The sequence below is a fragment of the Bdellovibrio sp. 22V genome, assembly GCF_030169785.1.
GTDB lineage: Bacteria > Bdellovibrionota > Bdellovibrionia > Bdellovibrionales > Bdellovibrionaceae > Bdellovibrio.
In genome coordinates this window covers 2003692-2117427 of the sequence record NZ_CP125854.1, presented here as the reverse complement: position 1 = coordinate 2117427, position 113736 = coordinate 2003692, and the positions used below count along the sequence as shown (strand labels likewise).

Below are 113736 nucleotides of genomic sequence, written 5' to 3'. Positions count from 1 at the left end.
GCATCATTGTCGTCATCGGAAAAAAATCGGAATTCTGAATCTCAAAAAACTGAAACCGACAACGGTAAAGACAGAGATATTCAAACTTCAAGCTCGAATGAAACTCGGACTGTGACAGAGGAGTGACTCGAACGTTTTGCGTGCCTTCGAGATTTTCTTTAGCGGAAGCTGCACTCATCACGGTCACTAGGCGCGAGCGAGGAAACAGATCTAAGACACGATCCACGCGGGTTGCGAAAGCGACCAAAGGTTCATCTGTTTCTTGCGCTAATAAAATCAGTTGCGCTTTGAGAAGATCACCCAAAGCCTCCTGCGGCAGACTCTGGTAATTCAGCTGACGAAACGTAAAGAAATGAGTCGAAATAACATGTTTGGCACGACTAAGAACTTCATCTGATTCACTTAGAATCAAGATCTCTAACTTTTGCCTGAATAAAGGGGACGATCTTTGTTGCTCACTCATGCGTCTTTAGCAAAAAGTTTAATGTACCAAAGCGATCCTGCCAACAAAACTTTTCCCCATTGACATTTTATATCTCGAGGCAAATCCTTTTAAGTGAATTGAAGACAGAAAGGATTTCCCAATGAAACTGTTCATCGCCTCTTTATTCACTCTTCTTTTATCTTTAAATGCCTCTGCGGCTTTGCTGACAACAGAAGGCAAAGGAGAAAAGGTGGAAGGCCTGACTCTTGCGACTTCCGCAACGGCGAACGTAGAGAATGAATCTCTTAAGCTCACTTCTGTTGGAGCAGGCTTACGCGCCAAGAAAGTCGTATTCGTAAACGTTAAGGTTTACGTGGGTCAGCTTTTTGTCAGCACTCCCGAAAGTTTCAAAAAAGCGGACGCTGAAGCTCTGGGGTCACTGAAAGATCAAAAAGCTGTCGCAGTACAGCTTCATTTCCTTCGCGACGTCGATGCCGACAACGTACAAAAGTCATTCAAAGAGGCTTTGAAGGCCAACAAAATTGATACAGAAGATGCCTCTGTAAAACAGTTTCTTGATTCCGTTGCAAAAGGCGGCGAAGCCAAAGAAGGCAAAGCTCTCACAATTGTCGGCGCCCGCCTCAAAGATGGTGTGGAGGCTGTGCTTTATGAAACAACGACAGGCAACCTTTCTGAGATTAAAGGCTCAACGGGTTTGATTGAAAAAATCTTTTCTATTTGGCTTGGCAAACCCGCTGATGAAGGCGTTGCTCAACTCAAAAAATCAATGTTGAAATAAAATATGTCGAATACTTTTGGCTTCAGGTTAAATCAGAAAAATACGGAGCGTGTATGAAAGTCTTTTTATTTGCACCGTCACTTCGCCATGGATCTTACAATAAAAAACTCATTCGTATCGCTGCCGATATCGTAAGAGGCATTCCCCATACAGAGGTCGCTCTTCACGAGTTCAATGAATTCCCCATGCCAATGTACGACGGAGACCTTGAGGAAAACCAAGGAGTTCCCGAAGGCGTTTTGAAGCTGGCAAAAAAATTTGAAGAAGCGGATGCTGTGATCATCTCAAGTCCCGAATACAATGGCAGTATTCCCGGGACGTTTAAGAACGCCATAGACTGGCTTTCGCGCTTGGACCCTGTGCCCGTGCGCCGCAAGCAGATCTGTCTTATAGGAGCGTCGCCAGGTCGTTTAGCGGCCGTTCGCGGCAACCTCCACTCTCGCGTGACGTTCCACATTCTGGGATCTTTTGTTTGGCCCGATTATTTTGGAGTCGCCGGTGCCGATCAAGCTTTCGATGATAACGACCAATTCAAAGATCCAAAACAAGTTGATCGCCTCAAGGCCGTTCTTGTCGAGTTTTTGCAATACGCTTCTCGCCGCGAAACACCTTTTGATCGTCTCAACGAATTCCTGGAAGAGCAAAAACACCAACCATCTTCCCGCTAATCCAAAAAAGAAAAAGATCAGAGATGCTTTCCCTGATCTTTTTCTTTTTTTTTAAATTTGAAAACGACAAATTCGAGAGAAATTAACCAGAATTGCGTTGTCGCATATCAACAACCACGGCTGGTTTTTCTTTCAACTCTTTTGCTGTTTCAACTTTTGCAAGTTGTTCAGCAGGCTTTTCTTTGTCTGCGAAGTTCAACATCACAACACCCACAATAATAAGCGTTGTCGCGAGAACTTTTTGCAGAGGAAGAGGCTCATTGAACATCATCATGCCGATGAACGCCATGATCGCTGTTCCCACACCCGCCCAAATAGCATAGACCATGCTGATAGGGAGGGACTTCAGTGCTACAGCGAGAGCCACAAAGCAGATTCCATGACATACCAGAGTGAGTATGACTGGGATCACCTTTGTGAATCCCTCCGAGTACTTCATCGTGATTGTGCCGACGACCTCAAAGATAATTGCTGCTGCCAAGTAGACGTATGCCATAAGACACCCTGTCGCATCTCGACCCTTTCTTTTCTCGTATTCAGTTTTCTTTTCCCGTGCTCGGGCGATTCCCCGAGAGATCTTTTTTTGAATCAGTCAAAAAAGACTTAAAAAGGACCCAGGAAGTGATTCCTGTACTTGATGCTTTAAGAATACCATAGGGCCTTGAAAAAAGCTCTCGCGACTCGACCTCAATGAGATTAAACAGTAAAAACAAGACTTTACGCGCGAGACACAGGTCGTCTTTTCACGCTGTTTTTTGTTTAAATCTATCAATTTTTGTTTGTTGAAAATCTTAAAATGAGACATTTCGAGGACGCTCGACAGAAAAATCCCCTCAAGAATTTTTCCTGCCGACTAACACAGAACGAGACATTCTTACGCTCGCTTGGCGACGTCACTCCCGCTGTTTACTCAGATTTCGAGATTTAGATTTCTGTGTTTTGAAAATAAAAAAACCCGGATTACTTTCCACGACTCACGTGACTGTCATTGAGTGAGATATCGCACTCCATAGCACGGCCCACGGTGAACGAATCTTTGTTCACCTCACGGCTTAGCACCTGATCCTTCCTTTGGATAGTGACTATGAACGTGTTCAATTAGGCTCCTCGGGCTACGGCCGCCTTCCCAATCTCTTTATTAAGCGCATCTTCCGCGAGCGCTTCAACGGCATCACGATGTTCATCGAATGGTCTTTCATGAGCTGGGAAGTCATTGTTGTCACTGCGATACCACAATAAATCAAGGGCACTTTCAAAACGATCCACCATCGAAACGTAAGCTCTTTCCGGAGAAAGAATGACGTTCGTAATATGCGACAGCAAAGAAAAAATAATACCGACGATAGACGTTTTCATCGCGAAAGAAATTTCGTGAAGGAAACGGTCCATGATGTTCTTCGTATTTTCAAGATCCTGCAAATTCATCGTGCCGAGTTCCTGCAAACCGCCCGCGATACCGATGAAAGTTCCTAAAATCCCTGCGACAACGAAAAGCCCCGGCAAAATCGAGATCAAGTCGTTAAGACCGACCATCGGTAAAACACCGAACACACGATTGAAACAAGGATTATGTTGCAAAGTCGCTTTCGTGATGTTGAGAAGCTTTGGATTGCCTTCGCTCCACTTCAGAAATTTCACCTGTTTCAGAATGTCTTTCACCAGCCACGCACAGCCTTGGCGCACCAAAAAGAGGCGGTCACTTGTCGCCATGATGGAGTCAGGCTTACGGCGTTTCATACGGTCGCGAATTTCAAAAACTTCGTAATAGGTTCTTTCCAACGTTTTCTTCGCCAACACATAGAAAGACACATTTTCAGTTTTACCGGGAGTTTCCCCCTCGATAAAACGATTCACGCGTTTTTCAAATTCCTTGGCAAACCATTCGTGACGGCGAACTGTGTAGTAGATCATCGCTCGAAAGAACAGACCGAGCAAAAAGATCCCCGCCATCGCGTAAGGGAGCATAATTATAAAATACTCAGCAAAAGCCTTTTGTGTCACAACCCACCCCTATTGTTTTTTAGAATCCATGCTAAAACGGATGATCACCCGTTGTGCCTTCTTGCAGTCATTCTGTTTACAGAACTCCGCCGCTGTTGCGACGTTTCTGTTCTGTACATTCATGACTTCCAAGAAGCTTCGTCCTGAAACTTTCATCAACGACATCAATTCCTTCTGATGGTCGAACTGCACGTTTTGGTCGTCCAACATGTAAGCGAAAATAGACTTCGCACGGCGATAACTCAAATCCATGTTGTATTTCAAAGCGACTTTATCTTCAGGCTTAGGACTGCGCGGATCAATGTAGCGCCCCTGATAGGTCGGAGAAGCGAAACCGATAATTTCGACCGCAGAGATTTTATCCGACACTTTGGGATTCCCGAATAAAGAACGCGAGTAAATCGGCATCGCTCTTTCGATGACGTTTTTCATTTCCGCCTTCAAACGGTCCGAGTCGCTATCAAAGTAGGCTTGCCCGAAATCCAAGACGACATCGCCTGATTCCATGTCGATATCCGCCTTGATACCGGCTTTCGCAAAACCGCGCTGAATTTCACCAGCCACCATTTTGCGCGCTTCGATTTCAGCTTTCGCTTTCGCCAACTGTCCTTGAGTGTCAGCCAAAGCGCCTTGCATCGCAGCGACTCTTCTTGCGTTCGCAGCACGCTCTGCAGCCATCCCTGCTTGCAGGCCAGCCTTCTCTTGCGCGAAACCTGCAGACATCGCCGCCATCCTAGCTTGCGATTCCGCTTTTGTTTTTGAAAGAGCTCCAGAAAGATACTTCGCTTCGTTTTCTTTCTGCGCTAGCAATCCTTGCGTTTGCGAAAGCTCCCCTTGCACCTGACCTAGCTGCGTGCTCGCCGCTTGCAATTGCTGCTGATACTGAGCATTGGCCTGGGAAAGAGCTTCCACCTTTTGCTGACTTTCAGCGCGCGCCTGAGCCATCTTCTGCTCAAACAGATTCTTCGAAAGCTTATTCATTTTATAAGCATAGCGAAGCTCGTTGACGCGCTTTTGCAACACGGCCTGTGTTTGCTTGATCTTCATCTCACCCTGAGAAATCAACTGCTTCTTATCTTGAATATCCTTATTCAAGTCGGCAATCGTCGTCTCTTGGGTTTCAATTTCAACGTCTTGTTCTTTGATTAAGTCGTCACGGTTGATGATCTTCGATTTCGCCATCTTGTTGGCATTAAGAACGTTACGCACCATCTGTTGGTACTTATTCAAAGCTTTCACTTTTTTCTCGTTCTCAAGAGCTTCCTGCACAAGACGGTCTTTTTCCGTTTTAGCGTCCTCTTGCAAGAGAGTGAGCTTATCCATAAGCTCCTGATACTCTTGAGCCTCATCCTTCGTGGCTTGATTGGCGAGGTAATCGTTCTTTACGGATTCATACATTTTCAATTGATGTTGCAGCTCTTCTACTTTCATAGAGAGCTTCTGATTCTCAACTTGATTTCGCAAACCTTCGGTTCCCGTTCTGAGACTGGCTGTCACATACAACAATAGGAAGATCGTGCTGAGCCCCAAGAAGAGATCCGAATAGGACGTCCAAAAACTGTCCTGCGAATTATGTTCTTTATTCTTTGCATAGTTAAAAGACATAACGACGCACCCCACCTGGCCTTAAATATAGCAGGGCTTGGCGGATCCTCGATGCCTCAAAAACAGAATCTTGTGTTTTTGTTTTTTTGAAACTGTCAAACTCGTGGACATTTGCGGCGACAGGCAAAAACTCTTTCCGCAGAGTGAAAATCTTCTGGGCAGTTTTTTCGTGCTGTTAAAAAACGATGCAAATTCCGTTACGGAAAACAAAAGAATTTTGTAAAAGTAAAAGCGCTGACGAGAGCTTCAGCGCTTTTCGTTTTATTTCAATGCTTCGCTGATTCTTTTTCTGTCTGGATCTTGATCGATAACACGAATTTCATTGATGATGTCTTTCACTCCAAAGACGTCAGAGACCGAGTCTTCCGCATAGCGCTTCAGAGTTCTCGTTTCGACGGTTCCACTCAGAGTCACCACCCCGTTTTTCACCTGCACGTCGATCTCGCTGGCGTCCACGTCGGGATCCAAAGTGAGGACTTCACAAATCTCTTCATAAATACGCCCGTCGCTGCGCACGTAGTTCTTGGGTCCTTTACCGCGAAAATCTTCTTCAGGCTCCCTTTTAAAACGCAAGCTGCCGTCGTAGGTGCGCTCATAGCGTTTGTAAGTCTCGCGCGGATCTCGGGGAGTGTAATAGTATTCATCCATCTTCGCCTCCATGCTTCATCTAGAATCACATCGGAAAGCGAAGGATTTTGCAACGGCGCGAACGATAGAATTTGACACTGGACTTTCCCGTCAGATCTTTTCATAGTCATACTCCTGGAGGCTTTATGCTTTATGAAATGACGGTCCCCTCTTTTATTAAATCTCTTCACAATCTTTCCGCGATTCTGGATAAAGGCGCTGAGTATGCACAAATGAAAAAGTTTGATGCCGACGTGCTTGTCAATTCACGCTTGGCGCCGGATCAGTTCCCGTTGGCGCGTCAGATTCAAATTGCTTGTGATACTGCAAAGCTTTGCGCGGCTCGTTTGACGGCGAAAGAAGCTCCTTCACACGCCGACACAGAAAAAACTTTGCCTGAACTCAAAGCGCGCATTGCTAGCACGATTTCTTACTTGGAAACAGTGGCTGCGAAAGATTTCGCCGAAGCGACATCCCGTCACATCACGCAGCCTCGTTGGGAAGGACAATGGATGACCGGCGAAGAGTACGTTCTTCACCACGCAGTTCCTAATTTTTATTTCCATGTAACAACAGCGTATTCGATTCTTCGCCACAACGGCGTTGATATCGGCAAGAAAGATTATTTGGGGAAACTTCCTTTGAAAAAATAATTTCTGTGAACTCAACAGAAATAAAAAAGGCGCTGGATTCAGCGCCTTTTTATTTTTATCGCACACCGCTGCTTGGGCGCGCTGTTGGAACTGGAATATTCCTTACCGGAAGCTGAACATTCGAACCGGATACTTCCTCGACGTGGTTCTCATCTTCGTCTGCTTCTTCGCCGTCGACTTCGATGACTACGTCTTCGTCGGTTTCCACTTCACCGTGATCGTGATCATGTTCAAAGTCAGGGCGTGGAATCGGGATTGGAATTTCTTGAGGCAATTGCGGCCCTTCGTTGTCTGCGACCTTCTTACATGTCGAAATCTCGTCGTTTGTGTTCGGGAACAAACGCGTCGCCATAAACTCAAATGCCTTCGGGCACTTCTGCGCTAAGAGATCAGGATAGACCACGTAAGCTTCAAAAACTTCGGCAAACTCTTCGTTGAATTTCGAAGCCGCGTAGCCGGTAATACGGCAACGTGTGCGGCCGGTGAATTTCGCATAACTCTGATACACGCCGGAATTTCCGACCTTGTGACCCAACTCATGCATCATACGGCCGACGTTAGTTCCTTTTGCAGAACCGCGCGGGCGGCGGATATTGATCGTGGTAGGACCTTGATTCCATTTTCCAGAAGCATCAATAAACTTGTAATTTTGGCGCCATGGATGAGGCAAAGGATCACCTAAAAGGCGCTCGACTTGGCCGACCCCTTTTGCCAAAGCGGCGATCTCGGACTGGCTAGGATTTCCATGATATCCGATCCCATTTCTGCGCAGAATCTCCCGCGGGCTGGAATCATGGGGTTTTATACAAGAGCCCGCCGCTGCCACCGGGTAACGATACACGGTATAGAAATTAGCGAACGCTCCTTCACTGAAAAGGGCGAAGGTGGCAAATAGGGTCACAAGTGTTAACTTCTTATCCATCAAAGCCTCTCTTTTTCAGAGTTGAGATCTTATAAAAGAGACTTTGCAAGAACCACTCCCAAGAAGAGTTCTCCAAGAGGACAACACAGCATCCCCGAAAAGGTTATTCAGAGGTCTTTTTTTTGAAGCCGTAAGGACAGTGACGGCAGCCTGATTCGCAGCAGTGGCCGCGGCGTTTGTGGAAGAGTTCTGTGAAAACCAGATAGCCTGTTTCAGGATCGATGTAGGATTCTTCTCCCCGCTCGACAGCTTTACGATGCAGTTCTTCGATGAGTTCTTTTTTATCTTTCATGTTTTAGCTTTGCATAGACGCGGGTGTCGCGCCGAGCACCTTGTTCAACGGCGTGTTCGCGCAAGACGCCTTCGAGTTTATAGCCGCACCTTTCCGCGACGGCTCCAGAGCGCGTATTAGCCCCTGAACAGTGAATTTCAATGCGGTGAAAGCCAACATCAAAAAGAGTTTTTTCTAAAAGACGTACGCCTTCAGAAACATATCCGTGCCCCTCAAAATTTCCAAGAATCCAGTATCCCAGCTCACAGCGGTCATGATCCCAGGCGATGGTGTGAACTCCTATATTGCCCATGTAGACGTCGCCCTCATTGCGAAAAAGACCATAGTCGAACATCTTGAAATCTTCCCACTCTCGATGAGTCATTTCAATATAGTCGCGTTCGTCATGCACGCCATGAGTAAAGTCCACCCACGGAAGATGCACCAACCGCTTGCGATCCTGATCGATATATTGAAACATCGTTTCGGCAAGTTCGAGATTGTGTTTGCGAAGCGTGACTCGTTCTCCAGTCAGAGACTCAGGCAACCATAGAGCTTTCATGGAAACTCCTTGGTTATTTGATTTTAGAAGCGAGATCGGCCAAACGAATGCTAGAGAGATAATTCATGGAATGTTCTTCCATGCCTTCAACGACATCTTCAAGAAGCTTTCCCATATTGCAACTGACTGCACATTGTTTCATGGGCTCTTTACAAGGTGTTGCGATCAATTTCTTTTTGTCGCAGATCGCTTCGTAAATATCTTTAAGAGAGATTTCTTTCGCGGAACCCGCCAAACGCACTCCACCCGCTTTTCCTTTGAAGGAATCAACCAGGCCCGCATCGACAAGTTTGGAAACTAAACGGCGGATCACAGTCGGATTTGTGCGAATGCTCGAAGCGAGCTCCTCCGACGTCATCATCTCATCCTTGTGATAAGCAAGGACCGTCATGATATGAACTGAGACAGAAAACCGTTGATCAACCATGAGACCATCCTACCCCATGATGCAAAAATAAACAATCGGCGGGAGCTTAGGCCCCCTTTTAAACGATTTTAAGCAAAACTCATTTAAAATGTGCTTTTTACTGTTGCATTTAGGTCCGGAGGTCTTTATATTGTGCTTGTATCTGTTACATTAAAACCCTCCCGGGTGAAGGAGAATTATGACTCACGCAAGTATTAAAGAAGCGCTCGAATGGCGATACGCAACGAAACGCTACGACGCGACTAAAAAAATCTCGGAAAATGACTGGAAACTTTTAACGGATTCATTGCATTTGGCGCCCTCATCTTACGGCATCCAACCTTGGAAGTTTTTAGTGATTGAAAATCCCGAGGTGCGTGAAAAGTTGAAAGCTGTTTCCTGGAATCAAACCCAAGTGACGGACGCCAGTCATTACGTGGTCTTTCTCTTTAAAGAGGAAGTCGATGTTCCTTTTGTCCAAAAGTATATTGATCGTATTGCTGAAGTTCGGGGTCTTTCGTTGGAATCTTTGTCCGGATACAAAAGTATGATGGTCGAGAATCTGGCGAAAGCTCCCGAAGAAAAAATTCGTGTTTGGTCACAGCGCCAAGCTTACATTGCTATGGGATTCCTGCTGCAAACCGCAGCTTTACTTAAAATTGATGCAACTCCGATGGAAGGTCTTGACCCATCTGCCTATGACAAAATCTTAGGACTTGAAGGATCGGGTTACAAAACGGTTGCCACAGTGGCTTTGGGATACAGACATCCTGAAGATTCTTTCCAAAATCTCAAAAAAGTCCGCTTCGCCGAAGACGCAATCATTCAGTACGTGAAGTAGATCCCTTCTTAAATTTTTTCCTGCATAACCCCGTGTTCAGTCCCTCCGACACGGGGTTTTCTTTTTGCGCCAGGCTGACGACAAGCCTTTCGAAATAAAAAACCCGCAGAGTTCATCTGCGGGTTTTAAAAATTCTCTCTTCGATCTCTTCTTTATTTGATGTCTTGAAGAGAAACAGAAACCATCGTGGAAACACCGCGCTCCTGCATAGTCACGCCGTAAAGTTTTCCAGCCACTTCCATCGTGTGTTTATTATGCGTAACAACGATGATTTGTGAACGCTTCGCCATCTCACGAACCAAGTCGTTGAAACGGAACACGTTGGCGTCATCAAGTGGAGCGTCAACCTCATCCAGCAAACAGTACGGAGAAGGTTTCACGAGGAAGATCGAGAATACAAGCGCCACCGCAGTCAACGCCTTCTCACCACCCGACATCAAGGACACGTTTTGCGTCTTTTTGCCTGGAGGGCGAGCGATGATTTCGATACCCGCTTCGTTCTTCTCTGTTTCTTCAACAAGCTCCAACCACGCTTCACCACCGCCGAAGAGCACTGGGAATACGCGAGTAAATCTGTCGTTAACCAAATCAAATGTCTCTTTGAAACGCTTCGAACAAATTCTGTTGATACGATCGATCACTTTACGAAGCTGTTCTTTTGCTTCCGTCAAATCCGCGTGCTGTTTCGTGAGGAACTCATAACGTTGAGCTGTCTCTTCGTACTCTTCGATCGCTGACAAGTTCACTTCACCGATTTTCGCCAATTTCTCGCGAAGATCTTTGAGTTGAGCGTCCGCTTCCAAGAAGTCGCCTTCACGACCTGCATACTTCTCAACAACATCCGGAAGGTTCAACATGTAACGTTCACGGATTTGATCGATCAAGTACTGCTCTTTCATCTTAGCTTGTTCAAGCTTCAATTGAGAGTCGTTCATTTTGTGCTGTCTTTCGTTGCGTGCACGTTGAGAAGCACTTGCTTCTTCTTCGATCGCACGGATCGACTCAGACATCACTTCGTATTCGTCTTTTGTGCGGGCTGCTTGAAGTTTCAATTGCTCAACTTCATCCAAAAGACGTTCAAATTCGATTTTCTTTTCTTCAAGAAGAATCTGGCTCTCAGTCATTTGTGAGTTGTAGCCTTCAGCCTCCTCACTCATACGAGCAAGTTGCGCTTCAAGGTCACTCAAAGACTTGGAAACCATCTCAAGCTGTCTTAGAACACCTGTGTATTCTTGAGTTTTAGAAGCTGACTTCACTTGCAGATCCGTCACTTCCGCTTGAAGACCGTCAAAACCCAAACGAACAGAGTTCAATTCGCTGTTCAAAGTCTCAACTTCACCCTCGAGAATAACTTTTTTCTCGCGAGCTTCGATCAAGGCTTGATTCAACTCTTCCATTTTTTGTTCTTGAACTTCCAATTGCTCCGTCAACTTTTTGACTTCGCGTTCTTGGCGCTCTACCGCTGCTTGTGCGTTTTGAACTTCATTTTCAGCTCGTTCAAGGTCTTTTCTCAACTCCGCAACTTTGATCTCTTGATCCATTTTGCGTTTTTGTGCGCCTTCGAAATCGTTCAATACGTTGTTCAATTGCTCTTCGACTTTTTTCAAAGCCATTTGCGCCAATTGAAGTTTTCCAGCGTATTCGTCTTTTTTCTCGGACAATTCTTTGATCTCACGGCGACGCTTTAGCATTCCTGAATCCGCAGATTCTGAAGAACCACCCGTCAAAACACCGTCAGCCGTCAACGTGTCACCGTCAAGAGTCACGAATGTCCAGCCCGTGTATGTCGCGCGAAGATTCAAAGCCGTGCGGATAGAATCAACAATCGCAACACCGTCCAACATATATGTCACAGCGTTTTGGAATTTATCCGCAGCTTTTACGACGTCTTTCAAGATAGCTTGAACGCCAGCTTGACCGATCGGAGCTTCGGAACGGTTGTAAGTCAAAGTTTGGTCGTTCGTAGACATGAAGCTGGAACGTCCGGATTTTTGTTCTTTCAAATGAGAAACAGCGTCTACGGCGATATTAGCATCCGAAGACAAAAGCATTTGCAAGCGTGAGCCCAAGGCCGCTTCCATAGCTACTTCGTATTCCGCCGGAACTTCAACAACCTCAGAAACAGGTTGGAAGTGAGTGACAACGGAGCCGTCCGCCATCATCTCTTGCGTGCGCGTCTTTTGCCACAACATCACTTGCTTCACGCCTTCTTGGAAACCCTCGAAGTTGTTCTGCAAATTCTCAAGACCGTACAAACGAGAAGCCACTTCGTTCAAAGAATCTTTGAAGGATTCAACTTCCATTTTCTTTTCAGCCAAAGACTCTGAAAGAATCTTTTTGTTGGCTTCGAAAGAATCCACGTCGCTTGCCAAGTCCAATTGCATTTGACGTTCTTTATCAAGTTCGTTCATCACCTTTTTACGGCGCGCTTCGAACTCGACTTGTTTTTCGCGAAGTTCGTTCAACACTTGCTGTTCGTTGTCTTGACGATCCGTCAAATCAGCGATTTGTGCCGACAAAGAATTCACACGAGCATCCAGAGAAGACTCGGACTGACCAACGGCGAAAAGTTCGCGGCGTTTCGTCGTCAAATCTTCATCAACTGTTCCGATACGGGAGTTGAAGTTTTGGAAGATATCGTTTTTCTCTGTGAAAGAAGCTGTCAGTGTTTCAGCTTCTTCTTTAAGTTCTGTCACCTGAGCTTCCAAAGAAGCCTTGTCACGAGCAAGCAATTCTTGGCGCGCTTGCTGTTCTTGCAAGATCGTGCCTGTCATTTGCTCGTTACGACGAGCCTGTTCAATTTCGAAACGAAGTTCTTGAACTTCCATTTCTTTCTTTTGCACAGTGCTTTGTTTGTCGAAATAAAGGGATTGATGCTCTTCAACGAGTTTTTCTTTTTCAAGGATTTGCAGGCGCAAAACTTCCAATTGCCCTTGAAGAGTTGAAAGGTTCGCATCGCCTTCAATTTCCATGTTTTGCGCTTCAACGAAGATCGCTTGAGCTTCGTCCGCCGCACGCTTCAACTCAATGTATTGAGCGGAAGACAACCATAGATCCAAATCTTCGATTTGGTTTTTGATGTTACGGTAACGCTCGGCACGCTGAGCTTGTCTTTGCAAAGAATCGATTTGGCGTTTCAACTCGCCGATGATGTCTTGCAAACGCACCAAGTTTTGATCTGTAGAGATCAATTTACGTTGTGATTCTTTTTTACGCGCTTTGAACTTCGTAATACCCGCCGCTTCTTCGATAAGCATACGACGGTCTTCCGGTTTCGCAGTGATGATCTTACCGATCATACCTTGGGCGATGATCGAGAAACCTTTAGAGCCCGCGCCCGTATCCATGAAGATCTCTTGGATGTCTTTCAAACGAGACGGTTCTTTATTAACGAAGTACTCCCCTTCACCATTTCTGTGAAGACGACGAGTCACCATGATTTCAGAATGTTTAATATATTTCGCAGGGAAAGCGCCGCCATCGTTTTCAAGTGTCAAAGACACTTCACACATACCCAATGGAGCATAACCTTCCGCACCACCGAAGATAACGTCAGTCATTTGTGAGCCACGAAGATCCTTCGCGGACATCTCACCCATGACCCACATCAAAGCGTCGACGATATTGGATTTACCGCAACCGTTGGGACCTACGATACCTGTAATGCCGGCATCGAAATGAATGACGGTGCGATCTTTAAAGGACTTAAAACCAACGAGTTCAATTTTTTTAATTCTCACGAAAGTTCCCCTCAATACCGCCCTTGGTCTAGCTAGACCAAAGACCATTTCAATTTCGCGAGTGTTAGGAAGTATGTCAACAACCGCGTCACAAAAGAACAGCCGTCGCTGAAAACTTAGGCAGAGTTTGAAAGAGGAATTTCGCATCGCGTTTCGAGCCGCGAGAAGAAATGCTCAGGGAATACGCATATCCCCAAAAAGAAAACGGCGCACCCTGTGGCGCGCCGTGGTACCAGCTTCCGTTTTGATATGAAAAGTACACTGTACCTTCGATCGCGAAAGGTACCAGGTACCTATTGGCAGCGAACGATTTGCATTGATTGGTTATAAAGTGTGTAACCCGCGCAGTTGAATTGCGTTCCGCATTGCACCCATTGATAACCGTCTGTGTGAGGTCCTTGGCACACCATTGTCGCTGTACCGTTGTTGTAACCGTTCGTTTGGCAGTAGTTCACTGGAACTTGCATTCCTGTTGAAGTTTGCACGCAAGTACCGTTAGCTTGCCATGTGTAACCTGTATTGTATCCGTTGTTGTTGTAGCAATAAGAAGTGTTTGGCATTTGCTGACCGTTCTGTGCGTAGCAGATACCGTTTGCACCCATATAGTAACCTGTCGTTACTGTGTTTCCACTATTTGAATCCTTACTACAGTTCACAAGAGTGAGCGTCATCGCAGTCAGGAACAAAGCCTTAAAAAAGTTTAGAATCATATTTTTTGTTTTCATAAAATTATTTCCCTCTATGCCTCATCTCTAGAGCAAGAGGTCGGCCAAGCTGTGCCAACGCGAAGAAATCCAAGTGGGATCATGAACTTAGCTGAGTATTTGCAGACCACGGAACGAGCTAGGAACGTCTGTTCCGTTGACAGTGCCGAGAAAGGGCAAGCGCCAAAGTGTCACTCGTATCAACATGGGACACAATTTACGGCCCTCGAAATACCCACTCCCACACTGTGAATGCCAACTGGATCGCTATGAGTATTAAAAGAACTCCGGCGGCCATCATCACAACGCGAAAGCGACGATGGTCCATCAACAAAGGACGCAAGCGAGTGGCGCCGAAAGCTAAAGAGAAACACCATACACACGAAAAACTTCCCGCACCCAATCCAAAAATGAGACGGTTGGAAATTTCAGGAAACTTCGAAGAGACGCCGCCGATTAACACCACCGTATCTAAGTAGACATGCGGATTAAGAAGACTGAACGCAAGAGCTTGCAAGATGATCTTCTTGCGCTCCCCTGGCAAAGATGTTTTTTCGTGAGAGGCAAGATCGAGAGGATTGACCTCTTCACGCAGTTTCTGGATTCCATAGTAAACAAGAAATAAAACGCCGAGAATACCGAAAAGAATTTTAATGAGCGGAAACTGCAAAAAGATCGTCGCAGCCCCAAGAACTCCGAGAAAAATCAGAAGCAAATCAGATAGCGTACACAAGGCCGCCACCAATGCAGGACGAGCTCTGCGTAAGCCCGACTCCATCACAAAAATATTCTGCGCTCCTAAAGCAAAGATCAAACTGCCTTGTAAGAGCAAGCCTTCAATGAAAATGCTTCCCATACCTCGCAGTTATAGCCCGATATTTTATAGTGTCGCAAGAAAGTCTCGAATTCCCTGCCAATACTCTTCGTACTCGGTCAGATCGTTGTGGTGGCCGCCTTTAATAACGGTCATTCTTTTCTTTCCTGGAAGAAGTTCGAAAAGTCTTTTGCCGTGCTCAAGAGGAATCACTTCATCTTCGGTCCCATGCACTATTAAAACAGGACAACTTACTTCCTTTGCCCACTCGTTGGAAGGAAACTTGTAGCGCACTAAGAGTTGCGGCACCCAAGGAAACATCGTCTTCGCCAGCTCTGTTCCGCTGTAATAAGGCGTTTCAAGAATCACTCCCGCCAGCGGATTTTCCGATGCCAATCGCAAAGCCAAACCCGAACCCATCGACCGACCTAAGACGACGATTTTATGTTGTGGCTCGAGCTTTTTTACTTCCATAAAAACGGCCGAGGCCATTTTGTGCAGATTTTCTTCCGAACCGACGGAGCCCGTGCTTTTTCCATAGCCGGGATAATCCACCATCCACAAACTCCAGCCGGTGCTTTTAATGAACTCTTCGCCGAGCTCTCCCCAAGAATCGAGGGCACCCGCATTGCCGTGAAAATAAAGAATCACGCCTTTCGGTTTTTCCGCGCGAAAATAAAGACTGTGAATCACTTCACCATCGAGAGATGTGTATTTTTCTTCGGCGGGAATTTTGAATTCGAAGGAATAATCTTTAGGCAGCGTCTCCGGAAAAAATATCATCCGGCCTTGAAAGAAAAAGATGCCCGCAGCAAGAAGCAGAACCACCGCAATGATGATTTTGACGAAGGAAATAAAATATTCCATTCACTTCATAATAAAAAAGAACGGACGCAAATGACAGGTGCCAGGTCCTGTTTCTTGACGCGTTCGAACAAGAAACAGGACCTGGCACCATTTAAAAACTAGTGAATATTCTTGCCCATCAAATACGCGCGCGCTGCCGCCAATCTTGCAAGCTTGCAATGTTACCAGTCGTTGTTTTTCTTTATTAAAGCCACTTACTGTTAGTGTGACTTCGACGATCTGGCCTTTTTTAACGTTGGGAAGACTTTCGCTTAAGGAACCTTCAACGATTGTCACGTCGTCGGGAATGCTCCACGTGTAATTTAAATCACCTTCGATATCTTGCGTGACAAGAATACGACCTGTGAAGGTGGTTTCGTCAGAACCCGATTCAGGAATCTCTGAACTTTTTAGTTCGACCTTGATCAAAGCTAAATGTTTTCCAATAGGAGCCGGACTCCAGGGAACTTTTCCGCCAACAACAGAAGCAGGTGCGCGCTCCTTTTGATTACTCACAAAAGCGGCCCCTGAAATTCCAACTGAAAGCCCTAAGGCCGCGAAGACTAGCGTTCTTTTCCGCATATTTGCGATCCATTCTTTTTAAGAGTGTATGTCGCCGTTCCACTAATAGCGCTGTTGGCACCATGAGTGTTCACTTTTACGTTGAGCATGTAATATCCCGCTGGTAACCCGCTAAGGCTGATAGATTCAGAAGAGCTATAAGCTGTGCGACTGTATTTTGCCACATACGGAGAGCTGTAACCCGCATTCCAATAGTCATCTTCGAAGTACACATAAGTGCCGTAATAAAGAATCAAATCCAAATCCATCGCGGTACCTGTTGTCGAATAGTCCATCGTGATAGTTGTGCTGGCGCCGTTGTGATAATAAAGGAAGAAATCATTATTCATCTGCTGATCAGAGCGTTCGATGGTGTCGCCGACACCCATTGTGCTCTCTGCAGCTGCATTCGTGAATGTATAAGAACAAGTGCCCGTATCAAGGTAATAAGCGTAGTCACTGGTATCCACGGCTTGGCGTTCTTCCGTAAGAATGCTTGTCCACTCCGTGCTGCCGACGCCATTTTGTACAAGCAGCCAGTTAAAGAGACCGCCGTTAGGAATCGGATATGTCGACGTATTTTTTAGACTGTAACTTGCAGCGCCGTCGCCAGAGAAAACCTTCCAGATATTTTGGAAAGAGATACCGCCGCCTTTGTTTGTCGAGATGGCATCGGGATATCGCTCCGTCGTTGCACGTGTCGATTTATAAAGAGTTCTCGCGATGGAAACTTCTCTAAAAATACCGGTGTCTTGAGGGTGGCTGCCAACGGCATCCATGCTGGCATTCGTTCCAATGTCAGCGAGATTGAACGCGATACCAATACCGTATTTGCTGCTGCCTTTGTAGCCGTATGAATCGACATAATAGTGATAGCGCTTCTTCGCCGGCATGCGGGATTCAGATGCAGATGGAGTTTCGGAAAATGCATCCGCTCCTGTTAACACCGCACCTTGGAAGTAGTTCGCCCAACCTTCACTCCAAGCCAGACGTGGATCTATGACGAAATTTCCGTTGTGAGAGCCGCCGGGAGATTCCGAATTTCCATAGACGTCTTCTAGGAAGTGTCCGTACTCGTGCAGAATGACGGAATCATCAAAGTGATCCGTATCAGAGGTTCTCACATCTCCACTGACTCCGCCTAAGATATAGAGTTTTCTTTCACCTGGAGAGTAAAAAGAAAGCGGCGAGCCGGAGCTTGTAAAATAAGTAATCGGATTGAAACCGGCTTTCCAATAAACCGTCACTTTTTCAGCGACCCACCATGTTGCCGGATTTGAAGTTGGAACACCTGGAGTTGTGCCATTCTTGCCAATGTTACGGCGGATATATTCATTCGCGAGAAGAATATCGTACATGATGTTAAAAGCGCCGCCTTCGATTTTTGCAGAGGAGTATTCGCTGGCTTGCGCATAAATAGGAGTGCTAGTGAGGTCTTTTGCTCCGCTGCTAATATCAGAGCTTGTGATCGTGAATGTCGTTGAAATGGAGTAAGGAGTGTTCGAGTAGATGTCTTCGAGGATACTGACTTTGTAATAATCGTTATAAGCGCGGGAAAAGACTTTAATAGTGTATGTGCCTTGAGTTTTCGGCATCTCAAAAACAGCGACACCCTTTGTTGTAGTCTCCCCCTGCTGTACGCGTGCGCCGGAAGAATCATAGATGTGGAACTCAGCAAACGGAATAGGCACGGCACCGCTCGTAGAAACTACCGCTTCGAGGCCGTTCGCAGATCCGCCGTTGGGTGTATAAGACGTGGGACGATAAAGAAATTTCGCCGGAATAGTTACTGTCACCGCGTCCGCGATATCAGTGGGTTTACCGTAATAGGTAGGCTCCGCAGACGCAGGTCCACGAGAAGAAAAGTCATTCCCTTGGAAAGAGCCGCCGCCGCAAGCAGAAAGAAATAGTGGCAGGATGCAAATTGCAACCGCGTTAATCCAGCGTAAATTCATATTGAACTTATCGGACTCGCGAAAGCATCGCTGAACGACGTTTAAACGCAATTCTCACTCTAAACTTCTAAGAAATTGACGAAGTTATTTACGTTGAAAATTGAGACGTATTTCTGTGAGACAAAACGAAGCTGTTAGATTCAGATTGAGACATCAAGCGAGAGCAGAAAGGCGGAAGACGCTGAGAGCAGGAGGAGAAATAAAAAAAGGTCCGACGGCCACTCTGAAAACTAAACCTATGTTAGCTAAGGTGGGTGACCATGGTAACAACTTTAGGCTTCTCAGTACGAGCTGAGCTTGCACACCATTGTCAGGGACAGTCCCCTTTATTATGCTTGTAAGGTTTATTTTCGATGAGCTTTACGCCTTCGAACCCTGACTTCATTCTATCACGGAACTTTCATCCGTCAATGAAACCGGACTCTTACTTTCCCGTAAACCTCCGATAAATTTCATATGACGCCAGAGAAACTAGATTTTATTTTTCCTTTCGTGGTTTTTTTCTATGGACTCTTAATGGTTCTTGTGCTGGAAAACCCCGTCCTTGTGCGGATCGGCCAAGAGCGCATGGGGCAAGCGTTTCAGAACCTTGCGCGCCATAAAGCGCTGGGCTGGGTTTGCTTTTTTGTTGGCGGATTGTGGTCCGCACAAAATGTCTGGTATTCGTCTCTGTAAGAGATGACTCCCTATGTGTTGACTCGGAACAGAGCCCGCATTAGCTTTGTTGCCGATGTCAGATGTTCCAAATCAAGCCTTTCGCAAAACAGAAATTTCAGCGCAGACAAGCTCTGCGCTTCCGGAAAATTTGACTAAAAATGAGCCGGCGATTCTCTCTATTGAACAATTAAATATATATATTAAGCAGCTCCTGGAAGGCCAAGTAGGCATGGTCTGGGTCAAGGGAGAGATTTCTAATTTTAAGGCGCATTCTTCCGGCCACTTTTATTTCAGTTTAAAAGATGCAAAGTCACAAATCACAGCGGTGATGTTTCGCGGGCACAACTCGCGGCTAAAATTCAAACCTGTTGATGGCATGGAAGTGATCGTTCGTGGACGTATCACGGTCTATGAACCTCGCGGCAATTATCAGTTGATGTGCGAGATGATGGAGCCTGTAGGTGCCGGGGCTTTACAAAAAGCCTTTGAGCAACTCAAAATGAAACTCAAAGCAGAAGGTCTTTTCGAGACCGCGCGAAAAAAACCTATTCCCACGTTTCCAAGACACGTGGCGATTGTGACGTCCCCTACGGGAGCGGCGATTCGCGATATTCTGAACGTCCTTTCCCGCCGCGCGAAATCCATTCAAGTGACGGTTGTTCCTACCATTGTGCAAGGCGAGGCGGCGGCTCCACAAATTCGTGAAGCTTTCAAAAAAGCGGTGGCTCTTCCCGGCGTTGATGTTGTGATCGTGGGCAGGGGGGGCGGCTCCATCGAAGACATGTGGTGCTTCAATGACGAAGCCTTGGCTCGTTTGATCGCCGCAAGCCCGGTGCCAGTAATTTCGGCGGTAGGACATGAGATCGACTTTACAATCGCTGACTTTGTAGCCGACCTGCGCGCACCGACGCCATCAGCAGCGGCAGAACTTGTTTCGAAAAGTGCCGGTGAACTCGGAAACAAAGTTAAATCGCTCGACAGAATGTTAGTTCTTTCTTTCGAGAAAAAGATGAAATACCTGCGCGAGAAAATGACAGGTCTGTCAAAACGACTTGTAGATCCACAGCGCCGCTTGCAGGATCTTGAGTTGCGTAATGATGATCTTTTGAATCGTCTTGAGTTTGCGATGAACCGTCTTCTGACAGAACGTGAGCATCGCGTGGTACTTTTGACAGAAAAGCTCGGCGATCCGCAGGACTTGATTGATGAGCACAGAAAAGACCTCGAGTATTTAAAATCGCATGCGGCGAAAGCTTTGCAGCTGGCACTCGAAAAGAAGAGTGCCAAGATGTTCCGCTTGATGGCGATGCTGGACAGCCTCAGCCCCCTTAAGGTGGTTGAAAGAGGCTATTCTATTGTTACGAAAAAAGATGAAGTTATTAAGTCAGCTCGCCAGGTAAAGAAGGGGGACCTTCTGAATATTCGCCTGGCGCAAGGTTCACTGACCGCTGTTGTTGACAGCGTGAAGGAGGAATAGATGGATTTCGAGAAGAAGTTAGGACGCCTTGAAGAGATCGTCCAAAAAATGGAAAAAGGCGATCTTGCTCTTGAAGATTCTTTGAAGCTTTTTGAAGAAGGCGTGAAGTTGTCGCGCGAATGTCATCAGCGCTTGAACGAAGCAGAGTCAAAAGTGAAGCTTTTGATGTCTGTCGGAGCTGATGGTCAACCTGTTGTGACTGATTTTTCTCCAGAGGAAAATTAATCTTGGATTTGGCAATTCAACTCGATCAGGAAATCGCAAAACGCACGCAAACTGTGAATCAGTTTGTGGAAAACTATTTAGCGTCTATGGAGTTGCCTCAAGGCGAAGCGATTGCGGAGTTGAGAAAATCCATGCTTTATTCAGCGACCAACGGAGGCAAACGTTTCCGTCCTGTTTTGTCTCTATTGGTGGGTGAACTTTTTGGTTGTGCAATGGAGAGGGTTCTTCCTTTCGCGGCGGCCGTCGAGTTTATTCATACGTACTCTTTGATTCACGACGATCTGCCATGCATGGATAACGATGACATGCGACGTGGGAAGCCCACAAATCACAAAGTTTTTGGCGAAGACTTCGCGCTTCTTGCAGGCGACGCTTTGCTCACGGAAGCCTTCATGCTTATTGCGGAAAATTATGGCGACACAAGTTTTCTTGTCGGCCAGCTAAGTCGTCTTCTTTCGGATGCGGCAGGGATTCGTGGGATGGTTGGCGGTCAAGCCCTCGATCTTCGTGCTGGCGATAAAAAAATGACTCAAGAGGAGTTATCGCACTTACATCTTCTTAAAACAGGCGCACTGATTCGTGTTTCTGTCGAAGGCGCTGCCGTTATTGCAGGCGCCAAACCGCGCGAAATCGAAAGCCTTAGAAAATTTGGCGAAGGTTTAGGTCTCGCTTTCCAAGTAGCTGACGACGTCTTGGATCATGGTGAAAAAGATCAGGATGCGCGCAGTTTTACGGGCATTCTGGGTCTTGAAGGTACGAAATCGTATCTGCAAGAAGTCAGTCAGAAAACTTTGGCGGAACTTCATAAAGTTTCTGCGGATGCTCCGATGCTGGAGTATCTCATTAACTTCAATCAATCTCGCAAGCACTAATCGGTGATACATGTCGGATAAGAAAAGACTGGATGTATGGCTGACAGAAAAGGGGCTCGCTCCTTCTCGCACCCATGCGCAGGATCTTATCGATGCCGGGCAAGTATATCTTCAAGAAGGCGCTCAGAAAAAAATATTAAAGAAAGCCAGCCTTCCTATGGACGACTCCTTTCTGGGCAAAATTTTTATTGAAGAAGGAAGTGCCAACCGCTTCGTTTCCCGTGGCGGATTAAAATTGGAAGGAGCTTTGGCTCATCTGAATCTTTCTGTGAAAGACCTCAGAGTCTTGGATGTGGGAATTTCAACGGGCGGATTTGCAGACTGCCTTCTGCAGAACGGGGCCGCCCAAGTTTTGGGCGTCGATGTCGGTCATGGCCAGGTCCACCAGAGTCTTCTTAAAAATCCACGCCTTCAAGTTATTGAAGGAATCAACGCACGTCAGTTATCGCAAGAGGCGCAGGTTTTAAAATCGACCCCTGCGGAAAAATTCGACCTTATCGTGATGGATGTTTCGTTTATTTCTATCGCGTTGATCATTCCTGAGCTGACGGGATTTCTTAAGACCGAAGGCCATCTTTTAAGCCTCGTTAAGCCGCAATTTGAAGTGGGCATTGACGGTTTATCCAAGGGGGGTATAGTCAAGGATACTTCCCTGTATCAGGACGTTGAAGAACGCATTAAAAATCTTTGTCGCGAACAGGGTCTTAAAGTTTTGGATTATTTTTCTTCACCCATTCAGGGAAAGGATGGAAATAATGAGTTCTTCATCTTTGCTCAGAAGATCTAGTTGTTTGGCTCTTTTTTTATTCTTGGCAAGTTGCCAAGGGTTAAGAACACGCGAAGACATTCGTAAAACGCCTCCACCGACAACTCGTCCTCCTGTCACGTATCCGCAACAGCCGACGCCGCAAGCTCCGCCGATGGAGACGGACGAAGAAGAAGTGACGGAGGCGCCGCCACCTCCACCAGCACCCGTGATTCCTTCCATGCCTAAGATCGGAATTATTCTTGGCGGCGGAGGAGCGAAGACCTATGCGCATATTGGGTTCTTGCATGAGTTAATGCGCGCAAAAGTTCCGGTACACGCTATTGGCGGGATTGAATTCGCGGCACCGATGGCGGCATTGTATGCCAATAAAGAGCAGGCGAATGATGTCGAGTGGCAGATGTTCAAACTGAAAGAAGAGGATGTCCTTAAGAAATCTTTGTTAGGTGGAGTCAGCAAAAATAATGAAGTCACCGTTCTAAAGGATTTCATCGGATCTGCATTTTCTCGCGCGAAGGCCGAAGATTTCCGTATTCCTTTTGCGTGTCCTTCTTACAATTTGAAAAAGAACCAGATTTATCTAATGAACCGCGGTCCTTTAGATCAGCTTATGTATCTATGCATGGCTTACCCGCCGTTCTTTAAGTCTTATCAAGGCAGTATTGCCGGCGTGAGAGATGTCACGTCGCTCGCGAACTACCTTCGCCAAAAAGGCGCGAACTATATCGTGTTTGTGAATGTTCTTCAGACTCCGGGTGGGTCTAAGCCTTATACGGCGGATGTTGCGGCCACTGACAATATTTTGTGGAGCGAAGTGGCCGGGCAATATAACAAAGCTATGCCAGGCGTCGACGTTGTCGTTTCGCTTGATACGTCAAATTATGGTATGATGGATTTTGATAAACGCCGAGAGATCATGAGCAAAGGGGCGGATTCAGCCGCTCGCCAACTCAAAGGTCTGACTCGTAAATGGGGCTTGTAGGAGAAACGCATGAGAAAACCCACTTTTGATATGAACATTTTTGCGGAGCGAAGAAATAAAGTAGGACAAGAAATTCAAGGTGGAGCTCTTGTTGTCGCTTCTCATCCGGAACACATTCGTAACCACGATGTGCACTATCCGTATCGCCAAGATTCTAATTTGTTTTATCTAACGGGTTGGGAAGAACCAGAGTCTATCTTGGTTTACCGTCCCGGTTTAAAACCAGAAACAGTGATGTTCGTGCGTCGCCGTGATCCTGAAAGAGAAACGTGGGATGGATTCCGCTACGGTCCTGAAGGCTGTGAGCGTGAATTTAAAATCGACAAAGCCTATCCCATTGACGAATTTACAAAGGTGGCTCCGCAGCTTTTGAAGGAAGTCGATCGCGTTTATTATCGCTTGTATAAAAATCCTGAAGTCGATCATCAAATGCAGGGTGTGCTTGAGATGGTAAAACAGATGCAAGGTCGTACAGGTTACGGTTTGCTCTCCATTCATGATGCTGACACTTTGTTGGGTGAAATGCGTTTGGTAAAATCCGAATACGAACTGACACAATTGCGTGAAGCGTGCGAAATCAGCGCGCAAGCTCACTTGGCAGCGATGCGCTTCACTCGCCCAGGCGTGACTGAACGTCAGGTTCAAGGCGTCTTGGCTCATCATTTCTATATGAAAGGGGCTGCGCGCGAGGGTTACAACTTTATCGTAGCTTCAGGAAACTCAGCAACGACGTTGCACTACAATTTCAACGACCAAGTTTGTAAAGATGGCGACTTGCTTCTGATCGATGCGGGGGCAGAGTACAACTATTATACGGGTGATATCACAAGAACTTATCCAGTGAACGGCAAGTTCACGGACGAGCAAGCGCGTGTTTACGAAGGCGTTCTTAAAGTTCAAAAACAAATCATCGACTACGTAAAGCCTGGAATTGTCTTTAAAGAGCTTCACGATATGGGAACGTCATTATTGACGGATCTTATGTTGGAGTTAGGTCTTTTGAGCGGTCGCAAAGACGATTTGATCCAAGCTTTGGCGCAAAAGAAATATTATCCGCATGGCATTGGTCACTGGTTGGGTATGGATGTGCATGATGCCGGTTTGTACTTCAAAAAAGGCGAGCCACGTCCGATCGAAGCGAATATGTGCTTCACGATTGAGCCAGGTCTTTATATCCCGGCCGAAGACACGTCAGCTCCGCAAAAGTATCGTGGTATCGGGATTCGTATCGAAGACAATATCCGCGTTACTTCAAACGGTTCAGAGAATATGACCTCTTCCGTTCCTAAAGAAATCGCCGACATCGAAAAAGTTGTCGGTAAATAACAAGAAATAAGGGAAAAAGGTACCTGGTACCTTTTTCCCAATTCAATTTAGATAAAACGATGCGAAAGCCATTGGAAGTTTTCGGCGTTTTGTTGCAATTCATACTCTGTTTTAAATAATTTATCGTCGCGAGAAGCGGCACTCACCGCCAAACTCAAATGTGTGGACGCTTGCAGAAGCTGGAAGTCGCCCATTGTATTGCCAGAGCAGAAGAACGGCTTCTTGCCTTGGGTGGCGTGCAATAGTGCATCCACTTTACCCTGACGGTAAGTGATCATTCCCTTTTGCACATCAGTGACAAGATCTTTCTCCACGACAGTTTCAACGCCCAAAACGTCTTCTTTGCGCAGGCCCAGCATTTCGGCTCCGGGCTCAACGGCCCACTTCACAGACGCGGTCACTACATAAACGCGCACGCCTCGGGATAAAAACAAATCGATAAGCTTCTTTTGTTCAAGAAAAATGGGCAGGGGAGCTTGTTCTATAACGGCCGCCTTGGCCCAGCTGTAGATCTGCTGCAAGCTTTGACCTTTACAAATTTGAGCTAGCCAAAGGTACGCCGTGGGAGGATGAAGTGCTTTCATGTCTTCGTAGTGTTCCCAAGGATGTGGCGGAAGAGGCACAAGCTTGTTATCAATCTGATAGTGGAAAAAGGTTTCTCCCAAGTCGATATCCCACAAAGTTCCGTCGGCATCGAACGCGGCAACAGGCGAAGAATCTTCTTTTAAAACTTGGTCTAGTGTCGTATTTATGCGGTTCCAAATCTCGGTGGAATAGTCTTTGTATTTCATATTCTTCTAGTATGAAATAGATAGAGTAAATTGACAAGGAGACCTCAGGCCATGAGCCTTTATTGCCGCGTAATTCAGGCAGACGATTTGCAAGATATTCTCGACCTCGAGAATAAAAAGCTTCAAGAAGCGTATCCAGATGAAATGGAAAGAATGATGGCCGGATGGAATTCAAAATTCCGCGTGGAAGCTTTGAATCACTACATTCCGCTCGGCTGGAGTTTCCTTGCCAGAGATAAAGAGAGCGACAAACTCATGGGCTACTTTATCGCGCAACCGCTTCTTTTCCTCGACGGTCACACGCAATCTTTGTGGGTGGAACACGTTCAGCATTGTTCGTTGCAGGCACGCGACGAACTTTGTGAGCTCGCCTACAAATTAGGAAGAGAAAAGCATTTACAAAGAGTTTATTTCCCGCAAGACAACGGCGTCCCTAATTCCATCAAAGCTTTCAAGGCAGAAAGCTGGCAACCAGGAACACTTTCCGTCAAGACGACGAAAGGATAAGTTCAGATGAAAAATTTCTCCTTCGCAAATCGTATTCAGAATTTGAATAAAATGAAAAACCAGGAATTCGATCTGGTGATTATCGGGGGAGGAATTAACGGAGCAGGGGTCGCTCGTGATGCTTCAGCGCGCGGGATGAAAGTGGCTTTGATTGAAGCGCGCGACTTTGCTTCGGGAACATCTTCGAAATCTTCAAAACTTATCCACGGCGGTATTCGTTACTTAGAGAACCTCGAATTCAAGCTGGTTTTTGAAGCGTTGAACGAACGCACTCGTTTGTTTGAAATGGCTCCGCATCTTGTGCATCCATTGCGCTTTATGATTCCTCTATACGAGGAAAGCCGCGTGGGCATGACGAAAATGGGTTTGGGCATGTGGCTTTATGATGCCCTGGCCCTTTTCCAAGTACCCGAAATGCACGAACGCCTTAATGCAAAAGAATCTTTGGAAAGAATGCCGGCGATTCGTTCCGCCCATCTTCTTGGCTCTTATATTTATTCTGATGCCTATATGGATGATGACCGTTTGGTGCACGAAACACTGCGTTCGGCGAATGAAAATGGCGCGTTGTCTGCGAACTATGTCAAAGCCACGGGCGCGAAATTCAAAGACGACAAAATTACTGAAGTTCTTTGTGAAGATCAAATCAGCAAAGAAAAGTTCTCGATTAAAACCCGTCATGTGATTAGCAGCGTAGGACCGTGGACCGATGAAGTGGGACATACTCTTTTAAAAGACTGGAAGAACATTCTTCGTCCGACAAAAGGGATTCATCTGACTTTGCCGAAAAATCGTCTGCCACTCACAAGCGCCGTGGTGATGGCGGCCGAAAAAAGTGATCGTATTGTTTTTGGCATTCCTCGCCATGAAATGATCATCATTGGCACCACAGACACGGATTACAAGGAATCTCCGGAAGATGTCATGGCCACGCCTGAGGATGTAAAATATCTTTTGTCGATCACTCGCCACTATTTTCCAGGCGCTGAAATTACAGCTCATGATGTGATTGCGAGTTATGCGGGAGTGCGTCCTCTTGTGAACGATGGTTCTTCTACTGAAGGAAAAACCAGCAGAGAGCACACGATTATCGCCGATCCGCGAGGCATTACTTTCGTGGCGGGTGGTAAGTACACGACCTACCGTTTGATGTGCCAGCAGACCGTGAATAAAGCTTTAGAGGCCTTTTCTTTCGAGGAAAAAGTGCAGTTCGCAAAAGCTGATACAACGAAGCCTTTGAACCCGTACACAAGTGTCGATGCCTTTCAGCAGGCGCAAAATCAAGTCGATGCGTGGGCAGCCGAAACGGGCCGACCTTTGGAAGACGTCAAACATCTTGCCGAACGTTATGGTTTAGAGGCCGCGGAGATTCTTGAAAAATATCCTGAAAATTATAGCTACTGGCAGTTAGAAGCCGCTCAGGCCATTGATATGACGATGTGTCTGCACATGCGTGATTTCTGGGCTCGCCGAGTTCCTTTGTTCCTTGCTGATCGCAATCATGGCGTTAAAGTCATCGATGAAGTCGGCGCTGTTTTTCAAGAAAAGTTAGGATGGAGCGATGCTCGCCTCGACGAAGAAAAACATCTTTTAACTGCCTATATGGCGCGCGAAGTAGAGTGGAAAAAACATTTCTAGTTCGGCGCTGCTGAAAAATGCATGCCGCGAAGGGCGTCGACTTTTGCGGCACAGATAAAATCATTTTCTGAAATCCCTCCTTTACCGCCATTGACGGAATGAGTGTTAAATCTCACTACGCAGTGATTGTAATTCACAACCAACTCGGGATGATGATCTTCGAAGTGGGCGATATACGCTACGGCATTCACAAATGCCATCGTCTCGTAGTAGTTATTGAATAGAAATTTTTTGCTGATCCTGTCTTCCTCGAGATCCCAACCGTGCAGTGCCGACAAAGATTCTTTAATAGCTACATCGCTGAGTCCTTGTTTTCGTGGGTGACTTTTTTCTTTTAAAAAATCAGAGATATTGTGCATGGCTTACCTCACATCAGTATCCGTAAAGATAGTGAACTCATTCATTGCGATAAAGAGCCGCAAGAAAAGACGATGAAAATACACGCGGGGAGAATGTGAAATAGCAACATCATTGTTTCGTCGATGTAACTAACCGAAGAAAAAAGAAATCCTTACTATTCAAACTTCATTTTTATAAGGAGGATTTTATGAAATATTTGATGGGATTCTTTTCAGCATTCTTAATTCACAACGCCGCAACGGCAGCATGTGGAGATGAATCCACGAGAGAATTTTTGGGCGATGAAGCCATCACGATGACTTATATTCTTAAGAACTCATCCATCGCGCACAAGAGCACCTCAGGAAATGTTGTCACGTGGACTGTTTCCAAACTCGTCTGTCGTCAAACCAACCGCGGTGTTCTTCCTGACTTGATGCCTGACTACAAATGCTCAACGCCTTCGGGAGTCGGCAAGATAACAGCCAAGGCCCTTTTCGATGCGATGTCGGAAATGGGTGTGATGCCCGACGGAGCTGCGGGACACGTTTACGAGCAGGCACGCACGATCAAATGCAGTGTTAATAAGAACGGCTCGGGCGGCACATCCATCAATCCGCGCTGTACAATGAAGGCCGCATGGGGGGACGAATGCGGCTGACCAAAATTGGCAGCGTCTATTAACTAACTATTTAAAACCACTCAGAAATGATTAAACTGAGTTTGAGAGTGGCAGGTTCTTTGAATATCTAGCGGTGTTGACCAGTTGGAGGTCCCGCCGTGAAAAAACTGAACCTGCCATTTGCGATGACGATCCTTTCTTTGTCTCTCGTTGCCTGCTCCAATGGGGGCGGCGGAGGCGGAGGGCCGGTGGTCCCTGGAAATGTAGTGACGCCTCCGGTGGTGGACGTGTCGGGCACTTTTACTTACGAATTTAAGGTCAATGGCTGCACGACTGGGAAACAAATCTTCTCTTCAAAAAAAGCTTACTGCGATTCTTTGCTCAATGATTCTTTGAACCAAAACTGTGCGCGGGAAATGCGTGTAGAGACCTATAATCGCAATTGCACGAACACGCCGGTTGCAAATGTGGGAAATCTGCCAGCGATGAGCGCGGCTCGTTGTGTGGTAAACGGAATGGATCTCAAAGACCGAACTTTCTTGGACAACCTCAATCCTTTCAATCCGCAAAGACGGCAAACTTTCAGAGACATGTTTTGGGATGGCAAGCGTAATCAGGGTTATGACATCCTCGGCTCTCTGCTTGATTCTTATGGCCGTGCTCGTCTGAACCTGACTCCGGCGGCGGGACAAGCGGCTCAAGGTGAAATTCAGCTTTTACAAAGAAAAGGCGACGATTATTTTGCCGTTCGTTCCGGTCTGGGTTCGAAAATTCGTATGCTTGTGACGAACTTTCAGATGGAAAAAGAAGTAGAGGCTGTTTGTATCAGCGACACTTCGTTTAAAAGAGCGAAGGTGAATGTCACTCAAGTGCGTTGCTCTCTGAAGTTTGGATCACGCAAACAGAATCAGCGTGAAGAGATGATTTCGTGGAACGCGCAGTCTTTAGTAGAGAAAGAATTATTTCGAAATCGCGCGAATGAATCTGTGATCGTTCGCTTGAAACCCGCTACTGGCGGGCAAGACGAACGTATCGAGATCGAAGCAGCGGAACTCGACATCGACAAAACTTTACGCGCCGAAAGCACCCTCAACGAAGGTTTGGAAGTGCGCTACCAAGGTCGATCTTCCGGCACCTCTCTAAATGTGAGCTGTGCGCCTGCGTCAAAATAACGGCGGGACTTGTCTAAATATCTGCATTGACTCTGCTTTTCATCGCTCCTAGACTTGAGCTGTTTAGACACGATGAATATTTCTCTGAAGTGAGATTCAGCATGAGTTTTTTTGACAAAGTTCAAGATTATTTTTCTAACGATATCGCCATTGACCTCGGCACCGCGAACACGCTCGTTTACGTTAAAGGACGCGGCATTATTCTCGACGAACCTTCTGTCGTTGCCGTACAAAAAAATTATCGCGGAATGCAGAACCGTGTTCTTGCCGTAGGTAAAGAAGCGAAAGATATGTTGGGTCGTACACCTGGCAGTATCGTTGCAATTCGTCCGATCAAAGACGGTGTTATCGCCGACTTCGAAGTAACTCAGTCCATGTTGAAATACTTCATCGGAAAATCTTTGGGAGAGAAAAAATCTTTCATCCGCCCTCGTATCATCATCTGCGTTCCTTACGGAATCACTCAGGTGGAAAAACGTGCGGTTAAAGAAGCAGCTCAATCTGCCGGTGCACGTGAAGTTTATTTGATCGAAGAACCAATGGCAGCAGCTATTGGCGCCGGCCTTCCTATCACAGAGCCTTCCGGCAACATGGTTGTCGATATGGGCGGTGGTACGACGGGTGTGGCAGTGATTTCTTTGGGCGGTATCGTTTACTGTAAATCTATCAAAGTTGCCGGCGACAAATTCGACGAAGCGATCGTGAATTATGTTCGTCGTCAGTTCAATCTTTTGATCGGTGAAAGAACTGCTGAAAATATTAAAATCCAAATCGGTAACGCTTATCCATTCGAAGAAGAAAAGTCGATGGAGATCAAAGGTCGTGACCTTGTTGCCGGTGCCCCTAAGACAATTGAAATCACATCTTCTCAAGTGAACGATGCTTTGATGGATCCATTGTCTGAAGTTGTCGACGCTGTTCGTACAGCTCTTGAAAAAACTCCGCCGGAATTAGCTTCTGATATCGTCGATAACGGAATTGTTCTAACGGGCGGTGGCGCTCTTCTAGCGAACTTAGATGTTTTGCTTAGAGAAAGAACGGGACTTCCGGTTTCTATCGCGGAAGATCCTCTTAGCTGTGTAGTTATGGGATCTGGAAAAGTTCTCGACCAGCTTGATCTTCTCAGACAGCTTACTGTCGACTAAGATAAGGGAATATGACCGAATCGGACGTACAATCTATCGCTTTATTTTTCTACTTTGCTTTGCTCGATGATCAAAAAGCGATAGAGGCTTCGTCCCAGGCTCTAGCCCTTTGTCGAGTTCGCAAACAAAGAAATCCGGATATGAATAACAAAGTCGCTCTTGTGGCGGCGACAAAGACGGTGTGGGACAAGTTCAAGGCCCGCGTGGCTCGCGGTCGTCCTAATACTTCCGTTGAATCAGGCTGGTTGGTTCCTGAAGACCTCGATTTAGGTCCGTGGCGTGAATTTCAAAAATCAGCTTCTGAAGACGAACTTCTGACTGTGATTTGGTCAAAGATTTTAAAAATCGACGATGATGACATTTCCGAAGGCTTGGGAATCACTCAAGGGACGATTCGTTATCGTCTTGGCAGAGCTCTTCGCAAACTCGGAAGTATGACTCAAGGTGTGAGTAAGTTAAAGCATGGCTCAACAGGAAGATAAAATACCACTCTCAAAAAAAGGTAAAAGGGAGATTTCTCCCTTTATTGGTCATGAGCTTCTTTATGACTATCTTTCCGGAAGTCTCGATAAAGAGCGTCGTGCCGCCGTCGAAGATCACGTGAAATTTTCGCGTGATGCCCAGCTCGATTTAAATAAAATCCAAAATGGACAAAGCTATGCGGAGAAGCTCGCGGACACCGTTGTGTCCGAGCCAATCATTGCGCAAATCAGTGCGCCTTCCAGCTATCTCACTGTGCTTATGCAAAAATCCAACTTTGATAAGTGGCCGCAAGGTTTGAAGTGGGGTTTAGAGGCTTTGGTTGTTGTTCTTGTCATCGTGACTTTACTGACTGTGACACCTTGGCAAAAGGTGATGCAGCTTGGAGTAGGTACGGGATCCAAAGAAGTCGTTTTGGCGGAAGTTTCAAAATCAGGTTCTTCGCAAGTTGTGGTGGAAACGCCGGAGTTTGTCGATGAAGGTGTGAAAGAGGCGACACCAGCTCCGACAGCAACGACTGTCGCTGCGAAAACTCCAGAAAAGCCACAGCCTGTCGCTACTCCGACGGCGACGACGGCGAAAGCGGAAGAAATCAAAGCTGCTGAAACAACAGCATCGCCTGCGACAGGCGGAGGCTTTCTTTACCGCGGTGAAATTGCAGTCACGAACGTGGATGTGGTTGGTCCCAAGATCACGGATAAGATTCTGGGCCTCGGTGGAAGAAAAGCCGGTTCCGTGGAGCTGGGTTGGCGCAAAGCGGGTACTAACTCCATGTACTACCACTTCACGATTCCCGAAGCGAAATATCAGGATCTTCTTACTTTCCTTGGCACATACGGCAAAGCGAAGCTGACGAAAGAGAAACATCCTCGCGTCATGCCGGATGGAATCATCCGTCTTATCATCACAGTGGACGAAGCGAAGAAGTGAAAACTCTAAGGAAGAAACCAAAAAGATCCTTGCGCACGATCTTGATAGTTTGGTTTGTCCTTTTTTCTGTCGTGCCCTTGGCTTTTGTCACGGGCTATTCCATGTTGAAATACGAAAAAGCGATCGATCACGAACTTTCGCAGCGTCTTAGCGGCAATGCGCGGGAAATTGATCTTGTCTTGAGTGACCTTCGCGCAAGTATGCAGCAAAAGCGCGACAAGTACGTTCGCGATCCCAGTCTTGTGTATCACCTGACAATGGGGGATGGTGGGACTCTGCGCACGATTTCCTCGCCTTGGATTAAAGCGGACAATCTTTCCAGTCTTACATTTTTCGATCGGGAAGGTCGAATGTTGGCTTCTGTATTTAAAGATGACAAAGACAACGTAAGAAGTTTTGTTCCGGTTCAAGATGCCGTTTTTCTTTCGGCTAAATACATGGCGCACGTCAAAGACGAAAAGGAAATTGCATTGGCCGAGTTTGGCGAGAATCAAAAAATAAATTTGATTCTGATTTCGAAAGTGAGCGGCAGCGGTGGCAGAACCGTCGGCTATCTTGAGCAAATTGTCGACTTAAACAAAGCATTTGTGGGTCGGCTAAAAAATCGTCTGAAACTTGAACTGATCTTTTTCAAAGACTCAGGGCAAGTCGTCGTTGCAAGTCATCCGGATTTTTACCTTTATAAGAAAGATTTCTTTCGCCCTTACTTCAGACCTGGCAGCGAACCATTCTTTGATTTGACGGTGCGCTCGAATCCCTATGGATTTTTGATCTATCCGCTGAATTGGGGAGTCACGAAATTCAACGTCGCTCTAGGGGCTTCGAAAAGCGAAGCTAAAGCCGTTCTTAAAAACGTGAACTACGCCTTCATCACTGTCGTTGGCGCCGTTGTCGTGCTTCTTATTCTGACGATTCTTGTAACCTCAAGTTGGGTGTTGAAGCCGCTCTATGAACTTGTCGAAGCTTTGCAGTCGTTTGAATCCCAAGAACAAGCCGTTACAATCCCGGTAAAAAACGACACTGAAATCGGTCTACTGACTGAGTCTTTCAATGAGATGAGTAAAAAGATTTGGCAAGCGCGTTCGGATCTTCGAAAGAAGATCACGGAGCTCGAGTCCGCCAATAAAGAACTCAAAGATACACAAACAAAACTGGTACATTCCGCAAAGATGGTCAGTCTGGGGCAACTTGTTGCGGGTGTGGCGCACGAATTGAACAATCCGATCGGATTTATCTACAGCAACATGGTTCATCTTAAAGAGTACTCTGAAAAACTCATTGAGCTTGCTGATGTCGCTGAAAAAAATCCGGCAAGGCTTCCGGCTCTCAAAGAAGAATACGAATTCGACTATATCGTTAAGGATCTTCCGAAACTTGTGGCTTCTTGCCAAGACGGTGCTCGCCGTACACGCGACATTGTTTTGGGACTTAGAAACTTCTCGCGATTGGAAGAGGCCAAGTTGCAAGAGATCGACGTTCACCAAAGTCTCGATACAACTTTGAATCTTCTGCAAGGCGAGATTAAAAATCGTATTGAGATTCATCGCCAGTACGAGCCGATTCCTTTGATCCATTGTTACGCGAGTCAGATCAATCAAGTCTTTATGAACATCCTGTCGAATGCTGTCCAAGCAATCGAAGGCAATGGGCACATTTGGATTTCTACAGTTGCCCTTAAGGACTATAAAGGCTCGAAAGACAAACGCGGATGGGTTCAGGTTTCCATTCAAGACAGCGGTAAAGGTATGTCTTCAGAAGTTTTGGAAAAAATCTTCGATCCGTTCTTTACCACGAAAGGTGTCGGTCAAGGCACCGGCTTGGGTTTGAGTATCTCTTACGGCATTATTCAAAACCATGGGGGAGAAATCCAAGCCCGTTCCGAAACTGGCGTAGGCACGGAATTTATCGTTATCATTCCTGTTTATCCGCCTGTTCTTAGCGAAACCAAACTCTCCTAAAGCTTTCGTCGGGTTTCACCGATAATAGAGCTATGAAGATTCTGGTTTTTTCAGCTCTCTTTCTTGTAAGTGTGGCGAGCACGGCGAAAAGCAAAAGACTTTTGCTTTCAGGGACAGTGCCTATGAAAGCTGACGTTAAGTTGGTGTCAGTCAATGGAGAAACCAAAATCCATTCCAACAGTTCCGCAGGTTTGAAAGTGGAAATAAAAAAGCGTTCACCTGCTTCCGTCGTTACGGTCACTGCTCCATAGTCTAGAAATCTTCGGCAAAGCTTTTACCCGAATGTGAATACAAACTACTCCAGTCGGAGTATTCCTCTGAAAATCGCGTTCTTGTCAGGACTTTCCTAAGACCAGTTGTTAAGATTAATTGTTAATCCTCATTCTCCACGAGTTATTCCTCGAATACGCTTAGTTAATATGCTTAGAAAATCAGTTCTCACGGTTCTGTTCTTTTTATTTCCGTCGATTACGTTGGCATTCCGTCTAACACCTATGGTGATTTATTTTTCTCCAGAGGGAAAAAAGACGACACAGGTTCTGACGTTAGAAAATCCGGGAAACGAAAAAGTTCCTGTGCAAATCGAAGCATTTGCCAGAAGAAGTAATGAAAAAGGCGAAGAGGTTCGCGAAAAGACGGGCGACTTCAATATCTATCCAGAGCAGGTAGTGCTTCTTCCGAATGAAAAAAGAAACGTCCGCATCACTTGGGCGGGCGATCTCAATGATCCGACTGAAAAAGCTTATCGTATTGTCGCGTCTCAATTGCCCGTTGAGTTTCGGGATCGCAATGCCAAGCCCAAAAAAGCAGGCGTAAATCTAAATTTCCTTTTGCAATATGTGGCGTCGGCTTATGTCACACCCGAGGGTGCCGTCGCGAAAGTACGGCTCAAAGACGTGCGAAGTTCTGACGGAAAAAATATTCAAGTATCGATTGCCAATGAAGGCACGGCTCATAAAGTTTTGCGCTTAAAAAAGTTGACGATCTATTCCGGTGAAAAGAAAGCGGTTGAGTTCACGCAAATCAAGGAACTCGATAGTGCAAATCTTCTGCCGGGCGAGTCGCGAACGATCACGTTGCAAACGCCTCAATCTATTCCCCTCAGCGGGCTTCGCGGTGAAATAGAACTTACGGAGTCCGGCGATTGAGGATCGTTCTTTTTAGTTTTTTATTCTGTATTATGACGAGTGTTGTCTTCGCTCAAGCGCACGGCCCGCGTCCTGCACTTGGGACGCCTTATCTTGTTGCGCCCTTGATTCTAGACGGCCACGTTCTTGGTGAGGCCTGGGTTTTTCCGAGAGACGGCAGAAAAAGTTTTGCCGTCGAAGCAAGTCCTTTAGTGGAAGGACTACAAATGTATCTCAAAGAAGATCTGCTGAAAAATTTAAAAGCCCGGGTGTCGACAGAAGGTGTTCTTACGCTGCATGATCTAGAGTCGGCGGGATTAAGTGTCTTCTTCGACGAGGCAACACTTGAGCTGCGTCTGGATCTTCCACTGAAGTATCGTCGCAGTCATGACCTTAACCTGAACTATACGGAATTCGGCGAGGAAAAAGTTTTAAGACCTTCTTTGCAAAGTGGTTACATCAATCTGCGTACGCAGCAGTCCTTTCAGTACGGAAGTGGTGTTGAAGACGAGAAACTGCCTTTGACAGGACATCTTGATTTTGTCGAAAACGTGAACGGTGTTGTTTTTGAATCCATGGCGGATTATCAGGAAAGTTCCGACGATCCATGGAAAAGACAAGACACGCGCTTTCGCTATGACGATGAAGAAAAAATGTTGCGGTACACTCTGGGCGATTTAACTTTAGGCGCCCGGGGTTTTCAAATTTCTCCGAATGTGGCGGGATTTTCTGTTGTTCGAGAATTTTCGATTCAGCCTTATAAAACACTTCGTCCACTGAGCAATACCGAAATTGTTATCAAAAGACCGTCACTTGTTGAAGTTTATGTGAATGGATTTCTTTACAGCCAGCTTCGTTTATCCCCGGGGATATTCAATATTCGCGACTTCCCTTTGGCGACAGGTCAGAACAATGTGAAGATCAAAGTTCGGGACGATCTTGGCCAGGAAGAAACATATGATTTCTCCGTTCTGTTTGAAAATACTCTTTTGAGAAAAGACGTTCACGAATTCTCTTATTCTTTGGGTCTGCCTTGGCGGGAGTCCGGGGCGGATCGCGCTTATGATAATACAGGTGCCGTTCTTAGTTTGTATCACCGTATGGGCCTTTCCGATCAATTGACGTTCGGGTTGAATTTTCAAAATTATCTTTCGCAAGCTTTAACGGGCGTCGAGTTTTCAGGAATCGCCGGCTGGGGTTATCTTTCTGTTGAAGGGGGATATTCCACGCAAAGCTCCCGCAAAGAGGGATTTGCAGAACGTCTGCGCTATCGCACTTTAGATCGTATGTTCGGAAAAGACGTTCCGGTTATTCTGACTGTCGAAGCAGAAAACCGGGATGCTGATTTTGTGGCCGTATCACCTTTTGATCTTGGGGTTCTTAGTTATTTGCGACGTTACGATGCGCAGATTAACTTTCGCTCTGGTTCCGCCTGGATTTTGGGATTTGGCGGCGGATCTTTAGAGTATGCCGCAGGAGAAACGCAAAGAACTTACCGTACAAATCTGGTTGTGCCGCTCAACCCGCACACTCGCATTGAGCTCAGTTATAATAAGCTTATTGGAACAGATGAAGAAGACCGCGGTATGTTTTCATTTTATTGGAGTGAACCTCAAGGAAAATACAGTGCGAGCGCTTACTACGATTCGCTTCAGAAAAGTTCCAACTTAACTTTAAGCAGAAACAGCCTGCATAAGTATGACGATGCTCGCTGGATGGCTTCTCTTTCAGAAACGGACGGGAGTAACTCTGCCAATCTTTCCGCCGAGTATTTAGCGCAACCTTTCAGTGCGCGTTTAGATCACTACTCCAATTGGCAAAACGGAATTGATTCCAACACCACGGGTATCGGTCTTAATACGGGCTTTGCGTGGGTTGGCAATCGGGGAGCTTTCACTCAACCTATCAACGACAGTTTTGTGCTTATTCACACGGATAAAATGCCAGAGGGGCAAGAGCTTCTTATTAATCCGTACGGAACACATGGTGATGCTCAGTTAGGCCCGCGAAAATCGACCGTGTTGCGCGATCAAAGCTCTTATTACAAGAACCTTGTTAACGTGGATTCGACATCGTTGCCAGTTGGTTATCTTTTGGCGACGGAATACTATTCCACTCAACCTACTTATCGCAGCGGTATCTTTATTGACCTGAACTTAAAAAGAAAAATCTTAGTCAAGGGTCGCTTCGTTAGCGAAGAAAAAGAGCCTTTATCCTTCGTGGCAGGCGACATCTTGAATTCACAAGGTCAGCTGGTTGATAATAATTTCTTCACGAATAAAACGGGTGGATTCTTTATTGAAGGTTTAGAGCCGGGATCGTACACGATTGTCACCGATCATCCTGAGCTTTCTTCAATCAGCTTTGAGGTCAAAGAGGAATTAAGCTCTTCAGTAAATTTAGGTGATATCATTGTGAAAAAGAGAGGTGACTGATGAAATATATTTCTCTTTTTTTATTTATTCTATTTCCGCAGTTTTCCCTGGCAGATGCATTTTGCACAAACATGCAATTGCAGATCGCGCAAACAAACGTAAATTTCAATTCCGGCGCAACGGTCAACCCCACAATTATAGTAAAGGCGAACACAAACCCAGGACCGTGCGATTTCTTCATTACGGTGAATTACGGATCTTCGACGACGTTTACAAATAGAAGTCTTAAGATGGGAAGCAACAGTTGGCCTTTTCAGCTGACGAAAAACCCTTCTGCGACGCAGATTCTTAAGAACTTTCCAGACGTTTCAGGCAACAATGATGTTCTCACAGGCTATCTTGTCGGCGGAAGCAGCGATCAGCAGGTCGTCGTTAACTACTGGGCGGCGATCAATCAAACCAATCCCTGGCTCATGTATGGAAACTATACGGAGTCGATTACTTTCACTCTTTATAAAGGCACTCTTTCAAGTTATTCTCTGGCGCAGTCAGGAACCGTGACTTTCAATTATAACGCTCCTAAAAGAGTCGACATCTCCGTCGCTGCAACGGGCGGAAATTTCAATATTAACGACACGACGGAGACTTTGAATTTCGGTTCAATGTCTTCAGGAATCAGTCGTTCGGCGGATATAATTCTTAAATATAATGCGGGTTATATTCTCTTCGCGTCTTCTTTGAACAATAGTCGTTTGAAACACACGGCTCAGAATCTTTATATTCCATATACGATTTCGTTTCGAGGAACGCCCGTGAATCTAGGAAGCAGTTCTACAAATGCTGTTCAGGTCGCACGCGAGTTGGGACGATCTCCTGCAAGCGGATTGGTAATCCCGGTCACCGCTACGATCGGTAGTACCGCGAGTGCCCAGGGCGGCACTTATCAAGATACGATTGTTCTGACCGTTCAGTCGGCGGAATAAAAAAACCCGCCTGTAAAAAAGCGGGTTTCTTAAAGCTCATTGTCTTTGAAAGTCTATTAGTTAGCTTGGATAGAGACAGTCAATGTATCTTCGTAAGTACCAGCAGGAGCTGATGCATACGCCGTCACATCCGCCGTGATAACGGAAGTGTCTGTTGTAAGACCCGTCAATGAAGTTACGTTTTTCACCATAACTCCTGCTACTGTTGGCGTCACAGAAGCAGCGCCGTCATAACCAATTTTGTATGTCGTCTTCTTTGTTGCATCCACTGTGTGTCTAAGCTCGCCACCTGTCGAGGAAGAGATCACGATTTTATATCCAGCAAGATTATTAGATGTTTCAATAGCGGAACCGACGTTCTTCGCAGTTTCACCAGCAAGAATGTTCAACGTCGTATTGTTCGTACCATTGGCTGTAACCACGATGTCGTTCACAGAGTTGACTGTTCCTTGAAGCAAAAGAGTGCCAGAGCTAGCCGCCATAGCCGTGCTGCCTAAAGCAAGAGTTGCCATAACAGTTGTTGTGATTTGTTTAATTTTCATGTGAGGAATCCCTTTCAATTTGATCGGTTCTTGGTTATTTCTTCACCAAATCTTTACTTCACGAGGCATGCCACGCATTAAATCCGCGGTGGTGCATTACAATGCTGAAAGACTGTTTAAAAATTAAACAAGAGCGCAAAAGAAGCATTAAGGGCACTTCGCGTGAACAAATTCTTGTAAACTTGCGACTCAGTCTGAGATGAAAAAGGCTCTTTTTCTTAAGATTTCCCTTTTCAAGACCGATAGGACTTCTATGACATCCCAGAGGTCACAAAAGGAAAGCTCTATGTTTTTGGCCTTGCTGCTTTTTATTGGAGCGGCGGGACTGGTCTTTGCCTATTTGGGAAGTGAAGATCCGAAGCCGGTAGCGCAACAAGATCCGCGCGTAAAATCACAAAAATATGAAAAGTCAGTGAATCGTCATCTTATGTTCACGAATGAAAAGATGGAATTGGCAAGACAGCGTATGGAAGTGGAAAACGCTCGTCTGTTAAACACGGACTTTAACTCCACTTCGGCTCAACGAGCCTACACGAATGACAACACGTTAGATTTATCAACGGACACACGCGCCCAGGAGTTGGCGAATGAGCTGGGTCGTGGCACTCGCAAAGAAGAGGCAATGAGTCCCCATGATGTTGTTCAAAGGGAACTCTTCAACGCACAACAAATGGCGGAGTATACGCAAGCGTACAAAGAAGAATATGCTCGGCAGTTTATCGAAAACGCTCGGCGAGGCGGATACAAAGTTATTCTGAGCGATGACTTGAGTCGCGTAATTTCCGTAACACCTCTTCGCAGTCCGAGTCAGAATGGAATGGATCTATTTGGTTCTGGCGGAGACGCTCTTCAATAAATAACGATTTAAAATTTTTCCGCCATTTTTTGAAGTGTCCGTGGTCGGCCATGCTGTAGTACTGTGTTGGGGTCATCACGATGTGATCATGCAACGGAATTTGCAAAAGCAAACTCGCCTGATAAATTTTTCGAGTTATAATAAGATCTTGTTCTGAAGGTTCCGTGTGATTGCTGGGATGATTGTGCGCCATAATAAAAGAACAGGCGTTACAAAGAATCAGAGACCGAAAGATATCGCGTGGATGAATGAGACAGTGATCCGCAGTTCCGCGGAAGATCAAATCCTTTTTTATAACTTCCATTTGCGAGTTTAGTGCAAGTATCCAAATCTCCTCGGCAAAAGGATTTATTTGCGCACGGAGACATTCATAAGCCAAAAGACTTGAGGACACTTCATTCATATACCCTCCGCCTGCAAAATAAACGGTGCTGATATATAAGGATAATGCGAATTTTAAGGACGGTTTGGGACTTGCGTGTCCGATATCATTCGACATAGACTTTTGAAGTGTCCAATAGAACGGGAAGGTACCTATGAAGAATTTGATTCTGGCAGCTCTCACACTTTCATTTTTGGCTTTGACGAATTGCGGTCCGAAAGCTTTTACAAAAGGCGAGTATGACGACGTCAACCGTGAAAATCTTTTGAACGATCAATGGTCTGAAACGGACATGCAGAAAGCTGTGCAAGATCTTGTTGGCAGTTTGATGCAATCACCTGCGATTAACGGCTCTAAAAAATTGCCAGTCGTTATGGTGACGGGTTTGCAAAATAAAACATCTGAACATATCGATACTCAAAGCATCATGGATATGGTTCGCGTTGAGTTGATGAAATCTGGAAAAGTAGGTTTCATCGATAAAGAGGCGCGCCAAGATATTGCCGATGAATACAACTATCAAAATTCAGGCATGGTTGCGGGAGACAGCAAAAAAGGTCCTGGCGGCCAAGTCGGCGCGGACTTCATCATCAATGGACGTTTGGATTCAATCGTTCAAGAAGTTGGCAAAGACAAAACTGTCTACTACAAACTGACTTTGAATTTGACGAACTTGAAAACAAGCATGATCACTTGGTCTGATCAAAAACAAATTCGTAAGACATTTAAGAAAAAATCAGTTGGCCTTTAATTCATGAATCGTATTTTACAAAGACTCACGCCTGTCGTGGGTCTTTTTTTCTTCACGACTATTCTTTCCGGCTGTGCCTCTTATCAAAGTAAAGTTCATCAGGCACGGGAAGCCCTTTCTCATCGCGATTACGAAAAAGCTCTTAAGGAACTTGAGCCTCTCGCAGAAAAGCAAAGCGACGATCAACTTGTTTATCTTTTGGATTACGGAACCGCTTTACAAATAGCGGGAAAGTACAAAGAAAGTAACGCTGTTTTCATGAAAGCGGACCGCCTGGCAGAGAGGGTCGACTATCAATCTGTTTCGCGTATTGCAGGTTCGTTGGCTTTGAGTGAAGAAATGGTTCAATACAAAGGCGACACTTTCGAAAAGATTTTCATCAATGCTTATCTTGCGATGAACTTTTTAGAGATGGGTCAGTTGGATGACGCTCTTGTCGAAGCTCGCCGTATCAACGAAAAATATTTGAAGTATCGTGCAGATGAAAAAAAGAAATTCGAACTGAATTCATTCAGTAAATATCTTTCGGCTCTTATTTGGGAAGCCAGTCGCAGTTACGACGACGCTTACATCGCCTACAATGAGGCTTACAAAATCGATCCTACGATTCCCACGATTCACGCGGATTTGATCCGCTCTGCGAAACTGGCGCGTCGAATGGATTCTTACGCTCAGTGGAAAAAACAATTCCCTGAAGTGGAAGAGCAAGAATCTTGGTACAACCGCAACCTTGGCGAGCTTGTGATTATTTATCAACAGGGATGGGGCCCTCGCAAAGTTCCCGATCGCAATGAGTATCGTTTTCCCACTCTCATCGCGGCAAGCAGTGATACAAAAAAAGCGCGCCTGACTCTTTTGCCGGAAGCGAACACATCTTATTTAAGCCGCGAAGTTTACGACGTAGAAAAAGCGGCGATTGAAACTTTGCGCGAAGACCAAGGAATTCTTGTCGCAAAACGCGTAGCAGGTATCGCAACAAAAGCAGTTCTGTCCGATCAAGTTCGCCAGCAAAATCAGCTTCTGGGCGACTTAGCCTTTATCGCACTGAACATCGCCGATCGTGCGGATGTGCGCCAGTGGTCGACCTTGCCTCAGACGATTCAAATTATTCGCGTTCCGCTTAAAGCAGGACAATATAAATTCAAAATTGAAGGTTTAGATTTTACGGGATCTCCGACAGGAGAAAATCTGGAAAATCGCGAAGTTCTTATCAAACCAGGCCAAAAACAATTCATCGTCTGGCGCTCGCTGAAATAAACCTATAAAAAAAGGCTCCTTACGGAGCCTTTTTAGCATTTAAGCTTTGAAACTTTTCAATCGATCTTAGTTGTTCAACAAAGAAGAACCAGGAAGATTTGGAGTTTCGTCGTCTTGTTGCAAACCAGGAAGTACAGTTGCTTTTTCAGCAGCTACTTTAGCAGTAGTGTCTGTGTTGTAGCGAGTAGCAGCAGTTGCTACGCGGTTTTCCAAGTTTTGTTTTACGCTGTCAGTAGAAGCGTTTTCAACAACAGTGTTAACTTGTTGCTTAGTCATGTAATCCTGAGGGAATGCACCAAGCTTAGCCAAGTAACCAGAAATGCTTCCGTTACCGTTTTGGATGATTTCGCGAAGTGTGAAAAGAGGAGCGTATTGAGATGCTTTCTTTTCAGCTTCGAAAATGATCTGAGTCAAAGTCGCAGCAGTGATATCGTTTTTTGACTTATTATCGATAACCATTACTTCTTCGTTTGTGCGGATCATTTTAGCGATATCATCAAGAGTCACGTAGCAGCTTTGTTGTGTGTCGTAGAGTTTGCGGTTCTGATAGCGCTTGATGATTTTAACTTTAGAATTTGGCTTCGATGTCATTGTTTCGTTTTGGTTGATCAAAAGTGCCTCCCAATTTGAAATTTCCCCAAAGTCTCAAGGAGATATAAGTGCCTGATGATTCAGCGTCCCCTTGCAGATGGGCGCAACCTATCCCTGCCGCCACCCCTTGTCAAGGGGTCCTCAAATCAAAAGAAAAGACTCCAGGCGTTATTTTTTTCGCAAATAGTTATTCGTTTTTTCAACTTTCACAGACCTTTGTCTAAAGTTTTCTCGAAATCTCTCCGAAAGGTAAATATACGACCTTTCTTTGCGGGAAGAAAATTAATGAAAAATGAAGAAATTCAAGAGTTTAAGTCCACTAGTGTCTTAGCCCTTCTAGGCCTGGTTGGCTTTTCAGCCGCGATCATCGCGACACCTTGGAATCGTCAAATGGCGGACTCGAAAGTCGAAACGGCCCGGCAAAAAGCGGAGGTCGTAGGCTATCAAGTTGTACAAATTTACCGCGAAGCATCAAAACCTCAAAGCCCCGCTGAAAAGGCCGGAAAACGTGTCCCAGCCTCCGTCAGCGAGTCCTCAGTCGCTGAAAATCTGCGTAGTACGGGGACCATGGGTACGGATCCTTGGGGTCAGCCCTATCGTTATCGAATTCTGTCGGCGAGTCCGGCCGGCAAGATGCGGATTCTTGTTTGGTCCACAGGCCCTAACAAAAAAGTGGAGACAGCAGATTTAGACAATGAGGACAAGAGCCTCACTGAACAACCGGTCTATTCCGGAGACGATTTAGGCGTTCTTCTGAGCATGGCTCAAAATTAGACAAATTCTAGTCTTGTCCTTAGTCGCGATGAGGTCCTGGCGCCATGTAATTGCGTCAAGAATTTCTCAAAATATGCCGATCAGCATAGTGACCAAGGAGATCCAATGCTTCTACACACTAGGACCGCGCTGATAGCCCCTTTAGTACTTTTGCTCTCGGCCTGCGCGACACTAACGTCCACAGATTCGGATAAAGCGACATACTACGAAGCTTCATTCGACGATAAAAACCGTGCTCCTGCTTCTTTCGCTCCTGCGGTCGTAGCTCAAGATGGAAGCGCCACTCTCGATCCTCTCTACATGCGCACTCAAGCGGATTATTACTTCGCGATGGGTGAAGCCTATAGCCTCGATGGGAATACTGCAAAAGCAATTGAATCCTTCAAGATGACTTTGGTTTATGACCAGAATTCTCCTGCGGTGAACATGCGTTTGGCGGCGGAGTTTTTGAAGCAAGGATTGATTTCAGAATCTTTGGCACAAGCTGAAGAAGCTGTGAAAAAAGACAACAAGAATATCGATGCGCATCTTTTGCTTGGTGGTTTGTATTCTTCTATGAAGCTTTATCCAAAAGCTTTGGCAGAGTACAACACGGTGATGAAGCTGCAGCCGTCAAACACGGAAGCTCCGTTGTACATCGGCGCTTTGTATTCAGAGCAAAAACAATCAGACAAAGCAGTGAAGTACTTTGAAACTTTGCTGAAGAACTCTGAATACTCGACACCTTATCTAGCACACTACTACATCGGACGCGTGCGCATGGAGCAGGGTGATGAGAAATATCAAAAGGCTGCGGAAGCATCGTTCAAAAAATCCCTTCAGTTGAAGCCTGATTTTGCGGATGCCGTTTTGTCTTTGGGCATGATGTACACAAAGCAGAAGCAAGAGGCGAAAGCGATCAGCATGTATCGTGAGTTCCAAAAGGAAAACACGCCGAACCCTCGCATCGCAGAAGTTCTTGCTCAGACTTACATTGAAAAAGGCGATTACGAAAAAGCTTACGAACAACTTGAGGTTCTTGAAAGCGATTCAGATGAGCCTTTGAATGTTCGCATGAAGATGGCTTTGATCTTGATTGAACAAAAACGCTACGACCTGGCTTCTCAGAAATTGGAAGACGTGTTGAAGGACGCTCCGGATTCAGACAAAGTTCGTTTTTATCTTGCAGCTGTGTATGAAGAAACTCATCAAGCTGAAAAAGCTGTTCGTGAGTACCGCAAGATTCCAGTGACCAGCACATATTACGGAGAGTCCGTAGTGCATGCGGCTTACCTTCTTAAAGGTTTGGGCAAACTGGAGGAGGCTTTGAAAGTGGCGGCGCAAGGTTTGAAAGAGCGCCAGGATCAACCACAGATTTTTGCGATGTACGCGTCCTTGATGGATGAGAAGAACGACTATAAAGGTGCTGCAAAAGTTTTGGAGCAAGGTCTTGAGAAGTTTCCTGAAAACGCCCAATTGCGTTTTTACTACGGCACAATCAACGATCGTCTTGGAAACAAAGACGTGGTTGTGACAGAGATGAAGAAAGTGTTGGAGCTAGATCCAAATCACGTGCAAGGCATGAACTATCTTGCCTTCACTTGGGCCGAGATGAACGTCAATCTTCCGGATGCAGAGAAGTTGGCTCGCCGTGCTCTTGAGTTGGAACCTCATGATGGCTATGTGTTGGATACCTTGGGTTGGGTTTTGTTTAAGCAAAACAAATTCCCAGAGTCTATCAAGTTCCTAGAAGCCGCTCATAAGTCTCAATCCACAGTCAGCATTATTGCTGAGCATTTGGGTGACGCTTACTACAAGCAATCCATGGTGGATAAAGCGAAGAAGATGTACCGTAAAGCGGCGGATCTAGAAACGGATAAACGCAAAGTGGAAGAGATTCGTGGCAAGATCACAGCGATCGAGAAGCAAGAGCTTTCGACTCCGCGTTTGCCGGCATCGGTTGAAAAACCTATCGCTGAGCACTCTGAATAAAGAAATTATTAGTTATGACTTAAAAAGCCGCGTTGAGAAATCACCGCGGCTTTTTTTATGCCTTTTGCGTCTTTAATAAGACCAGCGGCTTTATCTCTAAATAAAAGAAATGACCGACATAAAATAGAAGCGGCAAAACGGCGATCAATCCCAATCCGGCGATAAGAGACGAAAGCAAAATCAAAAACGCGAAATAAAAACTCAGGACGAAGTAATTTTTAAAGCTCTTAATAGAAACAAGGCCGACAACATCAATCGCCTTACCTAAGCTTTCGTTGGTTTCGAGATGAAAGCGCAAAGAATGGCTAAGCACGAAATAGAAATACACCGCGAGCATCAATAGGCCTAACGACAATGGGGCCGTCATCCACAGCGCTTGTGGACTTTGCAAAATTCCAATCGCGGAACCTAAAAGCACGCTGGTTGGCAAAAGGATCAAACTTGTAATGAGATAAGAGGGCAGCGATTTTTTGTGAAACAACTCTCGCGGCCAGGCGTTTTTTTCCACTTTATATTGTGCGATTTCTTGAAGCGCCAAAAGACAGAATGAAATCAGAAAGGCGCTGACGTAAGGGATATAACGCACTAAAAAAACAATCAGCGTCGCACAGAGGCCAAAGATCAAACTGTCTTTCCAAGTGCCTTTGAAGTGATTCAAGGCTTGTTTAAAAGAATTCATTTCTCTATGCTAAGGCAATGATGACAACTAGCAAACATTTTCTATTTATCGGATTAACCCTTTTCCTTTCAGGATGTGTCACAAAAACGGTGAAAGAGGGTGCGTTTCAAAAAGCGCAATGGGAGACGAAAGCTTTAATTCGGGACCAAAAAGAAAATAAAACGCAGTCATTAAATATTGATATTTACGCGATAAAGAATGAACGGGCGCGTTTGGAAATCACAGCGATCATGGGCTATCAAGTGGCAAGTCTTGTGATGAGTCCCAGCGAAATCTCGTACATCATTTATCCACAAAAGGCATTTTTCTATGGGCGGAATTCAGAGCGAGCATTCAGTCGCATGATTGATCTCACTCTGCATCCGATGAATCTTGCGAACATTGCCTTCGATGAACCTGTTCGCGGCCCTGGATGGAAGTGCAGTCTCGATACCCAAGGCCAAATCTCTCAATGTGAGAATCTGCAAAGAGCGATTCGCGTAAACTGGTTAAATCGTTCCGAGGGCCAAAAGAAAGTCGTAATTACGGCCCCGCAATTCGAAATGCAGTGGCAATTTTCTGCACCCCAGACGGAGGTCCAGTTCAAGCCAGAGCTATTCACTTTGAAACAACCTACAGGGTTCAAAGCAATACAAATAAATTAAATTCCTCGTTAACCGTCTAGGATTGAGGCATAATCTAACTCAGTAGGTGTGTGTCACCAAGCACCTGGGGGAGAGAATATGGCCTCTAAGTTTGATCTACATTCGTTGGTCACCAACTGGCAGAATTCAAGCGCACAAGCAAAAGAACACTGGAGCGGCACGTTCTCCGAGTATCTTGATCTTGTAAAAGAAAATCCAAAAATCACACGCAATGCCTATCAGCGCATGTATGACATGATCGTTGAAGAAGGCACTGAAACATATCTCGATTTCAAAAAAGAAGTCGTTCGCTACAAATTTTTCGACGACGTTCATAACAACGGTAAAGACGCTGTCTTCGGTCTCGATGTTCAGCTGATGAAACTTGTGAACGTACTTAAAGCGGCGGCTCTCGGTTACGGAACGGAAAAGCGTGTGATTCTTCTGCACGGTCCGGTAGGAAGTGCGAAGTCGACAATCTGCCGCATGCTCAAAAAAGGTTTAGAGCGCTACTCTCACTCAAAGAATGGCGCGATGTACACTTTCGAATGGATTGACGAAAAGCTCGAGCTCGACGGTCTTCTTGGTAAAGGCGTGAAAGTGTTCGCGTCGCCGATGAATGAAGAGCCATTGCTTCTTATTCCTGAAGATCTTCGCCCGCAAATCTATGAGTCTTTGAACAAAGGCCAAGAGGGCACGTACCGCGTGCATGTGGATGGAGAACTCAGCCCGCCATCGCGTTTTATCTTTAAAACTTTGATGGAAAAATATGACGGTGACTTGATGAAAGTTCTTTCACACGTTCGTGTCAGAAGACTTTTCATTTCGGAAGCTGATCGTATCGGTATTGGTACTTTCCAACCGAAAGACGAAAAGAACCAAGACTCCACAGAGCTTACTGGTGATATCAACTACCGTAAGATTGCAGAGTACGGATCAGATTCAGACCCTCGCGCGTTCAACTTCGACGGGGAGTTCAACGTTGCCAATCGCGGGATGATTGAATTCGTCGAGGTTCTAAAACTCGATGTCGCGTTCCTTTACGATCTTTTGGGTGCTTCGCAGGAACATAGAGTGAAGCCGAAAAAATTCGCGCAAACTCATATTGATGAAGTGATCATTGGTCATACGAATGAACCAGAGTACCGTCGCCTTCAAGACAACGAATTTATGGAAGCTCTTCGTGACCGTACTGTGAAAATCGATATTCCTTACATCACTCGCTGGAGAGATGAAGTGAATATCTATAAGCGTGATTTCAACTCGCAAAAGGTGCGCGGTATCAGTATTGCTCCGCACACAGTTGAAATGGCGGCGATGTGGGCTATTCTGACTCGCTTGGAAAAGCCGAAGAAAGCCAACCTTACGCGCTTGCAAAAACTCAAACTTTATAATGGTAAAACGCTTCCGAATTACACGGAGGACAACGTACGGGAGCTTCGTAAAGAAGCCCAGCGTGAAGGCCTCGAGGGTATTTCGGCTCGTTATATCCAAGATAAACTTTCCAATGCCTTGGTGGCGGCTCAGCAGTCCAACAAGGGGTCCGTGAATCCATTCATGGTCTTCAAAGAACTTGAATCCGGATTAAAGAATCACTCTTTGATTTCAAACGAAGAGTTGAAAGCGGAGTACAAAGAGCTTTTAGGTGTTGTTCTTCAAGAATACGAAGAAATCATCAAGGGTGAAGTGCAAAGAGCGATCAGTGCCGACGAAAGCGCGATGCAAAGACTTTGTGCGAACTACATTGATAACGTAAAAGCGTACACACAACGCGAGAAAGTTCGTAACCAGTTCACTGGTAACGATGAAGAACCGGACGAGCGTTTGATGAGATCCATCGAAGAGAAAATTGAAATTCCTGAATCCCGCAAAGACGATTTCCGTCGCGAGATCATGAATTACATCGGTGCTTTGGCTCTTGAAGGCAAGAAGTTCAACTACAAGATGAACGAACGCCTTCATAAAGCGATCGAATTGAAACTCTTTGAAGATCAGAAAGACAGCATCAAACTTACAACTCTTGTAAGCAACGTTGCTGATAAAGACACTCAAGAGAAAATTGATATCGTTAAAACTCGTCTCATCAAGGACTTCGGGTACGATGAGATCTCTGCGACGGACGTTCTACACTATGTTGCAAGTATCTTCGCTCGAGGGGACGTAAAGAATAAATAATGTCGATACGTGAAGACCATAATAGATTTAGAGAGATCGTAAAAGGGAAGGTTAAAGAGGACCTGCGCAAGTACGTCTCTCAAGGCGAGATGATCGGGAAGCGTGAAGATGAATTTGTAAAGATTCCGCTTCCTCGTATCGACATCCCCAACTTCCGTTACGGCCCGAAACAGCAAGGTGGCGTCGGTCAGGGTGAAGGTCAACCCGGCCAAGACGTGGGCGATCCGGGTGAAGGCGGTCAAGGTCAGGCGGGCGAGGCTCCCGGCGAGCATTTGCTTGAAGTCGAATTAACCATGGAAGAGCTCGCTGATATTCTTGGCGAAAAACTCGAGCTTCCGCGCATTGAGCCTAAGGGCGCGAAAAACATCGAATCGATTAAGACGAAATTTACGGGTTTGGCACCAGTTGGGCCCGAAGGTCTTCGTCATTTCAAATCATCCTATAAAAGGGCTTTGAAGCGTCTTGTGGGTTCTGGAACCTACAATGCGGAAGAACCGCTGGTTATTCCGATTCGTCGGGACATGCAGTACAAATCCTTTAAGAAAGTCACTCAGCCGCAAACTCAGGCGGTGGTGATTTATATGATGGACGTGTCAGGCTCAATGGGCGACGAACAAAAAGAGATCGTTCGTCTTGAAAGTTTCTGGATCAATACCTGGTTGAAAAAACATTATAAGGGTCTGGAAACACGTTTCATCATTCACGATGCTGCAGCAAAAGAAGTTGATGAAGATACGTTTTTTAGAACAAGTGAGTCGGGCGGTACTTTAATCAGCTCTGCTTATAAACTTTGTCAGGAGATCATCGAAAAAGATTATCCTGTGAACGAGTGGAACATTTATCCGTTCCATTTCAGTGACGGCGATAACTGGTCTGGTGAAGACACGCGCCTGTGCGTGAAGATGCTGACGGAATTCTTCCTTCCGAACTGCAATGTGTTCAGTTACGGACAGGTGGAAAGTAAGTACGGGAGCGGGCAATTCCTTAAGGATTTGCAAAAAGAATTTGGCGGAGACGAAAGACTGACTCTGAGCCAAATTGAAAACCGCGACAAGATCCTCGATTCAATCAAAGACTTCCTTGGGAAGGGCAAATAGGAAAAAGGTACCAGGTACCTTTTTCCATGCCAAATTGGAGTAAAACTTATGGCAAATTTAACTCCCGAACTTGAAGCAGAAAGAAAAAGAATTTGGGCCATCGCTAAAGAGGCGGGTCTGGATTGCTTTGAAACTATCTTTGAATTGATCACTTACGATCAAATCAATCAGTTCGCTGCTTACGGCGGATTTCCGGTGCGTTATCCACACTGGAAGTTTGGTATGGAGTATGAGCATCTCTCCAAGAGCTACGAATACGGTCTTTCAAAAATTTATGAAATGGTGATTAACACAGATCCTTGTTACGCGTACCTCATGGAAGGTAACGCGATGATGGATCAGAAGCTTGTGATGGCCCACGTGTATGGTCACTGCGACTTCTTTAAAAACAATATTTGGTTCTCGAAAACAAATCGCAAAATGATGGACCAGATGGCGAATCACGCGACACGTATTCGTCGCTATATGGATCGTCATGGTCAAGACGTTGTGGAAAACTTTATCGACGTCTGTTTGAGTCTTGAAAATTTGATCGACCGCTACAGTCCCTATGTGGAAAAGTCTGTGGTTAAGCCGGAAGAAAATCGTGCGCAAGAGCCGAATTATCTTTTGCGTGTCGATCGCTCTTATATGCGCGACTACATTAATCCTCCGTCGTTTGTTGAAGAACAACGTCGTAAGGCTGAACAAGAAGCGCAAGAAAAGGCGCAAAGATTCCCGAGTGAGCCTGAAAAAGATATCCTGAACTTCTTTATTCACTACGCTCCGTTGACGGACTGGCAGCAGGATGTGTTGTCGATCATTCGCGATGAAGCTTATTACTTCTCTCCGCAAGGAATGACGAAAACGATGAATGAGGGTTGGGCGTCTTACTGGCACTCGAAACTCATGACGACGAAAATTCTCAATGACTCTGAAATTATCGACTTTGCCGATCACCACAGTGGAACGATGGCAATGGCTCCAAACGGATACAATCCTTATAAAGTGGGGATTGAACTTTTCCGTGATATTGAAGAGCGCTGGAATAAAGGTCAGTTCGGTCGCGAATGGGAACAGTGTGATGATATTCGCGAACGCAAAAACTGGAACAGAGATCTTCGCTTAGGCCGTGAAAAAATCTTTGAAGTGCGCAAAGTGTGCAATGACGTCACTTTCATTGATCAGTTCCTGACGGAAGATTTCTGTGTTCGCAATAAACTCTTCGTTTATAAGTTTAATAAGAAGACGCAGAAGTTTGAGGTCGATACCAAAGACTTTAAGGCTATCAAAGCGCAACTTCTTTTCCACATGACAAACTTCGGTCAGCCAATCATTCGTATCGAAGATGCAAACTTCGAAAATCGCGGTGAGTTGTTGTTAACTCACTTGCATGAAGGCATCGACATGCAACCCGATTTTATGAGCGAGACGCTGAAGAACGTCTTTAAAATGTGGAAAAGACCTGTAAACCTAGCGACCGTTATGGATGAAACTCCGCAGCTTTTTAGATTCGACGGGAAAGAGTACACTCAGCACAAACTGGGTGAAGAGCCTAGTCCGAATCCGTCCAACGAAACTGCAGGTTCATGAAAAATACTCGCTTAGTTTATAGTACTGATCCCAAGGACAACATTGTTTGTCCTCAATGTAAGCAACTCAAGGCCGAGTGCCGCTGCCGTCCTGAAGAAACTGTCCAAGAAGGCCAATTCACCGTCATTTTCCGTCTGGAAAAAGGCGGAAGAGGAGGAAAGACTGTGACGATTATGGATGGATTTCCTCGCAACGAAGACTATATCAAGACGCTTGCGAAGGAACTGAAAGCCAAGTGTGGTGTTGGTGGAACGCATATCCTTGGCGAAAAGCATGGCATGATTGAAATTCAAGGCGACAAAAGAGACCAATTAAAAAAGATTCTCGAAACTAAGCGAATCAAATTCAAAGGCATGTAAAACTGGACTCCGCGCGCCTTGTATTTTCCGTCCATTCGGGTGATCCTTCAAATATGAACATGTTTACAAGTATTACAACTCCTCTGAGAGGTGCGGACTTGGCTGCTAAAAAGATTGTTATTGTGGACGACTACGAAGAGAGCTGTAAGCTCCTCGCAGAGATTTTGAGCTCTACGTACGAGTGTTCATACACTTCTGATAGCAACTCTGCATTCCGTCTTATCAACGAAAAGAAGCCGGATCTTATTCTTTTGGACTATAAGATGCCAGGCGTGATGGGAGTAGACGTGTGTCGTATGGTTCGTGAAAGCGAAACCACGAAGAACACGCCGATTATTTTTGTATCCGGTGCTGCGACTATCGACGAAAGAATCAAAGCGTTCGAAACGGGTGCTGATGATTTCATTTCAAAACCTTTCCACGTAAAAGAGCTCATTCTTCGTATTAAAGCGCGTCTTTCAGATAAAGAACCGGAAGCGGCTTCCGAACTGACAGCGGCTAATCTGCGAATGAATCTTCTTTCTCGTCAGATCTTCGTGGACGGAGAGGAAGTTAATCTCACGCCGAAACAATTCGACATTCTTAAGATGCTTGTTGCCGCCAAAAACAATCTTGTGACGCGCGAAAAATGTTTGTCGGAAATTTGGGGTGATACTGAGGTGACTTCACGTAACGTCGACTCTCAGATCAACTATTTGAAACGTAAGATTCACAAGTTCAACGGCCGTATCGTGGCTGTTCCTTCTTTGGGATACCGTCTGGAAGCGCAGGAATAGTTTCTGCGCTTTGATCTTTTTCGGAATAGACCAAGGTCCAGCGAAAATTCTTTAGGTCAATGTCTTAGACACCGATAAGCAGGTATGCGCATTTTTCTTTTTTTCATTCTCAGTTTAATCGTTCTTCCGGCATACGCTATTGCGCCGGGGGTTCTCTGCGATCAAGCGATTATCGAAGAGCTTTCTTCTTCTGAAAAAGCCGGGATGGAAGAGATCTGTAGCTACGCAGGTCAGTACGAAGAATCCGCTTTGCCTGATAAAAATGCGACGTCCTCGGGAAAATTCCGCGACGGCTATCCTCAGACACATACTTACTTTGATTTTTTTGAAAGCTTGAACGAATCAATTCACACCTTGAACCGGGGTGAAAAGTGCGATCCGAAAGCGAATAAAAACGGCCGTATTCCTTATCCGACTGTGAATGTCGATAAAACAGCGGCGGGAACAATTCCTATTTCCGTGGTGAAAGAAGAAGAGCTGAATAAAATCTTCGCCGACTTTGCAAAAGACCCCAAGTACGCCTTCGATGTGCCTGATGACGGCTGCTGGGCTCGTGCGCATATCATGGCCCGCGAACTTGAGAAAAAAGGAATTCGTGTTGGTAAAATGTTTATCGAAGGCACTTTGATTGTTGAAACCAAAAATGCCCGCAATGGCGAGAATGTCGTGTGGTCGTATCATGTGGCTCCGATGGTGGCGGTAGAGACAAAGACCGGCGTTGAGATGAGAATTCTAGATCCGGCGATGTTCAACAAACCTGTTCCTGTAAAGACGTGGACCGATAAAATGCTTCCTGACGAAGAACTGAAAGAAGAAGTCTCAATATACACGACAGACCGTTTTGTCCTTGATCCATTGCGAGGCCAAGAGTTGAGCGCGATTAGAAATGATCCGGGCCAAGGCCGCTGGCACATGGCTGAAACGGTCATGGCCGAAAGAGAACTAGAAAAGCGTCAGTGGGAATCAGAAGAAAAAAAAGCTTGGCGTAAGTTTAATCAAGGAAAAAAGATATGAAGTTTTTCGTCATCGCTTTGCTTTTTGTTAGTTCCACGAGCTTTGCACAAGGTCCGCAAATGAAACCGCAATCTTTTTTAGACGTCGTTCATAAAGTAAAGACGACGAAGGATAAATCCCTAATCACATTCAAAAGAACGCCGACAATTTATGAAGTGCCGGCGGATTCGCAAAAAGAAATTTTAAAGAAGCTTGAGGCGAGTCAGAAGAATCAAAAAGCCATCGAAGTCACGGTCGAACCCGTGAGCCGTAAAATCATCGAAGTGAAAGGTCCTTAACGAGGACCTTTGTTTCCCGAAAATCTTTTGTGTGGTCCTTTCGAAGGGCCTTTGCCTGCACCACCGCCGTCTTTGCCCTTGGGGCCGAAGAAGCGTTTTTTCTTTTGTGGACGGTGTTTTTCTTTATTATCGCGCTTTTGGCTTTCAATAAGCGCTTTGGCTTTACCAACGCTCATCACGGTAGCCTTCGCGATTTCTTCCGAGTGGAATGGATGGTCGGTAACCACAGTCACTTTTTGGCGAGTGACTTTTTCAATCGCATACATAAAAGAACGCTCTTCCGCCGTACAGAAAGAAATGGATTCACCTGAAGCCCCTGCGCGCGCCGTTCTCCCGATGCGATGAACGTAGCTTTCAGGAATATGCGGAATTTCAAGATTGATTACGTGAGTGATGCCTTCGATATCAATACCGCGGGCGGCGATATCCGTCGCAACAAGAACACGTACATCGCCGTTACGGAAATCCTCAAGAGCTCTTTGGCGCGCCGACTGCGATTTGTCACCGTGAATGCCTGCAGCTGAAATGCCTGCCTTCACAAGTTTATCGACAACGCGGTTCGCACCGTGTTTCATTGCGACGAAAACAAGAACTTTATAGAGGTTGTTGTCTTTAAGAAGATGAATCAAAAGGTCGAGCTTATTTTTCTTTTCGACATACATCACGCTCTGTTCAACTTTTTCTGCTGTCGAAGATGTCGGCGTCACCTCAACTTTTTCCGGATTCACAAGAATCGTATTCGCGAGCTTTTGAATCTCTGGCGGCATCGTTGCAGAGAAAAATAAGTTGTGACGTTTCTTCGGAAGCAAAGGCAGGATTCTTTTAATGTCCTGCATGAATCCCATGTCGAGCATGCGATCGGCTTCGTCGAGAACGAAAATTTCCACTTTATGAAGACTTAAAAACTTTTGTTGGAAAAGATCGATAAGACGGCCCGGAGTCGCCACAAGGATATCCACGCCGCTTTGCAAAGCTTTGACTTGCGGAGTTTGACCGACACCGCCAAAGATCACGGCGTGTTTAAGTTTTAAGTGCTTGCTGTAAGCCTGAATGTTTTCGTGAATTTGAATCGCCAACTCACGTGTCGGAGTTAGAATCAAAGTGCGCGGGCATTTTGCTTCTAGACGTGTTTGATGTTTTGCCAAGTTCTGCAAAATAGGAAGAGAAAATGCCGCTGTCTTGCCTGTGCCCGTTTGTGCAATACCAAGAAGATCTTTGCCCTCAAGAATAACAGGGATTGCCGCCAACTGAATTGGAGTTGGGGTTTCATAACCTGCTTCTTTTAGTGAAAATTGAAGAGGAGCGATTAAAGGGAGGTCTGTAAATTTTGTCTGTGTCATGAATCTTGCGTTGTAACAGGGGAGGGGTGCTAGCGCAAGGCGGATTTCTTCTGAGCGGTTTTAAGCAATTTTTGCACAGCCCAGAGGATGTCCTTATTGTAGCTAAAGACTTTGGCTGCATGTTTTACATCAATCCACTCAACACCACGGTGATAAGAGGCATCTTCCACTTTGTGAGGCGGAGTCCACTCTTGATCCAATACACCGACGTAAAAGAGCGTTCGGCAGGCATGTACACGACCATCCCAAAGGAAGTCGTACTTTCTTTCAAAGGCGGTCTCTTCAAGAATGCGAACCTTGTAGCCTGTTTCTTCCCAACATTCGCGCGCGGCTGTTTCCGCCGCCGATTCACCGCTTTCAATCGCGCCACCCGGAATGAAAAAGTACGGAGCTTTTGAAGTAGGATCAATGGCATGAAAACCAAGAATTTTGTTTTTATGAACAACGACCACAGAGGCGCGATCGCGAAATACTTTTTGCGTTTTTCCAGACTTTATTTCATCACGGCGATGCTTAAAAAAATCTTGAATCACTTCTCCGCATTCCGCGGCTAAAACGCCTTTGGTAATTTCCACTTGGTGATTCAAGCGGGAATCATTGAGAACCGAATAAAGACTTTCGACAGCTCCACCCTTAGGATCCGAGGCGCCATAAACAACACGCTTCAAACGCGCTTGCTGAATGGCTCCGGCGCACATCACGCACGGCTCAAGAGTCACGTACAAAGTGCAATCACTTAGGCGCCAGCTTTTTCTTTTTTGAGAAGCTTTATGAAGAGCAAAAAGTTCGGCATGACCAAGGGGAGTTTGCTGTCTTTCGCGCGTATTAATGGCCCAAGCAACAAGCTGTCCTTCAGAATCAACGAGAAGCGCGGCGATGGGGATTTCTCCTTTTTCGCCCGCTTTGCGCGCAAGACTTAAAGCCTTGCGCATCCACTTTTCGTCGTCCTTGGAGAAAGACACTATTTTTCCTCAGCCACTCTCTCGCGAAGTTTCACTGGCGTGATATGTTGTTTCTTTCTCATGCGGATATTGAGCATTTCAACGCCGACAGAGAACGCCATTGCGAAGTAAACGTAGCCTTTCGGGATATGCACTTCGAGCGCTTCGACGATCAAAGTAAAGCCGATCATCAAAAGGAAGCTTAAAGCTAAAATCTTCAATGAAGGATGAGAATCCACAAAGTCGCTGATGGATTTCGCCGACAAAATCATAACCACAGTTGAAGCAAGAACCGCTGCGATCATCACCGACAACTGATTGACCATGCCGACGGCGGTAATAACGGAATCCAAAGAAAAAACGATATCCAGCAACAGGATTTGCACGATCACGGCATTGAAAGAGTGCGCGACGCCTGTGGACTGGCTTCCTTCGACGCCTTCAAGCTTGTGATGAATCTCTAGCGTACTTTTGATGATAAGGAAAAGACCGCCAAGAATCAGAATCAAATCACGGCCTGAAATTTCCTGCCCGAAAACTTCAAAGATCGGAGCTGTAAGACCGATGATCCAAGAAAGTGACAAAAGCAGCAGGATGCGTGTGAAGACCGCAAGACCTAAACCTGTCATGCGTGCTTTTTGTTGTTGGTCTTTGGGAAGCTTTCCCGCCAAGATCGAAATAAAAATAATGTTGTCGATGCCGAGCACAAGTTCCAAAGCGAACAACGTAGCGAAGGCAATCCAGATTTGTGGGTTCGATAACATTTCCATCATATAAAGTTAACTCCTTGAGGCATTTCGATCTTTATAAACTAATTTATCGGGCTTGGGTACTTCAGATCGCGGTTGTAAAAGGAGTCCATCCAAGTTTTTTTGTCGTTAAGCTCTGTCCATTTTTTGTCTAAAGAATAGGCCGTGGTCGGAGTCTGAATTTGGTATGTCCATTCACCTTGCAAAGATAAAATGTAGAACGTGAAGCTTTCAGCAAAATCCTCGAAAGGGGACACCGCCGCATAGGTCGTCACAAAGTTTGTTGGCGCAAGCTGCGCATAGAAAGGTTCGATGTCTGCAACTTCCAAACGCTCGGTGCAGCCATAAAAACAAAGCTTCTTCCAAAGAGGAAAATTGTATTCATCCTTCGGAGTGCCCGTCGACTTCCAGCTCAAAGAAGCCCACGACGCCGGCGCTGGAACCATTTTCAGATACTCTTCCATTCTTCCCGAATCTAAATTGCAAGTTTCTCCAGGGCCGCAGATAAAAGAGTTCGCCGTGTTGCTGAAATCCAAGATATGACCGATTTCATGCACAAGAACATAATGGAGAGCGGAAAGAGATCCTGGTAAAGCTACGTCGACGCGCGGTCCTTCCGGCAAATGCACAAACGGAGGAGCTTGAAGCCCGAATGCTTTTTGTTCTTTCCAGCCAAACACGGAAGTAGCGTCATAAGCTTGCTCCAGAAGAATGCGGCGAATTCCCATCACCGCTCCCAGAGGCTGGTCGTTTTCGTCGTAACGAATGATTCCTGCATAGGCCAAGGATTCCATGTCGTTTTCAACGTAAATCACATCCAGGCTGCAAAAAGCTTTTTGCACTTTTTCAGGAACGATATCGTAGATTTTTTCGATAGGTGTCGCCAGGGCTTCACCACCCGGAAGACAGTGACGAGGACCCCTTGGATCCTGAGCCGAGTTCACGACACAGATGGCTTTGCGGATGTTATCACGGCAGGTTGGAGCAGCCGGAGCCTCGACGGTTTGACTGAGCGGTCGAAGGGGTTGCAGTTCTCCGGGTTTAAAGAAATAAAAATTCTCCCATGCGTGTGCTTGGGAAGTTGAAAATAAACCCAGTAATATCAAATAGATATAAAAACGCATAAACACCCCTCGATGAATTTCTCTCATTCTCGTCAGGGAGTGCGCAAATAAAAAGCACACGGGTAATAATAATTCATCGCGTCAGGACCCCAAGGCTTGCCCCTTTTGTGCTGCTTTGTTATACACTCTTCTCTCTATTTTCCACATGAGAAGGGCAGGTGATTGTCGTGGCAATGGTTAAGATCAAAGACGGTGAGTCTTTTGAATCTGCTTTCAGAAAATTCAAGAAGTCTTGCGAAAAAGCAGGCATCCTTTCTGAAGTTAAAAAACGTGAACACTTTGAAAAGCCCTCAGTAAGACTTAAAAAGAAGTCTCTAGCAGCTCGTAAGCGCGCTGTTAAAAAATCGAGAAAAGGCTGGAACGACTAATCCCTTAACGGAATTAAGTTCTAAAGAGGCGGCCCGAAAGGTCGCCTCTGTTCTATGGAGGTTGCTATGGAAATCAGAGATCAAGTTACTGCAGACATTAAAGCTGCGATGATCGCAAAAGATTCAGTAAAGTTGGGAGCTCTTCGTATGCTCCAAGCTGCGATCAAAAATCGTGAAATCGATATGCGCCCGAACCCCATCACTTCTGAGGAAGTTCTTGGCGTAGTTAAAAAGCTTGTTAAGCAAAGAAAAGAATCTATCGAGCAATTCCAAACAGCAGGTCGCCAAGATCTCGTGGATCAAGAGACTGCGGAATTGAAAGTTCTTGAAGTTTATTTGCCTGCGCAAATGAGCCGTGAACAAATCGAAGCTCTCGTTACTCAAGTTATTGCATCATTGGGTGCTAAAACCGTGAAGGACATGGGTCCTGTGATGAAAGAAGTCATCGCAAAATCCGGTGGCGCCGCAGACAACAAAGTAGTTAGCGAAGTTATTAAATCGAAACTTACGTAAACTAAGTGGAAAAGGTACCAGGTACCTTTTTCCCATTTTGTTGGAAGGTGCATGAGATTTTCTCAAGACTTTATCGAGAGAGTGTCAGAGGCGAACAACCTCGTCGACATTATTTCTCAATACACTCAGTTAAAACCTAGTGGTAGCGGCCTTATGGGCCGCTGTCCATTTCCGGATCACGTCGAAAAAACGGCGTCGTTCTCCGTTTCTGAGACGAAACAGGTCTATCACTGCTTCGGTTGCCACAAGAGCGGCAACTTGTTTTCTTTTTTGCGTGATTACCAAGGAATGAGTTTTCCTGAAGCTGTTGAGTATCTTGCAAATCGCGCCAGCATTCCAATTCCTGCGCCAGAAAAAGATGACGAAGCTCGCGATCAAGTCGCTGAGAAAAAGAAGTTGTTGTTAAAAGTAAATAAGCTCGCTGCTCATTACTTTTCAGAGCAACTTAAACGTGTTCCTCATGATCATCCAGTTCGTAAATACATCGCGGGCCGAGGACTTTCTCAGGAAGTCATCGACACTTTCGGCATCGGTTATGCGGTCGCGGAATGGGATGGGCTTGAGCAGTATTTAGCAAGCAAGCAAGTTCCAATGCCTTTGGCAGAGGAAGCTCGTCTTGTTAAAGCTCGCAATAACAAATCCGGTTACTTTGATATTTTCAGAGACCGTTTGATGTTCCCGATTTTCTCTGCAATGGGAGAGCCCATTGCGTTCGGTGGACGTTATCTTGAGAAAAAAGAAACGGAGCCAAAATATCTGAACTCTCCTGAGACTCCGGTCTTCATCAAGGGGAAAGTTCTTTACGGTTTGTCGCAAACGGCGCGCTATATTCGCAGTGAAGATATGGCTTTGATCGTTGAGGGATACATGGACCTAGTGTCTTTGTATCAAGCGGGCATTCGCAACGTCGTTGCGACTATGGGCACGGCTTTAACGCCTGATCACGGGAAGATGTTAAAGCGTATGACCAAGAACGTGATTGCGCTTTTTGACGGCGATTCTGCAGGAATGGAAGCGGCCGAACGCAGTCTTCCGATTTTGCTTGCCGCCGATTTGTATCCGAAGGGACTCACGCTTCCTAACAGCATGGACCCTGACGATTACGTTAAAAAATACGGCTCCGACGCTCTGAAAGTAGAACTCGAGCGTGCACCTGATCTTTTGGTGATGATCTTGGATCGTTGGATGGAGGGGTACCGCGGGGAGGCTTCTGAAAAAGTGAAGCTCGCCGATAAGCTCAAGCCTTTGTTTGAGGTCATACCTGATCTTCGTTTACGCGACCTTTATCTTGCCGAGGCCGCTCAAAAAATGGGTGTGGGCCTTCCTTGGTTGCGTCAGGCTGTCGGTTTGCAAAGCAGTGGCCCTGTTTATTCACAAAATAAGCCTGCAATAAGTAGGACGGTGCAGCCAAGTGCGCCTGCTAACCCAAAGCCCGCGGAACAGGTGTCTTCAGCTACAGAGGCAGGCAAAATCAGCCTCAAAGGAGCCTCAAAAGCTGAGCTCCTGCTATTAGGATTGGTACTCAAAAGTCGTGCCAATTTTAATCATTTTGTGAATGAAAATTTACTTGAGAGTGTCGCTCACGAAGGAGTGAAAAAGATCCTTGAAAAAGCGACGGATGTGTATGGACAAGATCTCAATAAGTTTGATAAATTGACCAGTCTTCTTGTCTCTTACGTCGATCAGCCGGAGTATTTATTCCAAGCCGGTCCAGTCTCCGAGGGCGAACCTGGGTTTGACGAAGAAGCAGAGATGAAGCTCTTGCGTGATTGCTTTAAGCGCGTGAAAGAAAACTTCCTAAGAGAGCAAGCAAAGCAATTAGCACGAGATCTTAAAAACGAACCTAGTTCGGAAAAGTTGGAACAGATTATGAATATTCAGAGAAACAGAATCTCTCTGAATAAAGGGTAAAAGGCGGGGTATTGATGAAACCGAACCTACCAAATAAACAAGAGAAAGAGCCTGTAAAGGTGCTTTCTTTGCAAGAACAAGAGTCTTTGATTAAAGAAGAAATCCAAAGATTCCTGAAGCTTGCGAAGGAGAAGGGTGCTCTTACGATCGAAGAGATCAATGAGCTACTTCCTCCAGAAATTATCGCGCCGTCCGTGTTGGACTCGTTTATGCAGGCTCTCGAGACTGCGGGTGTAGTAATTTCAGACTTGTCTGAAACTTCGAAAGCAGAAGAGGGCGAGGGTTCATTCCTTGAAAGCCCTGATTCTGAAGACGAAGAAGTTGATGAAGAAGAATTGGCTGAAAGCGAAGACGTTAAGGGTAACGACCCTGTTCGTCTTTATTTGCGTAAAATGGGTAGCGTTTCCCTTCTCACTCGTGAGGGTGAGGTTGAGATCGCTCGTCGTATCGAAAAAGGGGAGCGTGAAATCGTTCGTGCGATCCTTTTGTCTCCTTTGGGAACATACGAGATCATTCAACTTGGTAAGCGTCTTGATGAAGGCCGTATCAAAGTTAAATCGATCTTCCGTGGTCTTGAAGACGAAGACACTCAATACGATGAAAAGGAGTACATCGATAAGATTCATGAACTTATCGGCAAAGTGACTGAGTACCAAAAAGCGGCTCAGAAGTACTTCGACGTTCTTCGTAAAGAAGAAACAAACACGCCAGCTCGTCAGGCTGCCATGAAAGAGCTTGTTGCGATGAACGACAAGTTGATGGCGAACTTCGAGTCCGTGAACTTCAATCGTAAGACAATCAACCGTATCGTGATCAAGTTCAAAAACTTGGTGAGCCGTATCGGAACTCTTCGTCGTCGTATCAAAGACGGTGTGGAGCGTACGTTCTCTAAAGACGTTGCTGCGATGGCAGAGCGTATGAAGTTGATCGATGCGAACGAAAAAGAATTAACAAGAATGACTCGCGATACTGGCTTGAATTACCAAAAGTTCAAATCTTACGTATTGCAAGCGCAAGAGGCTGAGAAACGTATCGGCCGCTTGGACTCTGAAACAGAGATGAACCACAACTGGGTTAAGGAAACTTACACAGCGATTTGGAAAGGGGAGCGCGAAGCCGATGCAGCGAAGTCAGAACTCGTTGAAGCGAACTTGCGTCTCGTTGTTTCTATCGCGAAGAAGTACACAAACCGCGGTCTTCAATTCTTGGATTTGATCCAGGAAGGTAACATCGGTTTGATGAAAGCCGTTGATAAGTTCGAATACCGTCGTGGTTACAAATTCTCGACTTACGCGACTTGGTGGATCCGTCAGGCGATCACTCGTGCTATTGCCGATCAGGCGCGTACGATCCGTATCCCTGTGCATATGATCGAAACGATCAACAAGCTTGTTCGTACGTCTCGTTACCTCATTCAAGAGCTTGGCCGTGAGCCAACCCCTGAAGAGATCGCAGAGAAAATGGACATGCCAGTTGATAAAGTTCGTAAGGTCTTGAAAATCGCGAAAGAGCCTATCTCTTTGGAAACTCCAGTGGGTGAAGAAGAAGATTCGCACTTGGGCGACTTTATCGAAGACAAAAAGGTTATCAATCCTGCAGAAGCGATTGTGAACTTGAACTTGGCTGAACAAACTCGTCGTGTCCTTGCGACATTGACTCCAAGAGAAGAAAAAGTTCTTCGTATGCGTTTCGGTATCGGTGAAGAATCCGACCACACTCTTGAAGAGGTAGGTCAGGACTTCAACGTCACTCGTGAACGTATTCGTCAGATCGAGGCGAAAGCTCTTCGTAAGCTTCGTCATCCTTCTCGCAGCAACAAACTTAAAGCGTTTGTTGACAGCTAAAACGCTCTCTCAGAGAGCTAATTTAAGCTTTTCCCAAAGGGACTTTCTTCGGAAGGTCCCTTTTTTTTAGAATCTTTTTCATCTCTTGCAATCCTGACAAATGGTTCTGAAATTTTCATGTATGCTCCCTCCAATTTTCAAACTGGAGGTTAAAAATGAAATCAGTTCTTTTCGCAGCTGCTTTGCTTTTGTCTCACTCCGCTTTTGCTATCGATGCCGCTGACAAAGTTATTAAATCCGTCGAATGTTCCGCCGAAAAAACACCTGATTTGGTTCAGTACACAGGTAATGACACGGTGGCGACCGTTTACCTCAAGGCGGAACGGGCGACGCCTGACGAGCCGTTGCTTATCAATTACAGCGAAGAATTTTGGGCAACGACCGGCAATGGTTCTCAGCATCGTGTGATCACGATTCGTGATGTCCCTTGTACAACACTTTGGTACCGCTCTCGTGCTTCTTCATTTGTAGGGCGTGCTCACTTTGAGTTGACCTGTTATGACGGAGGCTCCCTTGTGCGATTGGATTTAGATTCGAAAGCCAAAAACGGAGTTTATTTGGGTGTTGCCGGTCAGACGGGCCGATTTGCTTTGGCGTGTTCGTACACGAAGTTTTAATTTGTCGTTGTTTTAACTCTACAGAGCGTCAAAAGGGTCCCCATCGGGACCCTTTTTCATTTTTAAATGTTCGCTGTGAGCCTGTGCGGTTGATAGTGTTCGCTAGGTTTGGTACGGTAAAGTCATCTCAGAATTTGGGGGGCTAGCTTAGTTGGTTAAAGCACGGTGCTCATAACACTGGGATCGGGGGTTCAAGTCCCTCGCCCCCTACCATTTCCCTCTTCTTTGTTCTTGCCGATAGTTTTGTTTTTTAAAGGATTTCTTGTGCTGGCATTGTCGGGACGCTGAATGTTCGGCGTTGAGCCGAACATTCACCAGTGCTTGCCGTGGGCGCCCGCGCGGCCCCGGGCGCGCCCCAGCGCCCCCCAAAAAAAGTGTCTGTTAAACAAGACCGCGCCCCCCCGACTACGGAGGAGGGGGGGGGGGCGGGGGGGGGGGGTTAAAAAATGAACGCCTGGGCGGTCGTGTTCCTTATTTTATTGACGCCCCCGCCCACGACTTGATCGGCTAAAACTACACGGCCGCGTACGCGCACATGCAAAGCGAAGTCGTGCTTAAGGCGCAAGAACAATTAAAAACTTTACGTGAGGCCCCGGTCACTTCCAGCACGATTCCTCGTAACGCTTTTATTTCTGTAACGGCGCCGGCTATTTCGCCCGATGGTTTGAATCTCGCGGTGATTACGGAAGACGACGGCAACTCGCGCTCTATTAAAATTATCACCCGTGAAGGCGAACAGAGTTTTCTTGACGCGAAAAGTGCCGACACGATTGAAAAGTTTAACGAGGCTCTGACACCCGCTTCACAACAAGACGCACCTCCGAAAGGCAGTATTCAGCGCCTCAGCTGGTTTCCTGATTCGCAAAGACTTATTTATGACAAGATCGACTACATCAATCGCATTCAGCGTTATTCCGATCTTCACATCTATGATTTAAAAAGTAAAAAGGCGAAACAGCTGACCACAGGCCTGCGCGGCCGCGAGCCTTCCGTATCGCCACAAGGAGATCTAGTCACGTTCGTGAAAGTGGAAGGTGGAAAAACCCATTTAGGCTTACTGAAAATGGAGACGCCGCAAGAAATCGAAATTCTTTATTCCGCTCCGTTGCAAGAGCGTATTTCTTATCCCCTGTTTTGGGATCAAGACACTCTTCTGTTTTCTTTGCGCAAGGTGGACGGCAGCGAAAGGCTGCACAAATACACTCGCAGCACGAAACAGCTGGAAACTCTTTTTTCCGATTATGAAAACATCCGCTTCGCGCGCAAAACCAGCGAGGGCCTGATTTTCACTTCCGGCAAAAACGGCGCTTTGAATTTGTATTTGGCAAGTGCGGATCTTCGCTCAGCAAAGCCCATCACGAATACTTTAACCGCCTTCTTTACCGCCGACATTGATCCCCTTCGCAAAGAAATTTTCGCAACACAGATGACAGCGCAGGGTTTGAAAGTGACGGCGGTGATGCCGCAGGATTGGAAGAACACTCCGGAAGAAATTCCGCAGATTTCTCCTTTGCTGGCAGACCGCTATGCGCAGATTCCCGTCAACACCCAGGCAGAAGCCGACGCGAAGACCGCTCTCGAACAGTCGACGATTGAAGACTACTCCCCTTACGGCTATTTGTGGCCGCAATACTGGATTCCTTTTATTGCCGGCTCTTCCAGCGAAACCGGCGTTGTCTTGCAAGTGCAGACTTCGGGTTTTGATCCTTTGAAAAAACACTCTTACACGCTGTTGGGCGAATGGGATACGGGTTTAGGGAAAGGAAATCTTGCGGGCACTTACCTTAACCAAACAACCTCGTTGCCATTTGCCGTCTTGGCCTATAAGCGCAGCTCTTACTTGGGAACCGTGTCGAACGAGCTCACCGATTACAATGCGACTGTGGCAGCGTTACCGAGCATGTACTGGATGTCCGTTTACGCCAATCTGCAAGTCGGTTGGCAATACTTAGAGCGTTCGACTTTACATACGGACACGAAACGCACGGGGCCTTATGTGATGTTCAGTTATAAAGACTACGCGAAATCCGGCGCGCAAGTTTCACCTGAATCGGGGGTCGGCGGTTACCTTGGCGCTTACGATTACATTGCGTATGATAATTATCTCTCACACTCGCAATTTGTTGCCGGCGGGGAAATCTATTTTTCAAAATATCTTCCAAAACACAACGCGATCATGGTGCGGGCGAATGCGATTTACACGCCTGAAAAAGTCTCTGCCGTGTATGGAGCGGCGACCGAAGCGATTGTGTTCATCCCTGACAGTCCTCTGCCCCAATATATATTGCGCGGTTATAAAAGAGGCCAGATTTTTGGCAGAAACTTAGCAACCGTGAATTTGGAATATCGTTTCCCGATTCACAATATTTACAGCGGCTCCGGCACAGACCCGATCTTTCTTCGTCGTTTCACCGGCGCTCTTGTAGCCGACGGCGCGGCGGCCGACGGACTTTTCGTTAATGACGTAAAACGTGTTTACGAGACTATCGACATGAAAAGATCTTTTTGGAGTGCCGGCTTGGAAGGGAAATTGGAAACAACCCTCGGGTATGTCCTGCCCGTCAACTTCGTCATCGGCTATTACGTCGCCTTTAACTCCCCGGAAGGTCCTGAAGGCGTCGTCGGAACGACTTTGCAGATCATCGGTTTTTAGGCCTTTCGCAGCGAGCCAAACTGCCTAGTCTTGACAAAGAGGGAGGCCCTCGAAATTATTGAAGATATCGACAACTCGCGGCGAGGAAGCTGCGCGGTTACGGGAGGGGTTTTAATGGAGAAAATCAGCTGGATTAAAGAACTTGTGAAGGCTGAACAACAGATGGAAGAGTCCGGCCTTGTGGACATGAGTTTCGGTTTTGACTCAGAAAAAATTCTGATCAACGAAACGATCCAATTCCTTCTTGAACTGAAAACAGAGTTTGTCGACGCTTCAACTTCATTCAATGAATTGAAGCCTTCCGCTTTGGGCCGTATCAAAATTTACGGTATCGCAAAGACTCATGCTGATTTCATGCTTTTCCGTAATGGCTTTAAAATGATTTTCTCTTTGAAAGCTCCGGGACAAATCAGCATCCGCTTTAACTTTATCGGTACGAATTACATTCCGACTCCAGGTTCGACAGAGGCGCAACAAACAGCGACCAATGTTATGGACGAGCATATTGTTGAAGCGAAATGGGGCGCGTTCGGAGAACTGGTTTGGACTTATCAAGGTTTGCCAGTGAAACTCGAATACATGGTTCGCCACTACCTCACGCTCTTTATCAAAGAGAGCTCGAAATAAGAAAGGCCCCTCGGGGCCTTTTTCTTTTTGTACTTGGAACAAATTTCCAACAAAGCCCGTCTCATTTTGAGAGAGCACCTTATCGTGTTGCAGAGGAACGCCGATAAAGCTTCCATGAAAACACCCCTTGCTCGTCTTGATCAGTCCGGCTTCTCTTTGGTGCAAACTTTGGTGACTCTCGCCATTATGGGCATCATCGGCATGGGAACGATGTCGATGCTCAACAACTCCATGAAAACGCAAAAGAGCATAGTGCTTGCCGACGATCTGCAAAACACAATCACGGAAGTTCGTATGAACCTGAGTAAGACTGCGGTGTGCACGGCGAATATTTCTAACTTTTCGATGACGAGTTTTGATCGCAACAACTTATCGTCCGTGAATATCGTTCTTAATCGCATTACGACGGGGGCTGCGACGCCGGTCGTGGTGAACAATCAGGCTCTTCCTAATAAGCCGAATACCCGTGTGAACATGCGTCTGGCAAATGTGATTGAGGTTGTTCCTAATACCTCTTATAAAGGGGATTTGATTTTCACTTTGGACAAAGATGCTTCAGGTTCAGGAACCGTGACAGGGGCTCGGCATATCAACCGAAGTCTGCCTATCATGCTCGAAGTCACAAACGCAGGGCCCATTCAAACTATCACGAGTTGTTCCGTTTATGACTCTAATGCGCTTTCAAACAATGACACGGACAATTTGAAACGCGAAATGTGTTCTTCTCTCGGAGGATCCTATGTCGCCGGAAGTTGCACGCTGCCACAACCAAACATGACCGCGATCAAACAAGAAGTATGCGCCTCCATGGGCGGAAGCTGGAATGGTTCGACAGGCCGTTGTGCTCCTGCAGCCGGTGGCAGCAGTGTGACGGAAATTCGCCGTAATGGATGCGGAAATATCTCTATCAAGCAGGCCGATGGACAAAGTTATTCCATCAATATCGTCGCTTGTTCTGATGATAACGGCGGCGGTTAAGGTTAAATCACTCTTTTAAATTGCGAACCGCGGCCATCAAAGATTTGAAACTGCAAAGGATGCAACGAAAGGACCTGCAAACGCACAGGGTCGCCTTTTTTTAATTTTTTCCCAGTCTGATTGGAGATAAGAAGAAGCTCTCCTTGAAAATTGCAGAGAGCTTCGCGATCACTCGTCACTTCTTCGACAAGCGCATTAAGAATTTGGCCTTTCTCGAGAGATCTTAAAAAACTCCGAGAAGCCACGAACTAACCTAAATCTTTCGCCATATCAATACGACGGAATTCGACGGGACGTACGACGCCCTCTTTTTTCGCATTGATCGGTTTTGTCGTGTTGACCGCCGCAGTCGGTGCTGCAGGTACCGGTTTTTCACTTAAGAAATTTTGCGCAATACTTTGAGTCACATTGAACAGAGCCGAAACGTTGTTGGCTGTTTGTTGTGCCGCCTCTTCTTGTTCTTTGACTTCTTGGCAGGCGGCTTTAAAAGCCTCGCCCAGTTTTTTCAAAGCTTCTTGGTCAGCCCTTGGCACTTCAAACACGTTGCTCATGTCAGGAGCTTCTCTTTGCAGTGGTGACATGAAACTCATGTCGTCGACGTCGCTTAAGTCTTGCGTCGTCATTGCTGTTGTTTCCTGTCCGGCTTCCTCTTGCACCCACTCTGGCAGACTGTCTTCACAGAATTGCAATTGGTCGCGATTTACTTTGGCGATGAATTCGATTTCTCCGCGAGAAAGATCCACTTGTTGAGCGATCTCGTCCACGGACAAACCTTGGTGCGCCAAACGTGCCGCTTTGACATATTTGATTGTGTTCTGACGCTCTAGAATTTCCGTGTGGGGAATACGATCCTGGAAGATCTTCGCCACTTCCAAACTTTTTTGCATGCTTTGTTCGATCTTCGCGAGCTGCTTATCAGAAGCCTGAATTTTGGTTTGAATGTCTTTCACTTTTTGTTCAAGCAACGCCGTCAGTTGGTTGACTTGGGTTTCCGTGCGATCGGAAAGATCCTCAAGAACGGCGATTTTACTTTGCAGAAGTTGCAAGCCTTTGCTTAAACGCGGATCATCTTTGGGAGGACGATTGAGGCGAACCCATAAGCCGATCACGCCCGACAACAAAATCAAATTCATCAGTACTTGAAGTAAGAACCAAAAGCTCACCCGGCCTCCCTCGCCAATATGAATTAAGTTTAAACTGCCTTAGGTCTGTCTCACAATGAGACCTAGGTCTGAATTCGCCCAAAGGCCGCGTCTCAAAGCTGGACCTGGACCCTGATCGCTTTGGGACTAGAAAAAGCCGTGTGTTATTATGCAACAAAGGGGAGTGGGAGTATGTTTCGACGAAATTTAAAAGAGGTGTCGTGGGTAGCCTCTTTGCTGGTGGTTGTATTTCTTTCAGCGTGCGGTCCGGTTAAATTTTCTGCCTCTTCCGATTCTAAAGTTGATGACACCAATGTCGATCCCTTCCCGACTCCTTCTCCAACTCCTGGCGACTTGCGCGATGTTCACTACAATAACGTAGTCACCGCTCGAGATAACAAACTCGATATCATTCTTGTCGTCGACGATTCCAACTCCATGCTTCCTGATAACCAAAAATTAGCAGCGAATCTTTCCGGCTTCGTAACGAAGTTGCAGAACTCGAATATCGACTGGCAAATGTGTGCGACGGTGACTCGTGCGCTTCCTATCGCAGGCAGAGAGCCCGCGTGGGGTGCTTCGATTTATTGGCAAAGCAACGCCGCAAGCCCTTCGACAGCACTGGGAATGGTTCTTAAAAAAGGCACCTCGAATCTTAATACGATCTTCACTCAGACGATCAATTACATCAATGCAGGTTGGGTAGGATCTGATGATGAGCGCGCGATCAAAGCAGCTTATGCTCACGTGTGGAACGGAGATCCGAGCTGGTCAGGAAACAACGGTTGTTACCGTAATGATTCCGCAGTGGCTTACATCATTATTTCCGACGAAGACGAGCGCAGTATTGCAGGCGACGCTTCTCAACAGGTTTACTCTGGTGAGCTAAAGCCTATGGAGAAAGAAGACAAGCCTGATGAATTTATCAACTTTGTGCGCCAGATCTTAGGTGCTTCACGTCGCTTTACCGTGAACTCCATCATCGTTCAACCGGGCGATGCCACATGTAAATCTTCGCAAGATGCCGGCGGCTATAAAAGCCACTACGGTTTTAAATACAAGGAATTGTCCGATCTCACAGGCGGTGGCGTGGGCAGCATTTGCGCTTCCGATTACTCCACAAACTTAAATCTTTTCTTGGATCGAATCGTCGACTCATTAAGCTCTATTCCTCTCGAGTGTGAACCCGCGAACGGCAACATCACTGTGACAATCACACCGACAATCGGTCCTGTTCAGTCTCGCGTGGAAGGTATGAACCTTGTATTTGATACGCCTGTTCCAGCGGGCCACACAATCGACGCTCAATACCAGTGCGTAGAGAACCGCACCCCAAGTTCAATCAGCACGGCAACACCTCTGAAAGAGGAAGGCTTCTTCGCCCGCATCGTCTCTTTCTTCAAGAATCTTTTCTAAGAGATTTTATCGAAATAAAAAAATAAAAAAGGAGAGTTCAACACTCTCCTTTTTTTATTTTCTCAAAACATAAGTTCGCACGAGCTATTACGTTCGGAACATGCGATCAATTCACTGACATGATCATCCAGCTAAATAGACTCTAAGCGAGTTGCCCGACAAAATCCTTCATTCGAGAGACCGCTCGTTTCATCATGTCTTCGGAGCATGCGAAGCTCAATCGCATGAAGCCCTCAGTTCCGCATTCGGCACCCGGGACGGTTGCGACGTGGAATTTTTCCAGCAAGATGTCGCAGAAATCTTTGGATGTGCGGATCAAGCGGTCTTGATAGGTTTTGCCAAAGCAAGAACGAATGTCGACCCAGAAATAAAATGCGCCTTCAGGACGAGCGACCGTGAATTCCGAAATCGCGCCGAGCTCTTTAAGACCGGCATCGCGACGACTGGATAGAATCTTTTGCACTTCTTTGATGTCGGGTTCGCATTCTTTAATCGCCGCCATCACCGCGTGCTGAGAAATACTCGAAGGCGATCCCGTCGCCTGACTTTGATAATCGGCCATTGATGTGATGAGTTTTTCCGGCCCCGCAGCCCAGCCAATACGCCATCCCGTCATCGAATAGGCTTTCGATCCGCCATTCACAACGACGGTGCGCTCGCGCAAATCCGGAGCGACATGCAGAATGTGCGGAGCCACGTCCTCACCGTTAAAGACCAAACGATTGTACATGTCATCGGAAATGATCGCTACTTGCGGATGTTTTCTTAAAACCTCCGCCAACGCTTTTAATTCCTCTGCGGAATAAGCAAGACCTGTCGGATTGCTTGGTGAGCAAAATAAAAATGCACGCGTTTTTGAATTGATCGCTTTTTCCAATTGTTCGGGTGTGATTTTGAAACTGTCTTGTTCGGAAGTTTCAATGATATGAGGAACACCATCCGCGAGTTCCACCATCATGGGATAACTGACCCAATAAGGAGCGCCGATAATGACTTCATCCCCCGGAGAGCAGATCATTTGTAAAGCCGTGAACACAATAAACTTCGCACCGGAAGCCACCGTCACTTCTTTTGTAGAATAAGAAAGACCAATCTCTGCTTTGATTTTTTGCGCGATCGTTTGGCGCAACTCCAAGGTGCCGCTTGCCGGAGTGTACTTCGTGATATTTTTTTCGATAGCCTCGATGCCGGCGCGCGAAGGGATTTGGAAGGTGGGCCAGTCAGGCTCCCCGACGGTCAACGAAATCACATCGTGACCTTGCGCCGCGAGTTCTTTGGCTTTCGCAACGAGGAATAAAGTAGGAGACGTTTTTAGATTTTGCGCTCTTTTCGACAGTTGAATCAAAATCCACCCCTTTTTTTTATTTTTTTAACTTTTGCTCAAGAGCTCCGATCACACATTCCGGAACGAGATCTTTCAAAGCTCCGCCGTTGATAGCCAGTTCTTTCACACCTCTTGAAGAGATGTAGTAGTACTCAGGACTAGCAAATACCAAAAGTGTTTCGATTTCGGGAGCAATTTTTCTATTCATATTTGCCATGGTCATTTCATATTCGAAATCCACGACGGCGCGAAGCCCTCTGACGATCACTTGGGACTTGGCTTTCTTCATGTATTCAACCGTGAGGCCGCCGAAAATATCCACCTTCACGTTGTCCAAATGAGACAAAGACTTTTCAATCAAAGCTTTGCGTTCTTCCGCCGTGAACATGGATTGCTTTTGCGACGATTGCGCCACCAGCACGATCACCTGATCATACAACCTCGCGATTCGATTGATGATATCTACGTGCCCCATTGTGATGGGATCGAAACTTCCGGGGTAAACGGCGATCTTACTCATTATTTTCCTCTTCTTCCAACGCACTTTCATGACAGAACATGCTGAGGTATTTATCACCAAATTCTTTTGTACTATAGCGCACCAAGGCTCCATAACGGTCTTCCATGCGCTCTTTTCTTTCCGACTCGATAGCCATAATCGTGTGAGCCGCAAAGGCCGCACTTTGGCTCGCAGCTTCCATTACAAAATGAGCCATTTTCTCCGTAAAAGGCGGGTCCGCAAAAATAATATCGAAAGGTTCACCACGGTATGCTTTCAAAAATGACAAAACTTCCATGTTGATGATTTTGTATTGGTCCGCGGGAACTCGAAGCTTTTCCAAATTCTGTCTTGTGATTGAAAGTGATTTCGGATTCTTTTCAACGAAAGTGCAAAAGGTTGCGTCTCGCGAAAGAGCCTCAATACCCAGGTTTCCTGTACCACAGAAAAGATCCAGAACTTTCGCGCCTTCCAACTGAAATTGAATTTTATTGAAAAGAGTTTCCTTCACGCGATCCGTGGTAGGACGGATGTGATCCGCCTTGAATGCGACTAATTGATGTCCACGGTATTTGCCCGCGATAATTCTCATACTAACAATTCCTCTGCCATCTTCACGACGGCAAAAATATCTTCGAAGGGTTTCGGCACAAATACGTCGGCGCCCATCTGTTGGGCCGTTTCCATATTATGCTCACCTGAAAACGCGGACATCAAAACCACTTTCGCCGTTTTACCGCTGCCGATTTCTTTCAAAACCTCAGGTCCCGTCATTCCCGGCATCAGCACATCTAAAAAAACCAAATGCGGCTGCCAAGTTTTCCACGCCTGCAACCCATCAGTCCCGTTTTCCGCCTCCATCACTTCATGACCCTTGCTTTTCAAAGCACGGCTCAAAGAGCGGCGAACTAAGGCTTCATCATCGACGATCAGAATCTTCACTTCTTCGACTCCGTGGGTGCCTGCGGAAGCACAATTGTGAAACACGTCCCGTGAGGTTCCACGTTATGGAAATCAATCGTACCGCCGAATTTTTCAATGATAGACTTAGACATACTTAACCCAAGACCGGTCCCGTGTCCTTCTTTTTTTGTCGTGAAGAACGGTTCAAAAATACGCTTCTGAATTTCAAGCGGAATCCCCGGCCCGGTGTCTTCAATCTCGATGAAAACTTTGGCGCCTTCATGACGAGTGGTGACACGCAGACGTCCCGCTTCCTTCATTGCTTGGCAAGCATTGTTAATAAGATTGAAAACCACTTGCTGCAATAAATGCGGCTCCACAAAAACATTTTTATCTAAGGTCTGCAAATCCGCTTCCAAGCGATGCGTGCGCAGCGCTGACTTCAACATCGGGAGCGTGCGCTCGATAATTTCATCGGCACTGATGTGTTCCGAGGGTTGATCTTCACCTTTGGAAAAATCCAAGAGGTTTTTAATAATTCGCTGCGAACGCGCCGTCGCTTTTTCGATCTCCAAAAGATCGGAATAAAGATGCCCGTCTTTAGGTGCTTCCTGCAACAACACCTGGCTCAAAGAGCGAAGTCCCGTCAGGGGATTATTCAGTTCATGCGCGATGTTTCCCGCCAGCATACCGATCGCGCCCATCTTTTCACTTTGCAACATTTGCAGATAAAGTTCGCGCGACTGCGTGATATCCACATATTGATTCACAACGTTCGTGGGACGTGTGCCATGCTCCAATAAAACCGGATAGCTGTGCACTTGATAGATACGTCCGTCCACCTGAATCTGTCCCGTTTCAGGTCTTCCTTCTTTAAGAGCTTGAGGCACAGGACAACCTTCACAGGCTGCTTTCCGATGCGCGAAACTCTCGAAGCAATGATGGTGCAAAAATTTATCGCTAAACTTTCTATTCGCGCGCACGACATTGTAATCCACATCGACAATCGCGATAGGATCGCGCATGCCATCGAAAGTTTTTTCCCAGCGGTAAGAAAACGACGACAATTGATTTTCCAAAAGCACGCGATCCAGCGCCATGCTCAAGGGCCGCATGCGATCACTCATGAAATCCACAAAGGGACCCATTTCTTTATCAGACAACGAGTTTTCAATACACAGAATCGCTTCCGCCTCGCCGCCCACGAAGTGACTGGTTAAACGCAGTTCCAAAGGAACGACATAGGCTTTAATAAACGGACGGCCGAAGTGATTGGCGAAGTAACGAATCAACTCCGCAGAAGGAACCTGTGGCGTCCTTGGAAATTCAAAATGGCTAAGAGATTCTGACTGGGTAAAGTGTCCCAATTGAAAGCTGATAAAGAAAGTTTTCGAGCCACCCAAGCGATAGGCAAGGACCGGGTCCCCCATCTTGTGAAACTTACGAAGTTCTTTACGTAAGATTCCAAGAATCTCTTCAAACGAAGTTTGCGTCGCGAGATCCTTGATAAAACGAATGAGTTGACGTTCACGATTCAGCTTTTCACTTTCTTCGTGGTGAGACATTTCAATGTATTGCGTTCTTTCTTCGACCATTCCTTCCAGAGAATGTGTCAAAGCTTCCAGTTGCTTGTTTTGGTGGGAAGACTCTTTCAGAAGCAAAGAGCGCGAAAGCAGCATCGAATGTTTTTGCAAAGCACTTTCAAGTTGGTCCCAGATTTCTCTTTCGCTCAGAGGCCAGCGCATGAAACGAAAGACTTGCGCCTTATTGATTCCTTCCCGCACTTCTTGTTCAGTCAGATTTTCGGCAATAAAAAGACGAGGCGCCATCGGCTGCAGCTGACGGGCTTTAACTAAGAACTCCAGACCCTCGGCTCCATCGCTTTCCTGGACCAAGATCGAGGAAAATTTCTGATTCTGCAAAAGAGAAAGGGCCTCCGCACAAGAGGCCCGAAAAACAATCTCCACTTCCCTTTTCTGAAAAGGGAAGAAATGAGGCAATCTAATTGGCGAGACGTTTCCGACCCATAGAATTGGATCCAGTTTGTTCGGAATTGATAATAGGCCCTGAGTCGTCCCCATTTAGCGTCTTCTCCAACACCCGCAAGTGGTCGAGCCACATTTGCAGGACATTGTTCAAATCATACTCTAGGACGTCGGCTAAAAGAACAAAATCCTTATTTTCTAAGGCGCGCAACGCCTCGGTCACGGTTTTCTTGCTCTCTTCTTCAGCCTTAAACCAATCGACTGGACTAGACACCAGGAACTGATCGCCCATAGTCGTCTTTATCATCAAAGTGCTGTCGATAAGAAACTCGCAGTTTTGCACCAGATCGTGAATTGATTTGAAAAGACCGCTTAATCCTTGCGAACGCATTCTTTTCGCAAGCTTTTCTGTATTCTGAATAAGCTCGGGCAATGCATCGATCCAGCCGCGCAGAACAATGCCCGTGAGTTCCCGGCCATTTTCAGTCAAATATTCCAGAGTTTCGATCTGATCAAGTTTCACCGTCGAGAAGCGCTCTTCTTCACTTTCATTGATTTCCAAACCATTGATGATGTAACGACACACCACTTGATTCGTTGAACGAAGATCTTGTTCAATATCGCTAAAGACGCGCGCTAAAGAGATATTCTCCTGATAGAAATTTCTGAGCTCTTCTCCCGTTACTTTAAAGCGTTCCATCGCCCACCTCTTCCTGAGTTTCTTGAGGAATGTAGACACGAAGATGGCGCCCTAAGCGTTCGTGAACATTCAAAGCTGCTGAACAAATTTCCTCGAGAGAACCGGGACCAATGCGGATCTTCTCCGCCTGATACCAGCTAATAAGAGGACTCAATTCGGGCACCCACTGGCTAATACTTTCGATAACTTCCTCCGCGCGATCCAATAAAGGCCCTGCCATTTGCAAGCCCTTCTCAGGAATCAAAGCGATTTGCTCCATCGCGAAGGTATTAATTTCATGCAGCTTCGCAGCTCCTTGCAGAATTTCGATTCTTTCCGCCATTGGATATGCGCCGCCTAAATAAAGAGCTTTCACAAGCTCCCATTGGAAACGTTGCTCGGGAGACTCGTCCTTCGCGTAACTTTCCAATCCACCCGTCCGTACAATAAGTTCTTCAGCAACTTGGCCTTCTAGCAAAGACGCCAAAACCTCGCCGACTCTTTCCGGAGACAACGCTGCTTCGTTTTCCGCGCGATAAATGAATGCCAAAGTGGCTTTCGGACCTGTTTCCCAGAAATTCACCTGACCCACGCTGATATTGAGTGTCGGCGTATCCGTCAAAGAAGCTATATGTATTGGCGCACTGTCACAGCCAACAAAGACTTCGGCCTTTTTCAAAATCGAAAAAAGATCCGCGATTCTGGTTTGACCCACAAGATTTACAAATGGAATCTGCGAAACAGAGTTTTGAATTTCCGTAGCGAGCGTTCTTTCATTGGGAGCTCCAATTAGAACCACAGGCAAAGAATTATTTCTTTTCGCAAAATAATTAAGAAGCTTGCTCCACGTTGCGGAACTCAAAGCTTTGTGCTGCTCACTCGCGCCCACATGAAGGACCATGTAGCGTTCAGGCAAAGGCAACGTACACTCTGGCAAATCCGGCGCCGACCAATCCGCTTCGATATATTCCAAATTCAGCATAGACGCCAAAACGTCAGCGACATGCACGCGATTCGGTTTGTCGATTCCCACTTGCGCATAAAAATATGAGCTGACTTCGTCGGCCAAACAAAGACTTCCGTCTTTAAAGCGAGTATAGCCGGTGATTTGCGTCTGCGGTTGGGTCAAAGCATGCGCCAGATAACTGGAAGCCGGAGAGAAAGTAAAATTAATTATCCAATCAAAAGATTCAGCTTTAAGACCGTCAACAAAATGATCCAGTCTTTCCAACGACGTTTCGATGTCGCACTCATCTTTTACCATAGGAGAAAGAATTTCCCCCGCCGGCAAAGTCCAATGGCGGTCCACCGCCGTCAACCCCTCGACGGCGCCTTCAAAACGAGGGCGTGTCAGAAGATGAATTTCCGCTTGCGGGTGCGCGCGACGAAGCGCTCGCAACGCCGGCCAAGACATGTAAATATCGCCCAGTCTAGCGAGCTGCAGTACGAGTATTTTCATTTTTTACTTGTTCCTTCACGAGTTCTTTGAGGAGCTGAATTCTTTCGGCTTCTTTGTTATAACTCTGCGTTTTCAAGATTTCGTTGTACGCTTTTTCCAGTCTCTTCAAAGCCACTGATAGGTAATTGTCCAATTCCTTTTGCATAGTAAGCTCCTTCCGTGGAGGATGTTTGCAAGTATTGCGTGAAGCTGCTGCGAATATTCAAAAGCGCTTCCGCTTCCGTAAGAGCCGCAGAAACCCGATCGTAAATTTGTACCGGATGACTGAAGCGAGTTAATAAAGATTCCACGAAGTTTTGGAAATATCCTGCTTCGTCTCTTTTTGTTTTAAGAATGTCTTGAGCGCATAGAATTAAATCCGCGATATCAGAAGACTGAAAGTTCTTCTTACCCGCCAATTCCTCACGCGACGGCAAAGCCGCCTTCGCCCGATTAAACCAATTCAGCAATAGCGTCCCGTGCTCATTCCATGCCGAAAGGCACGATGCGATTTCTTTCTGTGACAACTGCTCAAAAATATTTTGTAAAGCTTCGCGATAAGAGGGATCCGATTCGTTGTGCAGGTAAAGACTCCACACCGCACGCTCCAAAACGCGGATGTGATTCTTTTGCGCGATCTTTTCGCCGCTCAACTGATCCCATACGGCGCCGAAAACTTTTTCAACGGAAACGTCTTCCGCACAAAGATGGCTCGCCTGCGGACACGCTTGAGAGTGAGAACACGGAGCACAAGCGACGTCGCTATTAAGTATCAACGCCTTTGCTGAGTACGCGGCGGTTTTTGTAGAGTCACTGCTGCCAATCGCGATTTCAACAATCGGAGTTCCCACTTGCGCCGCAATATGTTTAATACTTGTATCCCCCGTCACCAGCAAGGCCGCATTCTGCAAATGTTTGCGAGCTTCTGGAAGATCACAAATCAACAAATCTCTTTCAGAAAAAACGGCCGCGAGAGTTTCTCTTTCAAAAGAAGCTCCCAACACGCAGACCTCGTAATCGACCAAAGAAATCTCGATCGTGCGTTTGAGTTCTGCAAACTTCTCAAGACCCCAGTTCTTTTTGCTGTCACTTGTAAGACACTGCAAAAGAACGAGTTTGCTTTTGGATTTTACATGAGGTGCCGTCGTAGCCTTCGTTGGAAGCGCAAACGCGTTTCCGAGAAGCTCCACATAATGAAATAAAGATTTCTGAGTTCCAGAGAAGCGGTCGTTAAAGTAACGCAGCCAAGGATTGGTAAGTCCTTTGAAGCGTCCTTCCTCTTGATAAAGACCGTTCTTTTGCGGAATCTGCAACGCTCCCAAAAGATAAGCGCTTAGTTTATTATGGGTGAAGTTGTATGCCGCATTGTAATTTTCTTTATTCAACGTCTGAATCAGACGCTCTACTTCAGTGTAAGACCAAAGAATATTGTAGTTCGCTTCGCCCAGACCCTTTTGCAGAGCATCCCGATCAAAATAAATATATTTATCGACAACGCCGTCTAAGATTTTTTCCACGCTGGAAAACTGCTTGTTCAATAGAAGATGGATTTCCGCGTGCGGATACTTTTCCCGCAAGCCCTTAAAAAGTGGCGCCTGCTGAATAATATCTCCCAGTCGCAAAAGAGATAGAACCAAAATTTTCATTCTATTTCACCAATTCACCGAGAATACGGAAAACCTGTTTCTTATCCTCGGGCATCACAGACGCTTCCACCACAGGAATAACATCTTTGATAGAAAGAAGTTTATTTTGCTGAAAGTACAAAGCCTTAATATTGATACCGAACTCTTCAAAGTGATACTTCACGGAATCGACAGACCGGCCCGTAAGATGGCCATAGACTTCCGAGAAAAAGGACACTTGCTGGCCCCAGCATTCACGGAATGAAAGAACATAAGATCTTTGATTCAAAATTTCCTGAAAGAAATCCGCTTTGAATATATCTTGGGCGTCTTGAACAATTGCGATTTCAACACGCTCAGAAAGCTCGGGAAATTGCGAACGGAAAACAGGAATTAATGACTCCCGCGATTCGACCACTGTAATACGGATGGAGGGGTCAATGTCGGCAAGAGCCGCGACATGAAAACCGGAACCCAAACCCACGATCACAACGTGTTGCGTGGGAATGGAACCTAAAGAATAAACCCATTTCAGACCCTCTGCGCGAGGATCCCGCAACGAAGCCAAAGGCTCCCCAGCTTCGTAAGAAATCAAAGTCGACTCGTGGTTTTCAGAAAAAGTGATCATAGACATAAATTATGCAGCCTTCTGTGATGCGAGAATTTGCTTTTTCAAACGGCGAACTTCCTCGTGGTCAGGATTCCACAAAAGAACTCTTTCCATTTCGATGAGAGCCTTATCAAGCTGGCCGATAGAGGCGAAAAGATTGATAAGAACCAGGGACATGTCCTCGTCTTGTTCCACTTGCGAAAGATAAGCTTGCAAGCCTTCGATAGCTTTCTGCACTCGGCCATCGCGAAGACCCCAGTTTGCCGCTAAGTGAACGGATGTTCTATTGCGGGGATTGATATCCATCGCGGACTCAAGGTTCGCCCATGCCAATTCACTATCGCCGAATTGGTTGTGAACCATCGCCAAACCCACCCACGCTTTGTCATTGTTAGGATTGATTTCAACGGCTTTACGGAAGCAGTACAAAGCCTTTTCGTAGTCGTTTCTTTGCACTTCGAGTGTGCCGAAATTCACAAGCAAAATGTCGGAGGATGAATTCAATGTATAAGCTTTATTATAGTACTCTTCTGCGCCGTCATAATCGCCTTGACGTACGAAGATGTTCCCCATGTTTTTGTAGGTTTCAAAAAGATTGTCGTTTTCTTCCGTAAGAATCGCCAAAGCTTCGTAGTATTTATCCAAAGCCTCTTGATCGCGGCCCAGTTTATATAAAGCCGTCGCGTATCCGTAAAGACTCTCAAATCCATAATCGACAGCCGCCAAGGCTTTGCGTGCGATTAGTGCCTCGTCATGACGGGACATTTTTTCCAGGCAATTAGCAAGGAGGTTTAGAACGACAGGATTTTTTGAGTCCGCATTTGAAGCTTGGCGAAGAATATTCATCGCTAGATGAAACTCTCTGTGCTTCATCAATACTTGCGCGTTACGCACGAACGCAGCAATACGCTTATCTAAAGCGGAGACTTCTTTTTCCTTTTGAGATTCCGCATCGAAATCGGCGATAGCTTGTTGCGGATCAAGATAAATTTTTCCGGAGCCTTCTTGAAGGCCTTGAAAACCTGAATTGATTCCAGATACGTCACTGGACTTTTGAACGAACTGATTTTCCAACATCTGAGTTTGTCTCCTACAAGAAACTGATAGAGCAACACAGATGCCAAAGCTTCGTTTTGTATTTTATTAGATCTGAGACAAATTCGGCCAGGAGTTTGACTCTTTCGCCGAATTCGCCGTCATGTTTTTGTCAGGAATATTTTTCCTAGACCTCTTCATCCAATCTATTTTGGAAAGTCTTGGTCTTGTAGCCACCCACCGCTTTACGGCTGCGACGCACTTCCTGCAATTCCTTGATGATGGAATTTTTCGCCGTTTCGATGCAGGCCAGAACTTGAATGTCTTGCTCGATAATACGCGCGACGTATTCGTCCTTAATCGCCAAAGCCTCTTTGATCTCGCGGCGCTCTGATTCATTCACGCCTTCTTGAGAGACTTCCGCGTGCGCTTTTTCAATTTGCGCATCCACGTACTTCAAAACATCCAAAATTCTTTCACGTGTTTGATAGAAGTGTTCGAGATTGTCGAATTGCCCTTGGGCAAAATTCGCCAGCTCCACTTCATTCAGTGAATAGAACTTTTCGAGATAGTGATTCTTTTCGTTTAACAAGGTGATAATTCTCGTCATGTTCCCCTCCGGCGTGAATTAGCCCGCTTTTTTATCCGAGTTATCTGTTTCTTTTTTCAATTTTTCGACTGCTTGAACCCAACCATCATAAAGCGTTTGCAAAAGCTTTAGATTGGCTCTGAGAGGCTCTGGATCGCCCGAGATATTGGCTTTTGTATACTGCTCCATCATAAACATATAGAGCTGCTCAAGCTGGAGAGCGACATCGCCTCCGACTTTGTGATCCAGTGTATTGTTAAGTTCCATGATAATATCGAATGCCCGCCCGATATTCATACCGCGATCGGCGATCTTTTTTTCTTCCGCCGCTTTGATTGCAAGCTTCGTGAATTTGATAGCCCCTTCATAAAGCATCAAAAGAATTTTCTCTCGGCTCGCACTTTGCACCGATGTGGTTTTATATTTCTGATAAGCATTCTTGTTCATAGTCCCCTCACAACATCCTTAAAAAATAAAAACGACTTATCCTGCTTTAGGAGCCATCGCTGCGAATCTTGCCTGCTGTGCCTGCATGTCCGACATTTTCGACTCCAGATCGGCAAATTTTCTGCGCAGACTTTCCTCTTTTCTCTCAAGCTGACGTTCTTTTGTTTCAATACGTCCATTCACTTGATTGATTCTGTCTTGCAGACCTTTCTTTCTGTTAGCGATCGTTCCGAACTGACCGTTTAACAGATTCCCGATCTCTCTTTTCAAACCAGAAACGAAGCCTGTATTGAAACCGTCGCCGCGGAAGAAAGCAGCCACTCCCGCCGGGTTTGCATTCAAAACTTTGTTGAACTTGTCTTGATTGAAGTTCAACGTACCGTTTCTGTTAAACTCAATTCCCAATTCCCCAACACGTCGGATCGGCGTTTCAACACCCATCTGCGGATTGAGGATGATGCGACGAAGACTGTTCTCAATGGAACGCAACATCCCGTCACCACCCAACGGACCAAGTTTGGGGTTTTTCCCGTCACCTGCCGTCAGTTTGTTTTGCTTTTGGATAAAATCCAAAGCCGCATTGTAAGCATCGACAAAACTTTTGATCTTGCCGCTGATCACTTCCAGATTTTCTTTCACGCTCATGCGGATTTCCCGCCCCGGCGCCGCTGATTTAAAATCCAACGTCACACCCGGAATCAAATCCGTCGACTTGTTGTCGGGAAGCTCGATCTCAAACCCGTCAACTTTAACTTTCGCGTTCTGTGCTTTGCGCGATTCATCGAAGTACAAATCCTGGTCCCCATCCAAAAGATAAATCTTTGGGAAAGTAACCTGATTGTCTTTTCCTGCAGAAAGCCCCGAAATCAAAAGCTTGAAAGGGTTTTCTGCATCTTTTCTATCTTCAAGCACTTGCGCTTTTAATCCCACATTGGCAGCGTTGATTTGTTTAACGACGCCTTCCAAAGTGGAATTGCTTCCATTGATGTAAACTTCTTTCGTTCCTTCCGGAGTCTCAAACTTGATGTAACCAACACCAATTTGCGATTCATCCTTGTCCGGAAATCCGTTTGAAATCGCCGCGGGCTTTTGCGCCAGCTGTACGACTTCAATCGAATAATCTCCAGGAACGGCTGCGGAAGGATCGACTTGTCCTTCCACCACATTCGGATCACCACTGATAAATTTCTTATCGATGAACCCGCTTGTCGAAGTAAGCTCTGTGAGATTTTTAGTGATGTCAGTCACTTTCGTCTCAAGCTCGTTGACAAGCTTCAACTTGTCCTCTTGCTTCGTCTTTTGCACTTCCATTTGTTTCACAGGAATACGCTCAGCTTCCATCAGCTGATCTACGATATTCGGTGGTAGCCCAGAGGCCATGCCTGTAAAACGAATGCCTGCCATGAATTCATTGTCTCAAAACGAACCATAGACAGTGAGTCAATTAAATGTCTCTCGAAAGGGCCAGGCGAACGGCTTTGTGGCGTCTAATGCAATTTATCCGGAGGAAATTTTGACAGAAGGCTGTTTTTCAGGACGTCGATCTAGGAAGCAAATGCTGGGTGCAAAAAAATATTAAGCCGAGCGTTTGAGGAGTTGGCCTCTCGGAGAGTTATCCGTAGGCAAAGTCCACAATTCCAACTCAGGAATTCTGCGAATCACGCTTCCCAAGTTATCTTTCACGATGACAAAACGATTTCCTTCTTCTTCTTCGAGATGCACTGTCCACTTGTGCTCTTTCATCGCAGGCAAACTGCGCAAGTGCTCCATCGCTTTTTCGAGTTGCTCATCAGTCATCGGCTCACGCTGTTGTTCTTGGTTTCCACCGTAAGTTTCTTGACCGTTGGCATCTCTGTCATGCGTTTCATCGGACTTAATGGTTTTCCCCACTCTTTCCACAGAGCGAACTTCGTTGTTCGGCAGAATGTTGGAGAAAAATCCTTTGATATTCATACGAGTAACTTATCGGGTTTTCACAAAAGAAACTTAAATTCACGCTCTTAGTCTAGGGAAGAAAGTTGTATGTTCGCACTCCCGCCTCGAGAGAGTTCCGAATTTTTTGAAACCTTGGAAACCTAATTCGGTACACATTTCGACGAGGAGGACATTATGGCGAAATCATTCAAACCAAAACCTCTTGAGCAACAAACGCTTGTCATTACTGGAGCCTCCAGCGGCATTGGTCTTGCCACTGCGGAAATGGCCGCCCGTCGCGGCGCCAACGTTGTCATTTGTTCCCGCAATGAAGAAGATCTTCGCTCGATTGCGGAAAAATTGAATGTCACCGGAGGTTCCGTTCTGCCCGTTCGCGCCGACGTCAGAAGTCTCGCCGACTTGGATAACGTGCGCCGTGAAGCCGAAAGCAAATTCGGAAACATTGATACGTGGGTGAACAATGCGGGCGGCTCCGTTTACGGTCCTCTTTTAGAAATTCCCGAAGCCGAGGAGCGCGAACTTTTTGAAACAAACTTCTGGGGCGTTCGCCACGGCTGTCACGTCGCCGTCGATGCCATGCGCGCTCGGGGTGGCGTCCTCGTTAACATTGGCAGCGAGGTTTCTGCCCGCTCCATCCCGCTCCAAGGAATCTATTCTTGCACAAAACACGCGGTAAAAGCGTACACGGATGCTTTGCGTATGGAGCTGTCTTTTGACAAGATCCCTATCGAAGTCTGCTTGATTCGTCCCACCGCCATCAATACGCCGTTTCCCGATCACGCGGTGAATCGCTTGCGCAATGGTGAACCGTCTTTGCCCGATCCTGCTTACCATCCGGACTATGTTGCCGAGGCCATTTTGAAATGCGCTGTGGATCCTGAGCGCGATATTTATGTCGGCGCGCCTTCGATGATGACAGCCGTGATGGAATTTCTCATGCCGGAAACAACCGACATGTATATGGAGAAGAAACTTTTTAAAGATCAGAGCAAGGGAACTTCGTTAAATCATGATCGAAAAAATGAAGGACTCTTTAATGCGCCTCCACATGAAGGTGAACTCACTGGTCACCATCGCGGCAAAATCAAAGAGAAAAAGAACATGAAAGAACGACATCTTACCGACGACCACTCACATCATTAACGCGTGAGTGCCTTGGCGAGGCTTTGCCAAAGTCATGTACATTTCAATTTTCTAACTTGTCCGAGGAAAACAATGCCGAGAAGATGCCCGGCATTGTTGATCCTCAACCTTGGCGAGTTTTATTGCGAGTCAACGCCGATAACTTTTATGAAATGGTGAAACAAATGAAAGTGCTCAACATCAAAGTCATCCCAGGACCCAACGTTTTTCACAGCCGCCCCGTGATGATTATGCAAGTGGATCTCGAAGACTTAGTAGACACCGCAAGTAACGAGATTCCCGAGTTTAATGAAAAACTCAAAGCCCTTTTACCAAGTCTTTTTGAGCATCGTTGTTCGCCGCAAAAGCCGGGCGGTTTTTTTGAACGCCTCGAACGCGGAACCTACATGGCCCATATCATTGAACATGTGGCTTTAGAACTGAGTCATCTTGCGGGTATGGATGTCACTTACGGAAAATCCCGGTACGCAGGACGACCCGGTGTTTATCAAATTATCACGCGCTTCACCAACGAACGAGCCATGGCCATTGCATTACGAGCAAGTCATGCCTTGATTCAATCCATTCTTGAGAAAACGGAGTTCGATATCCCCGGTACGATTGAAAGAATTCGCTCTGCAGTGGAAGATTCCAACGAGGGTCCCAGCACGGAATCCATTTTGCGTGCCGCCCGCCGAAAGAAAATTCCTTATAAAAAAATCTCTGGAGGGTTGATTCAATTCGGTTATGGTAAAGGCATTCGCAAAATTCAAGCCTCTTTGACGGATAAAACCAGTCTTATCGGAGCCGAGTTAGTTCAAGATAAAGACGTCACAAAAGAATTTCTGCGCGACGCAGGTATTCCCGTGCCTGACGGACTTGTGATTCGCTCTGAAGACGAAATCAACGATGCGATGGAAATGTTGCACGGTCCATGGGTCCTCAAACCTTTTGACGGCCATCACGGTAATGGTGTGGCCGTCAATCTTAAAACCAAAGAAGAAATGCTAGAGGCGTTTGCCGCCGCAAAAAAACATTCGGATGCGATCATCGTCGAAGAGATGTGCGAAGGAAAAGATTATCGCATTCTAGTTGTCGACGGAAAATTCACTGCGGCTTCTGAACGCAGACCGCCTACCGTGACAGGGGACGGCGAAAAGACAGCCCAGCAATTGATTGATATTTTGAATTCAAATCCTTTACGCGGTGTCGGCCACTCCTGTGTGTTATCCAAAGTCATCATCGATGAAGGCGTGACCGCGACGTTGGCAAAACAAGGACTGACATTGGAATCTGTCATTCCGGCGGGACAAACGGTTCTGCTGCGCGGGAATGCCAATCTTTCTGGCGGCGGAACTGCGAAAGATGTGACCGATGAAGTTCATCCCGAAATTCGCTCTGCCTCTGAACGTGTCGCTCGTCTCGTGAATTTGGATATCTGCGGTATCGACGTCATTCACAGCAATATCCAAGAGCCCATAAATCCTTATTTTAAAATTATAGAAGTCAATGCTGCTCCCGGACTGCGCATGCATCTCGCCGCTTCAGAGGGAAAATCCCGCGATGTCGGCGAAAATATTATGAACATGATGTATCCGGATCCAAAGTCAGCCCGCATTCCAATTATCGGCGTCACCGGTACAAACGGAAAGACGACGGTCGTGCGCATGATCCGTAAAATTATGGGAGCTCAACCCCGCACGTGCGTGGGTATGACAAGCACCGAGGGAATTTGGCTTGGCAAAGAGCAAATTCTAAAAGGCGATACATCAGGTCCCTTCTCTGCGAATGTTATATTAAATGATCCCGCCGTCGACTGTGCCGTCTTAGAGCTGGCCCGCGGAGGAATTTTGCGTGGCGGTTTGGCCTATGATTGGTCCGATGTGGGTGTCATCACAAACATCAGGCCTGATCACATCGGACAAGATGGGATCGACTCTATTGAAGATCTGGTGTGGATCAAGTCGTTAGTTGCCGAGCGAGTTCGCGAAGGTGGCACGATCGTGCTCAATGCCGATGATCCTCATTCGGTCGGCATTTTACAAAGTTCGCGCATAAAAGAGATTCCGCGAAAGATCATGTTGTTTTCTCTTAATCCCAACAACCCTTTGCTCGTCGCACATATGGCTTCGGGGCAAGATGCTTGCTGGCTCGAAGAAGGCTGGCTGTTTTCTTGCCGTCATGGAAAAATTCAAGTTTTGACAAAGGCTGGAGATCTTCCGATCACTCTCGATGGATTTGCAAAATTTCAGGTCGCCAATGTGCTTGCCGCTCTCTGCGCAACATTAGCGTTAGGTGTTTTCAGCGAAGACATTATGCGTGCGCTTAAAGAGTTCGATCCTGAAGAAGAAAATGCCGGTCGCCTCAACATTTATCAAGTGGGCGAAGGCCACGTCATTTTAGACTACGGCCACAATTCCGATGCCATCGAAAGCATCGGAGAAATGCTGAATCACTGGAACTGCACAAAGAAAACCGCCGTGTTCGGTTTACCAGGTGACAGAGAAACAGATTTGATTGATCTTGCCGGGCATAAAGTAGCGCACTACTTCGATCACATTATTCTGCGTGATGATTTTGATTTGCGCGGACGACAACCCGGGGAAGTTCCCGAGCGTCTGACCAAGTTATTTGACAGCTTTTACCCTCACATCAAACATGAAGCTATATTCAATCAGGCCGATGCGATAAAAAAAGCTGTGAGTCAGATACAGAAGGGCGAAGTTATTGTCATTTTCTTCGAGTCTTTGAGTACAACGCTAGAAATGCTTTCCGATTTCAAGCTGACTCGCGTGTCACACGTCGCCTTGAAGAATAACATCAAACCTCGTGAAACAAGCGAACGAGCAACTATGCATCTATGATGACTTATTTGGAAAACGGACATATCTTTGTAGAAGGCGCTTTCAAAAAAGCGAATCTTCTTATTGCCCGTTCCAAAATTGAGAGAATCGGCAATGTCTCGGTGCAAACGCTCGACGAATTGCAAGTAGAAGTCCTTGATTGTTCTGGCTGTTACATTATTCCGGGTTTGATTGATCCGCATCTGCACTTAACCGGAGGCAGTGGCGAACGTGGCGGTTTTTCTTCGCAAAGTCTGGGAATTTTAGTTTCCGAATGTGTCGAAGGCGGAGTCACCACTCTTGTCGGTACCATCGGCGTCGATACCACCACCAAAACAATGCCCGAACTTATCGCCAAAGCGAAAGCCTTTAACGATATTGGCCTTAATGCTTTTTGCTACACCGGAGGCTACGACTGTCCTCCGCGCACGATCACGGATTCCGTTCGCAACGACATCATTTATATTCCCGAGGTGATCGGTGTCGGCGAACTTGCTATTGCAGACCGACGAGCTCCCGAACCGGAGTTACGCGATCTCGCACGCGCTGTGGTCGATGCTTACGTCGGCGGAATGCTCGCTAACAAACCGGGCATCGCGCACATTCACGTAGGTCCCGGGCAAAGACGATTGCAGACGATACGCGACTTAATGGAACAACATGAAGTCATTCCGGCGAAGATCTACATGACTCACATCGGTCGCAGTCAAGCGTTAGTGGAAGAGGCCATCGACCTGGCAAAAAAAGGCTGCTTCATCGACTTCGACTTATGGGAGCGGGATTTTTGTTACTGGTACAAGATATATAAAGATCTCGGCGGTCCGTTGAGCCAAGTCACAGTGTCTTCGGACGCCGGAATCGGTAAGCCTTCCGAGTTATGGGAGGAACTTAGATCCGGTGTGCTTCAACATGGTTTGAGTCTCGAAGAACTCATACCGCACTTCACGTCTCATCCTGCAAGAGCATTAGAGCTCAGTCAAAAAGGACGAATCCTTGTCGGTTGTGATGCAGACCTCGCCATCTTCGACGTTAAAGAACTTGCGATGAAACATGTTATATCCCGAGGACAGATCTTCGTGAAAGACGGAAAATACATCACAGGTGAAGACTTTAGAATTTCAAGAAGAGGCTTTGATATATATGGCATCAGGAAAAAAGGTTAATCACAAAAGGTCGCGGGTCAAAGCAAAGCGCACCAAAGTCACCCATAAAGGCGGAACTCTTATTATCATCGGTGGTCGCGAAGATAAAACCGGCGAAATGCGTATACTCAAAGAAGTCGCGTCACGCACCGACGGCGGGAAAATGGTGATTGTGACTGCGGCCAGTGAAGTGGCCGAAGAAGTCTGGAATGATTATTATAATATTTTTCGTAAGCTCGGTGTAAAACAGATCGAGCATTTCTATGTCAATCAACCTGAAGACACTCTCGACAAAGAACACCTCTTTAGGGGAGCCACCACCGTTTTCTTTACCGGGGGCGATCAGCTCAAAGTCACCACTAAGTTAGGTGGAACTCTCGTCATTGATTGGATGGTAGAGATTTTTAAAAACGGAGGAACTCTTGCCGGAACTTCCGCCGGTGCCTCGATCATGGGCGAAGTCATGCTTGTCGGAGGAGAAAACACCGAGTCACATAAAGTCGGCAACTGGATGATGGCACCCGGACTGCGCTTCGTTGAAAACATGATTATCGACCAGCACTTCGCGCAGCGCGGACGTATCGGTCGCTTGTTAGGGGCTGTCGCGCTCAATCCCGGAATTCTTGGCATCGGTATTGATGAAGGAACCGCGATTATCGTCGAGAAAGACCACTTCGAAATCATCGGTGAAAACGCCGTGTATGTGATCGACGGACGAGGCGTGACTTACACCAATATTTCCGAGGCCTCCGCGGAAAAAACAATGTCGATGCACGACATTCGCCTGCATGTTTTGGCTGACACGGAAGTTTTTGATTTGAAACTTCGCCGCGCTATTGTGCCAAAACCAGTGGACAACAGCTTAAAAGAAAATCCTCGCCCTATTGACGGGGATTAAGTCACCGACCACGACTTAGAGTCTTTGAGATTGTTATTTCGTAAGTTAAGTCTTCATTTCCGAAAGGGTACCCTGAATGAAAGGAGGATTTATGACGATCTACGAACTTTTAAAAAAGGATCACCGCGAGGTCAAAGATCTTTTCGAGGAGATAAATTCTTCCTTGGAAGATGAAGACTTCCGCGAAGTCGAAAATCTCTTTAATACATTGAAAGTGAATTTAGCCTCTCACGCGAAAGCGGAAGAGGAGGTTTTCTATCGTCCTCTCCGCCTTGTCAGCAAGGATTTCAAAGGAGAAGAACTGACTTGGGAAGGCGAACAAGAACATCACGTTGTTGCCTTGCTATTAAATGAGCTTTCGCGCATCTCTTTTGAAGACGAAGAGTGGAAAGCAAAGATCAAAGTTCTTTCCGAACTTGTCGACCATCACGTCGCCGAGGAAGAAGGCGAAATTTTTTCGAAAGCGAAGAAAGTTTTTTCCAGTGATGAGGCGGAAACTATCGCACAAAATATGGAACGCCTGAAAGACAAATACAAAGGCATGATCGATAACGCCCTGGCAGGAGACATCGAGGTTTTCAACAAACCTATCACCCACCCTGCCCACACCGGCCAGTCGATGTATCCTTAATCACCTTGCTCGCCATCAAACATAAACGGGAGTCTTTACGACTCCCGTTTATTCTTTCAGTGCTTTTTGAATTCCGGCCAGTTTTGAATTTTATCTTTATTCAAAACCACCCGATGACCTTCACTATCCAACACTTCCGAAATAATTCCTTCAAGCTGAGTCTCCTCGTCTCGTTTCGGTTCTTCCACGTCATGTCGCTCCGGCGGTGCCATGACTACAGGTTCTTTAGGATTATGCTTTTTAAATGGATCAGAGAGATGACGAAGTATTTCGATAACACCCATAAACAACCTCCTCCAACGAAGATCATTTACAGAATACCAAATCAAAAAACGAGGAATTTCGAGACTAGACGAAAGTACCCCAAGGAAGGGCTTCGCCTTCCTTGGGTAGGTTGGTACCGAGAGGCAACGGAGGTAGCCTCTCAGATCAAACTCTTATTTCTTAATATTAACCGATCAATCTCATTGCATTGTTTGGCATTGCATTCGCTTGAGCCAACACCGCAGTATTCGCCTGCAACAGAACCGAGTTACGTGTAGATTCAGCAGAAGCCAAAGCTACGTCTGTGTCACGGATACGAGAGTTCGCGGCAGAGATGTTCTCATGTTGCACACCCAAGTTGTCGACAGTGGATTGCAATCTGTTTTGAAGGGCACCGAGATTTGCGCGGTAACCGTTCACTTGAGATTGAGCCGTGTCGATTTGTGACAACGCTTCTTGAGCACCCGCTTTAGACGAGAAGTCGAAACCTGCGATACCCAAGCTGTCGATTGTTGCGTTCGTTTCGCCAGCATTAAAGGAAATTCTATCAGCTTCTGAGTCATTACCGATACCTACTTGGAAATCAAATGAATCGCCAGAACCATCAAGAAGTTTAGTCGTACCGAATTTAGTTGTTTGCGTGATACGTTGTGCTTCCGATTTCAATTGTTGAATCTCTTTATCGAGGAAGCCGCGCTCAGTATCACCTACAGTATCAGAAGACGCTTGAACACCTAGTTCTCTCATACGAGTCAAGATGTTAGAGATTTCACTCAAGCCACCCTCTGCTGTTTGCACCATTGAGATACCATCGTTGGCGTTTCGGCCCGCTTGGCTCAATGATCTGATTTGCGATTTCAAGTTTTCACTGATCGCCAATCCCGCAGCATCATCCGCTGCTTTATTGATGCGTGATCCAGAAGACAATTGCTCCATGGATTTTCCAATTTGGCGCTGAGAGTTTACCATTGTTCTCTGAGCGTTGATTGCAGATACGTTTGTAGAAATTCTCATTCCCATGAGGGACCTCCATTATAGTGACGGCCTTATACCTACTTAGGCTCGTCTGTTAACACGTTGGTGACTCCACTTTCGTCTGGGCTCTCTACAAGCGATTCTCATCAGGCAGTCACTCCATCAGAGTCTCTTGAGAGCTTTCGATTCAGTTTCATCGTTGCTTCTGACAAACCTTTCGGCGAGGTCTTAAAAGGCTTTAGTCGCGTCTAGCAAAACTAGACCATCATCCAGCAAAAGCTAGACGAAGGTTGTGAAATCCAGCCCATTTTCCAGCCCTCTTCAAGACAAAAGTCCAGCTCCACCCAAAGTCCACCCCGACCAAAAAAGGTGCCTGCTTCTTTTTTCTGGCAATACCGCATCAAAAATCCGCCCGACGAACCTCGATCGGAACAAAGACCAGAGCAAACCGGAAACAAAATTGCTCTACGCGCCTTCATGGGAAGAAAAAATTTTATCAATCACACAGAGTTTCCTTATCACCTCTATGCTCGTTGTATTAATCGCGATTGGTTTTCCAACGACATGGATAAGATGTGGGAGTTGATGACGAGAAATTTATATTTTATGCATCTTGCGTTCAATGTGCGCATTCATGCGTTTGTAATGATGAGCAATCACTTTCATTTAATTGCGGCAACTCCGGATGGAAATCTTAGTCAAGCGATGCAATACTTTATGCGTGAAACCAGTCGAGAAATTACTTTTCAAGCTAAAAGAATTAATCAAACTTACGGTTCAAGATTTCATCGCAGTTTGATTGCTTCTCCCCTCTATTATCTGCACGCGTACAAATATCTTTATCGAAATCCCGTCGCTGCAGGAATCTGTAAACGAGTCGAAGACTATCCATATTCCACGCTGCCGGCGTTGCTTGGAAACACGCGAATGGAAATTCCTATTTTAGATGATCATAATTGGGGTTCGATTACCCAGAGAGAGTTGACGCTTTCGTGGTTAAATACGGCGCCTTCAAGTGACAATTGGGAAGATGTCCGGAAAGCCTTGCGGAAAGGCGTTTTTAGATTGCCGAGGCGGGATAGTCGGTCTTCGCCCTTGGAAGATTGTGCGCTGTAGCCAGAAAAAAGAAGCAGGCACCTTTTAAAATCCCTGGGAGCGGGTGCTCCCAGGGTGGGCTTAAGACACGAGGAGTTTATGTGGGCGACCCCTCATTCTCGAATGAGGCCGTATCCCAGAACAGGCCCCACTCGATATCCGTAGTGTTAACGAATTGTGATTTCTTAAGTGTTTTACTTATTAAACTAATTTCAATGCCACGTTAGGTAATTGGTTCGCTTGCGCAAGAACCGATACCGCTGTGTTTTGCAAGATACTTGCGGAAGCCATCTCTGCCGTTTCTTTCGCGATATCAGTATCGCGGATACGAGAGTTCGCTGCTGACAAGTTTTCGTAAGAAACGTCGAGGTTACTTACCGTAGATTCAAGTCGCGATTGCATCGCACCGAAGTTCGCGCGCAAAGCACCGACTTTTTGAAGAGCTCCATCCACGGCCTCAAGCGTGTCACGAGCCGCGCCTTTGTCATCAACGGCGATACCGCTAATACCAAGAGTGCTTGTCGTCGCATCCGCATCGAAGTCGAAGGAGATGATATTTTCCTCTCCGCCGTAGGCGCCGACGTGGAATTCTAACTTACCACCGGAACCATCGAGGAGTTTCGTATTACCGAACATAGTGGTTTTCGCGATACGATCCGCTTCTTGGATTAATTGTTGGGCCTCGTTGTTGAGGAACCCGCGTTCCGTATCACTGACAGTATCAGACGCTGCTTGTACTCCGAGCTCGCGGAGACGAATCAAGATATTCGATACTTCGCTGAGACCACCTTCACCCACTTGCGAGAATGAAATCGCATTATTCGCGTTGTTTCGCGCTTGCGAAATACCTTTCAACTGTCCTTTAAAGTTTTCTGAGATCGCCAAGCCGGCGGCGTCATCGGCGGCGTTTACGATACGAGAACCTGACGCCAAAGCTTGCGCCGAATGTTCCGCACGTTTTTGCTGTTTAGAGAGCACACGTTGTGCTGCGATAGATGCAGTATTGGTAGCGATTCTTAAGCCCATGAGAACCTCCTAAGGGATTAAAGACCACTTCCGCTGATTTTTTTGGAATTGTTCGTGAACCTAGGTCGCACCACTTACCTTCAGAACACTCTTAGATCCCGTCAACGTACTATGATCTGTGTTTTAAATTTTTTCTTACTAACTCACTAAAAAAATAAATTTAAAATTTTGTGGGAAAGGCTCCTCGAGACCGGGGTGACTGACCCAGTTTTTCGAGGAACCATTGCCATCGGAGGTTGATCCTTTGAGGAGCTCTTTCGAGCTTTTTGGAGGAGGAGGTCCGAAGCCAACTTTATTCCCAACGTGTTACGCGAATCTATTCGGACCATAGTCCAGAAAACTTTAGGGCCAAGGTCTAGTTTTTTTAGGAGGGCTAACGTTAGTGCCTGATTTTACTGGAAATTAAGGACTAAAAAATTTTACGACAAAGGTCTAGGAAGACCTCGACCAAGGCCGGGAAAGCGATGTTTTATCAAAGGGTTATGTTACACAGAAAAGTTTAAGGGGAAGCCTTCCCAGCACCCAGAATATTGAAACCAGCCATCGAAGGAGACGCCAGCATCACACGGCGAATGTAGCTCGTAAGAGCCTCTTTTTTCACACCCATATAGTCGTCACTGCCATCGCGACCACGACCGTTGCTCGCGTGAACCATGTACAGAACTCCATTTTCTCGAATAAGAAAACCTTGGTGAGAAACATCCAAGCGCGTGCCGGCCGCTTTCACCAAATCCCAATTGGGACGAACAAGATTAAAGATACTTCCCGAAGGAATGCGCGCGAGCAGAGCCTCGTTTTCAAGAAGATCTTCCTTCGCGATATAAGGCAACTGACCGAGCGAGCGAGAGAACTGACGACCCATCAGAACAAAGCGCTCCCCTTTTTTGTAAAACCATTGATCCTTATCAATCCAAGTCTGCGACCACTTCGTGTACTTCCCGGCAATCGTTCCCGTAATATCAGTCACGTACCCGGCCTTACTATTATTGGGAACCCAGTCGAGACTAGAAAAATGGTTGCGAGTTTCATAAGAGACAATACCGTCTTTATAGCGAATGCGGTTGATCGTTTCCTTAAACTCTTCGGGGGATTTCGCAAACGACAGAGCCAACACCGTTTCAACAAATGTCGTGCAATCAAAACCATCAAATCGGTAGAGCGGAGATTGCGAGATCTCTCCATTGCGACCCTCTCCGAGAGGTTCGACAAGATAAGGACTTTTATTCTGCAAAAAATAACGGGCGAAAAGATGAACGCGCTCTTGCACACTGGCTTCGCGCCAAGCTTTCGAAGCTCCGTAAAGATTTTCTAAATCACGGTCTGCAGAGGAAACTCCACTGGCACCAGAGGTCGTCCCTGTCGCTTCCGTAGAGGCGGCGAAAGCCATTGGGCCGGCAGACAGACTGCATGCTATTAGAATGTAAAAGGCAGCGGATAATCTCATACGTTCCTCGATTCCAGTCCCAGGTAAAGCAAATCCAAGGCTCGCTATATCGCTGTTTAATTGAGTTTAAGGCGTTTTCCGTGTGTATCAAATCGACACAAGGCCTTTCTTGGGCGCAAAAAAATGAAAGAATCACAAACCTCAAAGCCTTGATTTGACAGCTATTCCGAGGACTTTTACAAACAGGCCTCTGCAAAAAGACGGAGGTTCTCGATGAAGTTTCTCGCTCTTTTCTTGGTCCATTTTACAGTCTCTTTGGCGCTGACGGCACCGGCCGCCGTGCTTTCTCCCAGCTCTCAGGAAGTTAAATTTTCTTATACCGCGGAATTTCAAACGACGGACACTCAAGAAGATCCCGTCTATCTTGCCGATGTTCATGCACAACATCTGTTTGGCTATTTCCAATCTCCAGAGATCGTCGCTCGTTATAGAATCAACTCTGATACTCCCGGTGTGGGAGCTCCGCGCTTGCCACTTTCCTATGAAATTCTTAAGAAGAAAACCCGTCACGGCGTGCGCACGATTCAATATAAAGTTTCGGGCGTTCTGCTTTTAAATAAAAAACTCGCGACAAGACTTATCGAAAGAGGCTTCTGGAACATCACACTCCCCACCGACCTCGATAATTTTTATGCAGAGAAATGCACAGATGAACACTACCCAAGTTTCGGCGACTTCTGGTATTTCTATGATCCTTTTCGTGCGGGCTGCGAATTCCTAAGACAGGCGCCAATGGCGGCGCCGGTGAAAATCAACATCGCGGCTTTAAAAAATCTGCCGGAAGATGCTGACGCTCAGTTAGAGCGTCTCCGCGGAGATAACGGCAACGGCGATCTATTCCAGATTACAACTGTCAACGGTTATTCAGAGAATGCGAAAGACGACGAAGACGAAGGCCGTTTGGCCTTTGAAGAGATGAACGAATGGCTTCGTCAAACCGGCTTTAAAGAAACTCTGGTGGCGCGCTATCAAAATCGTCCGATCCATCAATTCGACAAGACACTTAAAAGAAAAGATGGAAAACTTGTGCAAGTTCGTGTGACAAGACTTCTTGTCGAAACGGGATCTTCCAGCAAGAACGTCACATTTGCAAAGTTCTTCAAAAACGCTCTGAAAGAGGCGGATGTTGTAATTTACGCAGGCCACTCTGGCTTGGGTGGAAATCTCGATATCGCGGCGCTCGAAGAAAAAGCGGGCCCGCTCGAGTTCAACCCGCGCAAATATCAGATCTTCTTTTTTGATGGCTGTTCGACGTATTCTTATTACCTTTCAAACTTTGCCGCGCAAAAATCAAAAGGCAAAATCGATATTCTGACGAACGGTCTTTCTTCTTATTTCGGTTACGAGGCTCCGGTGCACAAAGCGCTTTTTGCGCATCTTCTGAATGTAAATAAAAATCCAGGCTGGAATGAAATCCTCACGGATATGGAAGAGCCTTTAGACGGAATGACATTTATGTTGAACGTGGGATCGCTATAAAGAGCGAGCGATTCCTTCTTCAAGGACGTCCTGCTTAAGACGAGGATAGTTGCGACGAACGCGAACGGCTTGAGCTTCCTCGGCCGTTGCAAGTCTGAATTCAAAGTGGTTGCGAGGATCACTGAAACCAAGGCGCGCCAAGGTGTTTTCTTTCGCGCGATGATCATAAAACCCCGTAAAGAAATCAAAACGATTCGCACCGACGATGGCTCCACCGGTGTCTCGGACGATCACATACCCGTCGTGGATCTCGCCATTCGGCAATGCGGCTCCAACTAAACGAGGAATGAAAAGCACGTCACCGACTTGATAAATGCTAAGATCCGCCGCTACAGAAAAATAAGGGTCCAAGCAACTGCCGTTAACGCCGTACCCGTAAGGACACTCTTTCAATTCCACGTCGATAAAACGCGGCACGCCCTCTTTAGTTGAATGATAGTTGTAAGAGCTGATTTTAGTTCCATCATCCACAAAGCAGGAACCTTGCAGCAAACATTGATCGTAATCTTTGGAGCATAATGTGGCTAAAGTGCGCCCTTTGGGAGAAAGCAAATCGCGAAGATCGTTCGCTGAGCAGTTCGATTTATCTTGATGGATTGTCGGTTTAAAATAAATCGTGGGGTTCATCCCGCGACCATCTGAAGACTTCGAAACGGCGCAAGAGATCAGAGAAAAAGAAAGCGCTGCAATAGTGACGAGCGACAACAGATTTGCCTTCATTTTTTCTCCTTTCCGCACAGCCTTACTTATACCTGATTTCGTCCTCGTTGGCCGAGGTCCCGGAGAAAATACAAAGCGAACTGGCAAAAGTTCCATGCCTGTCAAAAATCTAGTCAGAGCGGCGCGCATAGCGAAGCAAATAATCGTCCACCATGCGCTGAAAGTTCACTAAAGTCAGGGCCTTCTCGAGCTTTTTTCTTTTCTCGACGTTGTGTTTGTTGAACGCAAAAAACAATTCTTTATCTTCGACAATCTTTTTGTTGATCGACACTCGCCCGGCCAGATGCGGCTGCAAAACGTAGATCAAGTAGCGGGCGTTATTAATATCCATCAAAGCGGCGTCTAATTTTCCCAAGGCGACTTTTCGAACATTCGTATCATCGCTGATCACAGCTTCGACATGAATCGTTTTATTTTTCACAAGACGATTGAACTCGACGGTATTTCCATAATCTTCAGTGACACCGATTTTCTTTCCTCTGAGATCGGTGAGTTCATTCCAGACCAAGGGTTTACCGCGCGGCTCGATAAATCCCAAGGGAGAACGGAACAGAACAGGAGAAGCGATAAATTCCGGAAGCACTTCTTCTTTCCATGCTGGAAAATAACCGATCATGTCAGGTCGATTGCCCTTTTTGACTGTCTGAGTCCACGAGCTAAAGACAAATTCGACATTCACGTCCACTTTTTTCAGAGTTTCGCGAAGGGCATTGGCGGCAGCTCCGTTATCAGGGCAGCGCGAGCAAATAAATGGCGGCCACTCAAGAGTCGCAATAACCCAACGTTCCGCTTGTGCGCGAGGAGAGAAGAGCAAGAGCAGCACTAGAAGCGGAAAGAATTTGATTACATTCATTTAACTAGCTCTCCCAAGGAAAGACCTGATTTCGCGCCGGTTTTCAAGTACTCATTGCCCGAGTAATACCTATACGATATCACTGAAAAAGAATAGGCAACTAGAGGGGCATGACTTTACGTTTAAGAATTTTCTTATTCAATCTGATCTCAGTCTTTCTTGCAACATTCGTTGTTGCATTGATTGGCCTCAAGATTGTTGAATCGACAGTCATCGACAGCACCTACGAACGTCTAACTCAAATCCGCATTAGTAAAACGACTGCTATTGAAAATTACTTCAGAGATCTACAAACTGCAATCAATCTCATTTCATCGCATGAACTTACGGACGACTTGCTTTCACAAAGTCGTCTTGAAGCTTTTCCGGAGTTTCGTCGGCTTTTGGACAACTATGTCCTCGATTTCAATATCTATGACATGGCCCTTGTTAGCACTAAAGGAGAAATAGTTTATACAACTCGAAAAGATCTTGAGGACGGAACTTCTGTTTTCTCTGAAGAAACGGGAGGAAAACTCAAAGACTTGTTTTCATGGGGCATGAAAGCGCAAGAGGGCTCGACTCTTTTCATCGATTTCGATAAGGATCCCATCAATCCGACATCGGCGACGGGATTTGTTGCCGCTCCTATCTTCCGTAAGACTTCCGTCGTCGGCGTTTTGATTTTAAAAATTTCTATCTCTGAAATTGACCGCATTACCAGCGACAACTTTGCCTGGGCCACGCACGGCATGGGTCAGACCGGTGAAACATTGATCTATGGTGAGGACTGGAGTTTGCGTAACACCGGACGCTTCCGTGTGGAGGGAAATCCCAAAGACCCTTCCAACTTAGAAGCGGAAGTCCTTTCTTCGAATCGCGGCGACGAAGATATAAAAAAAATTGAGAACCTTAGCGAAGTGCGCGAACTCGGCACCGACTATCGAGGCCAAAAAGTCATTCGCTCTATCGGCAAAATTTATTTACCCAACGGCGAGCTTTGGTACATTCAAACAAAGATAGATGAAAGCGAAGCTTTCGCAGTCCTGGATCGTATTGCCATCGCTTCGAGTGCGGCGGCCGTTCTTATTTTTATCTTGTTCTTCTTTGCGACATTCGCAGCCACCGGCAAAGTGGTTGAGCCGATTCAACTTCTCACAGACCGTCTTGAAAAACTGGGTACGACAAAGCTGACTCAGAAAATCAACTACAACTCTAAAGACGAAATCGGTTTGCTGGTCAGTAAGTACAACCAGCTTGCCGACCGCTTAGAGACCACGACAGTTTCCAAAGAGTTTCTAGACAGCGTTATTCAATCGATTAAAGCGTTTCTATTCATTGTCAAAGTTTCGCATCACGAAGACTGGAAACAGTCGACGTACATCATTTCTCAAGCGAATGAAGCGGCGATGAAATTGCTGGGACTTTCCCCGCACCAGCTTTCGCAAGTGGACCTAAAAACTTTGGTGCATGGTCCGCCGGAATTTAACAACTACTCTTGGCTTCTGCAAACCCGTCACAGTATCGAGGCAGAAATCACGAATGCGGAAGGACGCCGTACTCCGATTCTGATGAATTGGGCGGCTCTTCCGAACCGGACCAGCAAGGACCTGACTTTTGTTTTCGTGTGCACGGATATCACAGATCGGATCATGGCAGAGCAAGCTCTTATTGAAGCCCGCGAAGCCGCCGTCAAAGCCTCGCAAGCTAAATCAGAATTCCTTGCGCGTATGAGTCACGAAATTCGTACACCGTTAAATGCAATCATCGGGATCACCGATATTCTTGCCGAGTCCGATCTGCATCCCGATCAGGCGCAGTTAGTAAAAGTGTGTGCGAACGCGGGCGAAAATCTTTTGGCGCTGATCAACGATATTTTAGACATCTCGAAAATCGAAGCGCGTGAAGTTCGCTTGGAACGCATCGCTTTCGATCTAGAAGCGACGACCACAAATATTTGCGACATCTTAAAACAAAAAGCGGCAGAGAAAAATCTGCGCTTCCAGTTGCGCATGACCCTGGACCAGGAAGAGTCGCACGTCGTGATCGGCGATCCTACGCGCCTAAGACAGATTCTTTTTAATCTTATTGGGAATGCGATCAAGTTCACTCAGACGGGCGAGATCACCGTCCAAGTCGAGTTCGAGGGACCTGATAAACGCTTCGTGAAATTTTCCATCAAAGACACGGGAACAGGGATTCCGAAAGACAAGCAGCACCTGTTGTTCCAAAACTTTGTTCAAGCCGACAGCTCGATCACGCGAAAATTCGGTGGCAGCGGTTTAGGACTGACTATTTCGAAAAATCTTGTCGAGTTGATGGGTGGCCGTATCTGGTTCCAAAGTGAAGAAAACAGCGGCAGTACGTTCTGCTTCACGATTCCGTATGTGCCGACGGATTCCTCTTATGAAATTCCGCACACAAGCGAAGAAAAAGAAACGCCGCTGATACAGCCTCCGCCAGAAACAGCCGTGCGCAACGGTCGCATCTTGATTGTCGATGATACGGAAGACAACAGATTCCTTTTGCTCACTTATTTGAAGAAACTCCCTTTTGACGTGGTTCAAGCGGAAAACGGCCAAGAAGCCGTCGAAAAAGTTTTACGCGAGCCTTTTGATTTAATCCTTATGGATATTCAAATGCCAATCATGGACGGATACGAAGCGACTCGTAAAATTCGCACCTGGGAACGTCATAATAAAATGAAACCCATCCCTATCATCGCGGTGTCGGCTAATGCGATGTCTGAAGATGTGCAAAAATCTTTGGATGCGGGCTGTACCGAACACGTGACGAAGCCAATTAAGAAATCGGCTCTTTTAGAGATGATTCAACGCTACACAATCTAAGTTGAAACTAAACGACCGTCGCGAATCTTGGTGACTTTGTCCGCCAAGGCTTCGACGTCCCGTTGATCGTGCGTAACCAGCAGCGTAGGAATTTTTTCCGTGGCTATGACTTGCTGAACTAGCTTACGACTTTCCTCTCGCAACTCCTGATCCAAGGCGGAAAAAGGTTCATCCAACAGAAGAAGCCGAGGCTCTCCCATCAATGCGCGCGCAATCGCCACACGTTGTTTTTCGCCGCCCGATAAAACCGAGGCCGGTCTTTTTAAAAAAGATCCCATTTGCAGAATTTCGGTGAGTTCTTTCAAGCGATCTGCAGCTTTCTTGGCTTCGACGTCCCGCGCGCGAGCCGCGAAAAGAATATTTTCTTCCGCCGAAAGATGAGGAAACAAATCCAGAGTTTGAAAAACCACGCCCAGGCGTCTTTGCGGGGTTTTCATCTTGGCTAAATCGACGCCTTGAAAATTCCAGCGCATACCAGGGCAGGCTTCCAGTCCCAGAAGAATACGAAAGACCGATGTCTTGCCCGATCCGGAAGGCCCCCATAACACGGTGACGCCTTCATCAAGAATTTCCCAAGACTCTATATCGAGTTTGAAGTCCCCATAATCACGGTTCAAATTTTCGACGAAGGACACGACTTCCCCCCACACACAAAACAAAACAAATAATTCCGGCGACAATAATTAAACTGCTAAGAACAATCGCTTGGTTCAAACGATACCCTGACATCAAAGTTTCCGTCATCATCGCAATGCTGAGGTCGCGATGCGCGAGAATCCGTGACACGGCGAAGTCTCCGCACGCCCAAATTGAGGCGATCCCGGCAAGCATTCCAGCGCGCGTGGAAATCTGCGGAAAAAGAACTTCTTTAAAAATCTGTTTCGAAGAAGCACCCATGGCGTATGCTACGGTCATTTGCGATTGCAACGAATGCAGTTCCCCGTCCCAGCCCATTCGAAAAAGGCTGTTGAGACTTAATAACGTCAAAGCAATCGGGATTTTAATAAGCGGATAAAAACCCTCGTTAGGCCCTAAAATCAAAAGACTAAAACATGCCAGTGAGGTGGACGGAGCCACATAACCATTCAAGAACTTTTCAAACCACGGCTTTGGCCAGCAATATGCAATAAGCATCAAGCCCGCATAGCACAAAGCTCCTACGCACAAACCGATAAAAATACTTCCTAAAAAATTCCAGAATAGTGCTGACTGCAGTTCATAAAAAGTCGAGATCAACGAAAGACCTTGTACGAATCCTTGCGCGTAGCCGAACAAATAAAGAAACGAAAGCCCGGCAATGGCAAATATCCCCGAAGGACTGCGAATCAGACTGAGGTTTGCCACCCGGTTCGCATGTGCTCCCTGACCGCGACTCGCGATAAAAGAAAGTGCGAATATAAAGGTCGATTGAAGGAAGGCCAAAAGGACCGCGCCTCCCCAATCGCTGGAAAGACGGATCTTTTCATAGATTAAAACTTCAACCGTCGTCCCCTTGCCACCGCCCACGATCAAGGGCACTGCAAAACTTCCAAAACAAACGACAAAAATAAAAAGACCTAATAACCAAATATCTTTTTTCAACAAAGGCAAAAGACCTTGCCGCAGAAACTGCCAGCGCGACGCACCTTCGACGTAAGCAAGCTCGATCATTCCACCCAGTTTGTTTTCGATAATACCGGCCAACAAAACAGCCGCTAAACCGAAATTCATCAAAGTATGAATGATCACAATTCCTGCGATACCCATCGGAAAAGGATCAATGATATTCAAGGTTGCCAGCAAAATAAAAATAGGCGGGAGGAAATTCGGAAGCAAACAGAGGATTTCAAAAACAAAACGTCTTTTCTTCGAGCCGTCATTGAAACTTAAAAGTCCCAGTGCCGCCCAAAATCCGACAAACAAGGACAGAAGTGCGGAAAAGAAAGCCTGAATGAAACTGTTTTTAAAGGCCCAAAGAAGTTCGCCGATATCTGGAGCTTGTGAAATCCGAAACTGCGTCAATAAAAACAGAAACGGAAAAAGCAGAAAGAGAACCAGACTTAGGCGAAGGGCATTTCTAATGTTCAATTAAGTTCGCTCCGACGAATTTCAGTCCAGCGTTTTAAAAGACGATCGACTTCCGTCGCCGACAAGATTTCCATTTGCGACATCGTCTTCACGTTCATCAAATCAGCAAATGGCGTATTTTCAATAACACCTTTCATCACAGGGAACATGTAGTTCTTTTCCATGATGATTTTCTGCCCTTGCGGTGAAAGCATCAGATTCACAAACTGCTCGGCTAGATCGCAGTGGCGACAAAATTCAGGGATACCAACAAACTCAAACTGCACCGGCAATGCTTCATTGAAAGGAAGAGCGATATAATCTTTCTTCTTTTCTTCCACCTCGTGATAAAGAGGAGATGTCACATAGGAATAAACCAATTTCGCCTGCTTGTTCGTGAAAAGTCCGTAAGCAGTGGACCACGTCGGAGAAAATGAGTGCGCTTGCCCCATCAACTTTTGTAAATAGCGAAAGCCTTCTTCTTCCCCTTTAGAGCGAATCACCCAATAAAGAAACTGCATTCCCGGCGAACTTGTGCGCGGGTCTTGCAGAGCGATCTTCTTTGTCAGCTCCGGTGCCAAAAGGTCGTCCAATGACGAAGGTAAATGTGTGAGGTCGTCTTTACGTGCGACAAATGTGAGTGCGCCCCAATCATAGGGAACAAAAAAGCTGTTCGACAAGGCCGGCTTCACGGAATCGTAAACGTCCAATTTACCGATGCTTAATTTGCGCCATGCTTGTTCGGAAATCGCTTTCGAAATATCAAACTGATCTAGGCCCACAACAAGGTCGGCACCAAGGCTTTCGCCTTCAATTTTCAAACGTTGCAAAAGAATTCCAGAGTCACTGCCCTCGATAAACTCCACTTTGCATTTACAGCTTTTTTCGAACTCTTCTTTAAGCAGCGGACCTGGGCCCCATCGGCCCGTAAAAGAGGCGTATCCAAAAACTCTTAAAGTCGGTAAAGAACTTGAGGTCGCACCCTGTTCGTTCTTATTCAGAACCGCCAGAAACAACCCGAGGAAAACGACGGCGATAAAAAAGATAAAATGCTTCACTGCTTACCACCACAAACCGCGACGACGCTTAAAGAAGTAATAATCAAAGCCAAGACAACGTCCCGCTCCTACCCATGCAAGAATCAAATGAATCGCTAAGAATGTTTTATATAGATCTTCCATTGCAGGGCCGGAAATGAACAACATCGTCACACAAAGAAGAACGCCCAACAAGGCCACCGGGCGCACAACGTAACCAATGATGTAGGAAATCGCGATCGCAAACTCAACACCCAAAATAATAAATGCGACAGTTTGCCAATTCGGAATCATCTGACTGCTGGCAAAAATCTTAAACCAGTTCGGAGCATGACTCGCAGGAAGCCACTCGGCCATTTGATCCGCAATACGCGGGCGACTTAAAAAATCACCGCGATACTTTTGCAGGGCGTGCTCTAAATAGTAGTAACCTAAGAAAATTCTTAAGAAGGAAATAGGTAGAAGATGGCCGACGTATTTAACGCTCTCAAAGAATGCAACAAACATGAAATCATTGTGAACTAGACGCCCACCTTCGGGCAAGTCTCCTCTAGGAAGCAATGACTGCATGCAGGTTTTCTCGCCTTACAGATAGCTCGACCATGTGAGATCAAATAATGCGGCAACATCACCCAATCTTCTTTGGGGACTTTTTGGCTGAGTTCTCTTTCGATGATTACAGCGTTATCCGTTTTCACCCAACCCAAACGATTCGACAAGCGGGTGACGTGAGTGTCCACGACAACTCCGCTCGCAATGCCGAAAGCATTTCCAAGGACCACGTTCGCGGTTTTACGACCCACTCCTGGCAACTCGACCAAAGCCTCAAGGTTCTGCGGAATCTCTCCCTTGTATTTCTCAACAAGTGTTTCTGCCGCCGTCTTCAAAGACTTCGCCTTATTCTTATAAAAACCCGTGGAGCGAATGATCTCTTCAATACTTTCGACCGGGGCCTTCGCCATCTTTTGCGGCGTGGGATATTTCTTAAAGAGGTTTGGCGTCACCATATTCACGCGTTCATCCGTGCATTGCGCGGAAAGAACTGTGGCCACGAGAAGCTCGTAAGGATTCGTGAAATTCAACGCACAATGGGCGTCGGGATAATAGCGACGAAGAAGATCGATCGTCTCTAAAATGGGGGCCGGTTTTTTAGGTGATTTTGCGGGTTTAGCTTGAGCGGTCGCGGTTTTTTTTGCCGCCTTCCCCGCTTCCGTTTTCTTACGTGAAAGAAGAGGCTTTTTACTGGTCGGCATCGTTACCGATGGCTTCCACAGGGCAACCTTCCATCGCCTCTTTACACAAAGCTTCCTCTTCCGGAGTCTCTGGTTGTTTCGCTACGAAGGCATGCCCGTCTTCTTCGTGCATAGAGAAATTTTTTGGAGCCGTCAGCACACAAGCGTCACAGGCGATGCAAGATTGATCGACGAACATTTTGCCTGGTTTATTCTCTTTCCACATCTGACTCTTGTCGGCCATGAGGTCTCCTAAATATGCGACCTTAATATAAAACTTTTGACCTTGATGTCAAACTGAGTTCCCGACTTGGGTCGTATTTTTCACCCCAGATATGAGTGTTGCTGGGACCCGCTGTCATTTACCGCTAGACTGGTTATTAGGCAAAAGGAGGGTCTATGGAAGGACCTCGTTCACCTTCGGAAAATGAACTTCCCCAGGTGTTGGATTTTTTGAACAAAAAGCTGCGCAACGAAGCCCCCTGGTCTATCGCTGCGGAATATCCCACAGCCTTCTCCCCTAACAATTTGCACAATATGCGTATCATCGCGGATGAAGAAAGAGTGCTTTCTCATGCCGTAATGAAACCTCTTATTATTAAGTCCCCTCACGTTATCTTCAAAGTGGGCGCTATTGGCTCTGTCGTGACTGACGACGGACATCGCGGGCAAGGTTTAAGCACCCGTGTGATTAACGACTGCTTGAAGTCTGCAACCGAACAGTCTTGCGATATCGCGATCTTATGGACGGACCTTTTTGATTTTTACCGCCGCATGGGTTTTGAATTGGCGGGCAGCGAAATCAGTTTCGTGATTGAAGAGGAGTTCGACATCCCTCCAGTGAACTTGAGGTTCTCTGTGGATTCCAAAGTTTCTCCGGATGCGATCTATCGTCTTTATTCTGCACACACAGTCAATTCCGTTCGCACGATTGAAGAGACGCGAAAGTTTCTTTCGATCCCGCAAACGCAGGTCTACACCGCGTGGGAGCCTAACGGTCAGTTGGCGGCCTATGCGATCGAAGGCAAAGGTGTCGATCTTGGCGGATACATTCACGAATGGGGCGGCTCTGTTTCTAAGCTAATGGCTCTTTTCAGCTTTATTCGCGCGCATAAAAAACAGCCCTACACGATCATCTGCCCGCGCCACGCACAGAATTTGATTCAACAACTGCAAACAAAACCTGTGACGATGAATCAGGGCTTTCTTGGCATGATCAAACTTGTGAACTTTGAGCAATTGGCTGCGAAAATCAAACGCGCTTTCCGCGCCGAGGGCGTCGCTGACATCGTTCTTGAAAAACATCCAAATCATTTTGTCTTTGGCATTGGCCAGGATCTCTTTACGATCAATAACGAAACCGATATGGTTCGTCTTCTTTTCGGTCCGGTAGATTATCGCGCCTTGGGTCTTTTCAAAGAAGAAACGATCGTTAAGTTTGAAAAAATCTTTCCACTGAATCTGTGGATTTGGGGCTGGGACTCTATATGACCACTATGAAAAATGCGCTGTTGCTTCTGCTTCTCGCAAGCAGTCTGACCTCTTGTATCGAAGACATCGAGGAAACACCTGATGCTTCGACAACTCCCGCGGCGGTTCAACAGGCTCTTTTTGAAAGCTGGGGCTCTGCGGATCCGTTAACGATGGCGCCCAATGACTTCCTTTTCCAAGAGACAGAACAAAAAATCGAAAGCCGACAGGTCCCCTTCTTTGTTCTGCAAGAGGGCATCACCATCTCGAAAAAAGAAGAAAAGCCGACCGAGTGGGAATACACCTATCTTTATCAGACAAAAACTTTCAAGCCGTCTCCGGATGGCAGCACTCAAGAAGAAGGACCGGTTTCGACCCGCGAAGATCGCCGCTATGTCGATAAGGGCTCTTCCGATCTTGTCGCCGAAAACTTGCGCGCGCAAAATGAGCTCAGCACTTTTGCCGATGATTATCAAATGTCCCTCGGAATTGAGCGGCTTTTTGGTTTGGCCGGCGCCTGTGTAAAATCCGCGGATTTTGAGAAGCTTTGCAAAGAACAGCTTGGCGCCGATTCTTGCGACATCGCATGTTCGAATCTTAAGGTCACTGAAGAGACCGTTCCTGCTCCGGATCTTATCAAAGCGCAGCCAAATTGCGGCGGTCTTGCAAACTGCAGTATGAGAATTAAAAAGGTCGCATTTGATTGGTCTTTGATTCTCAAAAAGGGTGAGGCCACAGAGAAGAACAGAGTGAACTATTGGATTTCTATGAGTCCTGACATGCCTTTCTTTGCGCGTGTCACAGAATATTGCTTCCGCCAACTTTATCCCGTGCAAGGACAGAAAATTTTAGTCACAAGTTGCACAAAATTAAAGAACTTCAAAAAAGGCGGATCTTAAGGCACACAGCCCTATCCGCCTCATTCATTGCCAACACTGCCAAATTTAAGTAATCTGAAACCTCTTTCGGGAGGTTTTACATGAAAAAAATTGCCGTTGTACTCTCTGGATGCGGCCATCGCGATGGAAGCGAAATCACCGAAGCTGTCAGTCTTCTGATCGCTTTGAATCAAGCCGGAGCTTCAGTTTCTTGCTTTGCTCCTGATATAGAAATTTCCACAACAAATCACATTGACGGACAACAACAAGGCGAAAAAAGACGCCTTTTGATCGAAGCCGCACGAATTGCACGCGGCCAGGTTCAGAGTTTGGATAAACTTTCTGCAAAAGATTTTGATGCCGTTGTTTTCCCGGGTGGTTATGGCGCTGCTAAAAATCTTTCGAATTGGGCGGAAAAAGGTTCCCAATGTGACGTCAACTCTGACGTGAAACGTGTGATTCTTGAGTTCCATAACGCCAGCAAACCCATCGGAGCGATTTGTATTGCGCCCGTTTTAGTTGCGCGCGTCCTTGGCGATAAAAAAGTCACCGTGACGATCGGTGATGACAAAGAAACGGCGGCAGAGATTTTAAAAACCGGCGCTCAACACGAAGAGTGTCCTGTCGATGATTATATTACGGATCGTGAAAGCAAAGTGGTCACGACTCCTGCTTACATGTACGGAAACGCACGACCGCATGAAGTGTTCGCTGGCATTTTCGGACTTGCACATGAAATTGTAGAATGGGCCTAACAATGAAAAAAACAGTCGCACTTATTTTTGGTGGTAAGTCTGCAGAACACGAAGTCTCCCTTCGGTCCGCAAAAAACATCGCGGACGCTTTAGACAAAGATCTTTTCACTCCCGTCGTTATCGGCATCAGCAAAGAAGGAAGCTGGTATCGTTTTCCTGATCTTTCTGTCTTTACGCAAGCTACTAAGATTATCGATACCGCTTTGCCTGCGAATGCCGAACCGGTAGCGCTTATCGCCTTCCAAGGAAAGCCCGTTCTTTATTCCTTGCAAGACCACTCTAAAACGAATCTCGATGTGGCCTTTCCGATTCTGCACGGAACAATGGGTGAAGACGGAACCATTCAAGGTCTTTTCAAAATGGTGCAGCTGCCTTTCGTCGGTTGCGGAGTTTGGTCTTCTGCTGCAGGCATGGATAAAGAAGTGATGAAGCGTCTTTTGATGGAAGCGAAAATTCCCAATGCACGCTACGTTCTATTAACTCCCGAACAAAAAACTACGTATCAGGAAGTCGCGGCACAACTGGGCTCACCGTTTTTTATTAAACCTGCCAATGCCGGTTCTTCCGTCGGTGTTCATAAGATTAAATCAGCGGAGGATTTCGCAGCAAAACTTCCCGACGCTTTTCAATTTGATACAAAGGTTTTGGCCGAAGAATTTATCAAAGGTCGTGAAATCGAATGCTCCGTGATGGGACCCAACCGTTCGCCGCAAGCGTCTCTTCCCGGAGAGATCATTCCGCAGCACGAGTTTTACTCTTACGAAGCCAAGTATATCGACGACAACGGCGCTTTGCTGAAAATTCCGGCAGAGATTCCCAAAGAGACCATTGAAAAGTTGCAAACACTTGCTAAGAAAACTTATCAAGTGATGGGCTGTGACGGCCTGACTCGCGTGGATTTCTTTTTACGGGACAATGGAGATATTTACATCAATGAAATCAACACGATCCCAGGTTTCACGAAGATTTCCATGTATCCCAAGATGTGGGAAGCAACCGGTGTCGGATACAAAGAACTCATTACAAAACTGATTGGTTTCGGATTAGAACGACATAAAGATGAGCAAAAACTCAAAACTTCTTATCTTGATTAATCAGCATTAAGGGATTGCAATCTCCTCTGAAAAACCTCTTTCTCGGAAGAGGTTTTTTTATGTCTTCAGTCGAGTTAAGTCCTCCTCATGAAAAAAAATTTTGTTTATATTCTTTTTAAGGAAGCCGATAATTAACATATGGGTCTTCGTCGATTTTGGAAATATCTGTCAGTTGCTAAAAAACTTTATGCCGTCATAGGCGTCATGGCCTTTTTGGTTGCGATCGAATTGGGGTCCCTTTACTTCGCGATGCAGACACTTTCATCCGTTCGCGCTTTTGTCACCGGCGAAAGCTTGTGGTCGAAAGCGCAAAAAGACGCGGTGATCAGTTTGCATAAATATGCACGCACGCGCGATCCACAGCTCTATGATGCCTTTCGAGAAAATCTGCAAATTCCATTAGGGGATAGTAAAGCACGCCGTTCTTTAGAACAGAATCCTCCCGATCTTACGGGGGCTCATGAAGGCTTTATCCAGGGGAAAATTCACTCTGACGACATTCCCGGCGTGATTAATCTAATAATGAATTTTAACAGCTTCAAGTACGTGGATAAGGCGATTAAAATCTGGAAGCAAGGAGATGATCTCACGCAAGAATTGATTTCTTACGGAGAACGACTGCACAAAGAAATCTCTTCCGGCGCCGATGAAAAACAGATCATTCAAACACTGAATAAAATCGACGAACTCAATGACCGTCTGACCGTCCTTGAGGGAAGTTTTTCCTACACTTTAGGGGAAGGTTCACGCTGGCTTGAAGAAATTCTGATGATCACGCTTATTCTTGCCGTGTTGATTGTGGAAAGCACCGGTCTTTTCCTTACAGTTTCTTTCAGCCGTAATCTTTCCAAAGGACTTCGGGAACTTAATACGGCCGCTCACAAAGTGGGACAAGGCGAGTTTGATGTTTACGTTCCCGTGCGTTCAGGCGACGAACTTGGGCAACTGGCAGAATCGCTGAATAAAATGGCTTTCGATCTTCGCAGCAGTATCGGCGAGCGCCGCCAAGCCGAGCAAGCCAGCCAATTAAAAAGTCTTTTCTTGGCAAACATGAGTCACGAAATTCGCACTCCCCTGGCCGCCGTGATCGGATTTTCGGAGCTTTTAAAAGATCCAAACCTTTCTGAAAACGAACGCCTGCAATACGTGAACATCATTCATCGCACGGGTGAAAATCTCACCCGCATTATTAATGATATTCTGGATCTTTCGAAAGTCGAAGCGGGCCACTTAGAAATCGACAGAACGCAGTTTTCTTTAACTGCTCTTCTTGAAGACATCCACGTGATGATGGTTTCCCGCGTTGGCGAAAAACCCATTCACGTCGAGTTTAACCGTCGTGGGATTGTGCCGGATTTGATTTATGCGGATCCATTGCGCTTACGCCAAATCCTGACCAATATTTTGGGCAATGCAATTAAGTTCACCGAAAAAGGTTTCGTGCGAATGACTTACGAAGTGGCAGACCACGCGCTTTTATTCACGATCAAAGACACCGGGGTTGGAATTGCGCCAGATCAAAGATCTTTATTATTTCAACCCTTCAGCCAAATCGACAGCTCTGTTTCCAGAAAATACGAAGGCACAGGACTGGGATTGTTATTGTCCCGCCGTCTGGCGCAGATGATGGGCGGAGATGTTCGTCTTGAGGACAGTCAAATCGGCAAAGGCTGCACATTTACCGTGCGGATCGGTCTGGATACGCAGAAACTTCCGACACAAAAAACGGCAGGAGCCGCAAAAGAAACTCATTTAGGCGAACAGCTTGCCAGCACATCGATTCTTTTAGTCGATGACGTCGAAGACAATCGCCTCCTTATTCAACGTATGCTGAGCAAGCGCGGAGCCAAACTCACTTTGGCAACGAACGGACAAGAGGGTCTGAGCAAAGCGCTAGAGCAAGAATACGATATTATTCTTATGGATATTCAAATGCCGATCATGGATGGTTATACAGCCACCCGAAAGTTACGGCAGGCCGGATACAAGAAACCGATCATTGCTTTGACAGCGCATGCGATGAAAGACGATCGCGACCGCTGCATTGAAGCCGGTTGCACGGACTATTTAACGAAGCCCGTGCAAGTGGAGTCTTTGATTCAAACTATTCTGACTTATTCGATGGAAGAAATTTCTTAATAACAAAACGTTCGCGTGTCTTTGTTGATACAGGCTGTGTTGGCAACTCCGTCTTCACCGCGCATCCCGGGATCACCCGAAGCGCCTTGAGGACCCGGCGAACCCGCTTTCGCTTCGGGACATAAAGGAAATCTTCGTCCTGCTTTACCGCCGTCGCCTCCAGCGCCACCGGCTCCACCAGCGCCCCCGTGTCCTCCTTGGCCCGGGATTTTTTTAATTTCAGGCATGAAAGCCCCGGACTCGTGAACAAGAATTTCCAAAGTTCCAGCGTCACCGCCGCGCTCTCCGTTTTCGCCGGGAAACCCTTTTTTACCTGGCTCCCCGGGGCCGCCATTGAAACTTTTCGGGATGAGCAGGCTATTACAATTTGCCGGCATGCCTTCTTTGCCGGAAGCTCCTTTTAACGAATCGTCAGGAGCCTTGCCCGCCAAACCATCACCGCCATTTTCACCGCGCATTTCGAAAAGCAAGTTTCCTTCCGCCACGCCGATTTCAAAAAGGATGTGACCGCCGGAACGCCCGGGAACTCCCGGCGGTGCCTTCTGATTTTGCGGAAAACTGGTAACACGGGCCTTGGTTGCGGATAAAGTTTTTGTGTGCAGGCGCACTCTGTTTCCCAAAGTGTAAAGTGTGACGCCCTCCTTGAATTCAATATGCTCAAAAGAGAATTCATAATCACGAACAGCGCGCGACAGTTCTTCTTTTAAACGAAACTTTTCGTACTCGAGCTGAGTTTTCGTTAAAAGTTTCCCTTCGTAAATATACAGGTCCTCACTCACGATCAGCTCATCGAATTTCTGCACTTCGACCATCGCAGGAACCAAAGGTGTTTCCTCTGCTCCTTTTTTGTCGCGCACTTCGATACATCCGCAGGCAAACAGCATCATCAAATTTAAAATCAAAAACCAAGAGGTATTATGTTGCATAGAAAACTCCTTCGCGAGAGCCGGACGGATTCAATCTTCGTTCGCGGAAGTAAGCAACATGCACGAAGCCTGAGGTCCGCCCACCGGACGTAGGCCTGTGAACAGCTTTTGCATAAGCAAGATCGTGCTCCAGGACGGGGCCGTGGCGATTTCTTCGCATGAACTCTAGGACGTGAGAAAAAATGGAATACAGCAAGATCAACTACTTTGAAAAAGCAGAATCAACTCAGCACCGTGAGTTTATAATTTCCCAAAACAATTGCATACTTTGCGGCACCGTACTTGAGCTTAAGCACATTGCCGACAGAAGTGTTTCTGAAATTAAAGAAGAAGCGTTCTGCCCTCACTGCGAAGTAAAAACGAGAGCACGCACGCACATCCTGAACTGAAGCATTGTCAAATCTTCGACAGGGGTTTTCGTCAGAAGCTTGACGTTCTTAGGCCTCTGTCAATTTCTTAGCATCAGAATAGAAAGAGCTGAACCATTTCATATCAAGGTTGCCAAAGCTGGACTGCTTAAGACCGAAAATGGTTTCGCTTTCGCCCTTCATCCAACGGTTCACCCAAATATGCGCACACTCGAGTTGGTGGGCGATTTTGGGAACTTTCTCTGCCGGACCCCAAATAACGCCTGAGTGAGCCAGATAAGACGTATTCGCCCATTTTAGAATCTCATGCTGGTACTTCACGGGAGTTATTAAAAGTAACGGACCTTGCAGCTCATCCTGTTGCAAGACACTGCAATTCGGAAGATCAAGCATCACAGTTGGTTTATAAAAATAACCGGGACCTGACGTTTTTTCGCCACCGAAGAATACTTTTCCATGTTCAGAAATGCCTTCTTGAATTTTTACGTGAATATGTGCGCTCTGGGCCTCAGAAATAAGCGGCGTCCACGGCGAGCTTTCACGCGGATTTTGCAAGGGCTGCAACGTGCTTAGATAATCGATAAGCACTTCGAAAAATTCTTTCGCGAAAGATTCCAGGACAAAAATGCGGGAGGTGTTCCAGCACATCTGCCCTTGTCCCATAAGAAAGGAAAACAGAATTTCGGGCATGCGATTTCTGAAATCAAAATC

General features: G+C 46.3%; 116 protein-coding genes, 1 tRNA gene and 1 other RNA gene (2 of these 118 cut by a window edge). 60 read left to right on the top strand and 58 right to left on the bottom strand.

Annotation, left to right across the window (positions count from 1 at the left end; all coding sequences use genetic code 11):
• Positions 1-412 carry the 5' end (the start) of an HD domain-containing protein gene (locus QJS83_RS10175; protein WP_284604538.1) on the bottom strand. 914 nt of this gene lie to the left of the window's left edge, so the window shows 412 of its 1326 coding nt (coding positions 1-412); its start codon is at positions 410-412; its stop codon lies off the left edge, out of view.
• A 172-nt stretch (positions 413-584) separates the two neighbouring features.
• Here QJS83_RS10175 and QJS83_RS10170 point away from each other — a divergent pair, with 172 nt between their 5' ends.
• Both QJS83_RS10170 and QJS83_RS10165 read left to right on the top strand, forming a co-directional pair.
• Positions 585-1223: a chalcone isomerase family protein gene (locus QJS83_RS10170; protein WP_284604536.1), complete on the top strand. Its 639-nt coding sequence runs from the start codon at positions 585-587 to the stop codon at positions 1221-1223.
• A gap of 53 nt (positions 1224-1276) precedes the next feature.
• A complete protein-coding gene (locus QJS83_RS10165) occupies positions 1277-1891 on the top strand; it encodes an NADPH-dependent FMN reductase (RefSeq protein ID WP_284604535.1) in 615 nt (204 codons plus the stop codon).
• An 82-nt stretch (positions 1892-1973) separates the two neighbouring features.
• On the opposite strand, the gene QJS83_RS10160 is transcribed toward QJS83_RS10165, so the two are convergent.
• From QJS83_RS10160 to QJS83_RS10140, 5 genes are all read right to left on the bottom strand, one after another.
• Entirely contained in the window at positions 1974-2387 is a 414-nt protein-coding gene (locus QJS83_RS10160) for a DMT family transporter (RefSeq protein ID WP_284604533.1), read from the bottom strand.
• A 464-nt stretch (positions 2388-2851) separates the two neighbouring features.
• Entirely contained in the window at positions 2852-2989 is a 138-nt protein-coding gene (locus QJS83_RS10155; RefSeq protein WP_284604531.1) for an FHA domain-containing protein, read from the bottom strand.
• Positions 2990-3892 (bottom strand): hypothetical protein, encoded by a 903-nt coding sequence (locus QJS83_RS10150; RefSeq protein ID WP_284604529.1) that lies wholly within the window; start codon positions 3890-3892, stop codon positions 2990-2992.
• Between the two features lie 9 nt (positions 3893-3901).
• Positions 3902-5497 carry a microtubule-binding protein gene (locus QJS83_RS10145; protein ID WP_284604527.1) on the bottom strand — a complete coding sequence of 532 codons (1596 nt, stop codon included), beginning with the start codon at positions 5495-5497 and terminating at the stop codon, positions 3902-3904.
• Positions 5498-5758: 261 nt separating this feature from the next.
• The gene (locus tag QJS83_RS10140; protein WP_284604526.1) at positions 5759-6145 is read right to left on the bottom strand and encodes a BON domain-containing protein; all 387 of its coding nucleotides are present in this window, start codon (positions 6143-6145) and stop codon (positions 5759-5761) included.
• A 125-nt stretch (positions 6146-6270) separates the two neighbouring features.
• Here QJS83_RS10140 and QJS83_RS10135 point away from each other — a divergent pair, with 125 nt between their 5' ends.
• Complete coding sequence (locus QJS83_RS10135; protein ID WP_284604525.1) at positions 6271-6777, top strand: DUF1993 domain-containing protein; 507 nt, start codon at positions 6271-6273, stop codon at positions 6775-6777.
• A 55-nt stretch (positions 6778-6832) separates the two neighbouring features.
• On the opposite strand, the gene QJS83_RS10130 is transcribed toward QJS83_RS10135, so the two are convergent.
• From QJS83_RS10130 to QJS83_RS10115, 4 genes are all read right to left on the bottom strand, one after another.
• The gene (locus QJS83_RS10130; protein WP_284604523.1) at positions 6833-7699 is read right to left on the bottom strand and encodes a hypothetical protein; all 867 of its coding nucleotides are present in this window, start codon (positions 7697-7699) and stop codon (positions 6833-6835) included.
• A 103-nt stretch (positions 7700-7802) separates the two neighbouring features.
• Complete coding sequence (locus QJS83_RS10125; RefSeq protein ID WP_284604521.1) at positions 7803-7991, bottom strand: DUF5522 domain-containing protein; 189 nt, start codon at positions 7989-7991, stop codon at positions 7803-7805.
• Entirely contained in the window at positions 7981-8532 is a 552-nt protein-coding gene (locus QJS83_RS10120; RefSeq protein WP_284604519.1) for a GNAT family N-acetyltransferase, read from the bottom strand. The genes QJS83_RS10125 and QJS83_RS10120 overlap by 11 nt, the downstream gene beginning before the upstream one ends.
• Before the next feature lie 13 nt (positions 8533-8545).
• Positions 8546-8959 carry an RrF2 family transcriptional regulator gene (locus QJS83_RS10115; RefSeq protein WP_284604518.1) on the bottom strand — a complete coding sequence of 138 codons (414 nt, stop codon included), beginning with the start codon at positions 8957-8959 and terminating at the stop codon, positions 8546-8548.
• 178 nt (positions 8960-9137) lie between these two features.
• Here QJS83_RS10115 and QJS83_RS10110 point away from each other — a divergent pair, with 178 nt between their 5' ends.
• Complete coding sequence (locus QJS83_RS10110) at positions 9138-9779, top strand: NAD(P)H-dependent oxidoreductase (protein ID WP_284604516.1); 642 nt, start codon at positions 9138-9140, stop codon at positions 9777-9779.
• Between the two features lie 152 nt (positions 9780-9931).
• Here QJS83_RS10110 and smc read toward each other — a convergent pair whose 3' ends face one another.
• The 8 genes from smc to ssrS form a co-directional block, all read right to left on the bottom strand.
• Complete coding sequence (gene smc / locus QJS83_RS10105) at positions 9932-13519, bottom strand: chromosome segregation protein SMC (protein WP_284604514.1); 3588 nt, start codon at positions 13517-13519, stop codon at positions 9932-9934.
• 88 nt (positions 13520-13607) lie between these two features.
• A complete protein-coding gene (locus QJS83_RS10100) occupies positions 13608-13781 on the bottom strand; it encodes a hypothetical protein (RefSeq protein WP_284604512.1) in 174 nt (57 codons plus the stop codon).
• A 31-nt stretch (positions 13782-13812) separates the two neighbouring features.
• A complete protein-coding gene (locus QJS83_RS10095) occupies positions 13813-14244 on the bottom strand; it encodes a hypothetical protein (RefSeq protein WP_284604510.1) in 432 nt (143 codons plus the stop codon).
• Positions 14245-14440: 196 nt separating this feature from the next.
• Positions 14441-15079 (bottom strand): LysE/ArgO family amino acid transporter, encoded by a 639-nt coding sequence (locus tag QJS83_RS10090; RefSeq protein ID WP_284604508.1) that lies wholly within the window; start codon positions 15077-15079, stop codon positions 14441-14443.
• Positions 15080-15103: 24 nt separating this feature from the next.
• A complete protein-coding gene (locus QJS83_RS10085) occupies positions 15104-15904 on the bottom strand; it encodes an alpha/beta hydrolase (RefSeq protein WP_284604507.1) in 801 nt (266 codons plus the stop codon).
• Positions 15905-16399, bottom strand: a complete 495-nt coding sequence (locus QJS83_RS10080) for a hypothetical protein (protein WP_284604506.1) — start codon at positions 16397-16399, stop codon at positions 15905-15907.
• A gap of 47 nt (positions 16400-16446) precedes the next feature.
• Complete coding sequence (locus tag QJS83_RS10075) at positions 16447-18399, bottom strand: hypothetical protein (protein WP_284604505.1); 1953 nt, start codon at positions 18397-18399, stop codon at positions 16447-16449.
• Between the two features lie 202 nt (positions 18400-18601).
• Positions 18602-18779, bottom strand: a non-coding RNA gene (gene ssrS / locus QJS83_RS10070) — 6S RNA.
• Positions 18780-18855: 76 nt separating this feature from the next.
• Between ssrS and QJS83_RS10065 the strand changes: the two genes are divergently transcribed.
• Genes QJS83_RS10065 through QJS83_RS10035 form a run of 7 tightly spaced genes read left to right on the top strand, consistent with a single transcriptional unit; the run spans position 18856 to position 24704 of the window.
• Positions 18856-19074, top strand: a complete 219-nt coding sequence (locus QJS83_RS10065; protein ID WP_284604504.1) for a hypothetical protein — start codon at positions 18856-18858, stop codon at positions 19072-19074.
• Positions 19075-19129: 55 nt separating this feature from the next.
• On the top strand, positions 19130-20533 hold the full coding sequence (xseA, locus tag QJS83_RS10060; protein WP_284604503.1) for an exodeoxyribonuclease VII large subunit: 1404 nt from the start codon (positions 19130-19132) through the stop codon (positions 20531-20533).
• Complete coding sequence (locus QJS83_RS10055; RefSeq protein WP_284604502.1) at positions 20534-20758, top strand: exodeoxyribonuclease VII small subunit; 225 nt, start codon at positions 20534-20536, stop codon at positions 20756-20758.
• Between the two features lie 2 nt (positions 20759-20760).
• Positions 20761-21630 carry a polyprenyl synthetase family protein gene (locus QJS83_RS10050; RefSeq protein ID WP_284604501.1) on the top strand — a complete coding sequence of 290 codons (870 nt, stop codon included), beginning with the start codon at positions 20761-20763 and terminating at the stop codon, positions 21628-21630.
• 10 nt (positions 21631-21640) lie between these two features.
• The gene (locus QJS83_RS10045) at positions 21641-22417 is read left to right on the top strand and encodes a TlyA family RNA methyltransferase (protein ID WP_284604499.1); all 777 of its coding nucleotides are present in this window, start codon (positions 21641-21643) and stop codon (positions 22415-22417) included.
• Entirely contained in the window at positions 22386-23378 is a 993-nt protein-coding gene (locus tag QJS83_RS10040) for a patatin-like phospholipase family protein (RefSeq protein WP_284604497.1), read from the top strand. Before QJS83_RS10045 ends, QJS83_RS10040 begins: the two co-directional genes overlap by 32 nt.
• 9 nt (positions 23379-23387) lie before the next feature.
• Complete coding sequence (locus tag QJS83_RS10035) at positions 23388-24704, top strand: aminopeptidase P family protein (RefSeq protein WP_284604495.1); 1317 nt, start codon at positions 23388-23390, stop codon at positions 24702-24704.
• 47 nt (positions 24705-24751) lie between these two features.
• On the opposite strand, the gene QJS83_RS10030 is transcribed toward QJS83_RS10035, so the two are convergent.
• Entirely contained in the window at positions 24752-25495 is a 744-nt protein-coding gene (locus QJS83_RS10030; RefSeq protein ID WP_284604493.1) for an HAD family hydrolase, read from the bottom strand.
• A 51-nt stretch (positions 25496-25546) separates the two neighbouring features.
• On the opposite strand from QJS83_RS10030, the gene QJS83_RS10025 reads away from it, so the two are divergent.
• Both QJS83_RS10025 and QJS83_RS10020 read left to right on the top strand, forming a co-directional pair.
• Entirely contained in the window at positions 25547-26002 is a 456-nt protein-coding gene (locus QJS83_RS10025) for a hypothetical protein (RefSeq protein ID WP_284604491.1), read from the top strand.
• Between the two features lie 6 nt (positions 26003-26008).
• Complete coding sequence (locus tag QJS83_RS10020; RefSeq protein WP_284604489.1) at positions 26009-27640, top strand: glycerol-3-phosphate dehydrogenase/oxidase; 1632 nt, start codon at positions 26009-26011, stop codon at positions 27638-27640.
• Here the strand turns inward: QJS83_RS10020 and QJS83_RS10015 are convergent.
• Positions 27637-27999 (bottom strand): 4a-hydroxytetrahydrobiopterin dehydratase, encoded by a 363-nt coding sequence (locus QJS83_RS10015; RefSeq protein WP_284604487.1) that lies wholly within the window; start codon positions 27997-27999, stop codon positions 27637-27639. The two genes, QJS83_RS10020 and QJS83_RS10015, sit on opposite strands and share 4 nt — an antisense overlap.
• Before the next feature lie 188 nt (positions 28000-28187).
• Here QJS83_RS10015 and QJS83_RS10010 point away from each other — a divergent pair, with 188 nt between their 5' ends.
• The 10 genes from QJS83_RS10010 to QJS83_RS09965 all read left to right on the top strand — a co-directional run bounded on the left by QJS83_RS10010 (position 28188) and on the right by QJS83_RS09965 (position 38771).
• Positions 28188-28640, top strand: a complete 453-nt coding sequence (locus QJS83_RS10010) for a hypothetical protein (RefSeq protein ID WP_284604485.1) — start codon at positions 28188-28190, stop codon at positions 28638-28640.
• A 119-nt stretch (positions 28641-28759) separates the two neighbouring features.
• On the top strand, positions 28760-29773 hold the full coding sequence (locus QJS83_RS10005) for a hypothetical protein (protein ID WP_284604483.1): 1014 nt from the start codon (positions 28760-28762) through the stop codon (positions 29771-29773).
• Between the two features lie 101 nt (positions 29774-29874).
• On the top strand, positions 29875-30918 hold the full coding sequence (locus QJS83_RS10000; protein WP_015089392.1) for a rod shape-determining protein: 1044 nt from the start codon (positions 29875-29877) through the stop codon (positions 30916-30918).
• Positions 30919-30929: 11 nt separating this feature from the next.
• The gene (locus tag QJS83_RS09995) at positions 30930-31400 is read left to right on the top strand and encodes a hypothetical protein (RefSeq protein WP_284604476.1); all 471 of its coding nucleotides are present in this window, start codon (positions 30930-30932) and stop codon (positions 31398-31400) included.
• Positions 31381-32328 (top strand): zf-HC2 domain-containing protein, encoded by a 948-nt coding sequence (locus QJS83_RS09990; protein ID WP_284604474.1) that lies wholly within the window; start codon positions 31381-31383, stop codon positions 32326-32328. Before QJS83_RS09995 ends, QJS83_RS09990 begins: the two co-directional genes overlap by 20 nt.
• A gap of 101 nt (positions 32329-32429) precedes the next feature.
• The gene (locus QJS83_RS09985) at positions 32430-34286 is read left to right on the top strand and encodes an ATP-binding protein (RefSeq protein WP_284604472.1); all 1857 of its coding nucleotides are present in this window, start codon (positions 32430-32432) and stop codon (positions 34284-34286) included.
• Positions 34287-34318: 32 nt separating this feature from the next.
• Positions 34319-34537: a hypothetical protein gene (locus QJS83_RS09980; protein ID WP_284604470.1), complete on the top strand. Its 219-nt coding sequence runs from the start codon at positions 34319-34321 to the stop codon at positions 34535-34537.
• 168 nt (positions 34538-34705) lie between these two features.
• Positions 34706-35434, top strand: a complete 729-nt coding sequence (locus tag QJS83_RS09975) for a fimbrial biogenesis chaperone (RefSeq protein WP_284604467.1) — start codon at positions 34706-34708, stop codon at positions 35432-35434.
• A 32-nt stretch (positions 35435-35466) separates the two neighbouring features.
• Positions 35467-37848, top strand: a complete 2382-nt coding sequence (locus tag QJS83_RS09970; RefSeq protein WP_284604465.1) for a fimbria/pilus outer membrane usher protein — start codon at positions 35467-35469, stop codon at positions 37846-37848.
• The gene (locus QJS83_RS09965) at positions 37848-38771 is read left to right on the top strand and encodes a hypothetical protein (RefSeq protein ID WP_284604463.1); all 924 of its coding nucleotides are present in this window, start codon (positions 37848-37850) and stop codon (positions 38769-38771) included. The genes QJS83_RS09970 and QJS83_RS09965 overlap by 1 nt, the downstream gene beginning before the upstream one ends.
• Before the next feature lie 56 nt (positions 38772-38827).
• On the opposite strand, the gene QJS83_RS09960 is transcribed toward QJS83_RS09965, so the two are convergent.
• On the bottom strand, positions 38828-39313 hold the full coding sequence (locus tag QJS83_RS09960; protein WP_284604462.1) for a hypothetical protein: 486 nt from the start codon (positions 39311-39313) through the stop codon (positions 38828-38830).
• Between the two features lie 286 nt (positions 39314-39599).
• Here QJS83_RS09960 and QJS83_RS09955 point away from each other — a divergent pair, with 286 nt between their 5' ends.
• The gene (locus QJS83_RS09955; RefSeq protein WP_284604460.1) at positions 39600-40169 is read left to right on the top strand and encodes a hypothetical protein; all 570 of its coding nucleotides are present in this window, start codon (positions 39600-39602) and stop codon (positions 40167-40169) included.
• On the opposite strand, the gene QJS83_RS09950 is transcribed toward QJS83_RS09955, so the two are convergent.
• Positions 40063-40572 carry a JAB domain-containing protein gene (locus QJS83_RS09950; protein WP_284604458.1) on the bottom strand — a complete coding sequence of 170 codons (510 nt, stop codon included), beginning with the start codon at positions 40570-40572 and terminating at the stop codon, positions 40063-40065. The genes QJS83_RS09955 and QJS83_RS09950 overlap by 107 nt on opposite strands.
• A 133-nt stretch (positions 40573-40705) precedes the next feature.
• Between QJS83_RS09950 and lpoB the strand changes: the two genes are divergently transcribed.
• Together lpoB and QJS83_RS09940 are read left to right on the top strand one after the other, a co-directional pair.
• On the top strand, positions 40706-41302 hold the full coding sequence (gene lpoB, locus QJS83_RS09945) for a penicillin-binding protein activator LpoB (RefSeq protein WP_284604456.1): 597 nt from the start codon (positions 40706-40708) through the stop codon (positions 41300-41302).
• Between the two features lie 3 nt (positions 41303-41305).
• Positions 41306-42559: a COG3014 family protein gene (locus tag QJS83_RS09940; protein WP_284604455.1), complete on the top strand. Its 1254-nt coding sequence runs from the start codon at positions 41306-41308 to the stop codon at positions 42557-42559.
• Between the two features lie 66 nt (positions 42560-42625).
• On the opposite strand, the gene QJS83_RS09935 is transcribed toward QJS83_RS09940, so the two are convergent.
• Positions 42626-43171 (bottom strand): polyhydroxyalkanoate synthesis regulator DNA-binding domain-containing protein, encoded by a 546-nt coding sequence (locus QJS83_RS09935; protein WP_284604453.1) that lies wholly within the window; start codon positions 43169-43171, stop codon positions 42626-42628.
• A gap of 264 nt (positions 43172-43435) precedes the next feature.
• Here QJS83_RS09935 and QJS83_RS09930 point away from each other — a divergent pair, with 264 nt between their 5' ends.
• Both QJS83_RS09930 and QJS83_RS09925 read left to right on the top strand, forming a co-directional pair.
• Positions 43436-43924: a hypothetical protein gene (locus QJS83_RS09930; protein ID WP_284604452.1), complete on the top strand. Its 489-nt coding sequence runs from the start codon at positions 43436-43438 to the stop codon at positions 43922-43924.
• A gap of 105 nt (positions 43925-44029) precedes the next feature.
• A complete protein-coding gene (locus QJS83_RS09925) occupies positions 44030-45895 on the top strand; it encodes a tetratricopeptide repeat protein (RefSeq protein ID WP_284604450.1) in 1866 nt (621 codons plus the stop codon).
• Positions 45896-45950: 55 nt separating this feature from the next.
• On the opposite strand, the gene QJS83_RS09920 is transcribed toward QJS83_RS09925, so the two are convergent.
• Positions 45951-46574 carry a hypothetical protein gene (locus QJS83_RS09920; RefSeq protein WP_284604448.1) on the bottom strand — a complete coding sequence of 208 codons (624 nt, stop codon included), beginning with the start codon at positions 46572-46574 and terminating at the stop codon, positions 45951-45953.
• 17 nt (positions 46575-46591) lie between these two features.
• Here QJS83_RS09920 and QJS83_RS09915 point away from each other — a divergent pair, with 17 nt between their 5' ends.
• From QJS83_RS09915 to QJS83_RS09880, 8 genes are all read left to right on the top strand, one after another.
• Positions 46592-47218 (top strand): hypothetical protein, encoded by a 627-nt coding sequence (locus QJS83_RS09915; RefSeq protein WP_284604446.1) that lies wholly within the window; start codon positions 46592-46594, stop codon positions 47216-47218.
• A gap of 78 nt (positions 47219-47296) precedes the next feature.
• Positions 47297-49372 carry a PrkA family serine protein kinase gene (locus QJS83_RS09910; RefSeq protein WP_284604444.1) on the top strand — a complete coding sequence of 692 codons (2076 nt, stop codon included), beginning with the start codon at positions 47297-47299 and terminating at the stop codon, positions 49370-49372.
• A complete protein-coding gene (locus QJS83_RS09905) occupies positions 49372-50469 on the top strand; it encodes a DUF444 family protein (RefSeq protein ID WP_284604442.1) in 1098 nt (365 codons plus the stop codon). The genes QJS83_RS09910 and QJS83_RS09905 overlap by 1 nt, the downstream gene beginning before the upstream one ends.
• Positions 50470-50517: 48 nt before the next feature.
• A complete protein-coding gene (locus tag QJS83_RS09900; protein WP_284604440.1) occupies positions 50518-52041 on the top strand; it encodes a SpoVR family protein in 1524 nt (507 codons plus the stop codon).
• The gene (locus QJS83_RS09895; protein ID WP_284604439.1) at positions 52038-52400 is read left to right on the top strand and encodes a translation initiation factor; all 363 of its coding nucleotides are present in this window, start codon (positions 52038-52040) and stop codon (positions 52398-52400) included. The genes QJS83_RS09900 and QJS83_RS09895 overlap by 4 nt, the downstream gene beginning before the upstream one ends.
• 53 nt (positions 52401-52453) lie before the next feature.
• Positions 52454-53176 carry a response regulator transcription factor gene (locus QJS83_RS09890; RefSeq protein ID WP_284604437.1) on the top strand — a complete coding sequence of 241 codons (723 nt, stop codon included), beginning with the start codon at positions 52454-52456 and terminating at the stop codon, positions 53174-53176.
• 84 nt (positions 53177-53260) lie between these two features.
• Positions 53261-54190: a protein-glutamine glutaminase family protein gene (locus QJS83_RS09885; RefSeq protein ID WP_284604436.1), complete on the top strand. Its 930-nt coding sequence runs from the start codon at positions 53261-53263 to the stop codon at positions 54188-54190.
• The gene (locus QJS83_RS09880; RefSeq protein WP_284604434.1) at positions 54187-54468 is read left to right on the top strand and encodes a hypothetical protein; all 282 of its coding nucleotides are present in this window, start codon (positions 54187-54189) and stop codon (positions 54466-54468) included. Before QJS83_RS09885 ends, QJS83_RS09880 begins: the two co-directional genes overlap by 4 nt.
• Here QJS83_RS09880 and QJS83_RS09875 read toward each other — a convergent pair.
• The 4 genes from QJS83_RS09875 to QJS83_RS09860 are packed head-to-tail and all read right to left on the bottom strand — an operon-like array spanning position 54465 to position 58622.
• Positions 54465-55808, bottom strand: coding sequence for a DEAD/DEAH box helicase (locus QJS83_RS09875; protein WP_284604432.1), 1344 nt, complete (start codon positions 55806-55808; stop codon positions 54465-54467). The two genes, QJS83_RS09880 and QJS83_RS09875, sit on opposite strands and share 4 nt — an antisense overlap.
• 29 nt (positions 55809-55837) lie before the next feature.
• On the bottom strand, positions 55838-56770 hold the full coding sequence (gene tadA / locus QJS83_RS09870; RefSeq protein WP_284604430.1) for a tRNA adenosine(34) deaminase TadA: 933 nt from the start codon (positions 56768-56770) through the stop codon (positions 55838-55840).
• Complete coding sequence (locus tag QJS83_RS09865) at positions 56770-57519, bottom strand: TerC family protein (protein WP_350159289.1); 750 nt, start codon at positions 57517-57519, stop codon at positions 56770-56772. The genes tadA and QJS83_RS09865 overlap by 1 nt, the downstream gene beginning before the upstream one ends.
• 41 nt (positions 57520-57560) lie before the next feature.
• Positions 57561-58622: a hypothetical protein gene (locus tag QJS83_RS09860; protein WP_284604427.1), complete on the bottom strand. Its 1062-nt coding sequence runs from the start codon at positions 58620-58622 to the stop codon at positions 57561-57563.
• A 173-nt stretch (positions 58623-58795) separates the two neighbouring features.
• On the opposite strand from QJS83_RS09860, the gene rpsU reads away from it, so the two are divergent.
• The 9 genes from rpsU to QJS83_RS09815 all read left to right on the top strand — a co-directional run bounded on the left by rpsU (position 58796) and on the right by QJS83_RS09815 (position 68133).
• Positions 58796-58990 carry a 30S ribosomal protein S21 gene (gene rpsU, locus QJS83_RS09855; RefSeq protein ID WP_041872727.1) on the top strand — a complete coding sequence of 65 codons (195 nt, stop codon included), beginning with the start codon at positions 58796-58798 and terminating at the stop codon, positions 58988-58990.
• Positions 58991-59056: 66 nt separating this feature from the next.
• The gene (locus QJS83_RS09850; RefSeq protein WP_284604424.1) at positions 59057-59503 is read left to right on the top strand and encodes a GatB/YqeY domain-containing protein; all 447 of its coding nucleotides are present in this window, start codon (positions 59057-59059) and stop codon (positions 59501-59503) included.
• Between the two features lie 51 nt (positions 59504-59554).
• On the top strand, positions 59555-61414 hold the full coding sequence (gene dnaG, locus QJS83_RS09845) for a DNA primase (protein ID WP_284604422.1): 1860 nt from the start codon (positions 59555-59557) through the stop codon (positions 61412-61414).
• Positions 61415-61428: 14 nt separating this feature from the next.
• The gene (rpoD, locus tag QJS83_RS09840; RefSeq protein WP_284604421.1) at positions 61429-63258 is read left to right on the top strand and encodes an RNA polymerase sigma factor RpoD; all 1830 of its coding nucleotides are present in this window, start codon (positions 61429-61431) and stop codon (positions 63256-63258) included.
• Between the two features lie 155 nt (positions 63259-63413).
• Positions 63414-63875: a hypothetical protein gene (locus QJS83_RS09835; RefSeq protein ID WP_284604419.1), complete on the top strand. Its 462-nt coding sequence runs from the start codon at positions 63414-63416 to the stop codon at positions 63873-63875.
• 136 nt (positions 63876-64011) lie between these two features.
• Positions 64012-64088: transfer RNA gene (locus tag QJS83_RS09830), tRNA-Met, on the top strand.
• Between the two features lie 322 nt (positions 64089-64410).
• The gene (locus tag QJS83_RS09825) at positions 64411-66528 is read left to right on the top strand and encodes a TolB family protein (protein WP_284604417.1); all 2118 of its coding nucleotides are present in this window, start codon (positions 64411-64413) and stop codon (positions 66526-66528) included.
• A gap of 114 nt (positions 66529-66642) precedes the next feature.
• Complete coding sequence (locus tag QJS83_RS09820) at positions 66643-67155, top strand: hypothetical protein (protein ID WP_284604415.1); 513 nt, start codon at positions 66643-66645, stop codon at positions 67153-67155.
• A 114-nt stretch (positions 67156-67269) separates the two neighbouring features.
• Positions 67270-68133, top strand: a complete 864-nt coding sequence (locus QJS83_RS09815) for a type II secretion system protein (protein WP_284604413.1) — start codon at positions 67270-67272, stop codon at positions 68131-68133.
• A 2-nt stretch (positions 68134-68135) separates the two neighbouring features.
• Here QJS83_RS09815 and QJS83_RS09810 read toward each other — a convergent pair whose 3' ends face one another.
• Both QJS83_RS09810 and QJS83_RS09805 read right to left on the bottom strand, forming a co-directional pair.
• Entirely contained in the window at positions 68136-68378 is a 243-nt protein-coding gene (locus QJS83_RS09810) for a hypothetical protein (RefSeq protein WP_284604411.1), read from the bottom strand.
• Between the two features lie 3 nt (positions 68379-68381).
• The gene (locus QJS83_RS09805; protein ID WP_284604409.1) at positions 68382-69296 is read right to left on the bottom strand and encodes a DUF2802 domain-containing protein; all 915 of its coding nucleotides are present in this window, start codon (positions 69294-69296) and stop codon (positions 68382-68384) included.
• 171 nt (positions 69297-69467) lie between these two features.
• On the opposite strand from QJS83_RS09805, the gene QJS83_RS09800 reads away from it, so the two are divergent.
• Positions 69468-70691: a hypothetical protein gene (locus tag QJS83_RS09800; RefSeq protein WP_284604407.1), complete on the top strand. Its 1224-nt coding sequence runs from the start codon at positions 69468-69470 to the stop codon at positions 70689-70691.
• A gap of 142 nt (positions 70692-70833) precedes the next feature.
• Here QJS83_RS09800 and QJS83_RS09795 read toward each other — a convergent pair whose 3' ends face one another.
• The 14 genes from QJS83_RS09795 to QJS83_RS09730 form a co-directional block, all read right to left on the bottom strand.
• Positions 70834-72036 (bottom strand): pyridoxal phosphate-dependent aminotransferase, encoded by a 1203-nt coding sequence (locus QJS83_RS09795; protein WP_284604405.1) that lies wholly within the window; start codon positions 72034-72036, stop codon positions 70834-70836.
• Positions 72037-72052: 16 nt separating this feature from the next.
• Positions 72053-72535, bottom strand: a complete 483-nt coding sequence (gene coaD, locus QJS83_RS09790) for a pantetheine-phosphate adenylyltransferase (protein ID WP_284604402.1) — start codon at positions 72533-72535, stop codon at positions 72053-72055.
• Positions 72528-73106 carry a 16S rRNA (guanine(966)-N(2))-methyltransferase RsmD gene (gene rsmD, locus QJS83_RS09785; protein WP_284604401.1) on the bottom strand — a complete coding sequence of 193 codons (579 nt, stop codon included), beginning with the start codon at positions 73104-73106 and terminating at the stop codon, positions 72528-72530. The genes coaD and rsmD overlap by 8 nt, the downstream gene beginning before the upstream one ends.
• Positions 73103-73456, bottom strand: a complete 354-nt coding sequence (locus QJS83_RS09780; RefSeq protein WP_284604399.1) for a response regulator — start codon at positions 73454-73456, stop codon at positions 73103-73105. The genes rsmD and QJS83_RS09780 overlap by 4 nt, the downstream gene beginning before the upstream one ends.
• Complete coding sequence (locus QJS83_RS09775; protein WP_284604397.1) at positions 73453-75384, bottom strand: ATP-binding protein; 1932 nt, start codon at positions 75382-75384, stop codon at positions 73453-73455. The genes QJS83_RS09780 and QJS83_RS09775 overlap by 4 nt, the downstream gene beginning before the upstream one ends.
• Positions 75385-75418: 34 nt before the next feature.
• The gene (locus tag QJS83_RS09770; RefSeq protein ID WP_284604395.1) at positions 75419-76102 is read right to left on the bottom strand and encodes a hypothetical protein; all 684 of its coding nucleotides are present in this window, start codon (positions 76100-76102) and stop codon (positions 75419-75421) included.
• Positions 76089-77540 carry a glycosyltransferase family 9 protein gene (locus QJS83_RS09765; RefSeq protein ID WP_284604393.1) on the bottom strand — a complete coding sequence of 484 codons (1452 nt, stop codon included), beginning with the start codon at positions 77538-77540 and terminating at the stop codon, positions 76089-76091. Before QJS83_RS09765 ends, QJS83_RS09770 begins: the two co-directional genes overlap by 14 nt.
• 56 nt (positions 77541-77596) lie before the next feature.
• Complete coding sequence (locus QJS83_RS09760; RefSeq protein ID WP_284604391.1) at positions 77597-79165, bottom strand: glycosyltransferase family 9 protein; 1569 nt, start codon at positions 79163-79165, stop codon at positions 77597-77599.
• A 1-nt stretch (position 79166) separates the two neighbouring features.
• A complete protein-coding gene (locus tag QJS83_RS09755) occupies positions 79167-79772 on the bottom strand; it encodes a polyamine aminopropyltransferase (RefSeq protein WP_284604389.1) in 606 nt (201 codons plus the stop codon).
• Positions 79773-79781: 9 nt separating this feature from the next.
• A complete protein-coding gene (locus QJS83_RS09750) occupies positions 79782-80831 on the bottom strand; it encodes a tetratricopeptide repeat protein (RefSeq protein WP_284604387.1) in 1050 nt (349 codons plus the stop codon).
• A gap of 145 nt (positions 80832-80976) precedes the next feature.
• On the bottom strand, positions 80977-81399 hold the full coding sequence (locus QJS83_RS09745) for a flagellar protein FliT (RefSeq protein WP_284604385.1): 423 nt from the start codon (positions 81397-81399) through the stop codon (positions 80977-80979).
• A gap of 18 nt (positions 81400-81417) precedes the next feature.
• Complete coding sequence (gene fliS / locus QJS83_RS09740) at positions 81418-81825, bottom strand: flagellar export chaperone FliS (protein WP_284604384.1); 408 nt, start codon at positions 81823-81825, stop codon at positions 81418-81420.
• A 36-nt stretch (positions 81826-81861) separates the two neighbouring features.
• Entirely contained in the window at positions 81862-83229 is a 1368-nt protein-coding gene (fliD, locus tag QJS83_RS09735) for a flagellar filament capping protein FliD (RefSeq protein WP_284604382.1), read from the bottom strand.
• 171 nt (positions 83230-83400) lie between these two features.
• Positions 83401-83778 carry a hypothetical protein gene (locus QJS83_RS09730; protein WP_284604380.1) on the bottom strand — a complete coding sequence of 126 codons (378 nt, stop codon included), beginning with the start codon at positions 83776-83778 and terminating at the stop codon, positions 83401-83403.
• Between the two features lie 156 nt (positions 83779-83934).
• Here QJS83_RS09730 and QJS83_RS09725 point away from each other — a divergent pair, with 156 nt between their 5' ends.
• From QJS83_RS09725 to QJS83_RS09705, 5 genes are all read left to right on the top strand, one after another.
• A complete protein-coding gene (locus QJS83_RS09725; protein ID WP_284604379.1) occupies positions 83935-84903 on the top strand; it encodes an SDR family oxidoreductase in 969 nt (322 codons plus the stop codon).
• 56 nt (positions 84904-84959) lie between these two features.
• Positions 84960-87746: a cyanophycin synthetase gene (cphA, locus tag QJS83_RS09720; protein WP_284604378.1), complete on the top strand. Its 2787-nt coding sequence runs from the start codon at positions 84960-84962 to the stop codon at positions 87744-87746.
• A complete protein-coding gene (locus tag QJS83_RS09715) occupies positions 87743-88888 on the top strand; it encodes an amidohydrolase family protein (RefSeq protein WP_284604377.1) in 1146 nt (381 codons plus the stop codon). Before cphA ends, QJS83_RS09715 begins: the two co-directional genes overlap by 4 nt.
• Entirely contained in the window at positions 88866-89765 is a 900-nt protein-coding gene (locus QJS83_RS09710) for a cyanophycinase (protein ID WP_284604376.1), read from the top strand. The genes QJS83_RS09715 and QJS83_RS09710 overlap by 23 nt, the downstream gene beginning before the upstream one ends.
• A gap of 91 nt (positions 89766-89856) precedes the next feature.
• A complete protein-coding gene (locus QJS83_RS09705) occupies positions 89857-90396 on the top strand; it encodes a hemerythrin domain-containing protein (RefSeq protein ID WP_284604375.1) in 540 nt (179 codons plus the stop codon).
• 56 nt (positions 90397-90452) lie between these two features.
• On the opposite strand, the gene QJS83_RS09700 is transcribed toward QJS83_RS09705, so the two are convergent.
• Together QJS83_RS09700 and QJS83_RS09695 are read right to left on the bottom strand one after the other, a co-directional pair.
• Positions 90453-90680, bottom strand: coding sequence for a hypothetical protein (locus QJS83_RS09700; protein WP_284604374.1), 228 nt, complete (start codon positions 90678-90680; stop codon positions 90453-90455).
• Positions 90681-90846: 166 nt separating this feature from the next.
• Positions 90847-91680 (bottom strand): flagellin N-terminal helical domain-containing protein, encoded by an 834-nt coding sequence (locus tag QJS83_RS09695; RefSeq protein ID WP_284604372.1) that lies wholly within the window; start codon positions 91678-91680, stop codon positions 90847-90849.
• 324 nt (positions 91681-92004) lie between these two features.
• On the opposite strand from QJS83_RS09695, the gene QJS83_RS09690 reads away from it, so the two are divergent.
• On the top strand, positions 92005-92751 hold the full coding sequence (locus QJS83_RS09690; protein WP_284604370.1) for a transposase: 747 nt from the start codon (positions 92005-92007) through the stop codon (positions 92749-92751).
• Between the two features lie 180 nt (positions 92752-92931).
• On the opposite strand, the gene QJS83_RS09685 is transcribed toward QJS83_RS09690, so the two are convergent.
• The gene (locus QJS83_RS09685) at positions 92932-93756 is read right to left on the bottom strand and encodes a flagellin N-terminal helical domain-containing protein (RefSeq protein WP_284604369.1); all 825 of its coding nucleotides are present in this window, start codon (positions 93754-93756) and stop codon (positions 92932-92934) included.
• A 499-nt stretch (positions 93757-94255) separates the two neighbouring features.
• A complete protein-coding gene (locus QJS83_RS09680) occupies positions 94256-95200 on the bottom strand; it encodes an N-acetylmuramoyl-L-alanine amidase-like domain-containing protein (RefSeq protein ID WP_284604368.1) in 945 nt (314 codons plus the stop codon).
• Between the two features lie 213 nt (positions 95201-95413).
• On the opposite strand from QJS83_RS09680, the gene QJS83_RS09675 reads away from it, so the two are divergent.
• The gene (locus QJS83_RS09675) at positions 95414-96679 is read left to right on the top strand and encodes a hypothetical protein (RefSeq protein WP_284604367.1); all 1266 of its coding nucleotides are present in this window, start codon (positions 95414-95416) and stop codon (positions 96677-96679) included.
• Here QJS83_RS09675 and QJS83_RS09670 read toward each other — a convergent pair.
• The gene (locus tag QJS83_RS09670) at positions 96674-97399 is read right to left on the bottom strand and encodes a 3D domain-containing protein (RefSeq protein WP_284604366.1); all 726 of its coding nucleotides are present in this window, start codon (positions 97397-97399) and stop codon (positions 96674-96676) included. The two genes, QJS83_RS09675 and QJS83_RS09670, sit on opposite strands and share 6 nt — an antisense overlap.
• A 109-nt stretch (positions 97400-97508) precedes the next feature.
• A complete protein-coding gene (locus QJS83_RS09665; protein WP_284604364.1) occupies positions 97509-98252 on the bottom strand; it encodes a substrate-binding periplasmic protein in 744 nt (247 codons plus the stop codon).
• A gap of 110 nt (positions 98253-98362) precedes the next feature.
• Here QJS83_RS09665 and QJS83_RS09660 point away from each other — a divergent pair, with 110 nt between their 5' ends.
• On the top strand, positions 98363-101080 hold the full coding sequence (locus tag QJS83_RS09660; protein ID WP_284604363.1) for an ATP-binding protein: 2718 nt from the start codon (positions 98363-98365) through the stop codon (positions 101078-101080).
• On the opposite strand, the gene QJS83_RS09655 is transcribed toward QJS83_RS09660, so the two are convergent.
• From QJS83_RS09655 to QJS83_RS09630, 6 genes are read right to left on the bottom strand one after another with little or no spacing between them, the layout of a single operon-like run.
• Positions 101077-101715: an ATP-binding cassette domain-containing protein gene (locus QJS83_RS09655; protein WP_284604361.1), complete on the bottom strand. Its 639-nt coding sequence runs from the start codon at positions 101713-101715 to the stop codon at positions 101077-101079. The genes QJS83_RS09660 and QJS83_RS09655 overlap by 4 nt on opposite strands.
• The gene (locus QJS83_RS09650) at positions 101687-103147 is read right to left on the bottom strand and encodes an ABC transporter permease (RefSeq protein WP_284604360.1); all 1461 of its coding nucleotides are present in this window, start codon (positions 103145-103147) and stop codon (positions 101687-101689) included. The genes QJS83_RS09655 and QJS83_RS09650 overlap by 29 nt, the downstream gene beginning before the upstream one ends.
• On the bottom strand, positions 103144-104184 hold the full coding sequence (locus QJS83_RS09645; RefSeq protein WP_284604359.1) for a thiamine ABC transporter substrate-binding protein: 1041 nt from the start codon (positions 104182-104184) through the stop codon (positions 103144-103146). The genes QJS83_RS09650 and QJS83_RS09645 overlap by 4 nt, the downstream gene beginning before the upstream one ends.
• A 3-nt stretch (positions 104185-104187) precedes the next feature.
• The gene (locus QJS83_RS09640) at positions 104188-104670 is read right to left on the bottom strand and encodes a DoxX family membrane protein (RefSeq protein ID WP_284604356.1); all 483 of its coding nucleotides are present in this window, start codon (positions 104668-104670) and stop codon (positions 104188-104190) included.
• A 14-nt stretch (positions 104671-104684) separates the two neighbouring features.
• A complete protein-coding gene (gene nth / locus QJS83_RS09635; protein WP_284604354.1) occupies positions 104685-105416 on the bottom strand; it encodes an endonuclease III in 732 nt (243 codons plus the stop codon).
• Positions 105403-105639, bottom strand: a complete 237-nt coding sequence (locus QJS83_RS09630; RefSeq protein WP_284604353.1) for a ferredoxin — start codon at positions 105637-105639, stop codon at positions 105403-105405. Before QJS83_RS09630 ends, nth begins: the two co-directional genes overlap by 14 nt.
• A gap of 155 nt (positions 105640-105794) precedes the next feature.
• On the opposite strand from QJS83_RS09630, the gene QJS83_RS09625 reads away from it, so the two are divergent.
• The 5 genes from QJS83_RS09625 to QJS83_RS09605 all read left to right on the top strand — a co-directional run bounded on the left by QJS83_RS09625 (position 105795) and on the right by QJS83_RS09605 (position 111731).
• Entirely contained in the window at positions 105795-106886 is a 1092-nt protein-coding gene (locus tag QJS83_RS09625) for a GNAT family N-acetyltransferase (RefSeq protein WP_284604351.1), read from the top strand.
• Positions 106887-106891: 5 nt separating this feature from the next.
• A complete protein-coding gene (locus QJS83_RS09620; protein ID WP_284604349.1) occupies positions 106892-107764 on the top strand; it encodes a hypothetical protein in 873 nt (290 codons plus the stop codon).
• 80 nt (positions 107765-107844) lie between these two features.
• A complete protein-coding gene (elbB, locus tag QJS83_RS09615; protein ID WP_284604348.1) occupies positions 107845-108498 on the top strand; it encodes an isoprenoid biosynthesis glyoxalase ElbB in 654 nt (217 codons plus the stop codon).
• A 2-nt stretch (positions 108499-108500) separates the two neighbouring features.
• Positions 108501-109592, top strand: coding sequence for a D-alanine--D-alanine ligase family protein (locus tag QJS83_RS09610; protein WP_284604346.1), 1092 nt, complete (start codon positions 108501-108503; stop codon positions 109590-109592).
• Between the two features lie 138 nt (positions 109593-109730).
• Positions 109731-111731 carry a response regulator gene (locus QJS83_RS09605; protein WP_284604343.1) on the top strand — a complete coding sequence of 667 codons (2001 nt, stop codon included), beginning with the start codon at positions 109731-109733 and terminating at the stop codon, positions 111729-111731.
• On the opposite strand, the gene QJS83_RS09600 is transcribed toward QJS83_RS09605, so the two are convergent.
• A complete protein-coding gene (locus QJS83_RS09600) occupies positions 111728-112657 on the bottom strand; it encodes a hypothetical protein (protein ID WP_284604342.1) in 930 nt (309 codons plus the stop codon). The genes QJS83_RS09605 and QJS83_RS09600 overlap by 4 nt on opposite strands.
• 182 nt (positions 112658-112839) lie before the next feature.
• On the opposite strand from QJS83_RS09600, the gene QJS83_RS09595 reads away from it, so the two are divergent.
• Positions 112840-113046 (top strand): hypothetical protein, encoded by a 207-nt coding sequence (locus QJS83_RS09595; RefSeq protein WP_284604341.1) that lies wholly within the window; start codon positions 112840-112842, stop codon positions 113044-113046.
• A gap of 48 nt (positions 113047-113094) precedes the next feature.
• On the opposite strand, the gene QJS83_RS09590 is transcribed toward QJS83_RS09595, so the two are convergent.
• Positions 113095-113736: the end of an aldehyde dehydrogenase family protein gene (locus QJS83_RS09590; protein WP_284604338.1), read on the bottom strand. 741 nt of this gene lie beyond the right edge of the window; the window shows 642 of its 1383 coding nt (coding positions 742-1383); the start codon falls outside the window, past its right edge; it ends in the stop codon at positions 113095-113097.

Bases quoted from the DNA above. Each gene is read 5' to 3' on its own strand.
- QJS83_RS10170 (WP_284604536.1), top strand. From the start codon at position 585: ATGAAACTGTTCATCGCCTCTTTATTCACTCTTCTTTTATCTTTAAAT.
- QJS83_RS10165 (WP_284604535.1), top strand. From the start codon at position 1,277: ATGAAAGTCTTTTTATTTGCACCGTCACTTCGCCATGGATCTTACAAT.
- QJS83_RS10160 (WP_284604533.1), bottom strand. From the start codon at position 2,387: ATGGCATACGTCTACTTGGCAGCAGCAATTATCTTTGAGGTCGTCGGC.
- QJS83_RS10145 (WP_284604527.1), bottom strand. From the start codon at position 5,497: ATGTCTTTTAACTATGCAAAGAATAAAGAACATAATTCGCAGGACAGT.
- QJS83_RS10140 (WP_284604526.1), bottom strand. From the start codon at position 6,145: ATGGATGAATACTATTACACTCCCCGAGATCCGCGCGAGACTTACAAA.
- QJS83_RS10135 (WP_284604525.1), top strand. From the start codon at position 6,271: ATGCTTTATGAAATGACGGTCCCCTCTTTTATTAAATCTCTTCACAAT.
- QJS83_RS10130 (WP_284604523.1), bottom strand. From the start codon at position 7,699: ATGGATAAGAAGTTAACACTTGTGACCCTATTTGCCACCTTCGCCCTT.
- QJS83_RS10125 (WP_284604521.1), bottom strand. From the start codon at position 7,991: ATGAAAGATAAAAAAGAACTCATCGAAGAACTGCATCGTAAAGCTGTC.
- QJS83_RS10120 (WP_284604519.1), bottom strand. From the start codon at position 8,532: ATGAAAGCTCTATGGTTGCCTGAGTCTCTGACTGGAGAACGAGTCACG.
- QJS83_RS10115 (WP_284604518.1), bottom strand. From the start codon at position 8,959: ATGGTTGATCAACGGTTTTCTGTCTCAGTTCATATCATGACGGTCCTT.
- QJS83_RS10110 (WP_284604516.1), top strand. From the start codon at position 9,138: ATGACTCACGCAAGTATTAAAGAAGCGCTCGAATGGCGATACGCAACG.
- QJS83_RS10095 (WP_284604510.1), bottom strand. From the start codon at position 14,244: ATGAAAACAAAAAATATGATTCTAAACTTTTTTAAGGCTTTGTTCCTG.
- QJS83_RS10090 (WP_284604508.1), bottom strand. From the start codon at position 15,079: ATGGGAAGCATTTTCATTGAAGGCTTGCTCTTACAAGGCAGTTTGATC.
- QJS83_RS10085 (WP_284604507.1), bottom strand. From the start codon at position 15,904: ATGGAATATTTTATTTCCTTCGTCAAAATCATCATTGCGGTGGTTCTG.
- QJS83_RS10075 (WP_284604505.1), bottom strand. From the start codon at position 18,399: ATGAATTTACGCTGGATTAACGCGGTTGCAATTTGCATCCTGCCACTA.
- QJS83_RS10065 (WP_284604504.1), top strand. From the start codon at position 18,856: ATGACGCCAGAGAAACTAGATTTTATTTTTCCTTTCGTGGTTTTTTTC.
- xseA (WP_284604503.1), top strand. From the start codon at position 19,130: ATGTCAGATGTTCCAAATCAAGCCTTTCGCAAAACAGAAATTTCAGCG.
- QJS83_RS10055 (WP_284604502.1), top strand. From the start codon at position 20,534: ATGGATTTCGAGAAGAAGTTAGGACGCCTTGAAGAGATCGTCCAAAAA.
- QJS83_RS10045 (WP_284604499.1), top strand. From the start codon at position 21,641: ATGTCGGATAAGAAAAGACTGGATGTATGGCTGACAGAAAAGGGGCTC.
- QJS83_RS10040 (WP_284604497.1), top strand. From the start codon at position 22,386: ATGAGTTCTTCATCTTTGCTCAGAAGATCTAGTTGTTTGGCTCTTTTT.
- QJS83_RS10035 (WP_284604495.1), top strand. From the start codon at position 23,388: ATGAGAAAACCCACTTTTGATATGAACATTTTTGCGGAGCGAAGAAAT.
- QJS83_RS10030 (WP_284604493.1), bottom strand. From the start codon at position 25,495: ATGAAATACAAAGACTATTCCACCGAGATTTGGAACCGCATAAATACG.
- QJS83_RS10025 (WP_284604491.1), top strand. From the start codon at position 25,547: ATGAGCCTTTATTGCCGCGTAATTCAGGCAGACGATTTGCAAGATATT.
- QJS83_RS10020 (WP_284604489.1), top strand. From the start codon at position 26,009: ATGAAAAATTTCTCCTTCGCAAATCGTATTCAGAATTTGAATAAAATG.
- QJS83_RS10015 (WP_284604487.1), bottom strand. From the start codon at position 27,999: ATGCACAATATCTCTGATTTTTTAAAAGAAAAAAGTCACCCACGAAAA.
- QJS83_RS10010 (WP_284604485.1), top strand. From the start codon at position 28,188: ATGAAATATTTGATGGGATTCTTTTCAGCATTCTTAATTCACAACGCC.
- QJS83_RS10000 (WP_015089392.1), top strand. From the start codon at position 29,875: ATGAGTTTTTTTGACAAAGTTCAAGATTATTTTTCTAACGATATCGCC.
- QJS83_RS09995 (WP_284604476.1), top strand. From the start codon at position 30,930: ATGACCGAATCGGACGTACAATCTATCGCTTTATTTTTCTACTTTGCT.
- QJS83_RS09990 (WP_284604474.1), top strand. From the start codon at position 31,381: ATGGCTCAACAGGAAGATAAAATACCACTCTCAAAAAAAGGTAAAAGG.
- QJS83_RS09985 (WP_284604472.1), top strand. From the start codon at position 32,430: ATGTTGAAATACGAAAAAGCGATCGATCACGAACTTTCGCAGCGTCTT.
- QJS83_RS09980 (WP_284604470.1), top strand. From the start codon at position 34,319: ATGAAGATTCTGGTTTTTTCAGCTCTCTTTCTTGTAAGTGTGGCGAGC.
- QJS83_RS09975 (WP_284604467.1), top strand. From the start codon at position 34,706: ATGCTTAGAAAATCAGTTCTCACGGTTCTGTTCTTTTTATTTCCGTCG.
- QJS83_RS09970 (WP_284604465.1), top strand. From the start codon at position 35,467: ATGACGAGTGTTGTCTTCGCTCAAGCGCACGGCCCGCGTCCTGCACTT.
- QJS83_RS09965 (WP_284604463.1), top strand. From the start codon at position 37,848: ATGAAATATATTTCTCTTTTTTTATTTATTCTATTTCCGCAGTTTTCC.
- QJS83_RS09960 (WP_284604462.1), bottom strand. From the start codon at position 39,313: ATGAAAATTAAACAAATCACAACAACTGTTATGGCAACTCTTGCTTTA.
- QJS83_RS09955 (WP_284604460.1), top strand. From the start codon at position 39,600: ATGTTTTTGGCCTTGCTGCTTTTTATTGGAGCGGCGGGACTGGTCTTT.
- QJS83_RS09950 (WP_284604458.1), bottom strand. From the start codon at position 40,572: ATGAATGAAGTGTCCTCAAGTCTTTTGGCTTATGAATGTCTCCGTGCG.
- lpoB (WP_284604456.1), top strand. From the start codon at position 40,706: ATGAAGAATTTGATTCTGGCAGCTCTCACACTTTCATTTTTGGCTTTG.
- QJS83_RS09940 (WP_284604455.1), top strand. From the start codon at position 41,306: ATGAATCGTATTTTACAAAGACTCACGCCTGTCGTGGGTCTTTTTTTC.
- QJS83_RS09930 (WP_284604452.1), top strand. From the start codon at position 43,436: ATGAAAAATGAAGAAATTCAAGAGTTTAAGTCCACTAGTGTCTTAGCC.
- QJS83_RS09925 (WP_284604450.1), top strand. From the start codon at position 44,030: ATGCTTCTACACACTAGGACCGCGCTGATAGCCCCTTTAGTACTTTTG.
- QJS83_RS09920 (WP_284604448.1), bottom strand. From the start codon at position 46,574: ATGAATTCTTTTAAACAAGCCTTGAATCACTTCAAAGGCACTTGGAAA.
- QJS83_RS09915 (WP_284604446.1), top strand. From the start codon at position 46,592: ATGATGACAACTAGCAAACATTTTCTATTTATCGGATTAACCCTTTTC.
- QJS83_RS09910 (WP_284604444.1), top strand. From the start codon at position 47,297: ATGGCCTCTAAGTTTGATCTACATTCGTTGGTCACCAACTGGCAGAAT.
- QJS83_RS09905 (WP_284604442.1), top strand. From the start codon at position 49,372: ATGTCGATACGTGAAGACCATAATAGATTTAGAGAGATCGTAAAAGGG.
- QJS83_RS09900 (WP_284604440.1), top strand. From the start codon at position 50,518: ATGGCAAATTTAACTCCCGAACTTGAAGCAGAAAGAAAAAGAATTTGG.
- QJS83_RS09895 (WP_284604439.1), top strand. From the start codon at position 52,038: ATGAAAAATACTCGCTTAGTTTATAGTACTGATCCCAAGGACAACATT.
- QJS83_RS09890 (WP_284604437.1), top strand. From the start codon at position 52,454: ATGAACATGTTTACAAGTATTACAACTCCTCTGAGAGGTGCGGACTTG.
- QJS83_RS09885 (WP_284604436.1), top strand. From the start codon at position 53,261: ATGCGCATTTTTCTTTTTTTCATTCTCAGTTTAATCGTTCTTCCGGCA.
- QJS83_RS09880 (WP_284604434.1), top strand. From the start codon at position 54,187: ATGAAGTTTTTCGTCATCGCTTTGCTTTTTGTTAGTTCCACGAGCTTT.
- QJS83_RS09875 (WP_284604432.1), bottom strand. From the start codon at position 55,808: ATGACACAGACAAAATTTACAGACCTCCCTTTAATCGCTCCTCTTCAA.
- QJS83_RS09865 (WP_350159289.1), bottom strand. From the start codon at position 57,519: ATGGAAATGTTATCGAACCCACAAATCTGGATTGCCTTCGCTACGTTG.
- QJS83_RS09860 (WP_284604427.1), bottom strand. From the start codon at position 58,622: ATGCGTTTTTATATCTATTTGATATTACTGGGTTTATTTTCAACTTCC.
- rpsU (WP_041872727.1), top strand. From the start codon at position 58,796: ATGGTTAAGATCAAAGACGGTGAGTCTTTTGAATCTGCTTTCAGAAAA.
- QJS83_RS09850 (WP_284604424.1), top strand. From the start codon at position 59,057: ATGGAAATCAGAGATCAAGTTACTGCAGACATTAAAGCTGCGATGATC.
- dnaG (WP_284604422.1), top strand. From the start codon at position 59,555: ATGAGATTTTCTCAAGACTTTATCGAGAGAGTGTCAGAGGCGAACAAC.
- rpoD (WP_284604421.1), top strand. From the start codon at position 61,429: ATGAAACCGAACCTACCAAATAAACAAGAGAAAGAGCCTGTAAAGGTG.
- QJS83_RS09835 (WP_284604419.1), top strand. From the start codon at position 63,414: ATGAAATCAGTTCTTTTCGCAGCTGCTTTGCTTTTGTCTCACTCCGCT.
- QJS83_RS09825 (WP_284604417.1), top strand. From the start codon at position 64,411: ATGCAAAGCGAAGTCGTGCTTAAGGCGCAAGAACAATTAAAAACTTTA.
- QJS83_RS09820 (WP_284604415.1), top strand. From the start codon at position 66,643: ATGGAGAAAATCAGCTGGATTAAAGAACTTGTGAAGGCTGAACAACAG.
- QJS83_RS09815 (WP_284604413.1), top strand. From the start codon at position 67,270: ATGAAAACACCCCTTGCTCGTCTTGATCAGTCCGGCTTCTCTTTGGTG.
- QJS83_RS09800 (WP_284604407.1), top strand. From the start codon at position 69,468: ATGTTTCGACGAAATTTAAAAGAGGTGTCGTGGGTAGCCTCTTTGCTG.
- coaD (WP_284604402.1), bottom strand. From the start codon at position 72,535: ATGAGTAAGATCGCCGTTTACCCCGGAAGTTTCGATCCCATCACAATG.
- rsmD (WP_284604401.1), bottom strand. From the start codon at position 73,106: ATGAGAATTATCGCGGGCAAATACCGTGGACATCAATTAGTCGCATTC.
- QJS83_RS09770 (WP_284604395.1), bottom strand. From the start codon at position 76,102: ATGGAACGCTTTAAAGTAACGGGAGAAGAGCTCAGAAATTTCTATCAG.
- QJS83_RS09765 (WP_284604393.1), bottom strand. From the start codon at position 77,540: ATGAAAATACTCGTACTGCAGCTCGCTAGACTGGGCGATATTTACATG.
- QJS83_RS09760 (WP_284604391.1), bottom strand. From the start codon at position 79,165: ATGAAAATTTTGGTTCTATCTCTTTTGCGACTGGGAGATATTATTCAG.
- QJS83_RS09755 (WP_284604389.1), bottom strand. From the start codon at position 79,772: ATGATCACTTTTTCTGAAAACCACGAGTCGACTTTGATTTCTTACGAA.
- QJS83_RS09750 (WP_284604387.1), bottom strand. From the start codon at position 80,831: ATGTTGGAAAATCAGTTCGTTCAAAAGTCCAGTGACGTATCTGGAATC.
- QJS83_RS09745 (WP_284604385.1), bottom strand. From the start codon at position 81,399: ATGACGAGAATTATCACCTTGTTAAACGAAAAGAATCACTATCTCGAA.
- fliS (WP_284604384.1), bottom strand. From the start codon at position 81,825: ATGAACAAGAATGCTTATCAGAAATATAAAACCACATCGGTGCAAAGT.
- fliD (WP_284604382.1), bottom strand. From the start codon at position 83,229: ATGGCAGGCATTCGTTTTACAGGCATGGCCTCTGGGCTACCACCGAAT.
- QJS83_RS09730 (WP_284604380.1), bottom strand. From the start codon at position 83,778: ATGAATATCAAAGGATTTTTCTCCAACATTCTGCCGAACAACGAAGTT.
- QJS83_RS09725 (WP_284604379.1), top strand. From the start codon at position 83,935: ATGGCGAAATCATTCAAACCAAAACCTCTTGAGCAACAAACGCTTGTC.
- QJS83_RS09715 (WP_284604377.1), top strand. From the start codon at position 87,743: ATGATGACTTATTTGGAAAACGGACATATCTTTGTAGAAGGCGCTTTC.
- QJS83_RS09710 (WP_284604376.1), top strand. From the start codon at position 88,866: ATGGCATCAGGAAAAAAGGTTAATCACAAAAGGTCGCGGGTCAAAGCA.
- QJS83_RS09705 (WP_284604375.1), top strand. From the start codon at position 89,857: ATGACGATCTACGAACTTTTAAAAAAGGATCACCGCGAGGTCAAAGAT.
- QJS83_RS09700 (WP_284604374.1), bottom strand. From the start codon at position 90,680: ATGGGTGTTATCGAAATACTTCGTCATCTCTCTGATCCATTTAAAAAG.
- QJS83_RS09695 (WP_284604372.1), bottom strand. From the start codon at position 91,680: ATGGGAATGAGAATTTCTACAAACGTATCTGCAATCAACGCTCAGAGA.
- QJS83_RS09685 (WP_284604369.1), bottom strand. From the start codon at position 93,756: ATGGGCTTAAGAATCGCTACCAATACTGCATCTATCGCAGCACAACGT.
- QJS83_RS09680 (WP_284604368.1), bottom strand. From the start codon at position 95,200: ATGAGATTATCCGCTGCCTTTTACATTCTAATAGCATGCAGTCTGTCT.
- QJS83_RS09675 (WP_284604367.1), top strand. From the start codon at position 95,414: ATGAAGTTTCTCGCTCTTTTCTTGGTCCATTTTACAGTCTCTTTGGCG.
- QJS83_RS09670 (WP_284604366.1), bottom strand. From the start codon at position 97,399: ATGAAGGCAAATCTGTTGTCGCTCGTCACTATTGCAGCGCTTTCTTTT.
- QJS83_RS09665 (WP_284604364.1), bottom strand. From the start codon at position 98,252: ATGAATGTAATCAAATTCTTTCCGCTTCTAGTGCTGCTCTTGCTCTTC.
- QJS83_RS09660 (WP_284604363.1), top strand. From the start codon at position 98,363: ATGACTTTACGTTTAAGAATTTTCTTATTCAATCTGATCTCAGTCTTT.
- QJS83_RS09640 (WP_284604356.1), bottom strand. From the start codon at position 104,670: ATGTTTGTTGCATTCTTTGAGAGCGTTAAATACGTCGGCCATCTTCTA.
- nth (WP_284604354.1), bottom strand. From the start codon at position 105,416: ATGCCGACCAGTAAAAAGCCTCTTCTTTCACGTAAGAAAACGGAAGCG.
- QJS83_RS09630 (WP_284604353.1), bottom strand. From the start codon at position 105,639: ATGGCCGACAAGAGTCAGATGTGGAAAGAGAATAAACCAGGCAAAATG.
- QJS83_RS09625 (WP_284604351.1), top strand. From the start codon at position 105,795: ATGGAAGGACCTCGTTCACCTTCGGAAAATGAACTTCCCCAGGTGTTG.
- QJS83_RS09620 (WP_284604349.1), top strand. From the start codon at position 106,892: ATGAAAAATGCGCTGTTGCTTCTGCTTCTCGCAAGCAGTCTGACCTCT.
- elbB (WP_284604348.1), top strand. From the start codon at position 107,845: ATGAAAAAAATTGCCGTTGTACTCTCTGGATGCGGCCATCGCGATGGA.
- QJS83_RS09610 (WP_284604346.1), top strand. From the start codon at position 108,501: ATGAAAAAAACAGTCGCACTTATTTTTGGTGGTAAGTCTGCAGAACAC.
- QJS83_RS09605 (WP_284604343.1), top strand. From the start codon at position 109,731: ATGGGTCTTCGTCGATTTTGGAAATATCTGTCAGTTGCTAAAAAACTT.
- QJS83_RS09600 (WP_284604342.1), bottom strand. From the start codon at position 112,657: ATGCAACATAATACCTCTTGGTTTTTGATTTTAAATTTGATGATGCTG.
- QJS83_RS09595 (WP_284604341.1), top strand. From the start codon at position 112,840: ATGGAATACAGCAAGATCAACTACTTTGAAAAAGCAGAATCAACTCAG.